The following is a 114513-nucleotide window of genomic DNA, read 5'->3' as shown; positions in this document are numbered from 1 at the left end:
TCGTGTTCGATTTCAACGACCCGATGGGCGCCTCTACCTGCGTCGCCTGCGGGGAATGCGTGCAGGCCTGTCCCACCGGCGCGCTGATGCCGGCCACCGCCGTGGACGCCGCCGGCCATGGCGACAGCGCCGACACCGACGAAACCGTGCGCTCCGTCTGCCCCTATTGCGGGGTCGGCTGCCAGATCGACTACCGCCTGAAGGACGGGAAAATCGCCTGGGTGGACGGCGCTCCGGGTCCGGCCAACGAATCCCGCCTCTGCGTGAAGGGCCGCTTCGGCTTCGACTACATCGCCCATCCCCACCGGCTGACCCGCCCCCTGATCCGGCGCGAGGACGCGCCGCCCAAGGGCCTGAACGTCGACCCCGCCGACCCCTGGACCCATTTCCGCGAGGCGTCGTGGGACGAGGCCCTGGACCGCGCGGCGGGCGGCCTCGCCGTCCTGCGCGACCGGCACGGCGGGGCCGCCGTCTCCGGCTTCGGTTCGGCCAAATGCTCGAACGAAGAGGCCTACCTTTTCCAGAAGCTGATCCGGCAGGGCTTCGGCCATAACAACCTCGACCACTGCACCCGGCTCTGCCACGCCTCCTCCGTGGCGGCGTTGATGGAGAACGTGGGCTCGGGCGCGGTGACCGCCAGCTTCAACGAGATCGAGCACGCCGACATCGCCATCGTCATCGGCGCCAACCCGACCGAGAACCACCCCGTCGCCGCCACCTACTTCAAGCAGTTCGTCAAGCGCGGCGGCAAGCTGGTGGTCATGGACCCGCGCGGCCAGGGCCTGAAGCGGCATGCGTGGCGGATGCTCCAGTTCCGCCCCGGCACGGACGTGGCGTTGCTCAACGCGTTGATGTGCGTGGTCGTCGAGGAAAACCTCCACGATCGCCAGTATATCGAGGGGTTCACCGAGAACTTCGCCGAATTCGCCGACCACATCCGCGATTTCACGCCTGAAAAGATGGCGCCCCTTTGCGGCGTCGACCCTGAGACCCTGCGCGAGGTCGCCCGCGCCTTCGCCGCCGCCAGGGCCGGCATGATCTTCTGGGGCATGGGCGTCTCCCAGCACATCCACGGCACCGACAACTCGCGCTGCCTGATCGCGCTGGCGCTGCTTTGCGGGCATGTCGGGCGGCCCGGAACCGGGCTGCATCCGCTGCGCGGTCAGAACAACGTGCAGGGCGCCTCCGACGCCGGGCTGATCCCGATGGTGCTGCCGGATTACCAGTCGGTGACATCCGGCGAGGCGCGCGAGCTGTTCTCGTCCCTCTGGGGCGGGACGGAAATTTCCCCGGAACCCGGCCTGACGGTGGTGGAGATCATCGACGCCGCCCATGCCCGTCGGATCAAGGGCATGTATGTGCTGGGCGAAAACCCCGCCATGTCCGACCCCGACGCGGCCCATGCGCGGGAGGCGCTGGCGCGGCTCGAACATCTCGTGGTGCAGGACGTGTTCCTGACCGAGACCGCCATGTTCGCCGACGTCATCCTTCCCGCCGCGGCCTGGCCGGAAAAGACCGGCACGGTGACCAACACCAACCGCACCGTGCAGATGGGCCGCCCCGCCGTGGCGCCCCCGGGCGATGCGCGGCCGGACTGGGAGATCACCCGCGATCTCGCCAACCGGCTCGGCCTCGGCTGGACCTACGCGCATCCCTCCGAGGTCTACGCCGAGATGGCGGCCGGCATGCCGTCGCTCGATCACATCACCTGGGACCGGCTGGAGGCGCAGGGCGCCGTGACCTATCCGACCACGGGGCCGCAGGACCCCGGCGCCGCGGTGGTGTTCGGCGACGGCTTCCCCCGTCCGTCGGGCCGCGCCCGTTTCGCCCCCGCCCGCGTGACCCCGCCGGCGGAGGTTCCGGACGACGCGTTCCCGATGATCCTGACCACCGGCCGGATGCTGGAGCACTGGCACACCGGCGCCATGACCCGCCGCGCCTCGACCCTCGACGCGCTGGAGCCCGAGGCGACGGTGGCCCTCCATCCCCAGACCCTGAAGAAGCTCGGCGCCTGGCCCGGCGACCTGATGGAGGTGGAGACCCGCCGAGGCGCCATTCGCCTCTCGGCCCGGTCCGACCGGGCGGTGGCCGAGGACATGGCCTTCATCCCATTCGCCTTCGTCGAGGCCGCGGCCAACCTGCTGACCAACCCGGCGCTCGACCCCTATGGCAAGATTCCCGAGTTCAAGTTCGCGGCCTGCCGGGTGCGCGTGGCGGCGCCCGCGGCGGCGGAATGAGCGAACCGGAGTTCGATGCGCTGCGGGTTCCGACGGACCTGCCGAAGCTCGACATGTGGTTGAAGCGGAACCATCCTGGGCTGAGTCCCTCCACGCCCAGGATATGGCGCGAATGGTGGTCGGTTCGCGAACTGGTCCGCCGACAGGACGCGGCTGATCCGGTGATCGCCCGAGGCGACTTGATCATCAGAGCGGATCGCGGAGAAGGACGCGGGCAGCCGGATTTCATCCTGCGCCAGAGCGAGCGCGACGACGCGCTTGAAGTAACCATTGCCGGGACCACGGCGGATGTCGCCGAGATCAACGCATCGCGGCGAACCGGAGCGGCCACCGCGCTGATCGGCGAAGCCGGCGGGCGCTTCGTGGATGGCGTGGTTGGAGACGAATGGGAGGCCGCCATGGCTGAGGACATCATCCGCGCGGCGAATGCGAAGAGCGCCAAGCCATATGCGCCGGGGGGCATTCTTCTTATCCATTGCCACTCGAACGCCATGATGGCCGATCCGGCTGGCGTCGCGGCGCATCTCGCTCCACATGGCGGAGCGTTGCCGTTTCGCGAGGTCGTGGCGCTTGCGCCAGGCGGATGCCTGATCCGGTGGAGAGCGGATCAGGTCTCCATTCAGGACCGCATTCGAAGCGCACGGCCCCGCCCATGATCCAGCCTTTCCGCGACCGCATCGCGATCCTCGGCTACGGCTCGCTGATCTGGGATCTCGACGACCTGGCGCCCCATGTGGAGGGGCCCTGGGCCATGGGCGCCGGGCCGGCCTTTCCGCTGGAATTCTCGCGGATCTCGCCCAAGCGGCTGATGGGGCTGGTGGTCTGCGTGGACCCCGATCATGGGACGCCGTGCCCCTCCCACGCCATCGCCTCGCGCCGCGCCACGGTGGCGGAAGCGCGGGCCGATCTCGCGCGGCGGGAACGGGCGCTGGAGGCGCATGTCGGCGCGTGGAGCCGCGATGGCTCGGTGGTCGTCGGGAAAATCGCGCCGGCGGCGGCGGCCTGGTGCGCGGCGGTCGGGGCCGCGGGCGCGGTCTGGACCGAACTGCCCGCCAACTTCGCCGAGATCGCCGGGCGCCCCTTCGACCATGCGGCGGCCGAGGCCTGGCTGATCGGGCTCGAAGGCCCGTCGCGCGACGAGGCCGTGCGCTACATCCGGAACGCCCCCGCCGCCACCGACACCGCCCTGCGCCGCCGGCTCTCCGGGCTGGACTGGTGGCGGGCGGAGGCGGCGCGGGTCGCGGCGCTCGACGCCGTGGGGTGAGAGGGGGCGTAGGATGAGGGCGGCTCAGACCCCGCCCAGATCCTCGGTCAGCAGGGCCAGCACGCCCAGCATCATCAGCGCCGCCATGGACATGTTGAACGCCCGCAGCCGCCAGCCTGTCCCGAGAAAACGCCCCATGGCCGCGCCGAACCCCGCCCAGGCATGGGCCGACGTCATCCCCGACACCGTGTAGACCGCCGCGATCACCGCCGCGTCGCGCACCGGCTGCGCCCCGTCGGCGAATTGCGAGATCATCGCCAGCGCCATGATCCAGGCCTTGGGGTTGATCCACTGGAACCCCGCCGCCTCCAGGAAGGTGAAGGGCCGCGCCCGCCCGCCGCCCTGGCCGGGCGCGGGGGCCGTGGCGGTGCGCCAGGCCAGCCAGCACAGCAGCGCCGCGCCGCCCCAGCGCAGGGTCTCGCGCAGCAGCTCGGAATGCCGGAACGCCTCGCCCAGCCCCAGCGCCACGGCGAAGACCATGGCCGGGAACCCCAGCGCCACGCCGCGGGCATGGGGCAGGGTGGCCCGCAGCCCGAACCGCGCGCCCGAGGCCGAGAGCATGGCGTTGTTGGGCCCCGGCGACCAGGTGCCGGCGAAGGCCATGGCGGCCACGGCGCCCAGGGTCTCGGGCGTTATTCCGGCGAATATCTCCAGCGACATCGGGCGGCCTCCCGTGGTTTCTTCCCGCGACGCGCCTGTTTCGCCGGGCGCTTCCGCAAGGATATTGCGTCAGCAGTGCTGACTTTGTGCGGAAGATGCGCGGGGCGCGCCGCGAGGTCAAATCAAGGCTTGTGACGGCGCCCATAACCGGACGGCGTGACCGGGCCGCCTCCCGTGCCTGCCTCCCCGGGCCGGGCGGGCGTGGCGGAGGAGGGACGCCGGGTCAGCCGTCCAGCAAGGCTCCGCGGGACAGGGCGAAGTCGGAGGCGACCCAGCTGTCCTCCAGCTCCGCCAGCCTGCGGCCGAGCGCGGGGCCCGGCTTCATGCCGCGCTTGATCAGGTCCTGGGCCCCGACCGGGAAGCTGGCCGTCGCGCCCCGGGCGATGTCGCGCTGAAGCGTGCGGGACGGCGGCGCGCCGGTGGCGGCGGCGCGCAGCAGGGCGGCGTCGCGGGCGGCCTCGGCCCCGTGGCGATAGGCGGCGCGGGCGGCGGGGGCGTCCTCTTCCAGCGCCGCGCGGATGGCGCGCAGGGCCCGCAGTTCGGCCCGGCTCAGGCGCAGGGCGCCCAGCGCGGCCTCGGGGGTCACGCCCATCACGGTCAGCCGGCGTTTCCAGTCGGGCAGGGGCGCCAGCCGCGCCTCCATCGCCACCAGCGGCGCCACCGAGGCCGCGTCGGCCCCCGGCAGCACCCGCGCCAGCACGCCCGACGCCTCCATGGCGCAGAGCGCGGGGCTCGGGTCCTCGGCCTCCAGCAGCTTGCGCATCTCGGCGCCGATGCGCTCACGCGCCAGGGTCTCGATCCCCTCGGCGGCGGCGGCGCAGGCGGCGAGCCCGTCGGCGTCGATGCCCCGCCACGGATCGCCGTAAAGCGCGTGAAAGCGGAAGAAGCGCAGGATGCGCAGCCGGTCCTCGGCGATGCGGGCGCCGGGGTTGCCGATGAAGCGCACGCGGCGGGCGGCGAGGTCGTCCAGCCCCTCGCCCACCGGGTCCAGCAGGGTTCCGTCGGGGGCGGCGTAGAGCGCGTTCATGGTGAAGTCGCGCCGGGCCGCGTCCTCCTCCAGGCTGGCCCCGAAGGCGACTTCGGCGTGGCGGCCGTCGGTGGTCACGTCGCGGCGGAAGGTGGTGATCTCGAAGCCGCGGTTGCGCAGGACGGCGGTGACGGTGCCGTGTTCGACGCCGGTGGGCACATGGCGGATGCCGGCGGCGTCGAGCAGGCGCTGCACCCGCCCGGGGTCCGCGTCGGTGGCGAGGTCGAGATCGCGGACCGGCAGGCCCAGCAGCTCGTTGCGCACGCAGCCGCCGACGAACAGCAGCCGGGCGCCGTCCGCCTCCAGCGCCGCGCAGATCTCCAGCGCGGCCTCGTCCTGAAGCCATGTCGCGTCGAGCTTCCGCGCGGAGGCGCGGGGTCCGTCCTCCGTGCCGCCGCGGCGATCCGCAGGGTCGGGGGAGGCGTTCGGCTCGGCGTCGGGATGATCGGCCGCGACGGTCATGAAGTCCTTTCCGGACGGGGTGTGTTGGGGAAGAGCGGAGCGCGCGGGCGCTCCGGGTGCATGAGCGAGCCGGCCGGCTCAGCCGGGACCGTGGGGCGGACGCGCGCCGTCCCGGAGATCGCGCAGGCCGCCGCCGAGACCGGCTTCGTCCAGCAGGTCCGCCAGCCGGTCCGACAGGCCCACCAGCATCCGCGCCGTGGCGCCCCAGATATACCGCCCCTCCCACGGCATGGCGTAGTAGCGGCGGTCGCGGCCCTGGAAGTATCGGGATTCGGTCCGGCGATTGGCCGGGTCCATCAGGAAGGCCAGCGGCGGCTCGAACACCTCGGCCACCTCGGACGGGTCGGAGCGCGGCGCGAAATCGGGCGTGACGAGGCCCACGAAGGGCGTGATGGCGTAGCCGGTGCCCGTCTCGTGCCCGTCGATGGCGCCGAAGATGTCGACCTGGTGGGCGGCGAGGCCGATCTCCTCATCCGCCTCGCGCAGGGCGGCGTGCAGCAGCGACGGGTCGGTCGGGTCCACGCGGCCGCCGGGAAAGGCGACCTGGCCGGCATGCTGGCGCAGGTGGTCGGCGCGGCGGGTGAGGATCACGCGCAAGCCGTCGCCGCGGTCGACCAGAGGGCAGAGCACGCCCGCCTGGCGAAGCGGAGCGCCGGCGGGCGGAAAGGACGCGCGGCCGCCGGGCAGCAGGTCGAAGTCCGAGCTCGCCCCACCCCGGCCGCGGCGCACGGCTTCGCGGACCATGTCCGCGTCGATGGCGGCGAAGGGCGAAGGCGCGTCGCCGGCAGGGGCGACGGAAGGGGACGAGAGCGCGTCGGTCATGTCCATCAAGTGGCGCAACTCGGGCGGCGGGGCAAGAAGATGATAAGGAGGGAGGACTGTCTTTCAATCCTGCGCGCAGGCATGACGCGGGCGTGCGGCGGCGTGCGGAGCCCGGCGGGAGGCTGTCGGGCGCGGGGCATGACGGCCGGGCGCCGCGCCCTTCCGGGTCAGGCGCAGGCGACGGCGGGATGCGGCGGCTCGACGAAGGCGGTCAGGGGCGCGGGAAAGGCCGCGAGCTTGCCGCGCGCGGTCAGCACGTCATGCAGGGCGGGATCGATCTCCACCATTTGCCCGCGCCGGTCGCGGGCGATGGCCACATGCATGTCGATGCGCCCGAGCAGCCATTCCAGCTCCTGCGCCGCGTCCTCGGCCATGAACCGCTCGTCGTCGGTCGCGGCCCGCGCGATCCGGGTCTCCGCCGCCATCAGGCGCCCGCGCAGCCGGGCCGACACCGCGAGCGCGAGCCGTTCCAGCACCTCGGCATGCAGGGTCGGCAGAGCGTCGGCGTCGGAAGCGGCGTCGGCGCGGCGGGCCTCGGCGGCGTCGATCCGGGCGTCGGTCGGGGAGGGGCGGGTCATGGCGATCTCCTTGCAACGGGCGTCGGGAAGGAGCGGCTGGCTCCGTCGGCTTGGCAAGGAAGTGTTTACCCGCGATTGCATGGGTCAGCGAGCGCGCGGCCGGATCGCGGCCGGGCCCTTTCGCGCCCCGCCCCCATCCTTTCGGATAGGTTCGGGTCGGATAGGTTCGGGCGGGGCGCGTGTGGTCGGGGCGAGACGGGCGGAGGGGCGTCAGTCCTCCGGCAGCTCGGCCGAAGGGATGATCGGGAAGAACTCCCCGCGCGACCGGACCCCGAACCATCGGGTTCCCTCGATCTCCCGGTGCTCGCAGACCTCGATCAGGCGATAGAAGCTCTTGCGGTCGATCAGCGCCTCCAGGTTGGTGCGCATCAGGACATAGGGCGAGGGCTCGCCGGTCTCCGGGTCGCGGGCGACGCGGATCGGGTGCTCGGGGCCGGCCTCGGCCTCGTCGTCGAGAGAGGTGACGAAGGTCAGCGCCTGCTCGGGGCCGCCCGGGTCGGTCACCCGGAAGTCCACGGCCACGAACGGCGCGTCATCGACGGTGATGCCGACCTTCTCCACCGGGGTCACGAGAAAGTAATCGTCCCCGTCCTTCCGGATCACCGAGGCGAAAAGTTTCACCAACGCGAGTCTGCCGATGGGCGTGCCCATATACCACCAGCTCCCGTCCCGGGCGATTCGCATGTCGAGATCGCCGCAGAAGGGCGGGTTCCACAGGTGAACCGGGGCCGGACCGCGTTTTCGCTTGCCGGCCTGCTTGATGGACTGGGCCAGTCCCTCCGCATCGGGCGCAGGGGCCGGGCTCGCGACCTGTTGATCGGCGGGGGCCATGGTTTCCTCCATTTCGCAGTCGCAGCGACAGCGACGCTCTTGGAGAAGCTAGTCGCCCGCCCTACTGTTTTCAAAGACCGGGTCGCGCGCCGTCCAAGATCAGCGCGACCCGACCGGACCTAGACCCGCGCCCGCCCCGCGCCTCGGCGCCTCGGCCCCGCGCCTGCCGGAGAGACCTGATGAGCGAAGCAACCGACGACCTTGTGGCCGAGATCGAGCGCCTTGGCGAACGCCTTGGCGAGGCCCGCGCGCAGGTGGCGCGACGGGTGATCGGGCAGGAGACCGTCGTCGACCTGACGCTCAACGCCCTTCTGTCGGGCGGCCATGCGCTGCTGGTCGGCGCCCCCGGCCTCGCCAAGACCCGGTTGGTGGAGACGCTGGGCGGCGTGATGGGACTGGGCGCGAACCGCATCCAGTTCACCCCCGACCTGATGCCCGCCGACATTCTCGGGGCCGAGGTGCTGGAGGAAGCCGCGGGCGGCGGCCGCGCCTTCCGCTTCATCCAGGGGCCGATCTTCTGCCAGCTGCTGATGGCGGACGAGATCAACCGCGCCTCGCCGCGCACCCAGTCCGCCCTGCTGCAGGCGATGCAGGAGAAGGAGGTCACGGTCGCCGGCGCGAATCGCCCGCTGCCCCGTCCCTTCCACGTGCTCGCCACCCAGAACCCGATCGAGCAGGAGGGCACCTATCCGCTGCCCGAGGCGCAGCTCGACCGGTTCCTGCTGCAGGTGGACGTGGATTACCCGACGCTGGACGCCGAACGCGCCATCCTGATGGCCACCACCGGGCTGGACGACGCCGCCGCGACCCCGGTCTTCGATGCGGATTCGCTGCTGCAGGCCCAGCGCCTCGTGCGCCGGATGCCGGTGGGCGAAAGCGTGGTGGAGGCGATCCTGGCCCTCGTCCGCTCCGCCCGTCCCGGCGAAGGCGAGGCGACGGAAGAGGTCGAGGCCGCCGTCGCCTGGGGCCCCGGCCCGCGCGCCGCGCAGGCGCTGATGATGGCGGTGCGCGCCAAGGCGCTGCTGGAACAGCGGCTGGCGCCCTCGGTGGCCGATGTGGCGGCGCTGGCCCGCCCGGCGCTCAAGCACCGCATGGCGCTGACCTTCTCCGCCAAGGCCGAGGGCCAGACCATCGAGGCGGTGATCGACGGCCTCGTCGCCCGCGCGCTCGACGGCCCCCGAGAGGCCGCCGCGTGAGCGGCGCCGCCGGGACCGCAACGCACCGCCGCAGCCCCGCCTGGCTGCGACGCGACGCCGAGCAGGTCTCGGGCGCGCTGCCGCCGTTGCTGGCGGCGGCGGAACGGCTGGCGGCCTCGACCGTGCCGGGCGTCCACGGGCGCCGGCGCTCCGGCCCCGGGGAGACGTTCTGGCAGTATCGCCAGGCCATGCCCGGCGACCCGGCCACCGCCATCGACTGGCGCCGCTCGGGCCGGACGGACCAGTATTACATCCGGGAGATGGAATGGGAGGCCGCCCAGACCGTGACGCTCTGGGTCGATCCGGCGCAGAGCATGGACTACCGTTCCGACCTCGCGCCCCGCACCAAGGCCGAGCGCGCGCGCCTGCTGGCGCTGGCGCTGGGCGTGCTGCTGACGCGGGGGGGGGAGCGGACCAGCCTGCTCGGCACCCAGGCCGCGCGGCCCTCCACCGGCGCCCCGCAGCTGATGCGCATGGCGATCGAGCTGGCGCGCGAGGTCGAGGACCGGCCCGATTTCGGCGCGCCGCCGCGCACCGCGCTCGTTTCCGGCGGCAAGGCGGTGTTCCTGTCCGACTTCATGGGCCCGCGGGAGGAAGTGTTTCCCGCCCTGATCCATGCCGCGGAACGGGGCGTCTCCGGCGCCTATGTGCAGATCGTCGATCCGGCGGAGGAAAGCTTTCCCTTCGACGGCCGGCTGGTGCTGGAGAGCCTGGGCGGCGGCGTCAGCTTCGAGACCCACCGCGCCCGCGGGCTGCGCGAAGCCTACCTGAAGCGTCTCGCCGAACGTCGCGCCGACCTGATGGACACCGCCCGCCGCTGCGGCTGGCGCTGCCTGATCCACCGCACCGACGAGAGCCCGCGCAAGGCGCTGCTCTGGCTCTACGGCGCTATCGGAGACCTGTGATTTGACCCGCCGCGCGCCTCTTCTCCGCGATCCTCGCCGCCGTCTCCGGATGCGGGGGCGGGCGCCGTGCTGAGTTTCGGGGCCATCGCCTTTCTCAACCCGTGGCTGCTGGCGGCGCTGGCGGCCCTGCCGGCGCTGTGGTGGCTGCTGCGCGCGACCCCGCCCGCGCCGCGCCGGATCCGCTTTCCCGGCGTGCGCCTGCTGCTGGGCCTGCAGGACCCCGAGCGGATGCCCGAGCGCACGCCCTGGTGGCTGCTGCTGCTGCGGCTGGCGGCCATCGCCGCGGCGATCCTCGCCTTCGCCCATCCGGTGCAGAACCCCACGGCGGATCTCGCCGGGCGCGGGCCGCTGGTGGTGGTGATGGACGGCGGCTGGGGTTCGGCCCCCGACTGGGAGGCGCGTCGCGCCCGCGCGCTGGAGGCGCTGGAACAGGCCGAGCGCGCGGACCGCGCCGCCATCGTCGTGAACCTCGCCGCGCCGCGCGCGCCGGGCGCCCGCCCCGATCCCCGCCCCGCCGGCGACTGGCGCGGCGCGGTGGAGACGATGGCCCCCGCCGCCTGGGCCCCCGACCGCGCCGGCTTCGCCGAGACCGCGGCGGCGCTTTCCGACGATCTCGGCGGGTTCGAGACCCTGTGGCTGACCGACGGCCTCGCCCATCCCGGCGCGGAGGACGGCGCCGACCTCGCCGCCGCGCTGTCCGCCGCCGGCCCCCTGACCATGATCGGCCCGGACCGCCTGGCGCTGGGCCTGCGCCCGCCGGTGCTGGAGGACGGCGCGCTGGTCGCCGCCGTCATCCGCGCCGACGCCGCCGAGGGGCCGCGCCCGGTCTCCGCCGCCGCCATCGGCCGCGGACCGCAGGGGGGCGAGCGTCGGCTGGGTCTCGCCGAAGCGCGCCTCGAGGAGGGCGAGAACGACGCGACGCTGGTCTTCGACCTGCCGCTGGAACTGCGCAACCAGGTGGAACGCATCGCCATCCTCACCGGCGGCTCCGCCGGGGGCGTGGCGCTGGCCGACGATGCGGTGCGGCGCAAGCGGGTGGGGCTGATTTCGGGCGAGGACGACTCGGGATCCCGCCCCCTGACCTCGCAGCTGCATTTCCTGCGCAAGGCGCTGGAGCCGACGGCGGAGGTGGTGGAGGGCGACCTGGCCGCCCTGATCGACAGCGGGCCGGACGCCATCGTGCTCGCCGATCTGGGCGTGATCAACGACACCGACCGCGCCGCGCTGACCGCGTGGATGGAGGCCGGCGGCCTGCTGGTGCGCTTCGCCGGTCCGCGCACCGCGCGGGCCGAGACCGAAGCCCTGCGCGAGGGCCGGACCGGCGAGGACCCGCTGATGCCCGTGCGCCTGCGCGCCGGCGGACGGGCGGTCGGCGGCGCCATGAGCTGGGAGGCCCCGCAGGCCGTGCGCCCCTTCCCGCCCGAGGGCGTCTTCGACGGGCTCGACGTGCCCGCGGACGTGACCGTCGGCCGGCAGGTGCTGGCCCAGCCGGGCCCGGACCTCGCCGCCCGCACGCTGGCCACGCTCGCCGACGGCACGCCGCTGGTGACCGCGGCGGACCGGGAGCTGGGGCGCGTGGTGTTCTTCCACGTCACCGCCAACGCGGAATGGTCGACGCTGCCGCTGTCGGGCCTGTTCGTGCAGATGCTGGAGCGGCTGGCCCTGGCCGCCTCCGCCGGATCCCACGCGACGCTGGAGGCGCTGGAGGGCGCGACCTGGACGCCGGAGATGGTGCTGGACGGCTATGGACGGCCCGGCGATCCGGGGCGCCTGCGCGGCGTGCTGGGCGCGCGGCTGGCCGAGGGGCGGCCGGGGCCGGACGCGCCGCCGGGCGTCTATGTCTCGGGGGACCGGGCGGTGGCGGTGAACCTCGCCTCGGCCGAGACCACGCTCGTCCCCGCGCCGCCGCCCCCCGCGGGGACGCGGGTGGAGCGGATGACCCGGGCCGAGGAGCGTGACCTGCAAGGGCCGCTGCTGGCGCTGGCGCTGATCCTGCTGGCGCTGGACGCGGTGGCGGCGCTGGCGGTCTCCGGCCGGCTGCGCGGCGCGCGCCTGCGCCCGCGGGCGGCGGGCGCGGTGGTCGCGCTGGCGCTTGGCGCGGGGCTGGTCGGGCCGCTCGCCGGCGTCGCGCCGGCCCATGCGCAGGGGACCGAAGCCGCGCCCGACCCCGCCGCCGACGCGCTGGCGCTCGCCGCCACGCGGGACACGGTTCTGGCCTATGTGATGACCGGGGATGCGGAGGTCGACCGGATCTCCGCCGCCGGGCTGGCCGGCCTGTCGCGCGTGCTCGCCGCCCGTACCGCGGTGGAGCCCGCCGAGCCCATCGGCGTGAACCTGGAGGAGGACGAACTGGCCTTCTACCCGATGCTCTACTGGCCGGTCTCCGCCGACATGCCGACGCCTTCGGATGCGGCCTACGCCCGGCTCAACGCCTTCACCCGGACCGGGGGCATGATCGTCTTCGACACGCGGGACGCGAACCTCGCCGCCGGGCCCGGCTCCGGCACGCCGGAGGGGCGGGCGCTGCGCCGGCTCGCCGCCCAGCTCGACCTGCCGCCGCTGGAGCCCGCGCCCTCGGACCATGTGCTGACCCGGACCTTCTACCTGCTGCAGGATTTCCCGGGACGCTGGCGCGGCTCGGAGCTGTGGCTGGAAGCGACCCCCGACCCGGCCGAGCAGCCGGCGGGAGAGACCCCGTTCCGCCATCTCAACGACGGGGTGTCGCCGGTGGTGATCGGCGGGGCGGACTGGGCCTCGGCCTGGGCGGTGAACGACCGCGGCGACTTTCTCTCCCCCGTCGGGCGCGATGGCGGCCGTCAGCGGGAGATGGCGTTCCGCTTCGGCGTGAACCTGGTGATGTATGTGCTGACCGGCTCCTACAAGTCGGATCAGGTCCATGTCCCCGCGCTGCTGGAGCGGCTTGGAAATTGACTTTCGACGCGCCCCCTCGCCCCCCTGAACGTCCTGGCGCCGGAGCCCGCGCATGAACGCCGAGCTGGATTTCGCCCCCCTCCTGCCGATGGAGGCGCTGGCCGCGCTGGCCGCGTTGTCCCTGGCCGCGGTGGTCCTGTGCCTGTGGCGGGGCGCGCCCGGCTGGGCCTTGCGGGCGCTGGCGGCGCTGGCGCTGCTGACGGCGCTGGCCAATCCCAGCCTGCGGCAGGAGCTGCGCGATCCGCTGCCCGACGTGGCCATCGTGGTGACCGACGCCTCGGCCTCCAACGCCATCGACGGCCGCGCCGCCCAGACGCAGGGCGCGGAGGATGAGCTGCGCGCCGCGCTCGACACGCTCGCGGCCGATCCGGACGCGCCGCTGGAAGTCCGCTACGCCCGCGTCGCCCCGCATTCCGGCGGCGTCTCGGACGCCGACCGCGGCACCCGGCTGCTGGAGGCGCTGGAGAGCGCGGCGGCCGAGGTCGCGCCCGACCGGCTCGCCGGCGCGGTCCTGATCACCGATGGCCAGGCCCATGACGCCGAGGCGCTGGAGAGCTTCCCCGCCCCCGTGCATGTGCTGGTGACGGGGCGGGAGGGCGAATGGGACCGCCGGCTGGCGCTGGAGGCCGCGCCCGCCTTCGGCATCGTCGGCGAGGAGGTCGAGATCGCCTTCCGCATCGAGGCGCTGGGCGATGCGCCGGAAACCGCCACCCGCTCCGCCCGGCTGGAGATGCGGGTCGACGGCAAGCTGGTCGCGGCGCCGGAGGTTCCGGTCGGCCGCTCCGCCCGCCTGCGCATGAAGATCGAGCATGGCGGGGCCAACGTGGTTTCGCTGTCCGTGCCGATGCGCGAGGGCGAGCTGACCGACCGCAACAACGCCGCCGTGTTCACCGTCAACGGCGTGCGCGACCGGCTGCGGGTGCTGCTGGTCTCCGGCGAGCCGCATCCCGGGGAGCGGACCTGGCGCAACCTGCTGAAGGCCGACCCCTCGGTGGATCTCGTGCATTTCACCATTCTGCGTCCGCCGACCAAGCAGGACGGCGTGCCGGTGTTCGAGCTGTCGCTGATCAGCTTCCCGACGCGTGAGCTGTTCATGGACAAGGTGGACGAGTTCGACCTGATCATCTTCGACCGCTATCGCCGCCGCGGCGTGCTGCCCAACGCCTATATCGAGAATGTGGGCCGCTATGTGCGGGAGGGCGGCGCGGTGCTGATCGCCTCCGGTCCGGCCTTCGCGGGGGTCGAGAGCCTTTACCGCACGCCCCTGCGCGACATCCTGCCGGGCCGCCCGACCGCCCGGATCATCGAGGAAGGTTTCCGCCCCGAGATCACCGAGATGGGCCAGCGCCACCCGGTCACCGCGGGCCTGACGCATGAGGGCCCGGCGCCGGTGGGCGACGCGGCCCCGGCGGGGGCGGCGCCGAACTGGGGCCGCTGGTTCCGGGTGATCGAGATGGAGCCGACCTCCGGCCAGACGGTGATGAACGGGGCCGGCGCGCCGCTGCTGATCCTCGACCGGGTGGGCGAGGGGCGCGTGGCGGCGCTGGCCTCGGACCATGCCTGGCTGTGGACCCGCGGCTTCGAGGGCGGCGGGCCGCAGGCCGAGCTTCTGCGCCGGCTCGCGCATTGGCTGATGAAGGAGCCGGAGCTGGAGGAGGAGGCCCTGACCGCCGAGGTCGCGGGGGCCGCGGTCGAGGTCACGCGCCGCTCCGTCGCCACCGAGCCCGGGCGGCTGACCGCGGTGTCGCCCTCGGGCGAGACCATCGAGACGATGTTCGAGCCCGCCGGCCCCGGCCTGTGGCGCGCGGCCTTCGAGGCCGGAGAGACCGGGCTGTGGACCCTGACGGACGGGGTGCTGGAGGGGGTGGCCGCGGTCGGCCCGCCGGCGCCGAAGGAATTCGAGAACCCGGTGTCGACCGGCGCGCTGCTGGCGGGGTTGTCGGAGGCGACGCGGGGCGGGGTGCTGCGGGTGGCGGACGGCATGCCGGACCTGCGCCGGGTGCGCCCGGGGCGGGCTGCGGCGGGGCGCGGCTGGATCGGCCTGGCGCGGGCCGACGCCTATTCGGTGCGCGACATAGCGCTGACCCCGCTGGCGCCGGGCTGGCTGATGCTGCTGCTTTCGGCCGGGCTCGCCGTGCTGGCCTGGCGGCGCGAGGGCCGCTGAGCCGTCGCGGGACGGCCAGGGCGCGGGGCCCGCGCGCGCAGGGGGGCGCATGTGTCCGGGGACGCAGGCATACGGGCGGCCGGCCGATCAGGTTCAAAGGGGGCAGGCCCCGGCACGGCGCCGGTCAGGAGGCGCGGCGAAGGCCCGCCGCCCCTATTCCGTCCAGCCGCGCACCTCGCCCGACACCCCGTCCCAGCCGCCGGGGGCGAGCTCCCGCCCCAGCACGCGGGCCGGGTTGGTCGGGGGCGGCATCACCAGCCCCTCGCCCAACGCACGGGTGAAGCCGAAACGGCGGTAATAGGGCTCGTCCCCCACCAGGGCCACGCGGGTCCAGCCGAGTTCGGCGGCGGTCTCCAGCGTCGTGCCGATCAGCGTCGCGGCCAGCCCCTCGCCCTGCCGCGTGTGGTGCACCGCCACCGGCCCCAGCAGCAGCGCCGGCGTCCCCGCCTCGCCCACCCGCACCGGCCAGTAGCGGATCGCGGCCACCACCGCGTCGAACTCGTCGCGGGCCATCAGGCAAAGCTCCGCCACCGGGTCCACGCCCTCGCGCAATCGGTAGGAGCTGAGCGCCGTGCGCCCCGGCGCGAAGCAGGTGTCGTAGAGCCACTCCACCTCCGGTTCGTCCTGCGGGCGCTCGCGCATGAGCCGGAACATGGACGGTCCTTTTCCACGCTGCGGGGGAGGGCGACGGCTTCGGCCCGTAGCATGGTCCCGCCGGTTTCGTCTAGAAGCGGTGGGAACAGGACCATGGAGGGCTCCGCATGCACTACCGCACCCAGGACGGGCACGGACTGAAGCACAACCCGTTCAAGGCGATCGTGGCGCCGCGCCCGATCGGCTGGATCTCCAGCCGCGACGCCGCCGGCCGGGACAATCTCGCGCCCTATTCCTTCTTCAACGGGGTGGCGGACAGCCCGCCGATGATCATGTTCTCGGTCACCGGCCGCAAGATCGGGCGCGGGCCGGAGGTCAAGGACAGCCTGAGCAACATCCGCGAGACCGGCGTCTTCGCCGTCAACATCGTGAGCTGGGAGCTGAAGGACGCGATGAACCTGACCTCCGGCGGCTATGGCCACGAGGAGGACGAGTTCGCGCTGGCCGGGCTGGAAAAGGCCGATTGCGTGGAGATCGACTGCGCCCGGGTCGCCGCCGCCCCCGCCACGCTGGAATGCCGGTTGTGGAAAGAGGTGTCGCTGCCCAAGGCGAGCGAGGATACCGACAACGCGGTGATCCTCGGCTCGGTGGTGGCGACGCATATCGACGAGTCGCTGCTGACCGACGGCATCTTCGACCTGGAGAAGTTCCACCCGGTCGCGCGCTGCGGCTACAAGGATTACGCCGTGGTGCGCGAGCTGTTCCAGATGACCCGCCCGGGCGGCGGCGACGCGCCCAACCTGCGCTGACGCGACCTGCGCGGATGACGCGAAGAGGCGGCGCCGGGAACGGCGTCGCCTCTTTGCGTTCGGGGGGCGCATTTGGGTGTGGGCGGAGGGAGGCGAAAGGATTTGTCAGCCTTGCTTCGTAACTCCGGCTTAGCCCTGATTCCATTGGGAATTTACTCCCCGTAGACGCTCCGCACGCTATCACCTCCCTGCCAGCGAGGGCGACGGCCGGACCCGGGTGGGACCGGAAACGCCGCCTCCGGGGCGTGTAGGGAAGAAGCCGCTTCGTGCGTTCGCGGCAGCGTTGGAGCGTAAGGGGTGAGTGGCGTTTGGCCGGCGGGGCCGGCTTCTTCCACGGCGCGGGACCGGTGTTCGGGATCCCGCGGAACGACCCGGGGCCGCGGTGCGGAGGCCACGGGACAGCCGGGCGCCGGGGGCGTCGTCCGGAGGAGCGTGAGCGTGGCGTAGGCGTCGGGTCGGCGTAGGTGGCCCGTGGGTTCGAGCGAGCATTGCGTGGGAGTTGGCCGGTTGATGCGTCGAGCGGCCCATGTGCCGGACGGTCGGAACGAAGCGTGGCGTGGAGTGTGAGGCATCGGCGCTTCGGCGGATGCGGGGGCGCTGCGAAGAGCCTGAGCCTGTGCGTATCGCGTGTGTGGAGCCTGTGTGGGCGTGTCGTGTGCGTGACCGCGTATCGAGTGAACCGGCGTTGAGTGAGCGGATCGAGTTGAGCGGCGGCGTGTGTCGAGCCGCGTGGACGGGCGCCGGGGGCGGCGCCCTGACAAGGGGATCCGGGCGGAGCGGAGTGTGGACCGATCCGCCGGGAGCCGACGAACCGGAAGGTCCAAAGGCCGAGCCGGAACCAGACGAAGATCGGCGACGCGCGGCGGATGGGACCCCGGGCGACGACCGTGACGACCAAACCGGCGCCGGCCGCAAGGCGGCTGCGCCACGCGGGACGCGGGAACCTGGGACCTCCCCGACCCGACGCGATCCGAAAGCGCCCCCAAGGCTCGTCCGGGGCGCGGAGGGTCCGATGCATTCAGGGGCCGAGGCGTGAAACGCCCGGCCCCCTTTCTCTGTCCGCGCCGGGCCGCGCCGCGCTTCCGCGCCTCAGCCCAGCACGGCGCCCGGATTCATGATCCCCGCCGGGTCCAGCGCGTCCTTGATCGCCCGCATCGCCGCCAGTTTCGCCGGGTCGCCGTAGTGGACGAGATCCGCGGTCTTGAACCGGCCGATCCCGTGCTCGGCGCTGATCGAGCCGCCATGCGCGTCGATCAGGTCATGCACGATCCGGGTCAGCACGGGCTTGATGTTGGCGTAGTCCTCGCGCTTGCGGCCCTTCGCGGGGAACAGGTTGTAGTGCAGGTTGCCGTCGCCCAGATGCCCGAAGGCGTTGATGCGGATGTCCGGCGCCTCGCGCAGCAGCCGCTCGGAAGCGGCGGTGACGAAGGACGCGACCTCCGACAGCGGGGCCGAGATGTCATGCGAGGCGATGGAGCCGATCTTGCGGTTGGCCTCGGGGATGGTCTCGCGCAGGCGCCAGAAATCGGCGCGCTGCTGCTCGGACTGGGCCAGCGCGCCGTCGAGCGCGAGACCCTTCTCGAAGGCCTCCTCCAGCGCGGCTTCCAGCGCCTCCGCGGCGCCCGAGCCCGCGCCGCCGCCGACCTCCACCAGCGCCGACCATTCGGGAACCGGGTCCAGCGGGCAGCGGGCGCCGGGGATCTCGTCCAGGCAGAAGCGGATGCCCGAGCCCTGCATCAGCTCGAAGGCCGAGACCTGTTCGCCCACCCGCCCGCGCAGCAGGTGCAGCAGTTCCAGCGCCGCGGCGGGGGAGGGGACGGCGACGAAGGCGGCGGAGATCTCGGCGGGGCGGGGGTGCAGGCGCAGGGCGGCGGCGGTGATGACGCCCAGCGAGCCCTCGGCCCCGATCAGCAGGTGGCGCAGGTCGTAGCCGGTATTGTCCTTGCGCAGCCGCTTGAGCCCGTTGAACACCGAGCCGTCGGGCAGCACCGCCTCCAGCCCCAGGCAGAGGTCGCGGGTCATGCCGTAGCGCAGCACGTTGACCCCGCCGGCATTGGTCCCCAGCACGCCGCCGATCCGCGCCGTGCCCTCGGAGGCGATGGAGAGCGGGAACAGCCGGTCGACCGAGGCCGCGGCCGCCTGCGCGTCGGCGAGGATCACGCCGGCCTCGCAGATCATCGCGTCGTCGTCGGGATGCAGGGCGCGGACCCTGTTCAGCCGCTCGACCGAGATGAGCACGCAGGGCGGGCCCTCGGGCCGCACCTGGCCGCCGACCAGCCCGGTGCCGCCGCTGTAGGGCACCAGCGCCACGCGGGCCTCCGCGCAGGCGCGCACGATGTGGGAGACCTCCTCGACCGAGCCGGGGCGGACCACCAGCGCGGCCTGGCCCTGCGACGTGTCGCGGGGTTCGCGCAGGTAGGGGGCGGCGGCGTCGCCCTCGCGCAGGCCCTGGGGGCCGAGGCGGTCGCGCAGGGCGGCGAGGAATGCGGGGGTCGGGGCGTTGAGGGCGTCAGCGGTCATCGGGCAGGTCCCTTGGGGCGGCGGCGCGGGCCAGCCGGTCGTTGATGGCGAGGCCGAGGCCCGCTTCGGGGAGCGGGGCGACGGCGATGGTTCCGGCGCCGCCCATGCGGGCGTCGAGCGCGCGCAGATGGGCGAAGAGGGCCGCGGCGGCCTCGGTCAGGTCGCCGGAGGGGGAGAGGTTGAGCGCGTGGCGGGCCGTTGCGGCCTCCGCCGGGTCGGGGCCGAAGCCCAGCCAGCCCTCGCCCGGGGCGGGGGCGGGAGCGTTCAGGCGCAGCGCCGCAGCGGGGGCGTAGTGGGAGGCGAGCATGCCCGGAGCCAGGATCGGGGGGGCCAGGATCGGGGCGGCGAGGCTCGGGCGGGCGATCTCGGGGGACGGCCCGGCATCCGGCCCGGCGGCCTGCGCCGCCCGGCTCGCGCGGGTCTCCCGCCCGCCCTCCCCGACCCCCGCGACCCGGGCGCCGCAGGCCGCCTCGATCGCCTCGACGGACAGGCCGCCGGGGCGCAGCAGGCGGGGGGTTCCGTCCGGATCGAAGGCGAGGATGGTGCTTTCCACCCCCACCGGGCAGGGGCCGCCGTCGAGGATGGCGTCGATGCGGCCCGTCAGGCCCTCGGCCACGTGGTCGGCGGTGGTCGGGCTGACCTTGCCCGAGGGGTTGGCGGAGGGGGCGGCGACGGGAACGCCGGCGGCCTCCAGCAATGCGCGGGCGAGCGGGTGGGCGGGGACGCGGATGGCCACGCTGGGCAGGCCCGCGGCGACTTCGGGCGCGAGGCCCGCGTCGGCGCGGCGGGGCAGGACCAGCGTCAGGGGACCGGGCCAGAAACGGGCGGCGAGGGCGCGGGCGGGGGCGGGGAACTCGGCCAGCGCCTCGGCGGCCGCGAGGTCCGCGACATGCACGATCAACGGATTGAACGAGGGCCGCCCCTTGGCCGCGTAGATCGCCGCCGCGGAGGGCCCGCGGTCGGCGCGGCCGCCGAGGCCGTAGACCGTCTCGGTCGGGAAGGCGACCAGCCCCCCCTCGCGCAGCAGGCGCGCGGCCTCGGCCAGGCCGGGGCCATCGGGGGCGAGCCGGGCGGTTGGCTTCGCCTCGTGTCCTGCGGTGGGGGTCGCGGTCATCCGCCTCTCCGCTGCTCGGGCGGCGCGCATGGCGCGCGGCCGCCTTTCCCCCCCTGATCCCGCGTCGCCGCCCTCGCCGCAAGCCCCGAGACGCGCGCGGCCGGACGCAGGGGCCTGACACGGGGGGACGCGGGAGCGGGCGCGGGGCGGGGTTTCGACATGCCGGAGCGGCGCCTGCGCGCATGACCCGCCGCCCTTTCCCGCGTCGCGACAGGCTCGGCGCCGAGCCTGTCGCGACCCGCGAGCCGCCTTTCGCCCCTCGATCCGGCGCGGGCGTCCGCGCGGCCGGGATGGCGCTGCGCCGGGCCGCGCCGTGCGGGCCCATGCGGCGCCCGACCCGGCCCCGGTTGACGTCGACGTCCGCCTGCGGCCGCGCCACCGCTGGACAGGCCCCCTTCCGAGCCCTAGCTTCCGGCCAAAACGCGCCCGACGGGCGGCGGCGCGCGCGCAGCGTTTCCGCTCCCCCCCGAGGGCGGCCATTCAGCCGTAGCTGGGCGGCTTGGGGCGTCCCGCGTCCCCGCCCGCCCCCGGCCAAGGGAGCGATGCGACCATGTCCTACCAGGCCCCGATCCGCGATCTCGCCTTCTGCCTCGACCATATCATCGGGGCGAACCGGCTGGCCGAGACCGAGCTGTTCGCCGACGCCACCGAGGAGACCCGCGCGGCCATCCTCGACGAGGCCGGCAAGCTCGCCTCCTCCGTGCTGGCGCCGACCAACCGCAACGGCGACCTGACCCCGGCGCGGCTGGAGAACGGCGTGGTGCGCGCCTCGCCCGGCTTCGCCGACGCCTATCGCCAGATCGCCGAGGGCGGCTGGGTCGGGCTCGCGGCCGGGACCGAACATGGCGGCATGGGCCTGCCGCTGACGCTGGGAACCGCGGTGGGGGAGATGTTCGCCTCGGCCAATCTGGGCCTGTCGCTGTGCCCGCTGCTGTCCCAGGGGCAGATCGAGGCGCTGGAGGCCCATGCCTCGGACGAGATCAAGGCGCTGTATCTGCCCAAGCTGATCTCCGGCGAGTGGACCGGCACCATGAACCTGACTGAGCCGCAGGCGGGTTCGGATGTCGGCGCGCTGGCCTCGCAGGCCAAGCCGAACGGCGACGGGACCTACGCGGTTTCGGGCCAGAAGATCTACATCTCCTGGGGCGATCACGACATCGCGGAGAATGTCTGCCACCTGGTGCTGGCCCGCCTGCCCGACGCGGCCCCCGGCACGCGCGGCCTGTCGCTGTTCCTGGTGCCCAAGTTCATCCCGGACGAGTCCGGGGCGCCCGGCGTCGCCAATGCGCTGAAGGTGGTGAGCCTGGAGCACAAGATGGGCCTGCACGGCTCGCCGACCGCGGTGATGAGCTTCGAGGGCGCGACCGGCTGGATAGTCGGGCCGGAGGCCGGCGGCATGGCGGCGATGTTCACCATGATGAACAATGCTCGGCTCGGCGTCGGCGTCGAAGGGCTGGGGATCGCCGAGGCGGCCTGCCAGAAGGCGCTCGGCTATGCGATGGAGCGGGTGCAGGGCAAGACCGCGGACGGCTCCAAGACCATCATCGGGCACGCGGATGTGCGCCGGATGCTGCTGCGCATGCGCTCCCTGACCGATGCGGCGCGGGCGATCTGCCTGGATACGGCGCTGTCGCTGGACATGGCCAAGGCGGCGGACGGGGCGGAGGGCAAGGCCTGGAAGGCCCGCGGCGCCTTCCTGACGCCGATCGCCAAGGCCTTCGGCACCGATGTGGGCAACGAAGTCGCCTATCTCGGCGTGCAGGTGCATGGCGGCATGGGCTTCATCGAGGAAGCCGGCGCCGCGCAGTATTCCCGCGACGTCCGGGTCACGGCGATCTACGAGGGCACCAACGGCGTGCAGGCGATGGACCTGATCGGCCGCAAGCTGGGCGATGGCGGGGCCGCCGCCAGGGCGCTGATGGAGGAGATCCGGGCCGCCGGCGCCGGCGCCTCGGGCGATCTCGCGCCGCTGGGCGAACAGCTGGCCATCGCCGCCGACGCGCTGGAGGCCGCCACCGACTGGATGCTGGCCGCCGAGCCCAATGACCGGGCGGCCGGCGCCGTCGACTACCTGCGGGCCTGGGCGCTGCTGCTGGGCGGGGCCTATCTGCTGCGCGGGGCCGGGGTCGAAGGGCCCGAGGCGGCGCGCCGGGCGGGGCTGGCGCGCTACTATTTCGGGCGGGAGCTGGTGCTGGTCGCCGGGCTCGCCGAGGCCGCCACGGAGGGCGCCGCCGACATCTACGCGCTCGACGCCGAGGCCCTGGCCTGATGGCCGGGGGCGGCGCCGGAGCGGCGAAGACCGGCGTCCGCTTTCCCATCGAGGCGCCCGAGAACGGCGCCGCGGTGGAAATCGCGGAGGGCGTGCTGTGGGCCCGCATCGGCATGCCCAACCGGCTGGCCCATGTGAATGTCTGCGTGCTGGACGACGGCGACGGCTGGACGGTGATCGACACCGGGCTGCGCCATCGCCAGTGCCTCGACGACTGGGCGAAACTGCGCGCCGGGCCTCTGGCCGGCAAGCCGGTCCGGCGGGTGATCGGCACCCATCACCACCCGGACCATATCGGGCTGGTCGGCCGCTTCATGCGCGAGGACGACGCCGAGTTCTGGACCACCCGCACCGCCTACCTGATGACGCGGATGCTGCAGCTCGACCACCACGACAAGCACCCGCCGGAGCAGATCGCGCATTGGGTGCGGGGCGGCATGGCCTCGGACATGGTGGACCGTTTCGCGGCGAAGGAGCCCATGAACTTCTCCAACGCCACCTATCGCCTGCCGCTGGGCTACACCCGGATCGCGGAAGGCGACGAGGTCGTGATGGGCGGCCGCCGCTGGCATGTGCGCATGGGCAACGGCCACGCGCCGGAACACGCGACGTTCTGGTCGAAGGACGACCACCTGGTGATCGTGGGGGACCAGGCGATTCCGGGCATCAGCTCCAATCTCGGGGTCCACCCGACCGAGCCCGAGGCCGACCCGGTGGGCGAATGGCTGGAAAGCTGCCAACGCCTGCTGGGCTTCGCGCGGGAGGACCACCTGGCGATTCCCGGCCACAAGGCGGCCTTCACCGGCCTGCCGACCCGGTTCGAGCAGCTCATCAACAACCATCACGGGGCCATCGCCCGCCTGCGCAAGCATCTCACCGCGCCGCGCACGGCCGTGCAATGCTTCGTCCCCATCTTCGGGCGGGAGATCGAGGAGACGGTCTTCGGCCTCGCCCTGAACGAGACCTACGGGCATCTCAACCACATGCTGAAGCTGGGCGAGGTGACGAACGAGCTGCGCTCGGACGGCGCGCTGTGGTGGCGGCTGGCGGGCTGAGCCCGCTTCCGCGACGATTTCCGCCTTGATCCGGCGCGCCGGGCGAGGCTATTCGAGACCGAACAGATCGAACTCAGGCGCCCGGGAGAGCCCCGGCGCGAAGGGAGAGCCCGGATGGCCGACAATCACGACGCCCCGCATTTCGAGCCCGGCAAGATGGACATCAAGGAGCAGGAGAAGACCTTCGAGGGCTTCCTGCGCGTGATCACCATCGGCTCGGTGCTCAGCATCGCCACCCTGATCTTCATGGCGCTGGTCAACAGCTGAGGCCGGACCGCCCGCCGCCCGAGCGCGCAACGCGCCGGGGGGACCGGACATGAACGCGCCGCCCTCCGGCCGGAGGGCGGCGCGTTGCGTTTCGGAAGCGGCGGGCGCGGGGCGCGCCCGCGCCGGCTCCGGTTCAGCGGGCGGCGCGCAGGTTGGCGCGCATCTGGGACAACAGCGGCCCGTCCTTGCCGGCCTGCTCCAGCGCGTTCACCACGCGCTTGCGCAGCGGGTTGGTCTTGCCGAGATAGGCGCTGGCCGCGACCCGGCCCTCGGTCGCGCCTTCCTCCCGCGCCAGCCGCTGCATGTCGGCCTGGCGCGACGAGCTCGTCGGGTGGCCGGCGAAAATGCTGGCATTATCGCCATACATCTTCTTGAGCACCGCGAAGGACTTTGCGCCCTCGGCCCCGTTATAGCCGGCCTTGGCGAGATAGCGCATGCCGAGCCGGTCCGCCGCCGTCTCCTGATCCCGCGAGAAGTCGGCGTAATAGGCTTGGCCGGCGGTTCCGACCACCAGGTTGGTGATGTCGCCCGGCACGCCCAGCAGGGCGCCGCCGATGCTGGCCACGGCGCTGGCGATGCCGACCTGCTGGCGCTTGGCCATGCCGGCGGAGACGTGGCCGAGGTCCTCATGCGCGATCTCATGGGCCAGCACCATGGCGAACTGGGCCTCGTTCTCCAGCGCCGCCAGCATCCCGGCGTTGAAGAACACATAGCCGGCGCCCGAGGTGAAGGCGTTGGCGTCGGCGTCCTTGATGATGAAGGTCTTCAGCCTGGACTTGCCGTCGCCGCGCTGGGCGTCGATGCGCGCTGTCACGGCGTCCATGTAGTCGTTGATCTTGTCGCCTTCGACCAACATGTTCTTGGCGCGCAGCTCCTGCAGAAGCTGGCGGGACTGGTCGATCTCGGCGGTCTGCGCGGCCGCGGGGCGCGGACCCTGGCCGGGCGAGGGCGCGCCGCAGGCGGCCAGCGCACCGGCCAGCATCGCTGCGAGAACGAGGCGCGGGAGTTTCATGCGGGGTCTCCGGATCTGTTCGTCATCTGGTCTGCTCATGGATCTGGCACGGAACATGACGCAGGGAAGGGCCGAAATGCGACGGCGCGGCGCCGAGGGCGAGGAATTGCGGCCGGAGGCCGGCCGCCCGGGGCGCTTAGGCGCGGCGCGGGCGCCCTGAAAATGCGAAACCCCCGGCCTTGCGGACGGGGGTTCGGCGGTCTTGAGCGCGGGGAGCGACATCACCCCGCGTCTTGGGCAAGCCTCAGGCGAGACCTTCGCGCTGCAATTTCTTGCGCGCGAGCTTACGGGCGCGACGAATCGCTTCGGCCTGTTCCCGGGCGCGTTTCACCGACGGCTTCTCGTAATGCTGCCGCAGCTTCATCTCCCGGAACACACCTTCGCGCTGCATCTTCTTCTTGAGAGCGCGAAGAGCCTGATCGACGTTGTTGTCGCGAACCATCACCTGCACGGACTTCACCACCTTTCTAAGTTGTCTGGTCGCAAGAGCGCGCTGTATATCAACGGCCCCGCCCCCTGTCCACAGCCGCCGACGCCCTATATTGAGGGGTGAGACGCCTTGCGCGTCGCGTGCCGCAGCCGGAAGCAGGAGCCTGCCATGAGCGATATCGAGCACGACGCCCCCGCCGCCGATCCCATCGGCGACGTGGACCCCGAGATCATCACGCCCGTCGCCGATGGCCTCGCCGACGCCCGCGCGGCGATCCTGGAGCGGATCGCCGATCACGTGGTCTTCGACGGCTGGTCCCCCGCCGCCATCGCCGCCGCGGCCGCCGAGGCGGGGGTTTCCGCCGAGACGGCCCGCCTGGCCTTTCCGCGCGGCGTGGACGCCGCCATGGGCTTCCACCTGCGCGGCGACCGCAAGCTGGCCGAGGCGCTGGCGCAGGAGCCGCTGGGCGGCATGGGCATGACCGACCGGATCACCCGCGCCGTGCGCCTGCGGCTGGAGATCGCCGAGCCGGACCGGGAGACGGTGCGCCGCGCGGCCTCGCTGTTCGCGCTGCCGGTGAACGCCGGGAACGGCGCGAAGATGGTCTGGAACACCGCCGACACCATCTGGACCGCGCTGGGCGACGGGTCCGAGGACCTGAACTGGTATACCAAGCGGGCGACGCTCTCGGGCGTGATCTCCTCGGTCACGCTCTATTGGCTGGGGGACGAGAGCGAGGGCCGGGCCGACACCTGGGCGCATCTCGACCGGCGCATCGCCGACGTGATGCGGATCGAGAAGGCCAAGGCCGCGGTGCGCCGCAATCCGTTGGGCAAGATCGCCATGGGCGGCTTCGACCGGCTGACCCGCGGCGTCCGCGCCCCGCGTCGCGCTGGGGCGTAGGGCGGGGGCGTAGGGCGAGGCGGGTCGGCGCCCACCCTACGCCGCGTCGCCCGGCATGTAGGGCGGGCGCCAACCCGCCTTCCTCCCACGCCTGCCTCCCCGTCCGCCCTCCGGTGGCCGCAAGACAAAAGGGCCGGGCAGGGGATCCCCCCGCCCGGCCCTTTCGCGTCCGGATCGCGCCGGAACCGCCGGCTCAGTGCCGGAAATGGCGCATCCCGGTGAACACCATGGCGAGACCGGCCTCGTCGGCCGCCGCGATCACCTCGTTGTCGCGCATCGAGCCGCCGGGCTGGATCACCGCCGTCGCCCCGGCCTCGGCCGCGGTCAGCAGGCCGTCGGCGAAGGGGAAGAAGGCGTCGGAGGCCACGACCGAGCCCCGGGTCGGGATCTCGGGCAGGCCCATGGCTTTCGCCATGTCCTCGGCCTTGCGCGCGGCGATGCGGGTGGAATCGACCCGGCTCATCTGGCCGGCGCCGACGCCCACGGTCGCGCCGTCCTTGGCGTAGATGATGGCGTTGGACTTAACGTGCTTGGCCACCCGCCAGGCGAACATCAGGTCCGCCATCTCGGAGGGGGTCGGCGCGCGCCTGGTCACCACCTTCAGCGAGGCCGGGTCGAGCCGCCCGGAATCCCGATCCTGCACCAGGAAGCCGCCCGCCACCTGGCGGAAGGTCAGCCCCGCCTTAGCCGGGTCGGGCAGGCCGCCGGTGGTCAGCAGGCGCAGGTTCTTCTTGGCCGCGAAGATCTCGCGCGCTTCGTCGCTGGCCTCGGGGGCGATGACCACCTCGGTGAAGATCCGGGCGATCTCGGCAGCGGTCTCGGCGTCCAGGGGCACGTTCAGCGCCACGATGCCGCCGAAGGCGGAGGTCGAGTCGCAGGCCAGCGCCCGCGCCCAGGCCTCGGCCGGGCTGGACCCTTGCGCGACGCCGCAGGGATTGGCGTGCTTGACGATGACGCAGGCCGGGCCCTCGGCGGGATCGAATTCCGACACGCATTCGAAGGCGGCGTCGGTGTCGTTGATGTTGTTGTAGCTCAGCTCCTTGCCCTGGAGCTGGGTGGCGGTGGCGACCCCCCGACGGGCCGAGCCGTCCAGGTAGAAGGCGGCCGACTGGTGCGGGTTCTCGCCATAGCGCAGCGACTGGGCGAGCGTGCCGGCGAAGGCGCGGCGGCGCGGCGTGGCGTCTCCGGCATGGGCGGCCATCCAGGTCGAGACCGCGGCGTCATAGGCCCCGGTGCGCGCATAGGCGGTGGCGGCGAGCCGGGTGCGGAACGCGGCGGTGGTGCCGCCCGCGGCCAGCGCCTCCAGCAGGGGGGCGTAGTCCTCGGGGTCGGTCACCACGGCGACATGGCCATGGTTCTTGGCCGCCGCGCGGATCATGGCGGGGCCGCCGATGTCGATGTTCTCGATGCAATCCTCGGGGGAGGCGCCCTTCGCCACGGTGGCTTCGAACGGGTAGAGGTTCACCACCAGCAGGTCGATCGGCGCGATGCCGTGTTCGTCCATCGCCGCGACATGGCCCGCGTCGTCGCGCAGGGCCAGCAGGCCGCCATGCACCATCGGGTGCAGGGTTTTCACCCGGCCGTCCATCATTTCGGGAAAGCCGGTCAGCTCGGACACGTCGCGCACCGGCAGGCCGGCGGCGCGGATGGCGGCGGCGGTGCCGCCGGTGGAGACGAGCTCCGTCCCCGCCGCGTGCAGGGCGGCGGCGAGCTCGGTCAGCCCCGTCTTGTCGGAGACGGAGAGCAGCGCGCGGCGAATAGGGGTGCGGAGATCGGACATCTGTGCGTTCTGGCCTCGGATCGGCGCCGGCGCGCGGGCCGGGCGGAACGGGGCCGCCGGACCAGGGCCGGGCCGGCGGCGCGGGGGCGGGGCCGCTTCGCGCGCGTCTTCGGTCGGGCGGGACCGGCGGTCAGGCCGGGTCGCCCAGGCGCAGGCCCCAGGAAACGCGGCCTCCATACTCCACCGCGCGGGCGGAGACCACGACCTGTTTGGTCGCGCGCGGGTCGGTCTGCTCGGGCTCGAAATAGACGCTGTCGCGCAGCCGCGCCTCGCCGCCGTTGACGGTGAAGGTCCAGCGGGTCCCGTCCAGCGCCAGCGTGACCGAGCCGTCGGGGCGCGCCGTCGCCTGAACCTCGGGGTGCAGGTGGAAATGGGCGGAGAAGGCGAGCCCGGCGCCGGTTTCGGGATGAGCCCGGGCGGCGCGCTCGAACCGCTTGCGGGCGGCGGCGTCGGGGCTTTCCAGCACGTCCTCGCCGCGGAAGTCGCGGCCGTCATGGCTCAGGAACAGGCGCCGGCGATGGACCAGCCCGTGGGAGCCGAGATAGCCGTCATGGGCGCCCAGGAACCACGAACCTTCGGCGTCCTGCGCGGTTTCGGCCTCGACCTCGCGCGGGCCTTCGCCGAACGGGTGCGGGCCGGGGCCGCGGGCCGCGGGGCCGATGCGGGCGGAGCTGACGCCCTCCAGCGACAGGGAGGACTGCGCGGCGGTGGCGCGGCAGGCCGCGGCCCAGTCGCCCGAGGCTTCGCCCGCCGGGCCGCAATTGACGATCGGGCGCAGGGCGCCCCAGGCCAGCTCGAAGCCCAGCGTCGAGGCATGGGCGAGCGGCGTGGCCGGCGGGCGGGCCGCGTCGACCACCACCGTGGCGCGGCCGGCCGCGAGGCGCACGAAGCCCATGGCCCGGTCCCGCGGCGGCGGCGCCTTGCGCGGATGGGCCAGCGACAGCGCATGGTCGAGCCGCCCGGACGCGCCCGTCCCCCCGCCATGGAAGCGCGGCAGCCCGCCGTCGCGCATCCGCAGCGCGCGCAGGGCGGACTGGGCGCGGGCGATGGCGGCGGCGTGGTCGGGCTCGGGCTCCAGCCCCGCGTCGCGCAGGTGACGGGCGGCGGCGGCGAGCGCGATCAGCGCCTCGCACAGCCGCTCCGGCGCGCGGGAGTTCAGCCCCCCATCCTCGTTCACCGCCAGCGAGGCCGCGGCGGCCAGCCGGCGGGCGGCGGCGCGGCGGGCGCCGTCCTCGGCATGCAGCGCGAGGGTGCAGTTCAGGTGGCCGGCGGCGGCGCGCAGGCGGGCGAGCCCTTCGGGCGCGCTGTCCATCCCCTTGCGCAGCCGTCGCTCATGGATCGCCAGCGCGCGCAGGAAGCGGCGTTCCAGGTCGGCGGAGGCGTCGCGCAGCACGAAATCGGCGCGCTCCATCCAGGCGGTGGCGCGGATGCCGGCGGTCTCGGGCGCCCAGCCGGGGCCGGCGCCCTCGCCGAACTGGGCGATCCAGCCGAACAGCCAGGACTGGGCGACCCGCCGGGCCTCCCGCGTGCCGGCGGCGGCGAGATCGTCGAGCCAGGCGAAGCCGTGCAGCGCGGCGGCGAAAGCGGCGGAGGGCGGGGTCAGCCGCCAGGGGCCGAGATCCTTGGCGCGCACCTCCTGCCCGGCGAAGCGGAACCGCCCGTCCATCAGCCGGCGGGCGGCGGCGGCGTCGCCGATCCAGAGCGGTTCGGGGCGGAAGGCCAGCGCCTCGGGAACGCGCAGGCCCAGCCCCAGACTGTCGAGCAAACCGCTCACCCCTGACCCGCCTCCTTGCGAATGGACATGACAAAGGCCCGTCAGGCCGCGCCGACCTGTTCGACGCAGCCCCTACAGGCGATTCCGCGCAACATGGCGTGGCGCGGCGTCTCTGTCACGTCTCCTTGCGGAAGATGGCGGCGAAAAACCCGTCCAGGCCCCCGGAATCGGGCCAAAAATCCGGACGCGTGCGCAGAAAGCCACGCTCCGACACCCAGTCCGGGGGGATGCCGAGGGCCTGCGGGTCGGCGGGGACCGTGGCCAGGGCGCCACGGGTGGCGAAGGCCTCGGCCCGCAACTCGCCTTCCTCGGGCAACAGGGAGCATGTGGCGAAGACCATCCGCCCTCCCGGTTTCAGCCATCCCGCGGCCCGGTCTAGCATCGCGTCCTGCAGGGCGGTGAGGCCCGGCAGGTCGAGGCTGGCGCGCAGATGGGGCATGTCCGGGTGCCGGCGCGCGGTGCCGGTGGCCGAGCAGGGCGCGTCCAGCAGGATCACGTCGAAGGGCCCGTCCGGTTCCCAGTCCAGCGCATCGGCCTGCACGATTTCGGCGGTGAGGCCGGTGCGCGCGAGGTTCTCCGACACCCGCTCCAGCCGGGTCGCGGCGATGTCGAGCGCGGTGACATGGGCGCCGGCGGCGGCGAGCTGCAGGGTCTTGCCGCCGGGCGCCGCGCAGAGGTCGAGCGCGCGCAGGCCGGTCACGTCGCCCAGCAGGCGGGCGGGCAGGGCGGCGGCGGCGTCCTGCACCCACCAGTCGCCCGCCTCGTAGCCGGGCAGGGCGGTGATCTGGCCCCGCTCGCGCAGGCGCAACGATCCGGTGGGAAGCAGGTCGGCGCCCAGGGCCTCGGCCAGATCGGCGGCGCGGGCGGGGTCCTTCGGGGTCAGGTCGATGGGGGGCGCGAGCAGGTGCGCCTCGGCGATGCGGCGCGCGGCGCCGGCGCCCCAGGCCGAGGACAGGCGCCCCCACATCCAGCCCGGCATGTTGGCGCGGGCGGCGTCCTGGGCGGCCCAGGGGGCGGGGCCCTGCTCGGCCAGCTTGCGGGCGACGGCGTTGACCACGCCGGTCAGACGCTCGCCGCCGGGCTGGGCGCGCAGGGCCTCGACCGCGCCGCCGGCGGCGGCATGGGGGGCGACGCCGAGCGCCAGGATCTCGACCGCCGCCAGCATCAGCGCATGGCGCGCGGCGGGGGGCGGGGCGCGGCGCAGGAAGCGCTTCAGGACCGCCTCGGCCTGGCCGGCGCGGCGCAGGGTCTCGGCGGCCAGCCGTCCGGCGCGGGCGCGCTGGGCGGGGGCGAGGGCCGGAGCGCCGGCGGCGAGCTCGGCCAGCGAGCGGCCCTGCTCCAGCACGCCCCCGATCAGGCGCAGCGCCTCTGCCCGGTCCGCATGGGGGCGGTCGGCGGGGGCGACGGCGGCGGGCCGGGCGGGCGCGGGTTTCGGCGCGGCTGCGGGTTTGCCATGGGGTTTGCCACGGGGTTTGCCGCCAGGGCGGGCGCCGCTGCGGTTGCGGTCGGAACGGGGCGGGCGCGGGGCGTCGCTCATCTCAGGACCAGGGCCCGGAGGACTTGCCGCCGGCGCGCGGAATGCGGCTGCGGGTCTCGCGCGTCGCCTTCGGCCGCGACGGGGCGCCGGAGCGCCAGGGGCCGGATTGCGGCTCGGGCGCGGTTTCGCGGGACGGCTCACGGGACGGGGCGCGGGCGGGCGAGCGAGCGGGCGCGCCCATCTCGGCGGCCAGGGCCTCCAGCGCGGCGATTCGGTTGGCGGTGGCGGGGTGGGTGGAGAACAAGCTGTCGGCGCCTTTCCCGGCAAGCGGATTGACGATGAACATATGGGCGGTGGCGGGGTCGTTCTCGGCGCTCTGCATCGGGCGGGCCCTGCCGCCGCCGGCGATGCGCCGCAGGGCCGAGGCCAGCGCCATCGGGTCGCCGCAGATCCGGGCGCCGGCGCGGTCGGCGGCGTATTCGCGGGTGCGCGAGATCATCATCTGGATCAGCATCGCCGCGAAGGGCGCGAACAGGGCCGCGGCGATGGTCCCGATCATGCCGATCCCGCCCCGGTCGCGCCCGCCCCCGAAGAACAGGCCGAACTGGGCGAGCATGGAGATCGCGCCGCCCACGGTGGCGGCGATGGTCATGATCAGCGTGTCGCGGTTGCGGATATGGGCGAGCTCATGGGCGATGACGCCGCCCAGCTCGTCCCGGTTCAGCGTCCGCATCAAGCCGGTGGTGACGGCGACGGCGGCGTGCTCGGGGTCGCGGCCGGTGGCGAAGGCGTTGGGCTGGTCGGTCTCGATCACGTAGACCTTCGGCATGGGCAGGCCGGCGTTGCGGGCGAGTTGCGCCACATGGTCGTGCAGGTCTGGGGCGCTGGCGGCGGTCACGGGCCGGGCCCGATGGGCGGCGAGCGCCAGCCGGTCGGAGTTCCAGTAGGCGAAGACGTTCATGCCCACGGCGACGACGAAGGCGATCAGCGCGCCCGAGGCGCCGCCGATCAGGAACCCGACCGCGCCGAACAGGGCGGTCAGGAAAGCCAGCAGCATCGCGGTCTTGACGTAGTTCATGGCTCTCGGATCCCGGAGAAGGGGGCGGCGTCGGTCGGGCGCGCGGGTTTGCGCCCGGCTCCGGAGCGGCTTATGTCCGGGGAGAGCGGGCGCGCGCCCTTCTGGTTCGGGGAGACATATATGACCGGAACGACCGACGAGAAAGAGGCGCGGTTGCGCGAGGCCGCGGCCCGCGCCCTGGCCGAGGCCGAAACCCGCCGCAAGGCGGCCGAGAGCGCGCCCGGCCTGCCGACCGAGCTGGGCGGCCGCGAGGGGCCCGAGCCCACCCGGTTCGGAGACTGGGAGAAGAAGGGCATCGTCTCCGACTTCTGAGCCGGTCTTCGACTTCTGGCGCGGTCGCGGGGGGCCGACGGCGTGGGGCCGCCCGTGCCGGGCGGCGCCGCGCGACGACCCGGGCGCCGGTGTCGCCGGAGCGCCCGCGCGGCGCGTCCGCCGTGGCGCGCGCGTCGCCGTTTCGGGTGGGACGGTCGGGGCCGGGCCCGCCGCGCAGCGGCGAAGCCGAGCGAAGCGAGGCTCCCTCTCCGGCCGGGGCGCCTCCCGGGCGCCTTCCCGGGGGCCGCGGGCCCGACGATCTTTCTCCAAAAATCTCCGCGTCTTAAACGCGACGGGCCGCGCCGGTTTCCCGGCGCGGCCCGCGATGCGGCCGGAGGTTCGGCTCAGTTCAGGTAGTAGCGGCTCGACGTCTTGTAGTAGTGGTAGTTGTAGCCGCCGTAGCCGTATTTCGCCATTTTCTTGGTGTTGATCTGCGTCAGCGCCAGCCCCGCGACCCGCACCTTGATCTGGGCGAACTGGGCCAGGCCGTGCTTCACCAGATCCTTGTGGGTCGAGTTCCAGCGCACGCAGTAGATCACCGCATCGGCCAGCGGCGCGATCACGCGGCTGTCGGGCACCGCCAGCACCGGCGGCGTGTCGATGACCACGAAGTCGTAGCGGTCCCGCGCGTCCTGCAGGAACTGCCGGAATTTCTGCGAGGCGAAGACGTCGGCGGCGTTGACCTGCGTCTCCTCGCCCATGACCACGTCGAAGCCGACCTTCTCGTCGTGGTGCACGACCTCCTCGAAGGTCTTCTCGCCCGACAGGATCGACATCAGCCCGTGCTTGGGCGCGCCCGAGAAATAGGTCCGGAAGGTGCGGCGGCGCAGATCGCATTCCACCAGCAGCACTTTCTTGCCCAGCCCGGCGGCGTTCTGCGCGAGCAGCAGCGAGCAGGTGGTCTTGCCCTCCTTGGGCAGGGAGGAGGTGAGCATGATCATCTTGGGCTGTCGGTCGACATTGGCCAGAAGCACGCCGGTGCGCAGGTTGCGGATCGCCTCGACCAGGGCCGAGGAGGGCCGGTCCACCGCGTAGTCCAGCACGCCGCGGCGCATCCGCACCGGGGCCACCGGGATGTTGCCCAGCACCGCCAGCCCCGTGTTCTTCTCCAGCTCTTCGGAGGAGCGGAAGGCGTTGTTCATCTGCTCGATGATCAGCACGAAGGCGATGCCGCAGAGGCCGCCGAAGAAGCCCGCCGCCAGCACCGCCAGCATCTTGGGCGGGTAGGAGGCGTTGAAGTTGACCACCGCCGGCGACAGCACCCGCGCGTCGGCCTGCTGCACGCCCTGCTGGACCGAGGTCTCGTTCAGGCGGCGCAGGAACTGCTCGTAGATGCGCCGGTCGGCCTCGGCCTCGCGGGTCAGCTGGCGAAGCTCCACCAGGTCGTCGGTCTGGGTGGAGAGCTGCTGTTCGAGCTCGGCGATCGAGCTGGTCACGGCGCCCGACTGGGACAGGGCGCGGTCACGCTCGGTCCGGGTCTGCACCAGAACCCGCTGGGCGGCGGTCTCGAACCGGTTCTCCATCGCCTGGCGGGCGCCGGAGCCGGGGGCGGCGCCGGCGATGTCGGCGGCCAGCGTCGACAGGCGCGGCTGGTCCGCGGCGAGGGCGAAGGTCTCGTAGTCCCCGGCGTCCAGCGCCGCCTCAAGCCGTTCGAGCCGGGTTCCGGACTCCGTCGCCAGCGCGTCGAGCGCGATCACCCGCTCCCGCAGTTCCTTGAGCTGGCGGTTCATGCCGGCGAGCGCGGCTTCGGAGATCAGGGTGGTGGAGGAATTGTAGGCCTCCACCGCGGCCTCGGAGCGTTCGAGCTCGGATTTCAGCTCGGCCACCCGGTTGGAGAGCCACTCGGTGGCTTTCTGGGTGGCCTCGAACTTGGTCTCCAGCTGGTCGAGAATGTAGAGTTCGGCGACCTTGTTGGCGATCTCCGCCGACATGATCGCGTTCGGCGTCTCCACGGTCAGCGCGTAGACATAGGTGTCGCTGACCGCCATGACCTCGAGCGAGCCCAGCAGGCGGTCGATGGCGCGCTGGCGCACCCAGTAGCTTTCGTCGAGCAGGTCGCGGCCCGTGGGCGCGACCGAGTCCTCGTCGGTGACGGCGCCGCGGATCGCGGTCTTGAGCAGGTTGAACGCGCCGCCGATCACGTAGCCGACCAGTCCCGGCTCCTCCTCAGGCAGGAGCAGCGGGTTGAAGTAGGGATTCTGTTCGAGACCCGCAGCCTCCACCACCCGGTTGGCCAGCGCGCGGGAGCGCAGGACCTGCGCCTCGGCGAGGATCGAGTAGTAGTCGGTGCTGACGCCGGAGACCACGCTCTCGACGTCGATCACCTGCTCCTGCTGGCGGTCGAGCATGACCACCGCGGTGGATTTGTATTGCGGGGTCAGCGAGTAGACCAGCGCGATGGCGAGGATCGCGAAGCCGAAGCCGAAAACCGCGATGGTCCATTTGCGTCGCCAGACCGTTGTGAACAGCGACTCGAAGGTGAGTTCGTCGGCCTTGCCTTCGACATGCGGCTGCGGATCCGTCGCGCCATGACGAAGCCGTTCCGGCAACTCGCCCATCTGATCCGGCGCATCGCGCCGGGTCCCCGGAAAATCATCCACCGGCATCACCTCTCCACTCGGTCGCGCCAGACCGGCATCCCCCCGGACGCCGGTTGCTGGGACCTCGTCACCCCGTACACAACCCGCACAAGTCATAACAAGGAGTTCCAGCCGCTTGCACGCGAAAGTTTGACGCTGCTTCTTCCGGCGCCGCGTCGCCGCGTCGCCGCGTCGCCGCGTCGCCGCGCCCCGTGTCCCGCGGCGACGCGGCCCGTGGCGTCGACGGTTCCGACAAGCTACGCGCGATTGCGGGCGGCGCCACGCGCCGGCGCGTGGCCCGGATGGGGGCGAGTATGGTTGACGTAGGTCGCGATATGCTGAGAATGGAGGCATCATGAGAGTGTTGGCCCATCCCGCCGCGCCCAGCGCCATCGACCTGCGCGCGCGGGCGCATTGCGTGGACTGCGCGATCCGGCAGCACGCCGTCTGTTCGCATTGCGACGTGGACGAGCTCGAGTTTCTCAGCGCCATCAAGACCTATCGCAACTACCGCCCCGGCGAGCCGATTCTCGCGATGGGCGAGCGCGCGCCCTTCCTCGGCACCATGGTGGAGGGCGTGGCCTCGATGTCGCGGCTGCTGCCCGACGGGCGCCGGCAGGTGGTGGGGCTGCTGTTCCCCGGCGACCTGGTGGGCCGGCCGTTCAGCCCGGTCTCGCCCTTCGAATACGTGGCGGTGACCGAAGCGCGGCTCTGCGCCTTCGACCGCCCCCAGTTCGAGGCCGCCCTGCGCGCCACCCCGTCGCTGGAGCGGCGGCTGCTGGAAATGACCCTCGACGAGCTCGATTCGGCCCGCGAGTGGATGGTGCTGCTCGGCCGCAAGTCGGCGCAGGAGAAGATGTGCTCCTTCTTCGCGCTGGCCGCCCGACGGGCGCTGCGGCTGGAAAAGCGCGACCCGATCGACGGAATGCTGGTGGTCCTGCCCATGAGCCGCGAGGACATGGCCGATTTCCTCGGCCTGACCATCGAGACCGTCAGCCGCCAGATCAGCGCGCTGAAAAAGTCCGGGGTGATCGAGCTGATCGACGCCCGCCACCTGCTGATCCCGAGCTGGAGCGACCTGCTCGACGCCGGCGGCGGCGATATCGAGCTCTACTGAGCCCCGGCGCGCGGCCTCCCCTCCTGTTGGGGGGGCGCCCCTCCCCACCCGCATATGCTCCACCGCTATTCCGGCGAGCTTCGGCAGCGCGCGCGCTGACGGTCCGCGACGCGCCGACGCCGCTGCGCCTGCCGATCCCCGCGGAGGCCGTGCCGCCGGTCCTTCGGCGCGTCGGGGCGCTTCCCCAAGGTCATGCCCTGGAGGTGCGTAAGCTGCGACGGCGCGACGCAGAGTCCTGTCGCCAGAAGCCGAAGCGGCCGCTTGAGGACCCATCCCCTCCCACAGCGCTGGAATCGCGACGCAAAGCGACGATGCGAGCAGTTTCTAGATTGAACCGTTTCGAGCCGTGGATATGCTGCGTTGACCTGGATCAAGGCGGGGCTCCGACCGCCGGGCCAGACGCAAGCGCAGCGTGGACGCCAGCGGGCGTTCTCCAAGACAAGCCGTAGCCCGAGCGGCGAAGGAGGGGACATTGGCCTCGACATTCAAACTCATCGCGCTCGCGATCGTCGCCATCCTCGCGATGGTGGCCGCGAGCTTCGCGCGCGACCTGGCTTACCAGGTCAACGCGCTCATCGTGCTGGCGGTCTCCGTCGGCATGTTCCTGTGGCTGCTGCGCGGCGTCGGCGAGGCGAAGCGCGTCGCCGCGGTCCCCGCCCATGACGGCGGCTACATGGACGGGGTCATCCGCTACGGCGTCATCGCCACCGCCGGCTGGGGCGTGGTGGGCTTCCTGGTCGGCGTGGTCATCGCGCTGCAGCTGGCCTTTCCGGTCCTGAACCTCGATCTGCCCTGGACCACCTTCGGGCGGCTGCGGCCGCTGCACACCTCGGCGGTGATCTTCGCCTTCGGCGGCAACGCGCTGATCGCGACGTCCTTCTACGTGGTCCAGCGCACCTGCGCGACGCGGCTTTGGGGCGGGAACCTGGCCTGGTTCGTGTTCTGGGGCTATCAGCTGGTCATCGTGCTGGCGGCCACCGGCTACGTGCTCGGCGGCACTCAGGGCAAGGAATACGCCGAGCCGACCTGGTATGTGGACATCTGGCTGACCATCGTCTGGGTCGCCTATCTGGCCGTGTTCATGGGCACGCTGATCAAGCGGCGCGAGCCGCATATCTACGTGGCCAACTGGTTCTACCTGGCCTTCATCGTCACCATCGCCATGCTGCACGTGGTCAACAACCTCGCGGTGCCGGTGTCGGTGTTCGGGTCGGTCAGCTACTCCGCCTTCTCGGGCGTGCAGGACGCGCTGACGCAGTGGTGGTACGGCCATAACGCGGTCGGCTTCTTCCTGACCGCCGGCTTCCTGGGCATGATGTATTACTTCATCCCCAAGCAGGCGGAGCGTCCGGTCTATTCCTACAAGCTGTCGATCGTGCACTTCTGGGCGCTGATCTTCCTTTATATCTGGGCCGGTCCGCACCACCTGCACTACACCGCGCTGCCCGACTGGGCGCAGACGCTGGGCATGGTGTTCTCGGTGATCCTGTGGATGCCCAGCTGGGGCGGCATGATCAACGGCCTGATGACGCTCTCGGGCGCCTGGGACAAGCTGCGCACCGACCCGGTGCTGCGGATGCTGACCATCGCCGTGGGCTTCTACGGCATGTCCACCTTCGAGGGGCCGATGATGTCCATCAAGGCGGTCAACTCGCTGAGCCACTACACCGACTGGACCATCGGTCACGTGCATTCCGGCGCGCTGGGCTGGAACGGCATGATCACCTTCGGGGCGCTCTACTTCCTGGTGCCGCGCCTGTGGAACAAGAAGGGCCTCTATTCGCTGCCCGCGGTGAACTGGCACTTCTGGCTCGCGACCATCGGCATCGTGCTCTACGCGGCGTCGATGTGGGTGTCGGGGATCACCCAGGGGCTGATGTGGCGCGAATACGATGCGCTCGGCTTCCTGGTGAACTCCTTCGCCGACACGGTCGCGGTGCTGCATCCCTACTACATCATCCGCGCCCTGGGCGGCGGGCTGTTCCTGGCGGGGTCGCTGATCATGGTCTGGAACATCTGGATGACCATCACCGCCGCCGAGCGGAAGGACGCGGTTCCCGCCGCCGTCCCGGCCGAGTGAGGGAGCGAGAGACATGAGCCTTCTCAACAAGCACGGCGTTCTCGAACGCAACGCCACCCTCCTGCTGGTCTGTTCGCTGATCGTCGTGGCGATCGGCGGGATCGTGGAGATCGCGCCCCTGTTCTACCTCAAGAACACCATCGAGAAGGTGGAGGGGGTGCGCCCCTACACCCCGCTCGAGCTCAAGGGACGGGACATCTACATCCGGGAGGGGTGCTATGTGTGCCACTCCCAGATGATCCGGCCGATGCGCGACGAGGTGGAGCGCTACGGGCATTTCTCGCTGGCGGCGGAGTCGATGTACGACCACCCGTTCCAGTGGGGCTCCAAGCGCACCGGGCCGGACCTGGCGCGGGTCGGGGGCCGGTATTCGGACAGCTGGCACGTGGATCACATGCACAACCCGCGCTCGGTGGTGCCTGAATCGATCATGCCGGCCTACCCGCACCTGATCGAAACCCCGCTCGACTTCGAGCATGTGGGCGACCACCTGAAGGCCCAGGCCATGGTGGGCGTCCCCTATTCGGAGGAGATGATCGAGGCCGCCAAGGCCCATGCCGCGGCCCAGGTGAACCCCGACAGCGACCGCTACGACGAGCTGCTGGACGCCTATCCCAAGGCGCAGATCCGCAATTTCGACGGGCGTGCCGAAATCACCGAACTGGACGCGCTGATCGCCTATCTGCAGGTGCTCGGCACGATGGTCGACTTCTCGACCTACCAGGTCGAGAGCAGCCGCTGACGGGGAGGGCCGGACCATGGAAGACACCTACACCGTTCTGCGCCACTTCGCCGACAGCTGGTGGCTGCTGGGCATGATGACCTTCTTCCTGGGCGCCGTGGCCTTCGCGCTGCGCCCGGGCTCGAGCCGGCTGCACCGGGAGATCGCCGACATTCCGATGCGCGACGATGACCTGACGCGGCTGGAAGAGGACGCCCCCCGGGCCGCATCCGGGGCCGCATCCGGGGCCGCAAACGGCGCCGCGACCGGGGCCGCAACCGCACATGGCGCGGACAAGGAGCGCTGAGATGGCCGATCACAACGACGATCACCGCGAAGTCGACGAGGTCTCGGGCGTCCAGACCACGGGGCACGAATGGGACGAGATCAAGGAACTCGACAATCCCATGCCGCGCTGGTGGCTCTACACCTTCTACGCCACCGTGATCTGGGGCGTGGCCTATACCGTCGCCATGCCGTCCTGGCCGCTGATCTCCGAGGCGTTCGGGGGCGTGATGGGCTATTCCTCGCGCACCGAAGTCACCGAGGCGATCGCCGGGCACAAGGCGGCGCAGTCGGTCTACACCGACCGCATCGCCGAGATGGGCGTGGATGACATCGCCGCGGATGACGAGCTGATGCAGTTCGCCCAGGCCGGCGGCGCCGCGATCTTCCGCACCTGGTGCGCCCAGTGCCACGGCGCCGGCGCGGCGGGGGGGATCGGCTACCCCAACCTCAACGACGACGACTGGTTGTGGGGCGGGACCCGGCAGGCGATTTACGACACCATCGCCCACGGCGTCCGCTGGGACGAGGACCCCGACACCCGCTTCTCGGAGATGCCGGCCTTCGGCGTCGACGGGCTGCTGGAAAAGGAGCAGGTCGCCGAGGTGGTCGAATATGTCTACGGGCTGACCCATGACGACGCCGATCCGGCGCTGGCCGACCCGGGGGCCGTGGTGTTCGCGGACAACTGCGTCTCCTGCCACGGCGAGGATGCGGGCGGAATGCAGGACCTGGGCGCGCCGTCGCTGACCGACCGCATCTGGCTCTATGGCGGCGATCGCGAGGCGTTGACCCAGACCGTGACCTATTCCCGGCGCGGCGTGATGCCGTCCTGGGTGCAGCGGCTGGGCGAGGCCGACGTCAAGCAGGTGGCGCTCTACGTCCACTCGCTGGGCGGCGGCGAGACCGAGTGACGGTTCGCTGAGCGCCTCATGCGCCGGCCCGGGCAAGCGTCCGGGCCGGCGCGTCCGCTTTCAGCGCCGCCATGGCCGGGCGCGATGAAAATAGGGTCCGATTGACGTAGTGTCGGACGATCGCTTCAGTAAAAATGCGTTTCGATATGATCTGTCGCATGTTGAGGCGATGGATTTGGCAGTATTCGCTCCCGCAGAAGATGGCGACAGAGTTGATCGTCAGGCGTTCCCCAGGCGCCCGGACCGGCAGCGTACCCGCCGGCGCGAGGACTACCGCCCGGCCTTCCCCAGAAGGCCGGGCGTTTTCGTTCCGGCCCTCTCCGCCGCGCCCCAGTCTGCGCCGAGCGCGAACCCGGCGCCGACCCCCGCCGCATCCTCCCGCCGCACCCCCAGCCGCGTCCTCGGGAGGCTTCGCGCAGCGCCTTCGCCCGCGGCGGCCCGGATTACGCGGCGGTCCCTGACGCTTGGGCGTTTCTGTCGCATCATGAAAAGTGAATGCGACCTGTTTCACAGGGACTTGTGAATGGACAGCACGCCGCAGGATTGGTTGACTTGCATCAAGGATCGACGCCGCCGGCCAGCCCATACCCGCGGCGACCTGCCCTGAATTCGAGGCTCACGATGGCTCCGCCGGACTCAAAGCCCGCCCCCGACGCGCTCTACGCCGCCCGCATCCCGATCTTTCCGCGCCGCGTGAAGGGAACCTTCCGCACGCTGAAATGGTGGATCATGGGCGTGACGCTCGCGATCTATTACCTGACCCCGTGGATTCGCTGGGACCGCGGTCCGCTGATGCCTGACCAGGCGGTGCTGGTGGATCTCGCCAACCGGCGCTTCTTCTTCTTCTGGATCGAGATCTGGCCCCAGCAGTTCATCTATGTCGCCGGCCTGCTGATCATGGCCGGGCTGGGGCTGTTCCTGTTCACCTCGGCGCTGGGCCGGGTCTGGTGCGGCTACACCTGCCCGCAGACCGTGTGGACCGACCTCTACATCACCGTGGAGCGCTGGATCGAGGGCGACCGCAACGCCCGCATCAAGCTGCACAAACAGGGCTGGGACGCGCGCAAGATCCGGCTGCGGGCGACCAAGTGGCTGGTCTGGCTGGCCATCGGGGTCGCCACCGGCGGGGCCTGGGTGTTCTACTTCGCCGACGCGCCGACCCTGCTGGTCGATCTGCTGACCGGCGAGGCGGCCTTCGTCGCCTATGCCTCCATCGCCGTGCTGACCGCCACCACCTTCGTCTTCGGCGGCTTCATGCGGGAACAGGTCTGCATCTACATGTGCCCCTGGCCGCGCATCCAGGCCGCGATGATGGACGACCAGACCATCACCGTGGGCTACCGCCACTGGCGGGGAGAGCCGCGGGGCAAGCATCGCAAGCGCGAAGGCGCCGAGCAGCTGGGCGACTGCATCGACTGCAACGCCTGCGTCGCGGTCTGCCCGATGGGCATCGACATCCGCGACGGCCAGCAGCTGGCCTGCATCACCTGCGCGCTGTGCATCGACGCCTGCGACGACGTGATGGAGAAGACCGGCAAGCCGCGCGGGTTGATCGACTACGTGACCCTTCAGGACGAGGCGATCGAGACCGAAGGCGCGCCCGCGGTCCCCCTGATCAAGCGGATCCTGCGTCCGCGCACGATCCTTTACACCGTGCTGTGGGCCGCCATCGGGGTGGGGATGGTCGTGTCTCTATTCATGCGCGAATCCATCGACCTGAGCGTGGCCCGGGATCGTAATCCGCTGTTCGTTACATTGGCCGATGGTTCCATTCGAAATGGTTACACGATAAAGGTGTCTAATCAGAACCAAGATCCCCATGAATTCGTGCTCTCATTCCGCTCCGAGTTGCCGCTTTCCGCTAACCTTCAGGGCGAGGACGCGCTCAGGTTCACCGTGGACGCGGATAAATTGAGGACGCTGCGCCTGTTCCTCACCACGCTGCCCTTCGCGAGGCCGACCGAGCAGGCCGATGTCGAGGTCTGGATCGAGGATCAGCAGACCCGAGAACGCGTGAGCGTGGGCACCGTCTTCCTCGCGCCCGAACCCGAGGCGTGGGCGCAATGAGCGGGGCGAAGGGCGGCCGCAAGCTGACCGGCCGGGGCGTGCTGCTGATCGCGGTGGGCTTCTTCGGGGTGATCATCGCGGTCAACGTCTTCATGGCGACGCTGGCGGTCGGGGGCTTTCCGGGGCTGGTGACCGCCAACCCCTATGTGGAGGCCCAGAAATACGACGCCGAGCAGAAGGCCGAGAAGGCGCTGGGCTGGTCCTTCGCCTTCGCCTGGGAGGCCGGCGCCCTGCGGGTCGGCGTGGTCGGGCCGGACGGGGAGCGGGTGCGGGGCCTCGCCCTGACCGCCCGGGTCGGACGCCCCGCGACGCTGGCCGAGGACCGGGAGGTGGTCTTCGTGGAGGACGGCGCCGGCTACGCCGCCGCGCCCGCGCTGCCGGCGGGCATGTGGCGGGTCGATCTGGTGGCCGCCCGCCCGGACGGCGCGGTCTACACCATCGCCGACGAGATCTGGGTCTCGCCGGAGGAGGCGACGGCCCCGGCCGGGGACGGAGCGGCGAAGCCATGAGCCTCGCGGAACCCATCGGCGCAGGCGCCCGGGGGGAGGAACGTCCGGGCCTCGCGGGCGGCTGCTGCCCCACCGGCGCGGCGGCGGGTTTCGCCGGGGTCGGGGGCCTGGGCCGCTTCGTGTCCGAGACCGGCCCCGGCCGCGCCCGGATCGAGCTGCTGACCCCCGCCGTCCACTGCGCCGCCTGCATCCAGCGCATCGAGCGCGACCTGCCGCGGACCCCGGGCGTCGTCTCGGCCCGGGTCAACCTGTCCCTGCGCCGGGCGAGCGTGGAGTTCGACCCCGAGATCGCGGGGCCCGAAGACGTGGTCGCCGGGCTCGACGCGCTGGGCTACGCCGCGCGCCCCTTCGACGCCCATGCCATGCGCGACATCGAGCGCGACTCGGAGGGTCGCGACCTGCTGGCCCGCATGGCGGTGGCCGGTTTCGCCATGATGAACGTCATGCTGCTGTCGGTCTCGGTCTGGTCGGGGGCGGACGGGACCACGCGGGACCTGCTGCACTGGGTCTCGGCGCTGATCGCGCTGCCGGCGACGGCCTTCGCCGGCGTGCCCTTCTTCCGCTCGGCCTGGGGGGTGCTGCGGCGCGGGCACGTGAACATGGACGTGCCGATTTCCCTGGCGCTGATCCTCGCGGCGGGGGTGAGCCTGCACGAGACCATCAATTCCGGCGCCCACGCCTATTTCGACGCGGCGGTGTCGCTGAGCTTCTTCCTGCTGATCGGACGCTACCTGGACCACCGCACACGGCAGGTGGCGCGGCTGGCGGCGGTGGAGCTGAGCGGGCTTCAGGCGCATTCGGCGACGGTGATCGGCGCGGACGGCGCGCGCCGGGTGATCGCGGTGGAGGATCTGCGCCCCGGCGACGTGGTCGAGATCGCGGCGGGGGAGCGCGCGCCGGCGGACGGGCGGGTGCTGAGCGGGGTCTCGGAGCTCGACCGCGCCATGATCACCGGCGAAAGCGCGCCCGAGCCCGCGGGGCCGGGGACCGAGATCCATGCCGGGGTGATGAACCTTTCCGGCCCGTTGGTGGCGGAGGCCACGGCGACGGGCGACGACACGGTTCTGGCCGGAATCGCGCGGATGATCGAGGCGGCGGAGCAGGCCCGCGGCCGCTATGCCGACTGGGCGGTGCGGGCGGCGCGGGTCTACGTGCCGGTGGTGCATGCGGCGGCGGCGCTGACCTTCGCCTTCTGGCTGCTGGCCGGGGCGGACCTGCGCGACGCGGTGATGATCGCGGCGGCGGTGCTGATCATCACCTGCCCCTGCGCGCTGGGGCTGGCGGCGCCGGCGGTGCACGCGGCGGCCTCCGGCCGTCTGTTCCGGGCGGGCGTGTTCCTCAAGGACGGCGCGGCGCTGGAGCGGCTGGCCGAGGTCGATGCGGTGGTCTTCGACAAGACCGGCACGCTGACCACGGGGGAGCCGGCTTTCGTCGAGGGACCGGATGCGCCCGACGCCTGGTCGGCGGCGCTGGCGCTGGCGGAGGTCTCGCGGCACCCGTTCTCCCGCGCGCTGGCGGCGGAGGCGGGGACGCGGGGCGTCACGCCCGCCGCGGCGTCGGCGCTGGCCGAGGTTCCGGGCTGCGGCGTGACCGGGGAGATCGACGGCGTTCCCGCGCGGCTCGGCCGCGCCGACTGGTGCGGGGCGCAGGCGGAGGACGGGACGGACGGGCTGTCGGCGGTCTGGCTGCGGCTGGGGGAGGCCGCGCCGGTCCGGTTCGCCTTCGAGGATCCGCTGCGCGACGACGCGGCGGCGACGGTGGCGGCGCTGAAGGCGCGGGGGCTGACGGTGCGGCTGCTGTCGGGCGACGCGCCGGGGCCGGTGGCGCGGGCCGCCGCGGCCGCGGGGATCGAGGATTTCGAGGCGCGCCGAACCCCCGCCGGCAAGGTCGCCGCGCTGGAGGAGATGGAGGCCGGGGGCCGCAAGGTCCTGATGGTCGGAGACGGGATCAACGACGCGCCGGCGCTGGCGGCGGCGGCGGCCTCGATCTCTCCGGCCTCGGCCGCCGATGTCAGCCGGGCGGCGGCGGGCATGGCGCTGGCGGGCAGGGCGCTGGGGCCGGTGGCGCTGGCGGTCGATGTGGCGCGGGCGGCCCGGGCGCGGGTGCGGGAGAATTTCGCGCTGGCCGCGCTCTACAACCTGGTGGCGGTGCCCCTGGCGGCCTCGGGCCATGTCACGCCGCTGATCGCGGCGTTGGCCATGTCCGGCTCCTCGATCCTGGTGACGCTGAACGCGCTGCGGCTGCGCCGGGCCGGGCAGGCGCCCGCCGGCGCAGGCGAGGCGCGCGGCGGGATGCCCGCAGGGGCGCCGACGGGCGCGGAGGAGATGGCGCGATGAACGTTCTGCTCGCCACCATTCCGGTGTCGATCTTCCTGGGCCTGCTGGGGCTGGCGGCGTTTCTGTGGTCGCTCAAGCGCGGCCAGTATCGGGATCTGGAAGGGGACGCCGCCCGCATTCTGTTCACCGACGACAGCGCCCCGCCCTCCGACGCGCCTTCCGACGCGCCCTCCGATGCGCCCGTCATCCCGCCCGCGCCGGAGGCGAAGGCGGACGGCGCCGGGCCCCCGGACCGGGAGCCGGCCGGGCGCGGGTGATCGCCTTCTCGTCCCGCGGACGGTGCGACACGAGAAAGGGGAGCGCCGAGAGCGCTCCCCTTTTCGCGTCGCGTCCCTGTCCTGCGCGACGGTCCCGTGCGCGACGGGGCGTCGGTTCAGAACACCAGGTCGTCGAGGGTGATGTTCCCGGCCGCGTCGTCGATGGTGACGATGGTGCGGCCGAAACTGACCACCGCATCGCCCTTCCTGGCGGAGATATCGATGTCCGACGCGTCGACCGACCCGGCGATGACCAGCGAATCGCGGTCGTCCCAGTCGAGGATCCGGTCGCGGCCGTCGCGCAGGCCGAACTGGAACTCATCGCCGCCGGCGCCGCCCCAGAGCTTGTCGTTGCCGCGGCCGCCGATGACGAGATCGCTTCCGCCCTCGCCCTTGAGCCGGTCGCGCCCGCCCTCGCCATCCAGCGTGTTGGCGGCGTCGTTGCCGATCAGGAAATCGCGGCCGTTCTTGCCGGTGAGGTCGATCGCCTCCGAGCCCAGCGCGGTGACCGAGGCCGCGCCCTTCTTCAGGTCGAGATCGCCCGTGGTGAACAGGTGCTTCCTGTCCATCAGGTCGATCTTGACGTTGTCTTCGCCGATCTCGACCTGGGCGGTGATCTTGCCCTTCACCGGACGGCCCTTGATGGTGACGTTGAACACGCCCTCTCCGGTCTCCAGCCCGTAGCCGCCCGAAGGCGCGGTCTTGTCGAGCCCGCGGCCCCCGACCTTGACCTTCATGCCGCCCTGCCCCTCGCCCAGCGAGAAGTGGTCGTCGCGATCCTTGTCCTTGAAGGCGGCGCCCAGCAGGAACGGTCCGGCGTCGGAGCGGACGCCGAAATTCTGGGTCAGCAGGATCGGGCCGACGCTGGTCGCGCCGGCGTTGTCGTTGAGGGTCCCGATCCCGATCTCGCGCATCTGGCCGTCGATCAGGTTGTCGCGGTGGCCGCGCGGGGTCTGCATGCCGTCCGGGCCGGGGCCCCAGTCCACGATGAAGGCGTGATGGGCGTGCAGGGCCGATTCGGCGAAGGCGAACAGGTTCTCGGTCGCGGTGGTGTGGAGGTAGCCCGCATCGCGCACACGCTCGCCCAGATCGCCCTCTCCCGGCAGCTGGTGCGCCTGGGAGTCGGCGTTCTTCATGCGCTGGGTGTGCAGCTGCGCGGATTCGTTGAGGTCGTCGTTCCAGGCCAGCGGCTGCGCCTGTTCGAGCGCGTTCAGCTCCCGCTTCAGGAGGCCGAGATTCACGTCGAAGAACTGCAGCGCCTCCGTCACCCGCACGTCGAAGCCGGTGGAGCGGGCGTCGTTGTCCACGATGCGCGCATAGGCGCCGCCCGGGTCGATCCGGAAGCGGTTGGTGAGCTCCACGATATATTGCTCGAAATCGGTCGGATTCGCCATGCTCACGCCCCTGTCCACACTCATGCCTTCGATCGCACGCCACTGCGCGCGGGCCTTCTACGACCTGAACTTGACCCGAAGATTAACATCATCGTGAGCGTCAGACGAGCGCTGCGGCCAGCAGACCCAGGGTCAGCAGGAGGCCGGCGTTCCGATTGTCGCGGAAAAGCCGCAGGCAGAGCGGGTCGTCATGGATGTCGAGCCGCGCGAGCTGCCAGTGCAGCCGCCAGCCGAAGGCCCAGACCCCCAGCAGCGCCAGCCCGGCCGGGAGCGCCCCGGCCTCGGCCGTCGCCAGCAGGGCGGCGACCATGGCCAGCGTCACCGCGGCGATGAGGAACAGGAGCAGGCGCTTAGGCGTCTTCTCTCCGAACAGGCGGGCGGTGGATTTCACCCCGATCAGCGCGTCGTCCTCGGCGTCCTGGCAGGCGTAGATGGTGTCGTAGAAGATCGTCCAGGCCATGGCCCCGAAATACAGGACCACCGGCGGCCAGCCGAGGGCGTCGGCATGGGCGGCCCAGGCCAGCAGGATCCCCCAGTTGAAGGCGATGCCGAGGAAGATCTGCGGCCACCAGGTCACGCGCTTCATGAACGGGTAGATGCAGACCGGGCCGAGCGAGACGATGCCCAGCAGGATCGCGGTCGGCGACAGGGTCAGCAGCAGTCCGAAGGCGAGCAGCGCCTGCACGCACATCCACACCAGCGCGCCCTTGGCGGTGACCTGCCCGGACGGGATGGGCCGCGACCGGGTGCGCGCGACCGAGCCGTCGATGTTGCGGTCGGTGAAATCATTCCAGGTGCAGCCCGCGCCGCGCATCAGGAACGCGCCCACGGCGCAGACCAGGGCGATTCGGGCGTCCTCCCACCGGGCGCCCGCGGGGTCCGCGGCGATGGCGAGCAGCAGCCCCCACCAGCAGGGGATCAGCAGCAGCCAGGTCCCCGCAGGCCGGTCCGCGCGGCTCAGACGCAGCCAGGGCCGCGCCCAGGGCGGCGCGAAACGGTCCACCCAGTTGCGATCCACGGCGTCGGAGACTCGCCCCGACGGATCGGTCGGGCTATCCCATGCGGCATTGTTCGGGCGGGTGCTGGTCATGGAGGGCTTATGCCAGATGCTTCAGCGAAGGTCAGGCTGTTCGTGGAGAGCGATCTGGCCGCAGGCGCCGAGGTCGCGCTGACGCAGCCGCAGGCGCATTACCTGTTCGCGGTGATGCGCATGGGGGTCGGCGCCGCGGCGCGCCTGTTCAACGGGCGGGACGGGGAATGGATCGCCGAGGTGGTCGAGGCCGGGCGCCGCGGCGGGCGGCTGACCTGCCGCGAACGCAGCCGGGGCCAGACCCGGCCGCGCGATCTGCACCTGCTGTTCGCCCCGGTGAAGAAGGCCCGCACCGATTTCATCGTGGAGAAGGCCTGCGAGCTGGGCTGCGCCGCGCTGCGCCCGGTCTTCACCCGCTTCACCAACGCCGAGCGCCTGCGCGCCGACCGCCTGCGCGCCCATATGGTCGAGGCGGCGGAGCAATGCGGCTTTCTCTCGATCCCCGACCTGGCGGAGCCCGTGCGGCTCGACCGGGTGCTGGACGGCTGGGGGCGGGGCGGCGATGAAGGTCGCCGGCTGGTGTTCTGCGATGAACGCCGCGACGCCCCCCCGTTGGCCGAGGCGCTGGCCGCCCATGCGCCTGCACCGGGCGGCGACGCCGGACCCTGGGCGGTGCTGATCGGACCGGAGGGCGGGTTCTCCGACGACGAGGCGCTGCGGTTGCGCCGGGTCCCCGGGGTGGTCCCGGCGTCGCTCGGCCCCCGGGTCCTGCGCGCCGACACCGCGGCGACGACCGCGCTCGCCCTGTGGCAAAGCGTGTTGGGAGACTGGTCGGGAGGTGAGACCGAAATATGAACGGCGGCGATTGGATCATGCGGTTTGCGCCGCGTTGGCTGGAGACCGCGGTCGCCGCGATCATGGCCTTCGCCCTGCTCGCGGTGAGCGCCGTGATGTTGCAGCGCGGCGGCCTGATGGGCTGGCCGGTGCTGGTGGCGGGCCTGGTGACGCTGCTCTGGGTTCATGCGGCGTGGGAGCGCGCGCGGGTGCCGCGCGGGCTGGAAGGCCCCGGCGTGGTCACCATTGAGGAAGGCCGCGTCGCCTATTTCGGCCCCTCGGACGGCATGTCGGAAGGCGGCGTCGTGCGGCTCGCCGACCTGTGGACGGTGGAGGCCATCCAGCTCAAGAACAACGCCGGGCTGGCCTGGCGGCTGCGCCCTGTGGACGCGCCGCCGCTGCTGGTGCCCCTCGGCGCCGAAGGGGTGGGGGCGTTGCCCGAGGCGCTGTCGGCGCTGCCCGGCTTTTCGTTGCGCGCGGTGCGCGAGGCCTTCGACGCCGACGGCGTGGGCGTGCGCCCGATCTGGCGGCGCGAGACCGTCCACGACCGGCAGCGGGCGTTCTGAGGGCGGTTTCGGTCGCCGTGGCCTCCGCGCAACTTGAGCGCACGCTCAGGAAACGGTGAACACATGCCGGCCGCGCGGTATTGCCGAGCCCGGCGCGCCCGCCTAAGTCTGGCCCTCGCCGCGATCCGGCGCGGCCAAGACGATGCGGGAGACGGGCATGTCGATACCTCAGAGCGGCGGCGGCCCGATCGAACGGCGCGAGCAGCTGGCGGAATACCTCGCGGAGGGCTGCAAGCCGGAGGCGGATTTCCGCATCGGCACCGAGCATGAGAAGTTCGGCTACCTGCGCGACAGCCACGCGCCGCTGCCCTATGCGGGCCCGGCCTCGATCCACGCCATGCTGGACGGATTGCGCGAGCGCTTCGGCTGGACTCCGATCGAGGAAGCCGGCGAGCTGATCGGCCTGACCAAGGACGGGGCCAATGTCAGCCTGGAGCCGGGCGGGCAACTCGAGCTGTCGGGCGCGCCGCTGGAGACGCTGCACCAGACCTGCGACGAGACCAACCAGCACCTGGCCGAAGTGCGCGAGATCGGCGACGCCATCGGCGCCGGCTTCATCGGCCTGGGCGCGGCCCCCGAATGGATGCATGAGGACATGCCGATGATGCCCAAGGGGCGTTATCGGCTGATGACCGGCTACATGCAGTCCATCGGTCCCTGGGGCACCCAGATGATGTATCGGACCTGCACCATCCAGGTGAACCTGGACTTCGGCTCCGAGGCCGACATGGTGAAGAAGTTCCGGGTCGGCCTGGCGCTGCAGCCGGTGGCCACCGCGCTTTTCGCCAACTCGCCCTTCTTCGAGGGCAAGCCCAACGGCATGAAGTCCTGGCGCTCGAAGATCTGGCGGGGGCTCGACGACGCCCGCACCGGGATGCTGCCCTTCGTCTTCGAGGACGGCATGGGGTTCGAGCGCTACGTGGACTACGCGCTCGATGTGCCGATGTATTTCGTCTATCGCGACGGCAAGTATATCGACGCGCTCGGCCAGTCGTTCCGGGATTTCATGGCGGGCAGGCTGCCGGCCCTGCCGGGCGAGACGCCGACGCTGTCGGACTGGGCCGACCACCTGACCACCATTTTTCCGGAAGCCCGCATCAAGAAGTTCATCGAGATGCGCGGCGCCGACGGCGGCCCGTGGCGGCGGATCTGCGCGCTGCCGGCCTTCTGGGTGGGGCTGATGTACGACCAGACCGCGCTCGACGCCGCCTGGGACCTCTGCAAGGACTGGACGGCGGAGGAGCGCGAGGCGCTGCGCGTCGACGCCGGGATCCGCGGGCTCGACGCGGAGATCCGCGGCGTGAAGATGCGGGACCTGGCGGGGCGGGTGCTCGACATCTCCCATGCGGGGCTGACCGCGCGGGCGCGTCCGGGCGCCGGCGGGCTGATTCCCGACGAGACCCATTTCCTCGACGCCCTGCGTGAGACCGTGGATCGCGGAGAGACCCCGGCCGACGAGCTGCTCGCCCGCTATCACGGGGACTGGGGCGGGGATCTGTCGAAGATCTACGGCGAATACAGCTACTGACCCCGGACGGGCGCCTCGGAAGGGGCGCCCGCGGGGGCGGGGCGGCCGCTCAGAGCGGCCGAACGCCCGCCACCCAGCGCGCCACCAGCAGCACCAGCGCCCCGGCCGCGCCCATCACGATGGGCTGGGTGGGGGAGGGCGCCTGGCCGAAGAGCATCGCCGTGGCGAAGGCGAAGACCACGCCGCAGGCGGCGCCCAGGGCGGCGAAGGCCTTCACGTCGCGCCGGCGCGCGGACCAAAGGCCCAGCATCGCGGCGAAGCCGAAGGTCGCGGCGAAGACCATGAAGCCCGCCGCCGTGGGGAACAGCACCTGAAGCGCCACCCGGGCGAGGTCGCCGGCGCCCATCAGGGCGGTCACGGCGACGGCCGTGCCCGTGGCCAGCGCCGCGGCGGTCAGCGCGCCCAGGATGAGCCCCGCCGCCAGGCGCAGCGCGGGGAAGGCCACGCCCTCGGGCCACCAGTCCCGACCGAAGCGCTCGCTCATGTGTTCTCACCCTTGATGAACCGTTTCCGGCGACGATGTTAGCGGCGCGGCGCGCGGGGCTCCACCCGCAGCCGCCAGCCTGCGGCGATGCGCATGCCCAGCGTCAGCGCCGCCGCCTGCGCGACCGCCACGGGGCAGAGCCAGAACAGCGTGTCCTTGAGCGCGCTGGCCAGCAGCGGCGCTTCCGCCCCGCCGCTCCAGCGCAGCGCCTCGGCAAGGGCCAGGCCGCCCGCCGTCGCCGCCGCGCCCAGCGCGACGGAGATCCAGGGCCGCAGCCCCGTCGCCATCAGCCCGACGGCGAGGACCAGCGTCGGCGCCAGCAGCAGCATCCACAACCCCAGCCCGCGGATCAGCGCCGCCACCGGCGCGTGCAAAACCCAGCGGTCGAGCCCGAGCCAGGCGCCGGCGATGCCATCGGCCGCCGCGAGCGACAGCGCCGCCGCGCAGCCCATGGCCGCCGGCGGCGCCAGCGCGCCGAGCGCGAGCCCTGCGAAGCGGCCCGACGGGAAGGCGCGCGCGGGTTTCAGAACACGAAATCGTCAGTGGAGAAGTCCGACAGCGCCATGCCCTTCACCACCAGGGAATCGCGCCCGAGGTCGAAGACCGCGCCCCCCCGCGTGTCGCGGCCCGCGTCCATCAGTTCGGCGAATCCGTCGACCGCGCCGTGACGCGCGAGGTTGATCACGTCGCGATCCTCGAAATCGCGGATCACGTCCTTGCCCGTCTTGTTGCGGATCAGGAAGACGTCCTTGCCCTCGCCGCCCCACAACTGGTCCTTGCCGGTTCCGCCGTCGATCCGGTCCCGGCCGTCGCCGCCCCAGAGCTTGTCGCGCCCGCCGCCGCCCAGCAGCTTGTCATTGCCGGCGCCCGCGAAGACCTGATCGTTCCCGCCGCGAAGCTTGAACACGTCGTTCCCCGCGAAGTCGATCGGCACGCCGTCTTCGGTGACCGCGCCCGGGAGCAGGCGGTCCCTGCTCGACGACGCGCCGGTGAACTTGAAGGACTCGGAGAAGAACAGGGTCTCGACGGCGGCGACGTCCTCGCCGGTCTCCTCCAGGTCGATGGCCTCGGCGACGTCGGCCACCTTGAAGTTCATTTTCCTGAACTGCGCGGTCAGCTCGCCGTCGCCGAATACCTTCCATCCGGTGATCGTCCCGGTGAACGAGTCGTCGGCGCTTCGGGAGATGCCGCGGCCGCTCAGCACGTTCTCGAAGTCTTCGAAGGGGATGACGATTTCGGTCGCGGAGAAGCGGGTCGGGGGGGTGAACAGCGCCTCCCCGATATACTCGATGACTTCCTGAAGGGTGGCGCGAGGGGCGGGGATGCCCGGCCCGAAAGTGAAAGTGATCTTGGCCATCGGCTTGGTTTCCCTTTGGGGCCGCGGCGCCGGAGACAATGAGCCGGAGGCGCGTGCCGTCGTCCTCAAATCAGCAAGCGACGCCGCCGCGGCACCGCCCGAGGCCGGACGGCGATTCGCGCCCGGCCGGCCCGCTGGAAATTTACCGAAACGGCGGATGAACGGCCATCGCCGAGGGACGCGCGACGGCGCCGCGGCGCGAAGCCGCGGCGCCGTCGCGCAAGGGCCCGCCGGGGCGGGATCAATCCTTGCCGGCGCCGCCCACGGTGAGCCCGCCGATCAGCAATGTCGGCTGGCCGACGCCCACCGGCACCCATTGCCCGGCCTTGCCGCACATGCCCATGCCGGGGTCGAGCGCCATGTCGGAGCCCACCGCCCGCACATGCTTCAGCGCCGTGGCGCCGTCGCCGATCAGCGTCGCGCCCTTCACCGGATGCAGGACCTTGCCGTTCTTCACCCGGTAGGCCTCGGTGCAGGAGAACACGAACTTGCCGTTGGTGATGTCCACCTGGCCGCCGCCGAAGCCCACCGCGTGGATGCCGTCCTCGACGCCCGCCACCACGTCCGCGGGGTCGTCGGTTCCGCCCAGCATGACGGTGTTGGTCATCCGCGGCATCGGCGGGTGCGCGTAGCTCTGCCGTCTGCCGTTGCCGGTGGCGTCCACGCCCATCAGCCGGGCGTTCTGGCGGTCCTGCATGTAGCCGACCAGCCGCCCGTCCTCGATCAGCACGTTGCGGGCCGAGGGCGTGCCCTCGTCATCCACGGTGATCGAGCCGCGGCGGTCGGGGATGGTCCCGTCATCGACCACGGTGACGCCGGGGGCGGCGACCATCTCGCCCATCAGCCCGGCGAAGGCCGAGGTCTTCTTGCGGTTGAAGTCGCCCTCCAGCCCGTGCCCGACCGCCTCGTGCAGCAGGATGCCGGGCCAGCCGGGGGAGAGGGCGACGTCCATCACCCCGGCGGGGGCGTCCTCCGCCTCGAGGTTGACCAGCGCCTGGCGCAGGGCCTCGTCGGCCAGCGCGCGGCCATGGGCGGGCTCCATCACCGATTCCACGCCGAAGCGCCCGCCGCCGCCGGCGGAGCCCGATTCGCGCCGGCCGGCCTTCTCCACCGTCACCGAGACGTTCATGCGCACCAGCGGGCGGGCGTCGGCGACCCGGCGGCCCTCGGGGCGCAGGATCTCGATCTCCTGCATCGAGACGCCCAGCGACACCGAGACCTGGACCACCTTGGGGTCCTTCGCCCGAGCATAGGCGTCGAGTTCGGCCAGAAGCGCGGCCCGCGCGGCGAAATCGGGGCCTTCCAGCGGGTCCATGTCGCCGTAGAGCCGGCGGTTCGTCGGGGGCGGCGGGTCGGCCAGCGTGACGCCCTTGCCCTCGGCCGCGCGGGCGGCGAGGCGGCAGGTCTCGGCGGCGCGGGTCAGGGCGCGTTCGCTCAGGTCGGTGGAATGGGCGTAGCCCGCGGCCTCTCCGGCCACGGCGCGCAGGCCGAATCCCTCGCCCGCGTCATAGGCGGCGGTGCGCAGGCGGCCGTCGTCGAAGATCAGCGTCTCGGAGCGCCGTCGCTCCAGATACAACTCTCCGTCATCGGCCCCCGCGACCGCATCGCGCAGGATGGCGAGGGCGCGGGCTTCGTCCAGCTTCGTCTCGAACGGTCTGAACGGGTCTCTGCGATCGGCCATGCTGGCGTTCCTTCCGGGATCTGGCGGGGCGAAACCGGCCCCGCTCATCTACGTGGCTCAAAGCGCCGCATTGCTCAACCGTCTCTCATGTGGTCGTTTCCGCGGCGAAATTGGCGCCGTTTGACGGAAAGCGGTCTGGCGCGGACGGGTTCGTCTGTGCGATGGGAGAGCGTTCGCGCGGCGGGTCCGACCCGCAGGCGCGGCGCCGAAACGAAACAAGGGAAGAGCGGACATGCGTCTTCGCACGATGGCATCGGCCCTGGGCGGCCTCGCGGCGCTCCTCGCCGCCCCTGCGGCCTTCGGCCAGGATCTCGAGCTCAAGGGGATTCCCCACCCCGGCGGCACCGGCTTCCAGGTCGCGGCGACGGAAGTGGCGCGCGACCTGCACTGGCTGGAAGGTTTCCTGCTGGTGATCATCACCGTCATCACGCTGTTCGTGACCGCGCTGCTGGCCTATGTGGTGTTCCGCTACAACGAGAAGTCGAACAAGACGCCGGCGACCTTCACGCACAACTCGCTGGTCGAGGTGGTGTGGACGGTGGTGCCGATCGTCATTCTGGTGGTCATCGCCATCCCGTCCCTGCAGCTGCTGAACAAGCAGATGGTGATCCCTGACGCCGATGTCACCATCAAGGCGACGGGCAACCAGTGGTACTGGTCCTACGAGTACCCGGACAGCGAGTTCGCCTTCGACAGCTACATGGTGGCTCCGGGCTACAAGGACTTCGACACCGCCATGGCCGAGGCCGGCGACGAGATCGAGGCCGCCGGCGTGACCCGCGAGACCTGGCTGCTGCAGACCGACACCGCCGTCGTGGTGCCGGTGGGCAAGGTGGTCCGTCTTCAGGTCACCGGCGCGGACGTCATCCACTCCTGGGCCATGCCGGCCTTCGGCGTGAAGATCGACGCCGTCCCCGGCCGCCTGAACGAGACCTGGTTCCAGGTCGATGAGCCGGGCGTCTACTTCGGCCAGTGCTCCGAGCTCTGCGGCAAGGACCACGCCTACATGCCGATCATGGTCCACGCGGTGCCCCAGGCCGAATACGAGGCCTGGCTCGCCAAGACGGCCGAGATGTATGCGGGCGTGATCCCGTCGGTGGACGTCGCCGCCCTGCAGTGAGCCGGGCGGCGGGCGGGGCCCGGGGCGAAGCGGCCTGAAGGCCGGACCCCGGGGCGCCCGCGCCGCCGAAGACACCCCGCCGCGGTCCGCGAAGGCGGCCCGCGGCGTCGACGCCCCCGGGACGCGCCTGGCGCCGGATCCCGGGCCGGACCGAGACGCGGGGCGCGCGTTGATCGCCCCGACGCACCGCAGACGCGATCCGCCGACGCGACGCCGGCGGGATCGGACCCCGCCAACGCGACCGACGCGCGCCGCAAGACCGCGACCCGCTTCGTCCCCCGCGCGAGAGCCAGAACCGACCGACCCATGACCGACGCTTCGATCATCGACCCCGCGCCGCTGCGCTCCGCCCCCGCCTCCGGTTCGGGGGGCGCGCAGGCGACCGGCGGAACCCCGGAGCCGAGCGTCCGGGACTATGTGAGCCTGCTCAAGCCGCGGGTGATGTCGCTGGTGATCTTCACCGCCTTCGCCGGCATGATCGCCGCGCCCTCGGGCGTGAACCCGGTGGTCGGCTTCGCCGCGATCCTGTGCATCGCGGTGGGGGCGGGCGCCTCGGGCGCGCTGAACATGTGGTGGGACGCGGATATCGACGCCGTCATGCGCCGCACCGCCAACCGACCGATCCCCGCCGGCCGCATGGCCGCCGGAGAGGCGCTGGCCTTCGGGCTCGCCCTGTCGGTGCTGTCGGTGATGATGCTGACCGTCTTCGCCAATCCGCTGGCGGGGGGGCTGCTGGCCTTCACCATCTTCTTCTACGTGGTGATCTACTCGATGTGGCTGAAACGGGCCACGCCGCAGAACATCGTCATCGGCGGGCTCGCCGGCGCGCTGCCGCCGCTGGTCGGCTGGGTCGCCGCGACCGGGTCCGTGGACGTGGCGCCGCTGCTGATGGTCGGGCTGATCTTCATGTGGACGCCGCCGCATTTCTGGGCGCTGGCGCTGTTCGCCGACACCGATTACGGCAAGGCCGGCGTGCCGATGCTGCCCAACGTGGCCGGCCATCCCGAGACCCGCCGCCAGATCCTGCTCTACGCCCTGCTGCTGGCGCCGGTGGCGCTGGCCCCGGCCTTCACGGTCGCGGGCGGGCCGCTCTACCTGGTCGTGGCGCTGGCGCTCAACGCCCGCTTCGTCTGGGGCGCCTTCCGGATCCGCGGCCGCGCCGACGCCACGGCCCGGGCCGACACGTTCGCCGTTGAAAAGAAGTTCTTCGGCCTGTCGATCTGGTATCTCTTCGGCCACTTCGCCGCCATCCTGGCGGAAGCCGGCCTGCGCGCCATGCTGGGCGACTACGCCGCCGGCATGGCCCTGCTCTGACACGGAGGAACGACATGATCCCCGACCGCGAGCATGAACTTCACCGCCGCCGCCGCGGCCGCAACTTCGCCCTGGGCGGGGCGCTGGGCGTCTTCGTCCTGCTGGTCTTCGCCGTCACCGTCGCCAAGCTGGCCGACGGCCAGGTGATCCAGGGGTTCTGACCATGCGCTGGTGGGACGAGCTCGACAACGTGAAGCGGACGGTGGTGCGCCTGAGCGCGCTGGTCGCGGTCATGGCCTCGCTGACCGCCCTCGCCGTGCCGTTCTACTCCTGGTTCTGCGCGGTCACCGGCTTCGGCGGGGAGACCTCGGTCGCCGCGGGCGAGAGCGAGACCATCCTGGAAAAGACCATCAAGGTCCGCTTCGACGCCAACACCGAGCGCGGCTTCGCCTGGGACTTCAAGCCCGAGGTCCGGGAGATGGAGCTGCGCATCGGGGAGACCGGTCTGGTCTTCTACGAGGCGCATAACCCGACCGATCGCCCGGTGGCGGGGCAGGCCTCCTACAACGTCGCGCCGTTCTCGGCCGGGGGCTACTTCACCAAGATCGCCTGCTTCTGCTTCGAGCTTCAGGTGCTGCAGCCCGGCGAGACGCTGATGATGCCGGTCACCTTCTACGTGGACCCGGAGATCGTCGACGACATCGAGGCGAAATACGTCCGCACCATCACGCTGAGCTATACTTTCCACCCCGCCGACCTGCCCGAGGCCGAGACCGAGGAGGACGTCACCGACGCCTCCGCCGTCCTGCCGCGCGCGCAGGACGTCAACTGACGCCGCGCCCGCGCCGGCCCGCCGAAGATCCGCCAAGGAGGACGCCCCATGGCCCATGAGAAGAACCACGATTACCACATTCTCAGCCCCAGCCCGTGGCCGCTGGCCGGCGCGGCCGGCGCCTTCGTGATGCTGGGCGGCGCCGTCGCCTTCATGCATGACGGCGGCCCCTGGATCATGCTGATCGGCCTCGCCGGCGTGCTCTACACCATGTACGCGTGGTGGTCGGACGTGGTCGCGGAAAGCCGCGCCGGCGACCACACCCCGGTGGTGCAGATCGGCCTGCGCTACGGCGTGATCATGTTCATCATCTCGGAGGTGATGTTCTTCGTCGCGTGGTTCTGGTCGTTCTTCAAGCACGCCATGTACCCGATGGGCGAGATCCAGGGCACCGAGGTCGCGGCCGGCGTCTGGCCGCCGGTGGGGATCGAGACCTTCGACCCCTGGCACCTGCCGCTGATCAACACCCTGATCCTGCTGCTGTCGGGCTGCCTGGCCACCTGGGCGCACCACGCGATCGCCCATGACAACGACCGCAAGACCATGGCCAACGCCCTGGTCGGCGCGGTGGCGCTGGGCGTGCTGTTCACCATCACCCAGGCCTACGAATACGGCCACGCGGCCTTCGGCTTCTCGGGCAACATCTACGGCGCGAACTTCTACATGGCGACCGGCTTCCATGGCTTCCACGTCATCGTCGGCACCATCTTCCTCGCCGTGTGCATGATGCGCGCCTATGCCGGCCACTTCACCGCGGACAAGCATATCGGGTTCGAGGCCGCCGCCTGGTACTGGCACTTCGTCGACGTGGTGTGGCTGTTCCTGTTCGCCGCCGTCTACATCTGGGGCGGCTGAGGCCGGCTCCGGCCACGCCGACAGCGCGACCAGCCGAACAATGCGACGGGGGGCGGCTTCGGGCCGCCCCTTCGCGTTTCGGGGAGGCCACCGCCCCGGAACCCCTGCTCAACCACCCGGGACACCGCATCCATGCGCCGATCCAACCGCGCCCGCCTCGCCTTCCTGCTGATCTTCGGCCTCGGCGGCGTGGCCATCCTGTGCTGGCTCGGGACCTGGCAGGTGCAGCGGCTGAACTGGAAGCTGGGCCTGATCGAAGCGCTGGAGACGCGCCTCGACGCCGCTCCGGTCCCGCTGCCCGAGGCACCGACCGAGGCGGAGGACGAGTATCTGCGGGTCACGGTTCCGGGCGTCTATGACGGGTCCGAGCTGCATGTGCTGACCTCCGCCAAACCCTGGGGGCCGGGCTACCGGGTGATCGCGGGTTTCGACGCGGCGGACGGTAGGCGGATAATGGTCGATCGCGGTTTCGTCGAGGAGAGCCGGCGCAACGAGACCCGGCCCGGCGGCCCGGCGGAGGTGACGGGCGCGCTGCTCTGGCCGCAGGAGGTCGACGGGTTCGTGCCGGACCCGGACCTGGCGGAGAACCTGTGGTTCGCCCGCGACGTCCCCCCGATGGCCGAGGCGCTGGGCGCGGCGCCGATCCTGGTGGTGGCCGAGGCCAACGAGGCCGACTGGCCCAAGGCGCAGCCGCTCACCGTCAACCTGCGCAACGATCATCTGAACTACGCGATCACCTGGTTCGGGCTGGCGCTCGTCTGGGCGGGGATGACCGGCGCGCTGGCCCTGCGCCTGAAGCGGCGCGGCGAGGTCTGAGCGCGGCAAGCCGCGTCACAGGGTCCGGTCCGGCGCGAAAGCGGGACCTCGGCGGTTGCGAAGCGGCGGGCGCGGCCCGACCTTCTCTTGCCGGGGGGCGCCGCGCGCGGGGACAAGATGCTCGAATTTACGAAGAATAAACTTCAATGCGCTAGGACATGGCTCCGTGGCCGCCCGTCGGGCCCCGCTCGCCTGCGCGGCCAGGTTCCCGAGGCATCCCACGGTCCCCGGAGGGGGACGCAACCCGACCCCAGTTCCATTCCCCAGGCGACGGGGGCGGACCTGTCCGGACCGACTATTTCGAGGTCCGACATGCTCCGATCGCTCGCCCTTCTGTCCGCCATTCCCACCGCCGCCCCCGCGCGGGCGCTCTTCGATGGTTCCAGCGGCACCATCGGCCAGGGCGTCGTCGGCGCCTATGAGCTGCGCGACGGCGCGGTGGCGCTGGACAAGATCGCCGACCTCTCCGCCGGCCGCATCCTGGGCCGGCCCACCGGCGCGGGGTCCGGCGCGCCGCAGGAGATGGACGCCGCCACCCTGCGCGCGCTGTCCGACGAGTCGGCGGCCACGGTGTTCTTCGCCTCCATCTTCGACGCCGAAGCGGCCTCCATCCCCGCGACGCCCTCCACCGTCGTGACCTTCGGCTACGAGACCGCGGGCGATGGCGGCGGCGGCGAGTATCGACGCATCGGCTCCAATCCCAGCCATCAGGCCAAGCTGCAGACCGCGGACGGCCAGTGGTGGGAGCTGTCGGACCAGGAGCCGACGCCCCTCCAGCTCGGCGCCAAGTTCGACGGTTCGACCGACGACACCATCGCCATCAACAACTGGGTGCTGTTCCTGCGCATCAAGGGCCGCGCCGGGCGGTTGCCGGCGGGGTCGGCCTACTGCTCGGGCACCGTCTACATGGGCGGCGTGCGGGTGCGCGGCGCGGGCGGGGTCAACAACACCGACGCTTCGGTGTCCAAGACCCTGATCCTGTCGGACGCCAACCCGATGCTGTCCATGGGCCCGCGCGCCGACCAGCCCGACACTTTCCACCTGACCCATTGGGAGGATTTCACCGTCGCCTCGGCCGGAGGGCCGGTCAGCCCCATCACGCTGTGGGACACGGCCTCCTACCCCTACCAGATCGGCATCTGGGTCGGGCGCAACCACAACTACATGGAGACCGTGGCCGGCGGAGAGACGCCCACCATCGGCGGCGCCGGCGGTCTGACCATGCGCCGGGTCTGCGTGCAGGACGCCTCGGGCTGGGGGCTTTACGGCTACAAGCTCTGGGGCAAGTCGCTGATCGACGACTGCTTCTTCCGTCGCTGCGGCGGCAAGGGCGCGTTCGAGATGAACGACGACCGCAAGGCCGGCGTGATGAACTTCGCCGGCGTGTCGGTGGATTTCGCGGTGTCCAACATCCACGCCTTCGCCGGCGGCTACGCCAACCCGAACATGACCCATCGCGGCACGGGGCTTCGGATCGGCGCCTTCAAGTCCGACACCGACGCGCTGGGGCGGCTGTGGGAGGCTGGCGGCAACCAGAAGTTCGAGAACTTCTTCTCCGAGGGCTACAAGGTCCCCTTCGATATCCGCGCCACGCTGTCGGTGATGCTCGACAACATGTCCCTGGCCGGCGACCGGATCTATTTCGGGGCCGAGGAGAACCCGTCCAACCAGTGCAAGATCACCTTCTCCAAGTGGCGGACCTTCGACCTGGAGGAGATCAACATCACCCAGTCCGCCACGGTCGACCTGGGTCAGCTGCTCAAGCAGGACCAGGGCACGGACACGGTGATCAAGTACTGGACGGGCTTCACCTGGACCCCGCCGGGGGGCGGCGTCGATCCGACCGGGGTCTACAACAACCCCACCGTGCTGGAGCCGCGGTTCGACCTGAGCGCGGGCGCGTCCAACAGCTATCGTTTCCTGCCGCTGGTCGCCACCAGCTACGATCCGAGCTCGATCTGGTCGAACCTGCTGCCGCCCTTCTCCAACTCGGACGGGGGGAACCTGCAGGGCTGGAACCGGACCGGAGGCGGCGATCTTCAGGTGTCGAACCGCTGGCGCGTGCGGATCAAGAACGGCGCGCAGGTGGCCTATGACGTGGACGCGCTGTCGCCCGGCGATCTGGTGACGGTGCAGCTGTGGTTCGAGGTCAACGGCTCGCCCGATCAGGACGACATCACCTACGGGGTGCGCAACGGCTCCAACGCGTTGCAGTTCCAGCGTCCGCTGGGGCTCAGCGGGGTGCCGGTGGACACCAACTGGCGGGCCTTCAACGCCCGGGTGCCGGCGGACGGGGTGCTTCGGGTGTTCGTGAAGAACGCCACCGGCTCCAATGTCTTCCTGCGGCATCCGGTGGTCTGCGCCGGGGCGAGCGCGCCGCTGGGCCGGCATTACCTGACCGCCTGGCCGACGCCGGAAGGCGTGATCGCCACCGCCTGACCGCACGGGACCGCGGCATCGTCGAGACATCGGCCCCGGGGGGCGCGACCTGTCGCGCCCCCCTCGCGTTCCCGGCCCGCGCGCCGCGTGCTAGTTTGCCCGAGGGCCGGGGGGCTGGCCCGCGTGGTGTGATGGGAAAGGCGCGAAATGCAGGACCAGTCGATGGCGACCGAGGGCGCGGCGACCGCCGCGGCGGACCAGGTGGATGCGGATGTCATCACCTGCGCCTGGTATCACGCCGGCATCCGCGACTTTCACCTGGCCTGGATGCGCGCCAATCCGCGGCCGGGCATGATCTCCATCGTGCGGATCACCGACGACCGGCCGGTGGACAAGCTGGTGGAGGAGAACAAGCGCTTCGGGGCCGAGAAGGTCTATGTCTTCCGCTCCCAAGGGAAGGTGCTGCGCAATCTGGTGAAGCTTCTGCCGATCTTCTCGCTCTACGCTTTCTGGATCACCTGGCGGGAGGGCCGGACGCGCCAGTTCCTCACCCATGACGGCTTCTGTTTCTGGATGATCCCCAGCTTCATCCTGCGTCGGCGCTGCTATCTCTTCGCCCATGATCCCAAGCCGCATGAGAGCGCCGAGCAGGCGATGGCCGCGACCATCCGCAAACGCTATTTCCGCTGGGTCTATTTCCGCAAGCATTGGCGCGCGATCGTGGTGGGCTCGGAGAGCAACCGCGCCAAGATGCTGGAAGGGAACGCGGTTTCGGACACCATCGTCAGCCCGTTCCCCAAGTTCGACGCGGACCTGTTCGAGGGCGGCGCCGGCATTCCGGAGCTGGGCGGGGAAACCGGCTACATCCTGTTTTTCGGGCGGGTCGACATCTACAAGGGCGTCTACGACTGGCTTGTGGCGAACGCCGACGGTCTGGTGAAATCCCATCGCGTGGTGATCGCCGGAGAGATGATCGACAAGCGCGTGCTGGAATTCGCCGACCGGGTCACGATCATCGGCCGCTTCATCAAGACGGAGGAGGTGCCGGGCCTGTTCGAGAACGCCCGCGCCCTGATCTGCCCCTACATCTCCTCGACCCATTCGGGGATCGTGGACATGGGGGTCAGCTTCGGCACGCCGGTCTACGTCTCCCGCATCCCGTATTTCGAGGAGATGTATGCGGATCGGCCCGAGGTCCGCTATCTCGACGCGCTCGCGCCCGACCTGGCGGCCGACACCGCCTGAGCGGGGCGGGGCGGGGCAGGGAAGGGGGGCGGGCGCATCGGCGCCCCTCCCCCCCGCTCGTCTTCAGTCCCAGAGGTCGTAGGGGAACGCCTCGCGCAGGCCCGGCGGGGCCAGCACCGGGGCCGAGGTCATGTCGACCTTCGCCGCCTCGGCGACCGAGGAGAACACCCGCGGCCCGTCCGGCCGGCCGGTGCCCAGAACGTAGTCCTCGTATTTGAACGCCGGCTCGGTGGGCGACAGCCGCACCAGCTTCACGTCCTTGCCCAGCCGCTCCCCCAGCACGAAGCCGTGCAGGGAGGAGGTGACGATGTTGCGGGCGTTGACGATGTATTCGCAGACCAACGGCCACGGCTCCAGCGGGGAGACGATGGGGAAGGTCGTGTCCAGCTCCTTCAGCCGCAGGTCGTTGAGGTTGGGGATGAAGATCGTCTCGGGATAGCTCGGCAGCGTGCGCCGGGTCAGCAGGTCCGGGAACAGGTCGAAGACCAGCAGGCCGGGATCGCCGTAGATCTCGGGGACCTCGATCTCGGGCCGCCAGCGGTTGAGCCATTCGCGGGTCCTGGGCCCGCGCACCGCCCGCACGTCGAGGGTCGAGAAGCCCGGCTCCCCCCCCACGTCGCGACCGTTGACGCCGGAGCCCCAGACCGTGTCGCCCTCCTGCGCCATCTGCAGGATCGAGCCGATGGCGAACAGCGTCCGCGGGGCCGGGGCGTGGAAGGCGCGGTGCAGGCCGCGCAGGGCCAGCAGCTGGTCGACGACCACCAGCGACAGCTCATCCCCGAAATTGGCCGCGCCCTTGGGCCGCCAGTGGTGCACGTCGATGCGGGTCTGGTCGGTCGCCCGCCCCAGCCGCTTGATCTCGACCTTGTAGAACCACTTGCTCGCGGCCTTTTTCGCGAGCTTGTCGAACACGCCCGTCATTCGCACTCTCCGTCACGTCACCCGGCCGCAAGACGCTAGCCGGGGTCTTGGTCGCTGTCGACCGCGCTTTTTGCGCTGCAACATCGTCGGTCCGGACCATCGGCGCCCCGGGCGGGGATCGCTCCCCTCGGACCTTGGGGAAGGTGGGGCGGAACCGGGCCGAAACGGGCGGAACCTGTCGCGGGAATGAAGCGGGCGTGGCCTCAGGCCGCGCCCAGCGGGGCGGGGCCGCCATCGGGGGCCCGCGCGGACGCCCCGGCGGTCGGGGCCGCGCCGCGGCGCTGCGCGGCCAGCCGGTCGGCGCGCAGGGCCGAGGCGCGCAGCAGCAGCGCCATCAGCAGGTAGATGACCGGCATCGAGCTCCAGTTGGTGTGAACGGCGCTGATCATCATGCGCGCGATCACCGAAAGGTAGATGAAGAGCACGACCACCGACAGGATCCGCTCGCGCCGCATCAGCGTGACGATGCGATAGAGCAGGAACAGCCAGAACAGGCTGAAGAAGATCAGCGCGAACGCCCCGGTTTCCAGGAGAACCAGCAGGAAAGAGTTGTCGACGACCATCTGCAGCGCCTCGATCTGCCGCTTGTAGCCGACGCCGAACATCCAGTAGTCGGGCAGGCTGTCGATCGCCCGCGCGAACAGCGAGGCGCGGGCGGAGTCGAGGAACTGGCTCGAGCCGGACAGGTTGAAGATGTCGAGCCGCTGGAAGATCACGGAGTCGAAGGAGATCGGCAATGCGCCGCCCGAAAGCGACACCAGCAGCACGCCCCCGGAAATCGCCAGGCCAAGGGCCAGCACCGGCGTCGGGCCGATCTTGATCCGCCCCAGGATCACCAGCGGCGCCACCATCAGAAGCAGCTGCAGCATGCCCCCGCGCGATGACGACAGGACCGTGGCCAGCACGATCATCCCCGCCGAAATCCACGCGAAGGGACGGCTGACCTTCTGGTCCGTCGCCGGCATCGCCACGAACAGCGCCATGGCGAAGGCGACGATGGTCAGGCCGTAGGCCCCGGTGTTGCCGCTGAGCCCGCCGGCGCGGCTCGACGCGCTGTAGCGGCCGAGGCTGCGCTCCCAGAACTGCTGCGAATCCCGCACCGAGATGCCGGCGTAATGCATGAACAGCCCCGCCGCGACGGAGATGAACAGCCCGATCACCGCCAGCCGGATGATGCGCTGGATATAGGCCTCGTCGAGATCCTTGATGCAGAACACCAGGAAGAAGGGCGCGAAGATCGAGACCTGGCGCATCGCCGCGATCATCGAGCGTGCGATGTCCCCGAGCCCGATGTCGCCGGCCTGGAACAGCGGCGAGACCAGGCACACCGCGATATAGGCCAGGTAGAACCCCGCGACGGGGGATGCGGCGATGCCGCCGGTGAACAGGATCAGCAGGAACAGCGGCAACATGAAATCGATGATCGAGATCGGAAACCCCGCGATCACCGTCCCCATGAAGGGCGACAGCAGCGCCACGGCCTCGACCGTGCGCCTGATGTAGCGGTCCGCGATCATGCGCGCCCGTTCTCCCGGTCCATCACCACGCGGCTCGCCGCGCCCAACGCCCGCGCGGCCGCGCGGCGCCATCCCATCGACCCCGCGCCCCCGCGCGAGGGCCGGCGCCCGCGCTCCCGCAGGAGACGCGCGCCGGTCAGCATACTAGACCACGTCGGGTGAACGAAACGGATGCGGCGCGCCGGCGCGGGGCTCAGCCCGCCGCCGCCGGGGCGGAGGCCGGGTCGCGCGCCGGCAGCCAGTGCGACAGGTCCCGTCCCAGCAGCGCGCCGGTGCGCGCCACGTCCTCGCGGTACAGATCCTCCAGTTCGGCGCGGAACGCGGGCGACATCGCCTCGCGCGTCGCGTCCTTGCGCAGCTTGCGCTTCAGCGTCTCGACCAAGGGAATGCGGTTGCGCCGCAGGGCGCTCCGCAGCGCCTCCACCGGGGCTTTCAGCGGGCCCGGCGGGGTCAGGATCAGCTTCGCGAGGAGCTCCGAGCGGTGGGCGTGCGCGGCGTTGACCCGCGGAAACTCCGTGCGGCCGTCATCGGGCAGGCCGAGAAAGGCCAGCGCCTGCCGGTAGACCGCGCCGCAATCGGCGTTGAGGTCCTCCTGCAGCAGCACCAGCCGCTGATCCTCGGGAACCAGGGCGAAGAACCGCTCGATCTGGCGGGAGAACATCGCCATCTCGCGATATTGCAGCCACAGCTCGGCCTGCGCGCTCTCGGGGATGCGCTCGCCGCGGGCGCGGGCGTCCTGCAGGCGCCAGGCGGTCTCGAAATCCGCCTCGTCCTCGTTGCGGGAGAAATGCAGCTCCATGTGGAAGGCGTGGACCACCTCCACCGGGTTGCGCAGCATGGCGATGAACTTCGCGTCCGGGTTCATGCGCAGCGCGTTGGCCACCGCGGTCTCGGAGCGGAGATAGTTGGTCGACCCCTCGCCGATGGCCTTGTGGCGGGCCGGGTCGGCCCCGTCGAACAGCGCCAGATAGGCGGCGTCGTCGGTGAGGCCCTGCGCCTGTTTCAGCCGGGGGAAGTCGTCGCAGAAGTAGAACGGCTCCTTCGGGTCGCAGATGAACGCCTCGGGATGTTCGGAGATGTAATGCGCCAGCGCCGTGGTCCCGCATTTCGGCGCGCCGATGATGAACAGGTTCGGAACGGGCATCGCAACTCCTCGGCGCTTGGGGCCGGTTTCCACCGAAGACCGACGGAACCACAGGGGGCCGCGCACGGCAACAGATCTCGCAACCGCAGCAACCATGCGGGCCGCCGTCGCGACAAGGCGCCTATCGTCGCGTCCCGCCGGGGCGGCGTTCAGTGCGCGCCGCCGTCCCCCGCCGTCTCGCCGCGCAGCCGGGCGACGAGCGGGACGATGACGCGGGTCACCAGCGGGATGAGCGCGAAGCCCGCCGCGAGCCCCAGCACCCCGTCGAGCCCCGCGGTGACGATCCAGCGCGCGGCCCCGGCCATGCCCTCGCCGACGCCGGCGGCGACCGCCCCGGCGGCGTGCACGATGATCTCGGTGGGCGCGTGCCAGCCCAGTTCGTGCAGGCCATGGGTGAGGATCGAGCCGCCGACCCACAGCATCGCCGCGGTGCCCACGGTGGCGATGACCTTCATCACCGTGGGCATCGCCTTGACGATCCCCCGCCCCAGCGCCCGCGTCGCCTCCAGCCGCCCGATGCGGGTCAGCGTCAGCCCGAAGTCGTCGGCCTTCACCAGCAGCGCCACCGCGCCGTAGACCAGCACCGTGATGCCCAGCCCGACGGCGGCGAGCGCCACGGCCTCGGTCACGAAATGGTCGCTCTCGATGGCGGCGAGCGAGATGGTCATGATCTCCGCCGACAGGATGAAGTCGGTCTTGATCGCGCCCTTCACGCGCTGGGTCTCCAGGTGGGCGGCGTCGAGGGTCCGGGCCTCCTGCGGGCCGCTTTCGGGGGGATGGGGGAAGATCGCGTGATGGATCTTCTCCGCCCCCTCGAAGCACAGGTAGCAGCCGCCCAGCATCAGCAGCGGCGTCAGCGCCGCGGGCAGGAAGGCGTTGAGCGCCAGCGCCGCGGGCAGCAGGATCACCAGCTTGTTGAAGGCCGAGGCGCGGGCGATCTTCCACACGATCGGCAATTCACGGGCGGCGGGCAGGCCGGAGACGTATTTGGGCGTCACCGCGGCGTCGTCGATGACCACGCCCGCGGCCTTGGCGCCGGCCTTGGCGCTCTGGGCGGCGATGTCGTCGAGCTGCGCCGCCGCCAGCTTGGCGATGGCCGCCACGTCGTCCAGAAGCGCCAGAAGTCCGCTCATGCGCTCGTCCCCTCGTTGCGGCCGACCCGGGCGTCGGCCTCGGGTCTAGGTAGGGCCAAGGGCGCGACGGTTCCAGCGCCGCGTTGCGCGGCGGCGTCGCGCAGGGCCGTCGTCCAGCCGCGGGCGGCCTCGGCCAGCATGTCCGGCGGGAAGCCCGAGAAGCCCACGACCACCCCGTGCCGCCCCGGCGGCGGGGCCGACAGGTGCAGCCCGGCCAGCGCCCGCGCCCCGAACCCCGCGGCGCGGGCGAGCGCGATGGCCTCCGCCTCCGTGATCTGCGGGGGCAGGGGGACGATCAGGTGCAGGCCCTGGTCGGGGGGCGCGGCCGCCACGCCGCCTTCGCGCAGGGCGTCGACCAGCGCGTCGCGGGCGGCGCGGGCGCGGCGGCGAGCGCGGCGCAGATGGGCGGCGAAATGGCCCTCGCGCAGGAACGCGGCCAGCGCGTCCTCGGCCAGCGTGGCGGGGTGGCGGTCGGTGCGCGCGCGCAGGCGCAGAACGGGGTCGAGCAGCGGCTCGGGCAGGGCCAGGTAGCCGACCCGCAACCCCGGAAACAGCGCCTTGGAGAAGGTGCCGATATAGATCGTCCGCCCCGCCCCATCCATGCCCTGAAGCGCGGTGAGCGGCGGGCCGGCATAGCGGAATTCGCTGTCGTAATCGTCTTCGAGGATCCAGGCCCCGGCCCGCCGCGCCCAGTCGATCAGCGCCAGCCGGCGCGGCATGGTCATGGTCACGCCCAGCGGGAACTGGTGGGACGGGGTGACATAGGCCGCGCGCGCGTCGGGGGCCATGGCCTCGCCCGCCGCGGGGTCCAGCCCGTCGGCATCCACCGGCACGCCGGTCAGGCGCAGGCCGGCGCCTTCCAGCGCGGCGCGGGCCATCGGGTAGCACGGATCCTCGATCCAGGCCCGGTCGCCGGGCGCCAGCACCCCCCGCGCCACCAGGTCCAGCGCCTGCTGGGAGCCGGAGGTGATGACGATGCGCTCCGGCGCGCAGCGCAGCCCGCGGGCGGCGCGCAGGTAGTCCGAAGCGGCCTCCCGCAGGGCCCGCCCGCCGCGCGGGTCGCCATAGGCGAAATGGGCCGGCGCGGCGCGCGCGAGATGGCGCGACAGCAGCGCCCGGAACGTCCCCATGGTGCGCGGATCGGGCGTCGCCACGCCCACCGCGCCGGGCAGGGCGGGGGAGACGTCGCGCAGCGCCGCCGCGTCGGCCGCATCCGAGGCCCCGCCCGCATCGGAGACCGCGCCCGCATCGGAGGCTGCGTCAGGGGCGGGGGCGGCGCTGGGCAGGCGCGGCACCCTTGCGGCGACATAGGTGCCGGCGCCGGTGCGGGCCTCCAGGTAGCCGTCGGCCTGCAGGGTCTCGTAGGCCGCCACCGCGGCGCCCCGCGACAGGCCCAGCCGGGCCGCGAGGTCCCGCGTCGTGGGCAGCTTGGCGCCGGGCGACACCGCCCCCTGCTCGATCAGCCGGCGGATCTCCGCCCTCAGCGCCGCCTGCCGCGGCCCGCCCGCCGGCAGCACCGGGATCAGAGCCGACCAGTCCGGAGAATTGGTCTGAATTCTTTCCGCCATATTGGACCTTCGCCGAGCCAATCGCCTCGGCTACCGGTGGACCAACCTCCCGCGAAAGGCAACAAGATGTCCGATACCGCCCTCTCCTACCCCGTCGACGCCCGCAACAGGGTCAGGCGCCATCATGAGCGCGGGGCCTACGACCACGACGCCGTCCATGCCGTGCTCGACGCCGGGATGCTGTGCCACGTCGCCTATGTCTTCGACGGCCAGCCCTATTGCACCCCGACCCTGCACTGGCGCGAGGGCGAGATGCTTTACTGGCACGGCTCGTCCGCCAGCCGCATGCTGCGCGGTCAGCGGGCCGGGGTTCCGGTCTGCGTTACGGTCTCGCATCTGGACGGGATCGTGCTGGCGCGGCGCGGGCTCAACCACTCGGCCAATTACCGGGCGGCGATGTGCTTCGGGACCGCCCGCATCGTGGATGACCCGGCGGAGAAGGCGCAGGCGCTCGCCGCCGTCATCGACCGCTTCCTGCCCGGCCGCTCGGGGCGGGTGAAGCCCAACACGGCGCAGGAGGCGAAGGCGACGACGGTGATCGGGATGCGGATCGACCAGGCCTCGGCCAAGGTCCGCGCGGCGGGGGTGGGGGACGAGCCCGAGGACCTCGCCCTGCCGATCTGGGCCGGCGTGATCCCCGTGCGCACGGTGATCGGCGCGGTCGAGACCAGCCCCCATGTCCCCGCCGGCGTGGCCCGGCCGCCGGAGCTTGCGCATTACCCGGAGGGCGAGACCCTCGACAAGGCGCTGCGCGAGACCCAGCGGATTTACGAAGGCGGCTGAGGGGGGCGCTTTCCCGCCCCCCCCGCCCGCCTCCCGCGCCTCAGGCGGCGCGGGGAGCGGGCGCCTCTGCGGGGGCGTTCACGGGGACGTTCACGGGGGCGCCGACGGGCGCCGCGGCGATCCAGCGCCGCGACCCCAGCAGCAGCGCCAGCGCGGCGGCGGCGAGCACCGCGCCCACCGCCGGCAGGGCCGCGTAGCCGAAGCCGAGCGCCAGCACCGCGCCGCCGACCCCGGCCCCGATGGCGTTGCCCAGGTTGAACGCCCCGATATTCATCGAGGCCGCGAGGTTCGGCGCCCCCTGCGCCGCCCCCATCACCCGGATCTGCAGGGGCGAGACCAGCGCGAAGGTCACCGCCCCCCACAGGAAGGTCGCGACCGCCGCCGCCGGCGCCCAGCCCAGCGTCAGGGGCAGGATCAGCAGCATCGCGATCAGCGCGACCAGCGCCGCCGCCACCGCCCGGTCCGCCGAACGGTCGCCCGCCCGTCCCCCGACCCAGTTGCCGAAGGTCAGACCGACTCCGAACACCACCAGCATCGCCGAGACGAATTCCGGGCTCGCCCCCGCCTCCGCGATCAGCAGCGGCGCGAAATAGGTGAGCACCACGAACATCGCCGAGGCCTGAAGCGCCGTGACCCCCAGCGCCGCCAGCACCGCCGGCCGGCGCAGGGCCGACAGCTCGGCGCGCATGTTCACCACCTCCGTCACCCGGCCGCGGGGCAGGGCCAGCGCCAGCGAGACCATGGCCGCCACCCCGATCAGGGCGATGGCGAGGAACACCCAGCGCCAGCCGATCTCGGCCCCCGCCCAGGCCGCCGCCGGCACGCCGATGACATTGGCCAGCGACAGGCCGGTGAACATCGCGGCCACCGCGCTCGCCTGTCTTCCGGGCGCCGCGATCCCCGCCGCCACCACCGAGCCGACGCCGAAGAACGCCCCGTGGTTCAGCGAGGTCAGCACCCGCGCCCCCAGCAGCGTGGCGAAATCCGGGGCCAGCGCCGACAGCAGGTTGCCCAGCGTGAAGATCCCCATCAGCCCGACCAGCAGCAGGTTGCGCGGCATCCGCGTGGTGCTGAGCGTCATCAGCGGCGCCCCGATCATGACGCCCGCCGCATAGCCGGTGATCAACTGGCCGGCGCGGGGGATGGAGGCGTCCACCCCCTCGGCGATGGCGGGCAGCATGCCCATGGGGGAGAATTCGGTGACGCCGATGCCGAAGGCGCCGACGGCGAGCGAAAGGATGGCGAGATCGGATCGCATATGCGCTCCTTGAAGCGGAGGGTGAGAGACAGGGAGCGGACATAGACCGGGGCCGGCCGAGCGATTAGACGGGGAAGATGCGCGGCTTCTTTGACTCCAAGGCAAAGATCAGGGCGCAGGGATCGCGGCGCGGGCATCGGGCGCGCCGAAACCGGGAGCGGAACGATGGAGCGGATCGGCGCCGACCGCATGGGCGAGATGCGGATTTTCGCGGAAGTGGTGGCGCAGGGCGGCTTCTCCGCCGCCGGGCGCGCGCTGGGCGCCAGCCCCTCGGGCGTCAGCCGGGCGGTGGCGCGGCTGGAGGCGCGGCTCGGCGTGCGCCTGCTGCTGCGCACCACCCGCGCCATGACCCTGACGGCGGAGGGCGAGGCCTATCACCGCGCCGCCCTGCGCATCCTCGCCGACCTGGAGGAGACCGAGCGCCGCGTCGCCGACCGCGCGGCCCCGCGGGGCAAGCTGCGGGTGTCGGCCTCGATCGCGTTGGGGCGGGCGCGCATCCTGCCGCTGCTGCCCGAATTCCTGGAGCGCTATCCGGGCGTCTCGCTCGATCTCAACCTGGGCGACGCCATCGTCGACCTGGCGGGCGGGCAGGCGGATGTGGCGATCCGGGTCGGCCCGCTGCCCGACAGCGGGCTGACCGCGCGGCGGCTGGGGGACACGGGACGCTGCGTGGCGGCCTCGCCCGCCTATCTCGCCCGCGCCGGGGTTCCGCGGACGCCGGAGGCGCTGCTCGACCACAACTGCCTGCGCTACAACCGCGACGCGCCGGGCGCGGGCTGGCCGTTCCGGCGGGACGGGACGCTGTTCCGGGTTCCGGTCCGCGGCAATGTCGAGGCCAACAGCGGCGCGACGCTGGCGCAGCTCGCCCGCGACGGACTGGGCGTCGTGCGGCTCGGGCGCTTCATGCTGGCCGAGGATCTGGAGGCCGGCCGGCTGGTGGAGCTGCTGGCGGATCACGACGCCGAGGACCGCGAGCCCTTCCACGTGGTTTTCGTCATCGGCGCCACGACGCCCGCGCGGATCCGCGCCTTCGTCGATTTCGTGGTGGAGAAACTGGCGGGCCGCTGAGGGGAACGCCGGGGGCGGGCCGCTGAGGCCGCCTCCCCCATGCGCCGCGCCCGCGATCCGTTTCCGGGTCGCGGTTTCGCGGTCTGCGTGCGGAAGGGAGGGTGGTACCGACGCCCCGGCTCGAACGGGGGACCCCTAGATCCACAATCTAGTACTCTAACCAACTGAGCTACGTCGGCACGCGGGGCGCTGCTTAGCGCCACGGGCGCGGGGATGCAAGCGCGACCTTGCGCTTCTTTGCGGCTCGGAGTAGCGACGGCGCGGAAACGGCGCGAACGCGCGCCTTGCGCATCCCGCGCCGGAGGACGGAGCATGGCGGACATCAACTCGGAAAGCGACGTCGCGGCCTCGATCCAGATCGGCCCGACGACCGAGGGCATGGTCCGCATTTTCGTCGAGGGCGACGGATTCGGCCTGCCGATCGATTTCGATCCCGAAGAGGCCGAGGAGATCGCGGAGGAGCTGCGCGGCGCCGCCGAGCGCGCCCGCGCGGTCCAGGGCCAGGCCCGCAAGGGCGGCGCGCCGAAGGGCAAGGGCGGGCCGGCCGGCGGCCGCGGACCCAAGGGGCGTCCCGGCCGCTGAGCCGGGCGCGCCGTCGCTGATGGGGTGATGCGGCCGGGGCGACGCTGCGGACCAGACGCGCCGCAGGGTGACCTCTACGTAAAAATCGATTGTCTCTATGCGTTGATTCGCAATACACCTCTGGTGGAGATATGGCGTTTCCCTGCGAGTCCGTTCGGGGGCGCTGATCTACGGTGGCCTATCGGGCGCTGACGTCAGCGTTGCGCGGCCCTTGGGGAGTGGTATGCGTTTCAGAAGTTCACGTGTCGCGCAGGCGGCCGCGGCAGGGTTCCTCCTGTCGACCTCGCCGCTCTCGGCCGCCGGTCTCGACGCCACCACGCTGATGAGCCGGTTCGCGTTGATCTCGCTCGGCGACGCGGACGTCACAGGCGTCAATCATATCGAAGGCCGCGCCTATGTCGGCGGCGACATGACGGCCACCGGCTTTTACGCCAACAGCGACGGCAGTCCCGACGTGGCCGTGGGCGATGTCACGGGCTCCCTGGTCGTGGGCAACGACATCGTGGGCAGCGTGCAGAGCGGCGGGAGCGGCTCGATCGTGGTCGGGGGCAGCATCACCGGCGCCAACAGCTCCGGTCTGCCGACTTCCGAAGGCGTCGGCGCGGACGTTCCCGGCGGCGTGCCGGTCACCGACATGGCGAATCTGTTCACCGGGCTTTCCTCGACGCTGGGCGGCATGGCCGGCACGGCGGGGGCGGCCTTCTCCGGCGACATGAACAGCTGGACCTTCACGTCCGGCGCGGGCGACGCCGACGGGCTGGCGATTCTGAACCTCAGTGCGGTCGACGCCAATTCCATTCTCAGCTCGAACGGGTTGATGAACTTCAATGTGGATGCGGGCGTCACGCTGGTGATCAACGTCGAGACCGCGCCGGCCAATGTCAGCGCCAAGGTGAACACGGACGCCGAGTCGGTGCTGTTCAACTTCCACGCCGCCACGAGCCTCGTGTTCGGAAGCCAGGCGTTCAACACGTCGCTGCTGGCGCCGCTGGCCGATTTCTCCTCTCCGAGCGGGGGGACGCGCGGGTCGATGGTGGTCGGTTCGCTGGCTGACATGGCCGGCGAGATCCGCAGTTTCTCCAACAGCGACTCCACCTTCGGCGGCGATCTGAGCAGCGTCTCGGTCTCCGCCGTGCCGCTGCCGGCGCCGGCGCTGCTGCTGCTGGCCGGTCTGGGCGCGCTGGGCGTCGTCCGGCGCCGGGCCGCCTGAGGGCTCAAACCCCCGACAGCGCCGAGAGCCCCGGGTCGAGCGCCGCGCGCAGGCGCATCGCCCCGACCCGCGCGGCCTTCAGGGTCATCGCCTTGCGCCGCGCGGCGGCCATGGGGCGGGGCGCCGGGCTGCGCAGGATCTCGGCTCCGAATCCGTCGGCGCGCATCAGGCCCTGGTCTTCGGGCAGGACCTCGGCCGGGAAGGCCCCGTCCACCGCGAAGAAGAACCGCTCGCACCAGTCGAGATAGCCCGGCCATTTCCGGTCCGAGCGGAAGTCGGGCAGACCCGACTTGCATTCCACGATCCAGATCTCGCCCTTGGGGCCGAGGGCGAACACGTCCGCCCGCAGTCCCCGGGCCGGGACGAATTCGCAGATCGGCGCGAAGCCCAGGTCGATCAGGCCGCGGCACACGCCGCGGGCCAGAACGAATCCCGGCGCCGTGCCCTCCGGCGGGGGCGCGTCGGGGGCGTCGGGCGGGGCGGGGGGACGGGTCGGGTCGGTCTGCACTTGCGGCGCCTCCTTGATGTTCGCATAATGTTCCCCGACTTGGTTTTCGTCAACGACTCTTGCCAATTGGTAAATGTTGCTAATTCGTTCGGTTAACGGCGCCCCTAGGGCTAGTGATCCGACGACGGTCAATCACAAAATCTAGTCAAAACTGGCAAAAAATCTGTTGCGCTGGAGGAGGGGTCTTCCTAATCATGGGCCCACCAGCACCGGCCCACACCACATGTGGTGTTCGCCGCCGCCACCGGGGTCCGCCCCACCACCGCACACCAGATCGATGGAGACGTCCGGCGCACGGGCGCTCCTTTTGGGACGGCGCGACGCACGCGACGCCCTCGGGACAATTGCGAACACGCCCACGGCAAGGGCGGATAAGGGACTCGCCATGAAAATCGAACGCCGCTTCACCCAGGACGGCGCCTCCCCCTACGAGGCGTTCGACTTCCGCAAGGCCACGTCCGAGATCCGCAATCCCAACGGGACCGTGGTGTTCTCGCTCAAGGGCATCGACGTGCCCGCGGACTGGAGCCAGGTGGCCTCCGACGTCCTCGCCCAGAAATACTTCCGCAAGGCCGGCGTTCCGGCCCGCCTGAAGAAGGTGAAGGAAGAGGGCGTGCCCGAGTTCCTGTGGCGCTCGGTCCCCGATGACGCGGCGCTGGCCAAGCTGCCCGAATCCGAGCGCTTCGGCGGCGAGATGAAGGCCCAGCAGGTCTTCGACCGGCTCGCCGGCGCCTGGGCCTACTGGGGCTGGAAGGGCGGCTATTTCTCCTCCGAGGCCGACGCCCAGGCCTATTACGACGAAATGCGCCACATGCTCTGCGCCCAGATGGCGGCGCCGAACTCCCCGCAGTGGTTCAACACCGGCCTGCACTGGGCCTATGGCATCGACGGCCCCAGCCAGGGCCACTTCTACGTCGATTTCCAGACCGGCAAGCTGGTCAAGTCCAAGTCGGCCTATGAGCACCCGCAGCCCCATGCCTGCTTCATCCAGAGCGTCTCGGACGACCTGGTGAACGACGGGGGCATCATGGACCTGTGGACCCGCGAGGCGCGCCTGTTCAAATACGGGTCGGGCACCGGCACCAACTTCTCCTCCGTGCGCGCCGAGAACGAGCCGCTGGGCGGCGGCGGCAAGTCGTCGGGCCTGATGTCCTTCCTCAAGATCGGCGACCGCGCCGCCGGCGCCATCAAGTCGGGCGGCACCACGCGCCGCGCCGCCAAGATGGTGATCTGCGACATGGATCACCCCGATATCGAGGCCTTCATCAACTGGAAGGTCCGCGAGGAGCAGAAGGTCGCCTCCCTCGTCGCCGGCTCCAAGGTGCATGAGAAGAAGCTCAACGAGATCTTCGAGGCGATCCGCGTCTGGGACGGGGCCGAGGGCGACGCCTTCGATCCCAAGAAGAACGCCGCGCTGAAGGCCGCGATCAAGTCCGCCCGCCGCGCCATGATCCCCGAGACCTACACCAAGCGCGTGCTGGAATACGCGGCGCAGGGCTATGGCTCGATCGAGTTCCCGACCTATGACACCGACTGGGACTCCGAGGCCTACCTGACCGTCTCCGGCCAGAACTCCAACAACTCGGTCCGCGTCACCGACGCCTTCCTGAAGGCCGCCCGCGAGGATGCGGACTGGGAGCTGGTGCGCCGCACCGACGGCTCCGTCGCCCGCACCGTCAAGGCGCGCGAGCTGTGGGACCAGATCGGTCACGCCGCCTGGGCCTGCGCCGATCCGGGCGTGCAGTATCACGACACTATCAACGCCTGGCACACCTGCCCGGCGGACGGGCCGATCCGCGCGTCGAACCCGTGCTCGGAATACATGTTCCTCGACGATACGGCCTGCAACCTGGCCTCGATGAACCTGCTGACCTTCCTCGACGCCGAGGGTTTCGACGTCGCCGCCTATGAGCACGCGACCCGGCTGTGGACCGTCACGCTGGAAATCTCCGTGCTGATGGCGCAGTTCCCGTCGGAGGAGATCGCGCGCCGGTCCTACAAGTACCGCACGCTGGGTCTCGGCTACGCCAATATCGGCGGGCTGCTGATGAACATGGGCCTCGGCTACGACTCCGCCGACGGGCGCGCCATGGGCGCCGCCCTGACCGCGATCATGACCGGCGTGTCCTACGCCACCTCGGCCGAGATGGCCGCGGAAGTGGGGCCGTTCCCGGGCTACAAGTCCAACGCCAAGGACATGCTGCGGGTGATCCGCAACCACCGCCGCGCCGCGATGAGCGAGACCGAGGGCTATGAGGGCCTGGCCGTCACGCCGGTGCCGCTGGACGCCGACAACTGCCCGGACTCCGAGCTGGTGGTCCGCGCCCGCGTCGCCTGGGACGAGGCCCTGCGGCTGGGCGAGGCCCACGGCTTCCGCAACGCCCAGGCCACCGTCATCGCGCCCACCGGCACCATCGGCCTGGTCATGGACTGCGACACCACCGGCATCGAGCCCGACTTCGCGCTGGTGAAGTTCAAGAAGCTGGCCGGCGGCGGCTACTTCAAGATCATCAACCAGTCGGTTCCCGCCGCGCTGGAGACGCTGGGCTACGACGAGGTCTCCGTCGACCGCATCATCCGCTACGCCGTGGGCTCCGGCACGCTGGCCGACGCGCCGGGCGTGTCGCTTCAGAAGCTGGTCGCCAAGGGCTTCGGCCCCGAGCAGGTGGAGCTGCTGGAGGCCGCGACCGAGACCGCCTTCGACATCTCCTTCGCCTTCAACCAGTTCACCCTGGGGCTGGAGTTCTGCCGCGACACGCTGGGCATCCCCGAGGCCAAGCTGAACGATCCGTCCTTCTCCATGCTGCGCCATCTCGGCTTCTCCAAGGCCGATATCGACGCCGCCAACAACCATGTCTGCGGGACCATGACGCTGGAAGGCGCGCCGGGCCTGCTGGACGAGCATCTTTCGGTCTTCGATTGCGCCAATCCCTGCGGCAAGATCGGCAAGCGCTATCTCTCGGTGGAAAGCCACATCCGCATGATGGCCGCGGCGCAGAGCTTCATTTCGGGCGCGATCTCCAAGACCGTGAACATGCCCAATGACGCGAGCATCGCCGATTGCCTCGAAGCCTATGAGCTGTCCTGGTCGCTGGGCGTGAAGGCCAACGCGCTCTACCGCGACGGCTCCAAACTGTCGCAGCCGCTGTCCGCCGCGCTGATCGACGACGACGACGACTTCGAGGAGGAGCTGGCCGAGGCCCCGATGGCGGCCCGCGCCTCGATGATCGCCGAGAAGATCGTCGAAAAGGTCATCGTGAAGGAGATCGCCCGCGGTCGCGACAAGCTGCCCGAGCGGCGCAAGGGCTACACCCAGAAGGCCATCGTCGGCGGCCACAAGGTCTATCTGCGCACCGGCGAATACAAGGACGGCCGCCTGGGCGAGATCTTCATCGACATGCACAAGGAAGGCGCCGCCTTCCGCGCCATGATGAACAACTTCGCCATCGCGGTGTCGGTGGGCCTGCAATACGGCGTGCCGCTGGAGGAGTTCGTGGAGGCCTTCACCTTCACCCGCTTCGAACCCGCGGGCCTGGTGCAGGGCAACGACTCGATCAAGAACGCGACCTCGATCCTGGACTACATCTTCCGCGAGCTGGCGGTGTCCTATCTCGACCGCACCGATCTCGCCCATGTGCAGCCGGACGGCGTGCGCTTCGACGAAGTCGGGCGCGGCGACCAGGAGGGCAAGCGCAACTTCGTCGAGGCCGAGGCGACCGTCGCCGAGCAGGCCGTGGCGATGCTGCGCGAGATGACCTCGCCCGGCTACATCCGCAAGCGGGTCCCGCAGGAGCTGTTCGTGGTCCGCGGCGGCGGCGCGTCCCCTGCGGTCGAGGCCACCGCCTCCGTCGCGGCGCTGGAGACGGCGGGCGAAACCGCGACCCTGGTGGAGGCCGCGACGGCTTCGGCGGCGGTCCCGTTCGACGACCGCGCCAAGGCCAAGATGCAGGGCTATGAGGGCGATCCCTGCGGGGAATGCGGGAACTTCACGCTGGTGCGCAACGGCACCTGCCTGAAATGCAACACGTGCGGCGGGACCTCGGGGTGCTCCTGACCCCCTTCGCCGGACGTTAACGAACAGGCCGCAGGCGAAACCACGAGCAGAAAAGCAGAAGCCTGAACCGCTGCGCCTGAACGGGGGGGACTTGTCCGGTCCCCCCCGTTTTCTTTGACGCAATCGATTTTTCACACAAGGCGACTGATCCTCCTGTCGGCGCGACCTGCGGGCAGGGGGCGAATCGTGTGCGCCGGCGGATGGCGTCGCGGCTTTAACGATTTCGAAACCCGGCCTTGAGAAAGTGCGAATGTTCGGGCGATCCCCGTCCCGCCGAGGTCAAGACGATGTTGGGAACTCTCTCCACATACGCCCCCGCCTCCGCCCCCCGCAGGGTGGAGCCTCCGGGCGCCGCGCTCCGCCTGACGGAAGCGCCCGAGGCTGCCGCGCCGCCGCGTCAGACGGCCTCGGATACGGACAACGCAGCGCTTGAAGCGCTCGCCCGCGAAAGCGGCGCAGGCCCGAAGGGCGCGATTAAGAACGACGAATCGCTCGCGGCCCGGCTCGCCCGGGCGACGCTCGAAGCCGGCGACGACCCGGTGGAAACGCCTCCCCCCGAAAATGAAACGCCCGCCGGCGGGCTCTCGGACGCCGAGCGCGACGCCGTGGACCGCATGGCCGACCGCGACCGGGATGTGCGGGCCCACGAAATGGCGCATGTCATCGCCGGACGGCCTTGGGCCGGGCCGCCGGTCTACATGTACCAGATGGGCCCGGACGGGCGCCGCTACGTCATCGGCGGCTTCGTGCCGATCGACGTGACCGAGGTGAAGGGCGACCCCCAGGCCACCGTCTACAAGATGCGGGTGGTGAGCGACGCGGCCCTCGCGCCGCCGGACCCCTCCGCCGCCGACCGTCGGGTCGCGGCCATCGCCCAGGCCAAGCTGCAGGAAGCCCTGGCCGCGATCAGTTCCCAGAGCCGCGCGATCCGCGAAGGCGCGTCGCCCGAAGAGGCGGATGCGGCGGCCGCGTCCGGGCTGAACATCCGGATCTGAAGATCCTCGCGGCGCGCCGCGGCCGCCGTCCCGATGAAGGGGCGGGCCGCCTGGATCCGCGCCCCCGCTTCCCGATCGCGACAGCCTCTCCGTCCCCGGCGCTGGTCCTGCGGCGGCCGAATTTGCGCCGCGTTTCCGCCATGTTTGGGCGGCGGGGACAGGCCGCGATCCCGCCTCACGCCCGCCTCACGCCCCCCCGCGCATTCGCATCGACGAGCCGCCGGCGCCTGGCCGGCATCCCGATTCGCCCCACCGTCCGGCGATAGCCGCCCCCCTGCGCGAGCGCGTTGCGCGGAGCATTTCGGGTGAAGGTCATGGGGCGGGGAGGGCCTGCGCGGCAGGCGCGCGCGGCGCGAAACCGCCCGCCGCGTTCAGGCCTGTCCACGATGTCGGAATACCCCCCGAAGGGGTCGGTCACTCGGCGGCGATGCGCGCTTCGCAGACCGCATCGGCGCAACGCCGGGCCAGCCATTCGCCTTTCGGCGTAAGGTTATGCAGGTTGCGGCGCCGCTCGTTCGGGTCCGGGTCGTTGCTGACCAGCCCCAGCCCCTCGCGCCCCTGCACCACCCGCGTCGACAACGAGCTGACGCCACGGGAGGTTGACGAATTGGCCATGCCGATCCGATGCTGAAGCTCGTTGAGCGACTGCCCCTCCTGGATCGCGATCTCCAGGAACAGCGCCACCTGCTGTAGCGGCATCTCCGGGTCCTGCGCACGGATCACGCCGACCGCCGCAAGCAGCTTTCGCAGCGCGGCGCGGTCCTGGTCCGACAGACCCTCTATGTGAGCTTGAACGGTCATTCACTTGGTTAATACTTGGGGCGAAAGGATGACGCAACCGTATATCGCACCCAACTGAATTTCGCGGGCGAGCGCCCCTCGCGCCGCCGCGCCGAAACGCGCCCGGCGCGGCCATCCCGTCGGCGCGCTTGCCTCCGGGCGCGAACCGTGGTGCGAACCCGTCTCCGCCCCGCCATTCCGGAATCGCCGTCATGCCCGCCGCGCACGCCTTTCACGTCATCGTCCTCGGCGCCGGCGCCGCGGGCATGATGTGCGCCGCGACCGCCGCCGCCCGCGGCGCGCCCGCGCTGGTCATCGACCATGCCGACGCGCCGGGGGAGAAGATCCGCATCTCCGGCGGCGGACGCTGCAACTTCACCAACCTCTCCGGCGGCGACGCGACCCGCTACCTCTCGGGCAATCGCCATTTCGCCAAGTCGGCGCTGGGCCGCTACACGCCCGCCGACTTCCTCGCGCTCGTCGCCCGCCACCGCATCGCCTGGCACGAGAAGACCCTGGGCCAGCTTTTCTGCGACGGCTCGGCGCGCGAGATCGTGGCCATGCTGACCGAGGAGATGGCCCGCGCCGGCGTCGAACTGCGGCTCTCCACCGCCGCCGAGGACATCGCCCACGGCCCGGAGGGCTGGCGCGTGCGGCTGTCGGACGGCACGACCGCCGAGGCCCCGCGCCTCGTGCTCGCCACCGGCGGCAAGTCGATCCCCAAGATGGGCGCCACCGGCTTCGCGCTGAACCTGGCCGAGAGCCTCGGCCTGCCCATCGCCGAGACCCGCCCCGGCCTCGTCCCCCTGACCTTCGGCCCCGAATCGCTGGAGACCCTGCGCCCGCTGGCCGGCGTCGCGGCCCCCGCGGCGGTCTCCGCCGGGCGGGCGCGGTTCGAGGAGGCGCTGCTGTTCACCCATCGCGGCCTGTCGGGCCCGGCGATCCTGCAGGCGTCCTCCTACTGGCGGGAGGGGGAGGCGATCTCCGTCGATCTCGCCCCCCATGGCGCGCCCGGAGAGGCGCTGGTCGCCGCCAAGCGCGCCGGCCCGAAACGCGCGCTGGCCACGGCGCTGGCCGAGCAGCTTCCCCGCCGGCTCGCGCAGGCGCTGGCCGATGGCTCGGGCCTGACCGGCAACCTCGCCGACATGCCCGACAAGGCGCTGCGGGCCTTCGGCGAAGGGCTGCGCGCCTGGACCCTGAAGCCGGTGGGCACCGAGGGCTGGCGCACCGCCGAGGTGATGCTGGGCGGCGTCGCGACCTCCGCGCTCGACGCCCGCACGATGGAGGCCCGCAAGGTCCCCGGCCTGCATGTGATCGGCGAGGCGGTGGACGTCACCGGCTGGCTGGGCGGCTACAATTTCCAGTGGGCCTGGGCCTCGGGCCACGCCGCGGGCGAAGCCATCGCCGACGCTTTCGGCTGAGCCCGCCGCCGCCCCCCGAAAACGAAAAACGCGGCGCCCCCGGTCAGGGGCGCCGCGCCATGCCGATCCCCGAAGGGATGCGGGATCAGAGCCCGTAATCGGCGGGCAGCTTGTTGTAGACCTCTTCCATGAAGCGGGCGACCAGCGCGTCCTGGTCGTCCTCGCCGATCTCGTCGACGATGGCGGTCCACTTCTCGATCAGGCCGTTGAGGGTGTCGACCATCGCCTGCGCGTCGTCGATGCCGTACTTGTCCTTGGCCTCGGACACGATCATCGGCGTGTCGCCTTCGACGAAGGCGGCCTTGTCGGCCTTCATCTCGTCGGAGGGCTGGATGATCTCCACGCCATGCTCGGCGGCGGCGGCGAGCACTTCCTCGTCGGCCTGGGTGTAGAGCATGGTGGCCTGGACGCCGGCGCGGGCGGCCTGCTCAAGGAACATCTTGCGCGCGGCCTCGTCCTGATCCTGCCAGAAGCGCTGGTTGAACGACAGCAGCGACAGCGAGTGATAGGTGCCCAGGTTCAGCACGGTGTTGTACTTGGCCGTGTCCCACAGCGAGTAGGAGCGCATCGCGCCCGGCGCCTGGATGGCGATGTCGAGCGCGCCCTTGTCGAGCCCCTCATACATCTCCGAAGACGGCACGTTCACCTCGATGCCGCCGACCTTGGCCGCCCAGCGCGACCACAGCGAGCCCGGGACGCGCATCTTCTTGCCCGCCAGATCGGCGGTGGAGCGGATCGGCTCCTTGGAGATCAGCGTGTAGGGCGAGGTCGAGTAGGTGCCGGTGTAGACGATGTCCTGCGCGAGATACTCGTCCAGGCAGGGCTGGCAGTGCAGCAGGTTGAACTCGGAGGCCATGAACATGGCGACCAGCGCCGAGGGGGTCGACAGACCCATGTCGGCGACGACCTGGGCGCGGGGGAACTCGGCCGGGAAGTAGGTCATGGCCATCATGCCCACGTCGGCGATGCCGTCGCGCAGGCCCGACAGGGTCGGCTTGGCGCCGAGCAGGGCGCCGCCCTGGAAATACTTGACGTTCCAGTCGCCCGAATCCTCGAGCGCCTTGATCATCGGGTCGTAGCCCCCGACCGTGACCGGGTGCTTGGGCCCGACCCAGAGCGAGGCGGTGATGCGGTCGGCGGCCTGCGCGGCGGAGCCGGCGGCGGCGAAAGCGACCACGGCCGCGACTGCGGCCTTAGCGAAACGGTTCATGCGTGTCTCCTCCCAGGGGGCCCGCGCGCGTCGCCGGGCCCGAAGCCCATCCGCGGGTTTGCGACGCCCCGGATGGTTCGGCGGCATACTGCATTGCGCGCGGATGAATTGTCCAGTTGGTGTTCCGCCTGTCGGGACGAAGTTCGTCAATCATTTGATCAGGGCGCTGATTTCGAACGGCGCGGCGGCGGAGGCGCGGGCCCCGGCTTGCAAGCGCGGATGGCGGCGCGCAAAGATCGCGCCGACATGCGCCAGTTTCCGCGCCGCCGCGCGCTTCGCTCCCCGACCCGTTCCGCCCGGACCGAGGGCCGCTTCGCAACGCGATCATGGGCGTTGCGCGCCGGCGGATCGCGCCCGCACGCAACGCGTCTGTCCAGGTCGGGCCCGTCCGGGATGGGGCCCTCCGGGATGGGGGTGGGGGCGGCATGAGCGGGGCCGACGCGCCGTCTTCTTCCGGCCCCTCCGCTTCCGCGTCCTCCACGCCCCCCGCGTCGGACCCCCCCGCTTCGGACCCCCCCGCTTCCGGCCCCCCCGCGCCGAATCCGTCGCTGGCGGCCTCCGCGGCGCCGGGGGCCCCGCCGCCGGGCCTGCTCGACCGGGCGGTCTCCGCGCTTCTGCTCGCCGTCTCGGCCGGCGCGCTGGTCCGGGCGTTCAGCGGCGCGGAATGGGCGGCCTCGGCGGCCATCGCGGCGTTGCTGGCCTTCTGCGTGCTGGGCCGGGGACTGCTGAAGATGCGGGAGCGGCTGCTGCTCGCCGTCGCCATCGCGCTGACCGTGGCGGAGGTGGCGAGCGGCGATCGCCCGGGCGCCGTGATCTGGGATGCGCTGGACCGCGCCGCCTTTCTCGCCGCCTTCATGCTTCTGATCGGCGTGCTGCGCGACGCGGCGGCGACCTCGGGCTCCGTGGCCGCGTCGGGGCGCTGGCTGACCCGGCAGCCGCCGGGACGGCGCTACGGCGCGCTCGGCTCGGGCGGGCACGTGATGGCGGTGCTGCTGAACGTCGGCGCGCTGAACCTGCTGGCGCCGCTGATCCAGGCCGGCGTGCAGGCGGGCCGCGACGCCGGAGAGCCGCCCGACATCTCCGCGATCAAGGAGCGGCGGCAATTCTCCGCCCTGCTGCGCGGCTTCGCCACCGCGATCCTCTGGGCCCCGACCACGGTCACCCAGGCGATGCTGGCCAACCTGTTCCCGGGCGCCGATCCCTGGCGGGTGATCGGCGGCGGGCTGGGGCTGGCGGCGGTGCTGGGCGTGGCCGGCTATGTCGAGGACCGGATCCGCTGGGCCGGCGTGCAGCGCCGGGCCGAGGCCGCCCGCGCCGTCGCCGGCCAGCGCCGTCCGGACCCGCCGCCGATCCCGCGGGCGGCGCTGCTGGACGTGGGTTTCATCGCCCTGGCGCTGGTCGGGATCGCGGCGGCGATCTCCGCGCTCGCCGGCGTGGCGATGGTGCCCGCGCTGATGCTGGGCGCGCCGCTGCTGACCCTGGGCTGGATGTTCTCGCAGGCCCTGGGCGGACGAGGCGGGCCCCGCGCCGCCCCCCGCGCGGCGCTCGCCGTCACCGCGCGGCGCGGCGCGGCGATCCTCGGCCGGTCGATCCCCGCCTCGGCGCCCGAGGCGATCACGCTCGCGGTCGCGGGCTACATGGGGGCCATGCTCGCGGCCCTGCTGCCGCCCGACGCGGTGGCGGCCTGGACCGACAGCCTCCCCACCCTGCTGCTGCTGGCGCTGCTGCCGCTGGGCATCTGCCTGGTGGTGCAGGCGGCGATCACGCCCATCGTCTTCGTGGTCTTCGTCGGCAACGCGCTGGGGGCCTCGGGCGCCATGCCCGCCGATCCCGCCCTGCTGATCCTGGCCATGGGCGCGGGCTGGGCGCTGGCGCTCACCTGCTCGCCCTTCGCGGCCGCCGCGCTGGTGCTGGGCCGGGTCACCGGGCTTTCGCCCGCCGACATCACCTGGCGGTGGAACCTGGGCTATTCGGCGCTGGCCTATCCGCTGGCGGTGGGCTGGCTGGGGCTGCTGCTCATCATGTGGTGAAACGTCCCGCGCCCGGGCGGTCCCGGATTTGACCGCGCAGTTGACCGTTCGCATGCGGCCGGATAGCGTCCCGCGCCACGACGCGAGCGCAAGGGCCCGTCGGACAAGGAATATGGGGAGGAGACGCCGTGATCCGGAGGATCGACGGGCCTGGACTTCGCGTCCGGGCCGAGCACGGATGCGCGCCGCCGCATCCCGCGCGGAGGATGCGCGCATGAAGGCGATCGACAGGATGATCGACCTGCTCTCGTTCGTGTTCATGGCCATCGCCGCCATCGCGCTGACGCTGATGATGGGGCATGTCACGGTCGATGTGGCGGGCAAGTACCTGCTCAACGCGCCGGTGCCGGTGACGCTGGAGATGGTGTCCAACTACTACATGGTCGCCGTCGTCTTCCTGCCGCTGGCGGCGGTGGAGAAGGTCAACGGCCATATCCACGTGGAGCTGATCTATTCCGCCCTGCCGCGCGTCGGCCGGCGGGTGCTGGACGTCGCCGCCCACGCGCTGGCGCTGGGCTTCTTCGCCATGCTGATGCGCTATTCCTGGGTCTCGGCCGTGCGCAAGTTCGAGGTCGGCGAATTCATCATGGGCACCTATCCCATCATCATCTGGCCCAGCCGCTTCCTGGTGCCGCTGGGCTGCGGCCTGATCGCGGCCTTCCTGGTGCTGCGGCTGGTCCGCGCGGTCATCCGCCTGGTGCGGGCCGATCTCGACGACACCGACGCCGAGAACGCGGCGCTTGCGGGAGGCGGACATTGAGCGAGCTTGATCCCGAAACCATCGGCATCATCGGCATCGGCGTCCTGCTGACCATGATCTTCCTGCGCGTGCCCATCGGCGTCGCGCTCGGCATGGTCTCCGCCGGCGGCATCTACCTGATCCTCGGCCCCCGCGCCGCGGTCGGGATGATGGCCGAGATCCCCTACGACTTCACCGCCCACTGGACCCTCAGCTCGATCCCCATGTTCCTGCTGATGGGCTATTTCTGCTACCATGCGGGCCTGACCGAAGGGCTGTTCCGCGTGGCCCGGCTGTGGCTGAGCTGGCTGCCCGGGGGGCTGTCCATCGCCTCCATCCAGGGTTCGGCGCTGTTCGCGGCCGTCACCGGCTCGTCGCTCGCCTGCACCGCCGCCATGGGGCGGATCGCGGTGCCGGAGATGCTGAAGGCCGGCTATGACAAGGGGCTCGCCACCGGCACGGTCGCCGCGGCGGGGACCATCGGGTCGATGATTCCGCCGTCGATCCTGCTGATCATCTACGGCATCTTCGTCGAGCAGCCGATCTCGCAGCTCTTCGCCGGCGCCTTCCTGCCCGGCGTGCTGACCGCGCTGATGTATTCGCTGATGGTGTTCGTGCGGGCCTGGAGAACGCCCTCGCTGGCGCCGCGGGTCGACGAGCATCCCACCTTCTCCGAGCGCATGGGCGCGCTGGGCGACACCTGGCCGGTGATGCTGCTGGTGGCGGGCGTGTTCGGAGGCCTGTTCTCCGGCGTGTTCACCCCGACCGAGGCCGGTTCCATCGGCGCCTTCCTCGCCTTCCTCATCGCCCTGATGAAGCGGTCGATGTCGAAGACGGTGTTCATGTCGGCGGTCAACGAGACGCTGCGCTCCACCGCCTCGATCTTCGTCATCGCCATCGGCGCGCAGTTGCTGACCCGCTTCTTCGCGCTATCGGGGGTCACGGACATCCTCGCCGACTTCATCTCGGGGTCGGGCTATTCGCAGCTTCAGACCATCCTGCTGATCTCGGTGGCGCTGCTGATCCTGGGCATGCTGCTCGATCCCATCGGGATCATGCTGCTGACCATCCCGATCCTGCTGCCGGTGCTGGAGAGCCAGTCGATCAACCTGATCTGGTTCGGCATCCTGATGGCCAAGTTCCTGGAGGTGGGCTTCATCACCCCGCCGGTGGGGCTGAACGTGTTCGTCGTGAAGGGCATCGTCGGGGATCAGGTTCCCACGCACGAGATCTTCAAGGGCATCGGCTGGTTCGTGGTCATGGATGCGATCACCATCACCCTGCTGATCGCCTTCCCGTCGATCACGCTGTGGCTGCCGTCGCTGATCGCCAACTGATCGCTCGCCCGACGGCGAAGACCCGATCCTCGCGCGCCCCGGTTCCGGCCGGGGCGCGTTTCTTTTCGGGACCTGTTCCAACTAACAGGGAAAACGATTTCTTGACGGGGGCGGAAAGGCGCTCCCGGCGCGTTTCCGTTAAGTTCTTGGACATTCCGGGCCCCCATGTTCCTCGGCGGAGCGAGCAGAGGGGAACGGGTTTCATGACCGACATCACCGGGATCGACGCGGGCGGCGTTTCGACCGCCCTGGGCCGGCGCGCGCGCCGGATCGCGCTTCGGGCGGCGGGGCCGCTCGCGGTCGCGGGGCTCGCGGTCTGGGCGATGCGCGACCGCCTGGCCGAGATCGAGGGCGAGGCGCTGATCGCCGCGCTCGCCGCCGCGCCGGCCGCCGCCATCGTCGCGGCGCTGATCCTCACCGTGCTCTCGCATGTCTTCATCTCGGGCTACGACGTCTTCGCGGCGCGGCGGCTGGGGCTGAACCTCGGCGCGGGGCGGCTGCTGGCCGGGGGTTTCGCCGCGGGCGCGGTGGCGCAGACCCTGGGCTTCGGCGCCGTCACCGGCGCCCTCGCCCGCTGGCGGGCCCATGCCGGCGCCGGGATCGGCCCGGCCCAGGCCGCGGCGTTGACCGGCATGGCCTCGCTGGGCTTCTTCACCGGCGTGGCGGGCTTTCTCGCGCTGGTCACGCTGATCGATCCCTCGGCCGCCATCGACCTCACCGGCGCTTCCGCCTCCGGCGCGCAGAGCGTCGCGGCGCTGGCGCTGGCCGGCCTGGTCGCCGCCTGCGCCGCGGCCTCGCATCGCCGCTTCCGCGTGGCGGGGCTGGATCTGCGCGGCCCCGACCTGGGCTGGCTGGTCCGCTCGGTGGTGCTGACCGCCGGCGACCTGATCGCCGCGGGCCTCGCCCTGTGGGTGCTGATGCCGATGGCCTGGGCGCCCGCGCCGCTGGAGCTGATCGCCGTCTTCGCCGCCGCCCTCGGGCTGGGCCTGCTGACCGGCGCGCCGGGCGGGGCGGGCGTGTTCGAGGCGGCGCTGATCGTCGCCTTCCCGACCGTGCCGGCGGCCGAGCTCGCGGCCTCCATCCTGATGTTCCGCGTCATCTACCATGGCCCGACCCTGGTCGCCGCCCTGGTCCTGCTGCGCCGCGCCCCCGGGCGCGCTGCGGGCCGCCCCGAAACCCCCGAAACCCCCGAGACCCCGTCGGAGGCCGAGATCCGCGACCGCGTGCAGTGGATCCTCGACGAAGGCGACCGGGCCGAGGGCGAGCTCGCCTGGCTGGGCGACAAGCGCTTCATGCTCTCCGATTGCGGCCGGGCCTTCGTCATGTACGCGGTGCAGGGCCGCCGCTGGGTGGCGCTGGGCGACCCGCAGGGGCCGCGCGCCGCCTGGGGCCCTCTGGTCGACCGGTTCGAAGCCGCCGCCCGCGCCGCCCGCGGCCGCGTCGCCATCTACAAGTCCGACGAATCCGCCCGGGACTTCTGGGCCGCCCGCGGCTGGAAGATCCAGAAGCTGGGGGAGGAAGGCGCGCTCGACCTCGCCGCCTTCACCCTGGACACGCCCGAGCGTCGGGAGCTGCGCCGCAAGCTCTCCCGACTGAAGAAGGTCGGCGTCACGATCGTCCGCCGCGCGCCCGGTGAGGCCGACCCGGCCGAGCTGGCGGACGTCGCCGAAGCCTGGACCGAAGGCGGCGCCAAGCGGGAGCGCAGCTTCTCCATGGGCCACTGGGACTGGACCTTCGCGCGCCGGCATGAACTGGTCGAAGCCCGCAAGGACGGGCGCCTGGTCGGCTTCGTCACCGCCTGGACCTCCGGCGACGGGTCGGAGCGGATGCTGGACCTGATGCGCCTGCGCCCCGACGCGCCGGACGGGACCATGCACGCCCTGATCGTCGAGGCCGCGCTGGCCGCGCAGGAGGCCGGGGCCGCCCGCTTCAACCTGTGCATGGCGCCGTTGTCGGGGCTGGACGACGACCCCGCCGGGACCCGCCTGTCGAAGATCGGCGCCCGGATCTACGCCAGGGAGGGCGATCCGCAGGGCCTGCGCGGCCTGCGCCGGTTCAAGGAGATCTTCCGCCCGGACTGGACCGCGCGCAACCTCGTGTGCCGCTCGGTGCTGGAGATGCCGGCGGCGCTCGTCGCCACTCACCGGCTGGTCGAGGGCGCGGCGCGCGATCCGGGCGCGGCGCGCCTGCCGATCTTCGCGCTGGTCCCGACGCTGGCGCCGCGTCCCAAATTGCCGCGCGGCGTGATCCGCCTCCGCCGCAGGGGCGCCCCGGCGCCCGTCGCCGCGCCCGTTTCCGACGCGCCGGGCGCCCGCATCCTGGATTTCGCTATGCGCCGCCGCCGGGCCGCCGCCGCGAAAGCCATCGTCGGCGCCGAGGCCGCCAGCGCCCCGCGCCGCGCCCGGGCGGGCTGAGCCCGCCTGCCGCCGCCGCTCGTTCAGTCGAGGGGCGGCAGCGGGTCTGGGGTGCGGGGCGGGGTCTTGAGATCCTCGATCATCGCCGCGATCCCGGCGGACACGGTGTCGAGCACCACCGCCTCGTCGCAATCGCGCATCAGCCAGTCGCGCATCGGGCCGAAGGCGTTGGCGTAGATGATGAAATTCGCCACCACCTCAGGCCGCTTGTCCTCCTCCGCCGCCCCGGACTCGGCGCGGAGCTGGGCGGCGAGGGACCGGATCAGCCGCTCCTCCCGCAGGCGCAGGGTCTCGCGGTCCTGCGCATCGAGATGCGGGACCGAGCGATAGGCCAGCAGCGTCGCCAGCCGCCGTTTCTTCCACGAATGCCGCAGGATCCGCGCCACCGCCGTCCGGACCGAGCCGCGGGCCGGATCGCCCAGCACCTCCGGCATGCCGCCGTTCTGGCCGCGGAACCACAGCCGGTTCAGCACTCGACGCAAGATGTCGTGCTTGTTGGCGACGTAATCGTAAAGCGACGCCTGATTGACGCCCGAACGCGCGCAGATATCCCGAATGGTGGTGGAGGCGTAGCCCTTCTCGATGAACAGCTCCAACGCCGCGTCCAGCAGCTGGTCGCGGCGCAGCTCGACCCGGGCCGGGTCGCGGATGGCGTTGATCTCGGCTTCCTCCAGCACGCGATGGGCGCTGTCCCGGGGCCGGGCTTCGGGCCCCGCTTCGGGATCGGGCGGGGTCCGGTTCGCTGCGTCGTCCATGCGCGCCCCTCATTGCCGCGTCGGAAGGCCAAGTTTCACGCCTAGACCCCGCCCGGACCGATGGCAAGTCGGGCGGGGCGTCTCGGCGCGCGAAATCCGCGGATTTCGGGGGAATCGCGGGGCCTCGGGTCAATGGGTGACAAGGGCTCGCCGCGCAATTAAGGTCGCGGAAGCATTTGGCAGGGGCGGTCTTAACTTGACGATGAGCGACGACGCGACGGCGGAGCGGGGCGACGGCGAACGCCTGTCCACGCGGGACAGCCTTCTGGCCGCGGCGAGCGCGCTGATGCGCAGCCGCGACACGCTGGGCGTGTCGATTTCGGACATCGCCGCCGAAGCGGGCGTGAACTCGGCGCTGGTCAAATACTATTTCGGCAACAAGAACGGCCTCATGCTCGCGTTGCTGGAGCGGGACCTGTCGCTCTCCATCACGCAATTGCGAGATCTGGTGGCGATGGACATGCGCCCCGCCGCCAAGATGCGCTATCATCTTTCGGGGCTGATCCGGATTTACTTCCGGTTTCCCTATCTGCAACGCCTGCTCATCTCGATCATGCGGGATGAGAGCGAAGAGGTCGGCCGCCAGATCGCGGAGACCTACCTGAGCCCCATCGCCCAGGCCTATGAGACCATGATCGCCGAGGGCGTCGCCGCCGGCGAATTCAGGCCGACGGACTCGCGGTTCTTCTACTTCACCGCCATAGGCGCCTGCGACCAGATCTTTTCGGCCCGCTTCGTGCTGAAATACGTCCACGGCATCGACGAGATCGACGACGACCTGCGCCGCGTCTATGTGGAGCAGACCGTCGGCCTGATCATGGACGGACTCTCGGTCCGCCGCTGAGCCTCCGCGACCCTTCCCCCCGCGTCGCCGGCGCGCTTGCCGGCCTTATCTTAATCGCGTAATTAAATGCGGGAACGGCCATAAGCGCCGCCCAAGGGAGGAACCATGCTCGACGCTGCCGAACGCACCGCCTATGGCGAGGATCACGCCCAGTTCCGCGACACCGTCCGTCGCGTCTTCGACCGCCACATGGTCCCCAACCTGGACCGCTACGAGGCCGAAGGCGTCGTCGATCGCGACGCCTGGAAGGCCGCGGGCGAGGGCGGGCTGCTGTGCCCGACCGTGCCGGAGGAATACGGCGGGCTGGGGCTCGACTACCGCTACAACGCCGTGGTCGCCGAGGAACTGGCCTATATCGGGTCGTCCGCCGGCTTCACCCTGCAATCCGACATCATCGCCGGCTACCTGGAGGCCTACGGCTCCGAGGAGCAGAAGGCCAAATTCCTGCCGGGCATGATTTCGGGCGACGTCATCGGCGCCATCGCCATGACCGAGCCGGGCGCCGGCTCCGACCTTCAGGGCGTGCGCACCACCGCGATCCGCGACGGCAACCACTATGTCGTCAACGGCTCCAAGACCTACATCACCAACGGCCAGAACGCCGATTTCGTGATCGTGGTCGCCAAGACCGACCCCGCGCTGGGCGCCAAGGGCATCAGCCTGGTGATCGTGGAGGCCGACCGCGACGGCTTCTCCCGCGGGCGCAACCTCGACAAGATCGGCCAGCATTCGGCCGATACGTCGGAGCTGTTCTTCGCCGATGTGCGCGTGCCGATCACCAACTGCCTCGGCACGGAGGGGCAGGGCTTCGCGCAGCTGATGAACCAGCTCCCGCAGGAGCGGCTGTCGATCTGCTGTTCGGCCATGGGCGCCGCCCAGCGTGGCTTCGATGAGGCGGTGGCCTTCGTGAAGGGCCGCGCGGCCTTCGGCAAGACCATCATGGACTTCCAGAACACCCGCTTCGAACTGGCCTCGATGAAGGCCAAGCTTCAGGCCGGCTGGGCCCATCTGGACTGGGCGATCAACCGCCATTGCGAGGGCAAGCTGACCACCTACGAGGCCTCGGCCGCGAAGCTGTGGTTCACCGAAATGCAGTGGGAGGTGCTCGACGCCTCGCTGCAGCTGCATGGCGGCGCCGGCTACATGAACGAGTATCCGATCGCCCGCCTGTGGCGCGACGCGCGGGTGCAGCGGATCTACGGGGGCACCTCCGAGATCATGAAGGAGCTGCTGTCGCGCAGCATCTGAGCCCGCGCCCCCGCCGCCGGACGCAAGACGCGGACCGGCGGCGGGGGCAGGCTTTCGGGCGTTTCGGGCGGCGCGCGCCGTCGGTTGCAGGGGAAAGGGGGGCGCGGAAAAGCCTCTCGCCCCGGGGAGGATGACGATGATCGATCCGAAGGCGATGACCACGCTGGGCTTGCTGTCGCGCGCCAACGCCGCGCGCCGGCCCGACGCGATGTGCCACAAGTTCGAGGGGCGGGCGACGACCTTCGCCCAGTTCGACGCGCTGGCGGACAAGGTCGCCAACGCGCTGGACGCCCAGGGCGCCAAGCTGGTGGCCTATCTCGGCAAGAATTCCGACGCGGCTTACGAACTGCTGGTCGGCACGGCCCGCGCCGGCGGCATCTTCGGCCCGATCAACTGGCGCCTGGCGCCCGAGGAAGTGGCCGGCGTCATCAACATCTTCGGCCCCGACGTGCTCTGCGTCGGCCCCGAGTTCCACGCCGCCGTCGAGGCGATCCGCGACCAGCTTCCCGCCGATCTCACCCTTGTCGCCATGGAGGGCGGGCACGAGACCTGGCCCGCCTACGAGACCTGGCGCGACGCCCATCCCGCCGGCTATCCGGACGACAAGGCCGGCCCGGACGATCCCTGCCTACTGCTGTTCACCTCCGGCACCACCGGCCTGCCCAAGGGCGTGATGCTGTCGGGCGGCAACCTGCTGCGCCAGCGCGCGGCGATGGCTGAGGCGGCGATGGCCTATGACAGCTGGGAAGACGACGACATCAACCTCGTCGCCATGCCCTTCGCCCATATCGGCGGGCTCGGCCTGTGGGTCATCAGCTTCGCCAATTGCTGCGGCGCGATCATCACCCGTGAATTCGACCCGATCGAAGCCATGGACCTGATCCACAACGAAGGCGTCTCGCGCCTGTTCGCCGTGCCCGCCGCGCTTCAGTTCATCGTCCGCCATCCCAAGGCGAAGGAGACGGACTTCTCCGGCATCCGCTCCATCTCCTACGGCGCGGCCCCGATGCCGCTGCCTCTGCTGCGCGAATGCCTCGAGGTGATCGGCGGCAAGCTGACCCAGGTCTACGGGATGACCGAGACCACCGGCTCCATCTGCCTGCTGCCGCCTGAGGATCACGACCCCGCCGGCTCGCCGCGCATGAGCTCCGCGGGCAAGCCCATGCCGGGGCAGGAGGTCATGATCCTCGACCCGGAGGGGAACGAAGTCCCCCTTGGCGAAATCGGGGAGATCGCGACCCGCGGGCCGCAATGCATGATCGGCTACTGGAAGAACCCCGAGGCCACGGCGAAAACCAAGACCGAGGACGGCTGGGTCAAGTCCGGCGACGCCGGCTACATGGATGCGGACGGCTACGTCTACATTCACGACCGGATCAAGGACATGATCATCTCGGGCGGCGAGAACGTCTATCCGGCGGAGGTCGAGAGCGTGCTCTACGGCCATCCCGCCGTGTCCGAGGCCGCGGTGATCGGCGTGCCCGACGACCGCTGGGGCGAGGCGGTGAAAGCCGTGGTCACCCTCAAGGAGGGCGCGAGCCTCGACGAGGCGGCGGTAATCGGCCACTGCCGCCAGCATCTCGCGGCCTTCAAGTGCCCCAAGACGGTGGATGTGATCCCCGCCATGCCGCGCAACGCCTCCGGAAAGCTGCTCAAGCGCGACCTGCGCGCGCCCTACTGGGAAGGCCGCGGGCGTCAGGTGAACTGAGCTGGCGGGGGAATGACGCGGTTAAGATACGCGATCCTTACTTTCCCGGATTGTCGGACACAGCGCCCGTGTTAAGACGGTGCGGTCCGGCGAGGCGCCGCGATACGGCTCGCGCCGCCGCCCCGATTTCATGCGCTCGGCCTCGATGCCGTTCGCGCCAACGAAACAACCTGGAGGAAACGACCTGATGAGCATCCGCACCGACTACACGCATCTCTACACCGAGCTGGAGGACGGGGTGCTGACCCTCACCCTCAACCGGCCCGAGAAGCTGAACGCCTTCACCCGCCAGATGCAGCTCGATTTCATCGCCGCGCTGGACGCCGCCGACGCCGACGACGCGGTGCGCGCGATCATCGTCACCGGCTCGGGCCGCGGCTTCTGCGCGGGCGCCGACCTGACGCGCGAGGAGGGCGGCAAGCCCTTCACCGCGGGCGACTACATGAAGGAAGGCGCCGACGGGCTGACCGACTATTCCGACACCCGCCTGCGCGATGGCGGCGGCCGGCTGTCCCTGCGCATCTTCGAATGCCTCAAGCCGATCATCTCCGCGTGCAACGGCGCGGCGGTGGGCGTGGGCGTGACCATGCAGCTCGGCATGGACGTGCGGCTCGCCTCCACCAACGCGCGCTACGGCTTCGTGTTCCCGCGTCGCGGGATCGTGCCGGAGGCGTGCTCGTCGTGGTTCCTGCCGCGGCTGGTGGGCATCCAGCAGGCGCTGGAATGGGCGATGACCGGCCGGGTCTTCGATGCCGACGAGGCGCTGAAGGGCGGGCTCGTGCGCTCGGTCCACGAACCCGAGGACCTGCTGCCGGCAGCCAAGGCGCTCGCGCGCGAGATCGCCGACAACACCGCCCCCGTGGCCGTGGCGCTGAGCCGGCAGATGATGTGGAAGATGCTGGGCGCCGATCACCCGATGGAGGCCCACAAGATCGACAGCCGCGGCATCGCCTCGCTCGGGCTGTCCGACGACGTGGCCGAGGGCGTGGCCTCGTTCCTCGCCAAGCGGCCGGCGGAGTTCCGGGACAAGGTGTCCACCGACATGCCCGACTATTTCCCGTGGTGGGAGCGGCGCGAGTACCGCTGAGCCTCGGTTCCGACGAAAAGGGAGGCCGTTGCACGGCCTCCCTTAATCATGTAATTAAGACCGCGACGGAGATCCTCGCATGAGCAACCCCAAGATCCTGGTCGAACGCGACGGCGACGTGATGATCGTCCGCCTCAACGACCCGTCGACCCTGAATTCCGTGACCACCGACATGGGCGACGCCATCCGCGAGGCGCTGGAAGAGGCGTCGAAGTCCTGCCGGGCGGTGATGCTGGCGGGCGGCGAGCGCGGCTTCTGCTCGGGCGCCAACCTGTCGGGCGGGCGGGACTTCGACGATCCCAACCTGGATGTCGGCGCCTCGCTGGAAGGCCACTACAACCCGCTGATGATGACGGTGCGCAACCTGCCGATCCCGCTGGTCTCCGCGGTGCGCGGGCCGGCGGCGGGCGTGGGCGCGTCGCTCGCGCTCTGCGCCGACCTGATCGTGGCGGGCGACACCTCCTATTTCCTCGAAGCCTTCGCCCGCATCGGCCTCGTGCCCGACGGCGGCGCCACCTGGCTGCTGACCCGCGCCATCGGGCGCCCGCGGGCCATGGAAATGATGATGCTGGCCGAGAAGATCCCCGCCGAAAAGGCGCTGGAATGGGGTCTCATCAACCGGGTCGTCCCCGACGCGAAGGTCGAGGAAGAGGCCATGGCGCTGGCCCAGCGTCTGGCCAAGGGGCCGTCGAGCCTCGGTCTCATCCGCCGCGCCGGCTGGATCGCCGCCGAAGCCGAGTTCAAGGAGGCGCTGGCCACCGAACGCGCCTACCAGCGCGAGGCCGGCCTTTCCCCCGACTTCAAGGAGGGCGTGACCGCCTTCCGCGAAAAGCGCCCCGCCAAGTTCGGCGGCTGACACGCCTGACCCCAACCCGGCGGCGCGAACGCCGCCGGGACGCGAACCCTGGGAGGATTTGAAATGCCCGAAGCCTATATCTGCGCCGCCGTGCGCACCGCCGGCGGGCGCCGGGGCGGCAAGGTCGCCGGCTGGCACCCCGTCGACCTCGCCGCCGCCTCGCTGAACGCCATCCTCGACCGCTCGGGCGTCGACCCGAACGCCATCGAGGACGTGATCATGGGCTGCGTCGGCCAGACCAAGGAGCAGGGGCTCCATGTCGGCCGCAACGCCGTGCTCGCCTCGCGCCTGCCCCAGCATGTCCCCGCGGTCAGCATCGACCGCCAGTGCGGCTCGTCCCAGCAGTCGATCCAGTTCGCCGCCCAGGCGGTGATGTCGGGCACCCAGGATGTGGTGATCGCGGCCGGCGTCGAATCGATGACCCGCGTGCCGATGGGCTCCACCGGCTCGTTCACCCCCGAATTTCAGCCCAACTCGGCCAAGTCCCCGGGGCTTGACGAGAAGTTCCCCGGCATCGCCTTCACCCAGTTCGCCGGGGCCGAGATGATCGCGCAGAAGCACGGCTTCTCCCGCGAGATGCTGGACGAATATTCGCTGCGCTCGCACAAGCGCGCCGCCGCGGCCGCCGACGCCGGCGCCTTCGACCAGGAGATCGTGCCGATCGAGGTCCCCGACGGCGACGGCGGGACCATGATGCACACCCGCGACGAAGGCATCCGGGCCGAGGCCTCGATGGAAGGCCTCGCCGGCCTCAAGACCCTGCAGGAGGGCGGCGTGATCACCGCCGGCAACGCCTCCCAGATCTGCGACGGCTCGTCGGCCGTGCTGGTCGCCTCCGAGGCCGCCGTGAAGAAATACGGCCTGACGCCCATCGCCCGCATTCACCACATGTCGGTGACCGGCGGCGATCCGGTGATCATGCTCGAAGAGCCGCTCTTCGCCACCGAGAAGGCGCTGAAGCGGGCCGGCATGAAGATCGACGACATCGACCTTTACGAGGTCAACGAGGCCTTCGCGCCGGTGCCGATGGCCTGGCTGAAGCATCTCGGCGCCGATCCCGAGAAGATCAACGTCAACGGCGGCGCCATCGCGCTGGGCCACCCGCTGGGCGCCTCGGGCACCAAGCTGATGGCCACCCTGGTCCATGCGCTGAAGGCGCGGGGCAAGAAATACGGCCTGCAGACCATGTGCGAGGGCGGCGGGCTCGCCAACGTCACCATCATCGAGGCGCTGTGATGGATATCAAGGGACTGAGCGCGGTCGTCACCGGCGGGGCCTCCGGCCTCGGCGCGGCGACGGCGCGGATGCTGGCGGCGAAGGGGGCGAAGGTCGCGCTCTTCGACCTCAACGCCGAAGCCGGCGAAGCCCTGGCCAAGGAGATCGGCGGGACCTTCTGCGAGGTCAACGTCACCTCCGACGACAGCGTGGAGGCGGGCTTCGCCCGGGCGCGCTCGCTCCAGGGGCAGGAGCGGATCCTGGTCAACTGCGCCGGCATCGGCACCGCGGCCAAGACCGTGGGCCGGGACCGCAAGACCGGGGCGATCAAGCGGTTCTCCATGGAGGACTACATGCGGACCATCCAGGTGAACCAAGTGGGCACCTTCCGCTGCATCGTCGCCTCCGCCGCGGGGATGCTGGAGGTCGAGAAGCTCGATTGCGGCGACCGCGGCGCCATGGTGATGACCGCTTCCGTGGCGGCCGAGGACGGGCAGATGGGCCAGGTCGCCTATTCCGCCTCCAAGGGCGCGATCGTGGCGATGACCCTGCCCATCGCCCGCGACTTCGCGGCCGAGGGCATCCGGATCAACACCATCCTGCCCGGCATCTTCAACACGCCGCTGCTGCAGGGGGCGCCGGACAATGTGAAGGCCGCGCTGTCCGCGTCGGTCCCGCATCCGCCCCGCCTGGGCGACCCGGCCGAATACGCGCATCTCGCCTGCACGATGCTGGAGAACGGCTACTTCAACGCCGAGGACGTGCGGCTCGACGGCGCCATCCGCATGGCCCCGCGCTGAGCCGGACGCCCGGATTTCGCTGATCCGCGGGCCGGGGGGGGGGCGACCCCTCCGGCCCGTTCCACGACAAAGGCCCGGGCGAACGGGCCGGATCCGCAGGAGGAGACCCGCGATGAAGACCCGTTTCACCGAACTGATGGGCGTCGAGCACCCCATCGCCCAGGGCGGCATGCAGTGGGTCGGCACCGCCGACCTGGTGGCCCCGGTGGCGAATGCCGGCGCGCTCGGCTTCATCACCGCGCTGACCCAGCCGACGCCGGAGGCGCTGCTGGCCGAGATCAAGCGCTGCCGCGAGATGACCGACAAGCCCTTCGGCGTGAACCTCACGATCCTGCCGACGCTGACGCCCCCGCCCTACGCGGAATACCGCGACGCGATCATCCAGGGCGGCGTCAAGATCGTCGAGACCGCCGGCTACAAGCCGCAGGAGCACGTGACCGAGCTGCAGAAGCACGGCGTGAAGGTCATCCACAAATGCACCGCCGTCCGCCACGCCCTGTCGGCGGAGCGGATGGGGGTCGACGCGATCTCCATCGACGGGTTCGAATGCGCCGGCCATCCGGGCGAGGACGACGTGCCCAACATGATCCTGATCCCCGCCTGCGTGGACAAGGTGAAGGTTCCGGTCATCGCCTCGGGCGGGATCGGGGATGCGCGCGGCCTGGTGGCGGCGCTGGCCATGGGGGCCGAGGGCATCAACATGGGCACGCGCTTCATGTGCACCCAGGAGGCCCCGATCCACATGAACTTCAAGCAGGCGATGGTGGAGGGCGATGAGCGGTCCACCGACCTGATCTTCCGCAACTACCGCAACACCTCGCGGGTGCGGAAGAACGCGGTCTCCCAGCAGGTGCTGGAGCTGGAGCGCGCCGGCAAGCCGTTCGAGGAGGTGGCGCATCTGGTGAAGGGCGCCCGCGGGCGCGAGGGCTATCAGACCGGCGACGTGGATGCGGGGATCTGGACGGCGGGGACCATCCAGGCGCTGATCCACGACGTGCCGACGGTGAAGGAGCTGGTCGACCGGATCATGGCCGAGGCCGAGGAGATCATCGCCGGCCGGCTCGCGCGCTTCGGCGGGGCGGGCGCCTCCGCCGCCGCCTGATCGGCGCGCATCATCGCGAAACCCACGCCGCGCCGGAGCCCTCCGGCGCGGCGTTCGCATGTCCGGGCGGAGGCGCCTTCGGTCCGCGCGGGCCGCGCGACCACCCGCGCGCCGGTGGCCCCGGCGCGCCCGCGCGGCGTTGCGGCGGTGCGCGGATGGCGCCGGGGCGGGGGGGCGCCGGGCGCGCCATGCGTTGAGGAGGGCGCAGGCGGCTGGCCCTGCGGCGGGAGCGCGATGCGGTTGGGGGCGCGGGCGTCCCTCCGCGCTCTGGGCGCCGAAGTCGCGCAGGGGCGCCCGGCGTCGCGAGGGGGAAGCGGACCGGCGCCCAGTCCGCCCCGGGTCATGCGTCGCGTCAACCGCCAAGCCCCGCCCCGCAGCCATGCCCGCGACGCTGCGTGGACCCGTCGAAAGGGCCGCGCCGCGCAAGACCGACCTTCGCGCACAGGCGGAGGATGCGAGCGGGGCGGCGACGTCGCTTGCTTGCCGAGGGTCGGTCTGACGAGGCCGGACCCAGGGGAGCGGGGGCAGGGCGACGGGACTGGACGAAGAGGGACGAAAGGAGGGGGCCTGTCGGGCGGAAAGGGCGTCTGGACCGGGCGCGCCATGGCGCGGCCGCCGGACCCCGCGCCGGGGGGGCGCGGCAGGTCAGCCGTTGCGGCGGGCGCCGGACGCGGTCTTGTCGATGGGGGCCGCGTCGACGGGAGCCTTCTCGACCCGAGCCTTCTCGGCCGGGGGCCCCTCGACGCGGGCTTCGTCGACGCGACCTCCCTCGACGTCAGCCCCCTCGACGTTCGCTGCGTCGGCGGGGCTCGCGGGCGGCGGCGCCTGGCCCCGGGCCAGCGCCGCGGCGGCCTCCGGCGGCAGGGCCGGGCTGAACAGGTGGCCCTGGCCGAGATCGCAGCCCAGCGCCTTCAGGCGGGCGCGTTGCTCCGCCGTCTCGATCCCCTTCGCGGTGGTGGTCACCCCAAGGCCCCGGCCGAGCGCCACGATGGCGCGGATCGCCTCCGCCCGGTCGATGTCGCCCTGCGCCGCCTCCAGGAAACCGCGGTCGATCTTGATGGCGTTGAACTTCAGCCGCGCCAGCTGCCCGAGGCTGGTGTAGCCGGCCCCGAAATCGTCCAGCGCCACCCGCGCGCCGGCCGCCTGCAACTGGTCGATCAGCCCGCCCTCGGTCCCCGCATCGCGCAGGGCGGCGGCCTCCGGGACCTCCACCTGCAGGCGGCCGGGGGGAAAATCGGCGGCGTCGAGGATCCACAACATGCGCTGCGCCAGCATCCGGTCGCCAAGCTGCGCGGGCGAGATGTTGAAGGCCAGGCGAAGCGGCTTCGGCCAATGCCGCGCGTCGGCGCAGGCGCGGGTGAGCAGGCGGTCCGAAAGCTCGGGCAGAAGGCCCATCTCCTCGGCCAGCGGCAGGAATTCGTCGGGCGGGACCGGCCCGTCCTCGCCGGTCCAGCGGGCCAGCGCCTCGAATCCCTCCAGCTCGCCGCTCGCGAGGTCGGCGAGCGGCTGGTAATGCGGCGTGATCTCGTCCCGGTCCAGGGCCCGGCGCAGGGCCTGTTCCCGGCGCAGGCGCAGGTCCAGCGCCTCCGCCATCCTGGGGTCGAAGCGCACGACCTTGTCGCGGCCCAGGCGCTTGGCCTCGTACAGCGCCGAGTCCGCCAGCCGCAGCGCCTCCTCCTGGCTGGCCGCGTCCTCCGGCGTCAGGGCCACGCCGACGCAGGTCCCGACGCGCGCGGTCAGGCCGCCCGGCATCTCCACCGGCTCGGCCAGCGCGGCGACGATGCGCCGGGCCAGCGCCATCGGGTCGGGTTCCAGCCCCCGATCCGCCGCCACCACGAATTCGTCGCCCCCCACCCGCACCGCGAGCGAATCCCCCGCCACATGGCGCAGGCGGTCGGCGACGACCTCCAGCAGCCGGTCGCCGCCGTCATGGCCGAGCAGCGTGTTGACCTGCTTGAAGCCGTCGAGGTCGAGGCACAGCACCGCCGCGCCCCGGGTCCAGGGCCGGCCCGCGCCGCGGCGCGCCCCCCCGCCCGGCCGCGCCCCGCGGCGGCGGCCCTCGGCATGAGCGGCCAGGTGTTCGTCCAGGCTGCGGCGGTTGGGCAGGCCGGTCAGCGGATCATGTCGCGCGAGCCACGCGGCCTCCCGCTCCGCCAGGTCGCCGCGTCGGCTCGCCCGTCGCAGGCGAAACCCGCGCAGCACCAGCAGACCGATGGAGAAGATGCCGGCGACGAACAGCCCGTTCACAAGCTCGTCGAGCTCCATCCCCTCATGGGCCTGGGAGTAGCGATAGGCCCATTCGAACGCGTCGATCTCATGGAACCAGACCCAGCAGCCGAGCGCGAGCATGGCCAGAACGCCCTCGGCGCTCTGCGCTCCTTCGATCAGTCTGCGCAGGCGGCGCATCCGCTTTCCTCCGACGCCCCTTGGGACGTCACCGGGAATAGGACGCGGAGGTTCACGAAGCGTTGACGCGCGGATCCGCGCGCAACCCGGGCGAAACGTCGTCGAACCGACATGAAACCGAGACCGGGACGACATGAGCCGGGTCTAGGCAGCGGGTCTCATCACCTCCACCCGTTCACGGAGATTTTCATGCTTCGCAGCACGCTGCTCGCCGCCGCGCTCGCCCCGGCCTTCGTCCTTGGGGCCGGCGCCGCCAACGCCCAGACCGAAATCGCCTGGTGGCACGCCATGGGCGGCCGTCTGGGCGAGGTGGTCAACGAAATCGCGACCCGCTTCAACGCCAGCCAGTCCGATTACAAGATCACGCCGATCTTCAAGGGTAACTACGAAGAGACCCTGACCGCGACCATCGCCGCGTTCCGGGCCGGCGAGCAGCCCAACATCGTGCAGGTGTTCGACGCGGGTTCGGCCACCATCATCGGCGCCCAGGGCGCGGTGCTGCCGGCCGAGGATTTGCTGAAGAACAACGGCGTCGCCTTCGACGCCAACGACTACATCGAGGGCGTGCGCTACTTCTACGCCGACTCCGCCGGCAAGATGGTCGGCATGCCGTTCAACTCCTCGACCCCGGTGATGTACTACAACACCGAAGCGCTCGAGAAGGCCGGCGTCCAGCCCCCCAAGACCTGGGAGGAGTTCGAGGAGATCGCGCCCAAGCTCAAGGACGCCGGCTATGTGCCGCTGGCCCAGAGCCACACGCCCTGGATCTTCGTGGAGAACTTCTTCTCCCGCCACAATCTCCAGTTCGCCACCAACAACAACGGCTATGACGGCGCCGAGGGCACCAAGCTGCTGCTGTCCCAGACCCCCGAGCTGAAGCGCCACTTCGAGAAGCTGAAGGCGTGGAAGGACGAGGGGCTCTACGCCTATTACGGCGCCGGCTGGTCCGACAACCAGGCCCCGTTCGAGAATGGCGACGTCGCCATGTGGCTGGGCTCCTCGGGCTCCTTCGGCGGGCTGAGCCAGTCGATGAAGGCCCCGTTCCAGGCCACCTACCTGCCCTATTGGGGCGACGTCGAGGGCGCCGGCGGGACCACCTTCATCGGCGGCGCGGCGCTGTTCGCCCTGGCCGGTCACCCGGCCGAAGAGAACCAGGCCTCGGCCGCGTTCTTCGAGTATCTGACCTCGCCGGAGATCCAGTTCTACTGGCACGAGGAAACCGGCTACGTTCCGATCACCACCGCGGCCTATGAGCTGGCCAAGTCCGAGGGCTACTACGACGAGGCCCCCTCGGCCGAGACCGGCATCCTGCAGCTGTCCCTGCCGGGCGGCGAGTGGACCAAGGGCTACCGGATGGGCTTCTACGTCCAGATCCGCGACGTCATGAACCGCGAGTTCGGCAAGGTCTTCGCCGGCGAGACCACCGTCGACGAGGCGCTCAAGACCATCGACGAAGAGGGCGACCGCCTTCTGGAGCGTTTCGCCAAGACCTCGGGCTGATCCCGCCTCGCGGCCGGGGGGCGCCGTTGCGCGCCTCCCGGCCGTCTTCGTTCCGGCCCGCGCCGTCGCGCGGGCCCCCGACCTTCCCGCGTATCCGAACCGAGCGCCGCGTCGCGTCCCTGGCGCTCAGGGCTCCGCCCCCACCCGCCCCAGTCGGGCCGGGGCGGCGCCCGTTCCCTTTCCTCCCCCACACCCGACCGGAGCCCCCAGATGAAGAAGGTGCAGTTCGGCCCCTCCTGGACGCCTTACCTGCTGCTGGCGCCGCAGCTGATCATCGTGGCGCTGTTCTTCCTGTGGCCGGCGGGAGAGGCGCTGCGGTCCTCCTTCTACCTGGAGGACCCGTTCTTCGGGAACGCCACCTTCGTGGGCTTCGACAACTACGTGGATTCCACCTCGGCCGCGGATTACGGGCGCTCGGCGCAGTTCACCGCGGTGTTCACGGTGTCGATCTGCGTGATCTCGCTGGGCATCGCGCTGGCGCTGGCGGTCTCGGCCGACGCGGTGCTGCGCGGCAAGAGCCCCTACAAGACCGCGCTGATGTGGGTCTACGCCATCGCGCCCCCCGTCGCCGGGCTGATCGGCGTGATGATGTTCGACCAGCATATCGGCCCGCTGTCGGACTTCGCGCGCTGGCTGGGCTGGGAGATGCAGGTGGGCGTCAGCTATTTCGACACCGCCGTGGCGATGATCACCGTGGCCGCGTGGAAGCAGATCCCGGTGAACTTCATCTTCTTCCTGTCCGGCCTCCAGGGCATCCCCAATTCCCTGCGCGAGGCGGCGGCGATCGACTGCCGCTCCCCCGCCCGCCGGTTCTGGACGGTGGTGTTCCCGCTGCTGGCCCCGACCTCGTTCTTCCTGCTGGTCATCAACATCACCTACGCCTTCTTCGAGACCTTCGGCGTCATCGACGTGATGCTGAAGGGCGAGCCGGGGAACAACCCGGTGACGCTGGTCTACAAGGTCTTCCTCGACGGGTTCCGGGGGCAGGACCTCGGCGGCTCCTCCGCGCAGTCGGTGATCCTGATGATCGCGGTCTTCGCCCTGACCATCGTTCAGTTCCGCCTGATCGAGCGGCGCGTGCACTATTCCTGAGGATCCAGCCATGACCGCCCTCGCCGACCCGCTCGCCCCCGCCCCCGCCGCGCCCGCCGCCGCCCGGCCGGTCAACCGCGCCCGCCGGCGCGCCCAGATCCTGCACCATATCGTGCTGATCTTCGGCGTGCTGCTGATGTGCGGGCCGATGGTGGTGACCTTCATGTCCTCCACCTGGGACCCGGTGGTGATCCATTCCGAGGGGCTGCAACTGGGCTATGGCGGCAAGTTCCTCGAAACCTACGAGACCGTGCTGCTCAAGGGCGGCGGCTTCACCGGGGAGATCACCGGCACGCTGATGCTGTGGAACTCGGTGCTGCTGGGGCTGGGCTTCGCCATCGGCAAGATCGTGATCTCGATGCTGGCGGCCTACGCCATCGTCTATTTCCGCTTTCCCTTCGCCAGCCTGGCCTTCTGGGTGATCTTCGCCACCCTGCTGCTGCCGCTGGAGGTGCGGATCCTGCCCTCCTACGAGGTCGTGCAGCGGCTGGGGATGCTGAACAGCTGGTCCGGGCTGATCCTGCCGCTGATCGCCTCGGCCACGGCGACCTTCTTCTTCCGGCAGTTCTTCCGCTCCATCCCCGACGAGTTGCTGGAGGCCGCGCGCATCGACGGCGCCGGGCCGTTCCGCTTCTTCGTCGACATCCTTGCGCCGCTGTCGAAAACCATGATGGCGGCGATCTTCATCATCATGTTCGTGGTCGGCTGGAACCAGTATCTCTGGCCGGCGCTGATGACCACGGACGAGAGCATGTTCACCATCGTGCGCGGCATCCGCCAGATCCTGCAGGTCTGGATCGGCGCGAACATCCCCGACTACAATCAGGCCCTGGCGCTCGCCATCCTCGCCATGGCGCCGCCGGCGCTGGTGGTGCTGGTGTTCCAGCGCATGTTCATCAAGGGCCTCGTGGAGACCGAGAAATGACCGTCACCCTCGACGCCGCCGCGAACGCCGCCGCGAACGCCGCCGTGAATGCCCCCGCGAGCGCCCCAGCGAACGCTCCCGTGATCGCGGCCGCCGCCGCGCCCGCCGCCTCCGCCGAACCCACGCTGGTCATCGACGGCGCGGTCAAGCGCTATCCCAACGGCGCGGTGGCCGTGCGCGGCGTGACCATCGAGGTCGGGCAGGGCGAGCTTGTGGTCTTCGTCGGCCCCTCGGGCTGCGGCAAGTCCACCCTGCTGCGCATGGTGGCCGGGCTGGAGGACATCACCGAGGGCGAGATCCGCATCGCCGGCCGCCGGGTGAACGAGGTCGAGCCGGCCGAGCGCGACATCGCCATGGTGTTCCAGAACTACGCGCTCTACCCGCATATGACGGTGCGCCAGAACCTCGCCTACGGGCTGAAGAACCGCGGAACCGACAAGGCCGAGATCGCCCGCAAGGTGGCCGAGGCCGCCGCCATGCTTCAGATCGAGGACTTCCTGGACCGCAAGCCCTCGCAGCTTTCGGGCGGCCAGCGGCAGCGGGTGGCGATGGGGCGGTGCATCGTGCGCGACCCGTCGCTGTTCCTGTTCGATGAGCCGCTGTCCAATCTCGACGCCCGCCTGCGCACCCAGATGCGGCTGGAGATCCGCAAGCTGCAGCGCCGGCTCAAGGTCTCGGCGATCTACGTGACCCATGACCAGGTGGAGGCGATGACGCTGGCCGACCGCATTGTGGTGCTGAACGGCGGCCAGGTCGAGCAGGTGGGCGCGCCGTCCGAGGTCTACGCCCGCCCGGCCTCGACCTTCGTGGCGGCCTTCATCGGGGCGCCGGCGATGAACCTGATCCCGGCGGAGCTGGCCGGCGGCGCCCTGCGCATCGGGGCGGAGGCCGTGCCCTTCGCCGCCCCGCCCGCCGGCATGGCGCCGGGCTTCGTGACGCTGGGCCTGCGCCCGGAAAAGGCGCGGGTGGTCCCGCAGGCCGAGCGCGCCGGGGGCCTGCCCTTCACGCTCGACGCGGTGGAGGAGCTGGGCGCCTCCCGCCTGCTGCATGGGCGCGCGGCGGGGGCCGACGTGGTGACCGCCGCCGACGCCGCCCTGCCGATCCCGCAGGGGCCGCTGGCGCTGCATGCCGACCCCGCCGACCTGCATTTCTTCGACGCCGTGACCGGAACGCGGCTGTGAGCGCGGCGGTGAGCGCGGCGGCGAACGCCCGCCCGGCGCAGCCGCGGCTGGCGCCGGGAATGGCCTCTTCCGCCGGGGCGCATCCGCCGCAATGGCTGGGCAAGCGCTTCGATGCGGAGGGGCGCGCCTTGCCCGATGGCGGGGCGACGGTCATCGGCCATGTCCGCGCGCCGGCGGCGGTCGCGGCGCTGGGCGCGGTGCATGACGGGCTGGCGGCGGCGGGACTGTCGCGGTTCTGGGCCTGGCTGCCGGCCTCGTCCTTTCACATGACCCAGTTCGATCTGATCCTCCACAATCGCCGCGAACCCGAGCGCTGGCCCGAAGGCCTCTCCCCCGACCTGCCCGCGCCGGAGGCCGACGCCGCGATCACCGACCGCCTGCGCGGCTTCGAGACCGGCGAGGCCTTTCCCTTCCGCATGGCGGTCCGCGGGCTCTATGCGGCGCCCGGCGGGCTCGGCGTGGCGCTGGAAGGCGAGACCCCGGCGGAGGACGCCCGCCTGCGCGCCATGCGCGACCGGATCGCGGCGCGGGCCGGGCTGGCGCATCGGCCGGGCCACGCGGATTACCCGTTCCACATCTCGCTGGCCTATCTCACGGCCTGGCCCGAGACCGGGGCGCTGGCGGCGGAGACCGACGCCGCCCTCGACGCCGCCGAGGCCGCGCTGATCGCGGCCCTGCCTGTGGTCGAGATCGGGGCGCCGGAAGTCTGCGTCTTCGACGACATGACCGCCTTCCGGGAACTGTTCCGCCTCGGCTGAAACGGGCCGCGCGTCGAGCGTCCCGAGGGCTGAGCCCGGACGCCCGCGCGGCGCGGCGTCCGGGGCGCCCGGCGGAACCGCCGCCCTTGGCCCGCGCGGCGCTCAGGCGGCGCGGCGCATCGGGTTCGACCAGGCCCGCTTGCCGGCCCGGTCCACCACCGTCACCCGCAGCCAGGGAGAGGTCTCGAGCCGGCCGAGCGGGATTTCTGCCCGGGTCATGCTCTCCCCGTGCACGGCGCGCGCGGCGGAACCCGCCCCCTGCACGATCACCGAGACGGCGGCCGAGCACTCCACCCGGATCGATGCGCTCCCGACATCGATTCCGCGCAGTTCGGGCCCCTGGGTGGAATAATGCTCGCCGCGCTTGAGGGCGGCGAGCAGGGCTTCGGGGCTGTTCTCCTCGGCCTTCACCATCACCCAGCCGCCGAAATGGTCGGGCTCGGTGAAGTGGCTGTCATCGGTGGCGACCGCCGACAGGTCCCGCCCCTCGGAGAGCAGCAGGTCGAGCATGTGGAACCCGTCCGCCCGGTCGGCGCCGGCGAAGCAGCCGTGGTTGTAGACCTCGACGGCATGGGCGGCTTCGAGGCTCCGCGCGTCCTCCAGCGTCAGGCCCGACCATTGCGGATGGGCGATGGCGACGAAGGCCCCGGCGGCGCGGGCGCGGGCGGCGATCCCGGGCCCCGTCTCCTGCCCCGGCACGGGGACGAAACCGGGGGCGTCTCCGGGCGCGAAATCGGCCGGCAGGCCGACCGCGAGGATATGCCAGAGCTCGCCGTTGGTCATCGCGCCGGAATGGATCTCGGCCCCGAGCAGGGTGGTGAAGGTATTGGAGCGGAAGGGCTTCGTGTCGGCGATCGGGTAGCCGAACCGGCCGATGAAATGGTCGGTGAGGGCGAGGAAGTCGTAGCCCTCGGCGGCGTAGCGGCGGCAGACCTCCCCAGGCGGCAGGGCGCCGTCGGAGAGGGTGGAATGCGCATGCAGGTTGCCCCGCCAGAAGCGGCCGGGGGCGGCGAAGGCGGGCGCGATCATCCGAGGATCTCCACCCCGGCGCCGCGCATCTCCGCCAGCGCGGCGTCGAGGGAGCCGTCGAGGTCGATGGCCCGGCAGGCGTCGAGGATCACCGAGGCCCGGAACCCCGACGCCACCGCGTCCACCGCCGACCAGCGCACGCAGAAATCGGTGGCGAGGCCGACGAAGGTCAGGTCGGTCAGCCCGCGCTCGCGCAGGTAGCCGGCGAGGCCGGTGGGGGTGGCGCGGTCGTTCTCCTGGAAGGCGGAGTAGCTGTCGATGCCGGGGCGAAAGCCCTTGCGGAGCACGAGGTCGGCGCGGTTGGCGTTGAGCGCGGGGTGGAACTCGGCGCCCGCGGTCCCCTGCACGCAATGGGCGGGCCAGAGGACCTGGGTTCCGTAGGGGGCCTCGACGGTCTCGAACGGCGCCTTGCAGGGATGGTTGTCGGCGAAGGAGGCGTGGTCGGCCGGGTGCCAGTCCTGGGAGAGGACGACGGAGGGGAAGTCGGCCATCAGGGCGTTGATCGGCGGCATCACCGCGTCTCCGTCCGCGACGGCGAGGCGGCCGCCGGGGCAGAAATCCACCTGCGCGTCGATGACGATGAGGGCGTGGCTGTCGGGGCGCATGGCGTATCCTCGTGGGGCGGCTGCGGGTTGGGTCGGGCCGGGTGGGGGCAGGTCGACCCGGCGGGAGGTTCGGGGATTCGGGCCAGGGGGACAAGCGGGCGGATGTCGCGAGGGCGGCAAGAGACGGGAGCCGCGCGTCGCCGGGGGCGTGGATTTCCAGGCGCCGCCCGCGCGGCCCGCAGGCGTGGCGCGGGCGGAAAGGGGGGCGGGCGGCGCCGGCGATGCGAGCCCGCGACGCGAACCGGGGCGGCGGTCGTGACGGGGGCGGAGGTGGACGGCGCCGAACCAGCGCGTCGGCGGGGGCGAGGCGGCGGAGGCGAGGCGGAGGGGGCGAGGCGGCGGGGGCGGGGCCTGCGTCGCGCCGCGCCCGCCGGAGCGCGGACAAGCGCGCCGAGCGGCCGGTTGGCTGACGCGCCGGCTCAGGCGCCGGGACAAGGGGGGCGGAGAGGCGATCCCGCGGCCCGGCGTGGGATCAAGCGCGGGCAAGGCCTAGTTGCGCCGCCGCTTCGCCGTTCGCCCTGGGCCGCGGGCCGTTCGTTCTTCCAGCGCGGCGGCGGTGAAATCGGCGCGGCCCGGCGACGAACCCGATCCGTGGCGCGGATCGCGACGGGCGATGCGTTGCAGGGGCCGGGATGGCGGCCGGCCTCCGCGGCGTTCGCGATGGGGGGGCGTTGCTGGCTTCCCGGGCGGGCCGAGCGGACGGAACGGATGGCGTGGATGAGCTTCGGCGGCGTCGCGGGTCGGGGAGGCGAGGTGAGGCGGGGCGAGACGGGGCTTTCGGGTCTCGTGTTTCGCGCTCCCAGGGTGGACCGCGGGGGGGGGCGGAAACGGCGCCGGTTTCGCCGCCGCATGACGCCTTCCGCGGGGCCGCAAGCGCAGTCGTTGCAAGGCCGCGCGGGCGCCGCGGGGCCACCCTCGTCCGGGTCGTCGCGCGGCGCCGTCCGGCACGGACGGCCGGGGCGCCGCGCAGGCGCGGCGTCGCGTCCATTGATCCGCGCGGCGCGAGGGGGCCCCATGCCGCGCATGTCCTGTCATGACCTCGCCCCCGCCAGGCCCTCGGGCCCATCGCCCCGCATCCCCAGCGCGGGCGGAGGGGGCATGCGGGGGCGTCCGCTCCGTCTCTCCCTCTCCCTCTCCCGCTCCCTCGCTCTCGCCGTCGCGCTCGCGGCGCTCCCTTCCGCGGCCCTCGCCCATACCGGAGAGCGGGCGCTGGCCCTGCTGCTGCCGACCGAGATCTGGGCGCCCGCCGGCACGGCGGTGGTGGCGCTGACCGCGCTGCTGCTCGCCTTCGTGCGGGGCGACCGTCTGGCGCGGCTGGCCGAGGGGGCGGCCCTGCCGGTCGCCCTCCCCTCCGCGGCGGGGTTGGGCACGGGACTGAGCCTCCTCAGCGCGGCGATCCTCGCGGGGCTTTGCCTGATGGGCTGGTTCGGACCGCGCAACCCGCTGGTCAACCTCGCCACCCTGGCGCTGTGGACCGGGGTCATCGCGCTCCTGCCCGCGGCGCAACTGGCGTTCGGGAACCTGTGGGGGGCGATCAACCCATGGTCCGGGCCCCTGCGGCTCGCGTCCCGGCTGCACCCGCGGCTCTCCCGCCCCATGCTGCGCCTGCCGGAGAGGCTCGGCGCCTGGCCCGCGGTCGCGAGCTGGCTGGCGATCATGAGCTTCGCGCTCGCCGACCGCGCGCCGCTCGACCCCGCGCGGGTGGCGAGCGTCATGGCCGGCTACTGGGCGGCGATCTTCGCGCTGGGCCTGGTGTTCGGCGCGCCGGCGCTGCGGCGGATCGAGGGGCTGGGGCTGTGGCTGTCGCTGTTCGCGGCGCTGGCCCCCCTGCGGATCGAGCACGGGCGGCCGCGTCTGCGCCTGCCCGGACTGGGGCCGGCCGCCGCCGGTCGCGCCGGGCTGGTCGTAGGGGCCGGAGGCTTCGCGGTGGCGGCGCTGGGGGCGGGCAGCTTCGACGGCTTCAACGAGACCTTCGTCTGGCTGGATTTCCTCGGGGTGAACCCGTTGCAGTTCCCCGGCCGCTCGGCGGTGCGCACCGAGACGATGCTCGGCCTTTACGCCGCCGTGGCGCTGATGGCGGCGATCTTCGTCGCCTGCACGCTGGCCGGGCTGGCGCTGGCGGGACTGCGGCCGGCGCGGGGGATCGCCCGCGCGCTGGAGGCGCTGGCCCTGGGCCTCGTCCCCATCGTCGCCGGCTATCACGTCGCCCATTACCTGCCCGCCACCCTGGTCGAGACCCAGTATCTGCTGGTCGCGCTGGGCGATCCGCTGGACCGGGGCTGGGACCTGACCGGGCTGGACTACGGGCACGCGCAGGTCACCACCTCGTTCTTCAACCAGTATCACACGGTGCGGCTGATCTGGCTGGCGCAGGCCGGCGCGGTGGTGGCGGGGCACGCCGCGGGCATCGCCGTGGCGCATCTCGCGGCGCTGCGTCTGGCGGACGGAGACCCGCGGCGCGCGGCGCGCTCGCAATTCCCGCTCGCCCTGTTCATGGTGGTTTACACCCTGTTCGGACTGTGGCTGCTTGCCGCTCCGACGGGCGCCTGAAGCGCGCCGCGCGAAAAGGCTGGACATATTGTTTGCACGCATACAGCCTGTGCATAGGAAACCGGCTGAGCCGCCGGCGGACCGACGAGGAGGGATGGCCGACATGACCGAGGTGAAGAAAACCGCCGCGGGCGGCGCGATCAGCCGCCGCACGGCGCTCAAGGGCCTTGCGGCCGCCGGCGCGACCGGCGCCGGGCTGGGCGCGATGCCGGGCTTCGTGCCCTATATCCAGGCGCAGTCGTCGGCCCCCATCAAGGTGGGCTTCCAGGTGCATCGCACCGGCATCGGCGCCGCCTACGGCCGCTGGTACGACCGCACCACGCTGGCCGCCGCCGACCTGATCAACGAGATGGGCGGCATCAACGGCCGCCCCGTGGAGATCGTGGCCGAGGATGACGGCACCGACCCCAAGCGCGGCGCCGAGGTGGTGGAGAAATTCGCCTCCCAGCTCGGCTGCGACGTGGGTTTCGGCACGCTGTTCTCCCATGTGGTCATGGGCTCCGCCCCCCGCGCGGGGGAGCTGAAGCTGCCCTATTTCGTGGTCTCCGAGGGGCACCACGTCGCCTCCGGCGCGCTGAACCGCTGGACCATCCAGCCGGGCATCTGCGACGTGAAGAGCCAGGTGCTGGCCATGGCGCCCTTCGTGTCGAAGAACCTCGGCAAGAAGGCCACGATGATCTTCCCCGATTACGCCTTCGGCCACGATCACCGGGACTTCTTCACCGCGGCGATGGAGGCGCAGGGCGCCGAGGTCATCAAGCATATCGCGATCCCGCCGACCGAGACCTCGTATTCCAAGTATTTCCCGCAGATCCCGCGGGAGACCGAGGTGCTCTATCACGTCATGGTCGGCCCCGGCGTGCTGACCTTCGTGAAGGAGCTGGGCGAGTTCTTCGGCCCATCGCACCCGCCGATCTTCGGCTTCCTCGACAGTCTCGAAGCGGTGGACCTGAATTCGCCGGGGCTGGAGTTCCTCGACGGGACCTATTTCTGGGAGGGGATGCCCCGCTACCTGCAGTCGGACGCGCCGGACCCGGTGAAGTTCTACCGCGACCGGGTCGGCGTGGACGACAACGGGGCCTCGGCCTCGGACCCCAAGGACGTGTCGACCTTCGCCCACATGTTCGGCTGCTGGGAGACGCTCTTCGTGATGAAGAAGGGCATGGAGGCCGCGGGCTACCAGACCACGGCCGACCGCCAGAAGCTGATCGAGGCGGTCGAGGCGATGGAGGAGATGCCCTTCGGCGATGAACACCCCCAGGGCCGCAAGGTGTTCAACGGCAAGACCCACCAGGTGTTCGGGCCGCAATACATCTCGAAGGTCGAGGGCGGGAAGCTGGTGGTGCAGGCCGAGACCACGGCCGAGGACAGCTTCTACCCGGATGAGGTCGACTACACGACCCAGTCCTTCTGATCGGGGCCTTCTGATCGGGGCCTTTTCGTTCGGGGCCTTTCTGATCGGGCTTTCCTGATCGGGGCTCCCTGACCCGCGCCCGGCCGGGGTCTGTTCTCCGGCCGGGCCTCGCGCCCGCTCCTCTCCCGCCGGCGGGGGAGGGCCGCCCTCTCCGACCGTTCCCCCTCCGACTTCGCGAGCCCTCCCTTGGATTTCGGCCCCTATCTGGTCTTCGCCTCGCTGGAAGGCGCGGTGCTGGCGGCGACCCTGTCGCTGACGGCGCTCGGTCTCAGCCTGGTGTTCGGCGTCATGCGCGTGGTCAACGTGGCCCATGGCGAATTCTTCATGCTGGGCGCGGTGGCGGCCTGGTTCGTGTCCGCGCTGGGGGGCGAGGCGCTGGGCCTGCCGGCCTGGGCGGGCTTCGCCGCGGCGCTGGTCCTGGCCCCGGCGGCCGTGGGCGCGCTGGCCTGGGCGGCGGACCGGGCCATCCTGGCCCGCGTCGGCTACGACCCGGAACGCACCATCGTGGCCACCATCGGCCTGCTCTACATCCTCCAGCAGCTGACCCTGATGGGCTACGGGCCCGAGGCGCGCCCCGTCGAGCCGCCCTTCAACGCCCGCATCGCGCTGCCGTGGCCGGAATGGGGGGCCGACGGGTTCGCCTGGACCTGGCCCTGGGGGTTCGGCACCACCTCCTACAAGCTGTTCGTCATCGTGGCGGCGGCGGCGCTGCTGATGGCGGTCTGGGCGGTGCTGTCGCGATCCCGCTTCGGGCTGATCATGCGCGCCACGCAATATGACCGCGAAACCGCGCAGGCCTTCGGCATCCCGGTCGGGAAGGTCTACGCCTGGACCTTCGCGCTGGGCGCGGCGCTGGCCGCGGCGGCGGCGGTGCTGATCGTGCCGATCCAGCAGGCGCATTACCTGATGGGCGGCGATCCGCTGCTGCTGAGCTTCATCGTCGTCATCATCGGCGGGCTGGGCAGCCTGCGCGGCACGGTGCTGGCCGCGCTGCTGATCGGGATGTCGGATGGCGTCATCTCGGTGTTCTTCTCGCCGACGCTGGCCAAGATCCTCGCCACGCTGCTGGTGGCGCTGGTGCTGGTGTTCCGCCCGCAGGGCCTGTTCGGAGCGAAAACCGCATGACCGGCGCCGCCAAACCCGTCGGGCTGCACGCCCTCGTGCTGGCGATCCTGCTGGCGCTGCATTTCGTGCTGCCGGACTATCATCACGGGGTGCTGGCCCGCGTGTTGACGCTGGCCACCTTCGCGCTCGGCTACAATCTGATGTTCGGCTACACGGGGCTGCTCAGCCTCGGGCACGCGCTGTTCTTCGCCGCGGGGCTCTACGGGCTGGGGATGCCGATGCAGCATCTGGGCTGGTCGGCCGAGGTTGCGCTCCCCTTCGGCATCGCCTTCGCCGCGCTTCTGGCGACGGGGGTGGGGGCGCTGGCCCTGCGCACCCAGGGCGTGGCCTTCATGATCGTCACCCTGATGTTCGCGCAGGCGGGGTTCCTGACGCTGCTCTACTTCAACGAGTTCACCCGCGGCGACGAGGGCTTCGTCATCGCGCAGGAGGCGCGGAGCCTGTTCGGGATCAGCCTCGCCGACGCCGACGCGCGCTATATCGCGGCGCTGATCCTGTTCGCCGTGGCGATGATCGCGACGCTGATCCTGGTGCGCTCGCCCGCGGGCCGGGTGCTGGTGGCGATCCGCGAGAACGAGGAGCGCGCCCGGATGCTCGGCTACGACGTGGCGCGCTACAAGCTGCTGGCCATCGTCGCCTCCGGGGCGATGTGCGGGGCGGCGGGGGCGGCCTACGGGCTGCTGTTCGGCTATGTCGGGGCGACCTTCGCCTCGGTGCAGTATTCGATCCTGCCGCTGCTCTGGGTGCTGCTGGGCGGGGCGGGGACGGTGCTGGGGCCGCTGATCGGGACGGCTTTCATGACCTATCTGATCGACCTCGGCTCCGGCCTCACCGACGCCTACATGCTGCTGGCGGGCGCGGCGCTGGTGCTGCTGACGCTGTTCGCCCCCGCCGGCCTGCTGGGCGAAGTGCGCAAACGCTGGGCGGGGT

At 71.5% G+C, this 114513-nt stretch carries 95 protein-coding genes and 1 tRNA gene (2 of these 96 running past the window's edge); 61 read left to right on the top strand and 35 right to left on the bottom strand.

Translation table 11 applies throughout. From position 1 onward, the window contains the following. The 3 genes in view from fdhF to BLV24_RS06985 are tightly spaced (each overlapping or abutting the next) and all read left to right on the top strand, a layout consistent with a single transcriptional unit that may run on beyond the window. Window positions 1-2237, top strand: the 3' portion of a protein-coding gene (gene fdhF, locus BLV24_RS06995; RefSeq protein WP_092680464.1) for a formate dehydrogenase subunit alpha. It extends 541 nt beyond the left edge of the window; 2237 of the gene's 2778 nt are visible here — the last part of the coding sequence; the start codon falls outside the window, past its left edge; its stop codon occupies window positions 2235-2237. Then, the gene (locus BLV24_RS06990) at window positions 2234-2893 is read left to right on the top strand and encodes a hypothetical protein (protein ID WP_092680463.1); all 660 of its coding nucleotides are present in this window, start codon (window positions 2234-2236) and stop codon (window positions 2891-2893) included. The genes fdhF and BLV24_RS06990 overlap by 4 nt, the downstream gene beginning before the upstream one ends. Further along, window positions 2890-3501 (top strand): hypothetical protein, encoded by a 612-nt coding sequence (locus BLV24_RS06985; protein ID WP_092680462.1) that lies wholly within the window; start codon window positions 2890-2892, stop codon window positions 3499-3501. The genes BLV24_RS06990 and BLV24_RS06985 overlap by 4 nt, the downstream gene beginning before the upstream one ends. Before the next feature lie 24 nt (window positions 3502-3525). Here the strand turns inward: BLV24_RS06985 and BLV24_RS06980 are convergent, their stop codons facing one another. The 5 genes from BLV24_RS06980 to BLV24_RS06960 all read right to left on the bottom strand — a co-directional run bounded on the left by BLV24_RS06980 (window position 3526) and on the right by BLV24_RS06960 (window position 7881). Further along, window positions 3526-4161 carry a LysE family translocator gene (locus BLV24_RS06980; protein ID WP_092680461.1) on the bottom strand — a complete coding sequence of 212 codons (636 nt, stop codon included), beginning with the start codon at window positions 4159-4161 and terminating at the stop codon, window positions 3526-3528. 223 nt (window positions 4162-4384) lie between these two features. Continuing rightward, a complete protein-coding gene (locus BLV24_RS06975) occupies window positions 4385-5650 on the bottom strand; it encodes a CCA tRNA nucleotidyltransferase (RefSeq protein ID WP_092680460.1) in 1266 nt (421 codons plus the stop codon). 78 nt (window positions 5651-5728) lie between these two features. Next, entirely contained in the window at window positions 5729-6472 is a 744-nt protein-coding gene (locus tag BLV24_RS06970) for a CoA pyrophosphatase (protein ID WP_092680956.1), read from the bottom strand. 167 nt (window positions 6473-6639) lie between these two features. Continuing rightward, entirely contained in the window at window positions 6640-7050 is a 411-nt protein-coding gene (locus BLV24_RS06965; RefSeq protein WP_092680459.1) for a hypothetical protein, read from the bottom strand. Window positions 7051-7260: 210 nt separating this feature from the next. Beyond that, on the bottom strand, window positions 7261-7881 hold the full coding sequence (locus tag BLV24_RS06960) for a DUF1285 domain-containing protein (RefSeq protein ID WP_245710441.1): 621 nt from the start codon (window positions 7879-7881) through the stop codon (window positions 7261-7263). A 179-nt stretch (window positions 7882-8060) separates the two neighbouring features. Here BLV24_RS06960 and BLV24_RS06955 point away from each other — a divergent pair, with 179 nt between their 5' ends. The 4 genes from BLV24_RS06955 to BLV24_RS21930 all read left to right on the top strand — a co-directional run bounded on the left by BLV24_RS06955 (window position 8061) and on the right by BLV24_RS21930 (window position 15077). Then, window positions 8061-9077, top strand: coding sequence for an AAA family ATPase (locus tag BLV24_RS06955; RefSeq protein ID WP_092680457.1), 1017 nt, complete (start codon window positions 8061-8063; stop codon window positions 9075-9077). After that, on the top strand, window positions 9074-9982 hold the full coding sequence (locus tag BLV24_RS06950; RefSeq protein WP_092680456.1) for a DUF58 domain-containing protein: 909 nt from the start codon (window positions 9074-9076) through the stop codon (window positions 9980-9982). The genes BLV24_RS06955 and BLV24_RS06950 overlap by 4 nt, the downstream gene beginning before the upstream one ends. Before the next feature lie 66 nt (window positions 9983-10048). Continuing rightward, window positions 10049-12913, top strand: coding sequence for a DUF4159 domain-containing protein (locus tag BLV24_RS06945; RefSeq protein WP_092680455.1), 2865 nt, complete (start codon window positions 10049-10051; stop codon window positions 12911-12913). A 52-nt stretch (window positions 12914-12965) separates the two neighbouring features. Further along, window positions 12966-15077 (top strand): hypothetical protein, encoded by a 2112-nt coding sequence (locus BLV24_RS21930; RefSeq protein ID WP_092680454.1) that lies wholly within the window; start codon window positions 12966-12968, stop codon window positions 15075-15077. A 153-nt stretch (window positions 15078-15230) separates the two neighbouring features. Here BLV24_RS21930 and BLV24_RS06935 read toward each other — a convergent pair whose 3' ends face one another. After that, window positions 15231-15731: a GNAT family N-acetyltransferase gene (locus BLV24_RS06935; protein WP_092680453.1), complete on the bottom strand. Its 501-nt coding sequence runs from the start codon at window positions 15729-15731 to the stop codon at window positions 15231-15233. Window positions 15732-15838: 107 nt separating this feature from the next. Here BLV24_RS06935 and BLV24_RS06930 point away from each other — a divergent pair, with 107 nt between their 5' ends. Beyond that, entirely contained in the window at window positions 15839-16480 is a 642-nt protein-coding gene (locus BLV24_RS06930; protein WP_092680452.1) for a flavin reductase family protein, read from the top strand. Window positions 16481-17569: 1089 nt separating this feature from the next. Here the strand turns inward: BLV24_RS06930 and BLV24_RS06925 are convergent. After that, window positions 17570-19000 carry an FAD-binding oxidoreductase gene (locus BLV24_RS06925; RefSeq protein WP_092680451.1) on the bottom strand — a complete coding sequence of 477 codons (1431 nt, stop codon included), beginning with the start codon at window positions 18998-19000 and terminating at the stop codon, window positions 17570-17572. Beyond that, window positions 18990-20114, bottom strand: a complete 1125-nt coding sequence (locus BLV24_RS06920; RefSeq protein WP_092680450.1) for an L-threonylcarbamoyladenylate synthase — start codon at window positions 20112-20114, stop codon at window positions 18990-18992. Before BLV24_RS06920 ends, BLV24_RS06925 begins: the two co-directional genes overlap by 11 nt. Window positions 20115-20664: 550 nt before the next feature. Here BLV24_RS06920 and BLV24_RS06915 point away from each other — a divergent pair. The 3 genes from BLV24_RS06915 (at window position 20665) to BLV24_RS06905 (ending at window position 23705) form a co-directional block, all read left to right on the top strand. Then, complete coding sequence (locus tag BLV24_RS06915; protein ID WP_092680449.1) at window positions 20665-22383, top strand: acyl-CoA dehydrogenase; 1719 nt, start codon at window positions 20665-20667, stop codon at window positions 22381-22383. Continuing rightward, window positions 22383-23438, top strand: a complete 1056-nt coding sequence (locus tag BLV24_RS06910; RefSeq protein WP_092680448.1) for an MBL fold metallo-hydrolase — start codon at window positions 22383-22385, stop codon at window positions 23436-23438. Before BLV24_RS06915 ends, BLV24_RS06910 begins: the two co-directional genes overlap by 1 nt. Window positions 23439-23552: 114 nt before the next feature. After that, a complete protein-coding gene (locus BLV24_RS06905; protein WP_092680447.1) occupies window positions 23553-23705 on the top strand; it encodes an aa3-type cytochrome c oxidase subunit IV in 153 nt (50 codons plus the stop codon). A gap of 133 nt (window positions 23706-23838) precedes the next feature. Here the strand turns inward: BLV24_RS06905 and BLV24_RS06900 are convergent, their stop codons facing one another. Both BLV24_RS06900 and rpsU read right to left on the bottom strand, forming a co-directional pair. Further along, window positions 23839-24717: a M48 family metallopeptidase gene (locus tag BLV24_RS06900; protein ID WP_176954663.1), complete on the bottom strand. Its 879-nt coding sequence runs from the start codon at window positions 24715-24717 to the stop codon at window positions 23839-23841. A 244-nt stretch (window positions 24718-24961) separates the two neighbouring features. Beyond that, window positions 24962-25168, bottom strand: coding sequence for a 30S ribosomal protein S21 (gene rpsU / locus BLV24_RS06895; protein ID WP_092680954.1), 207 nt, complete (start codon window positions 25166-25168; stop codon window positions 24962-24964). Window positions 25169-25315: 147 nt separating this feature from the next. Here rpsU and BLV24_RS06890 point away from each other — a divergent pair, with 147 nt between their 5' ends. Continuing rightward, window positions 25316-26050 (top strand): COQ9 family protein, encoded by a 735-nt coding sequence (locus tag BLV24_RS06890; protein ID WP_092680445.1) that lies wholly within the window; start codon window positions 25316-25318, stop codon window positions 26048-26050. Window positions 26051-26243: 193 nt separating this feature from the next. Here the strand turns inward: BLV24_RS06890 and purH are convergent, their stop codons facing one another. The 4 genes from purH to htpX form a co-directional block, all read right to left on the bottom strand. Continuing rightward, the gene (purH, locus tag BLV24_RS06885; RefSeq protein WP_092680444.1) at window positions 26244-27830 is read right to left on the bottom strand and encodes a bifunctional phosphoribosylaminoimidazolecarboxamide formyltransferase/IMP cyclohydrolase; all 1587 of its coding nucleotides are present in this window, start codon (window positions 27828-27830) and stop codon (window positions 26244-26246) included. A gap of 130 nt (window positions 27831-27960) precedes the next feature. Continuing rightward, window positions 27961-29604 (bottom strand): heparinase II/III family protein, encoded by a 1644-nt coding sequence (locus BLV24_RS06880; RefSeq protein ID WP_143040244.1) that lies wholly within the window; start codon window positions 29602-29604, stop codon window positions 27961-27963. Window positions 29605-29719: 115 nt separating this feature from the next. Beyond that, window positions 29720-31141, bottom strand: a complete 1422-nt coding sequence (locus tag BLV24_RS06875; protein WP_092680442.1) for an RsmB/NOP family class I SAM-dependent RNA methyltransferase — start codon at window positions 31139-31141, stop codon at window positions 29720-29722. Window position 31142: 1 nt separating this feature from the next. Further along, complete coding sequence (gene htpX, locus BLV24_RS06870; protein ID WP_092680441.1) at window positions 31143-32159, bottom strand: zinc metalloprotease HtpX; 1017 nt, start codon at window positions 32157-32159, stop codon at window positions 31143-31145. 120 nt (window positions 32160-32279) lie between these two features. Between htpX and BLV24_RS06865 the strand changes: the two genes are divergently transcribed. Further along, entirely contained in the window at window positions 32280-32471 is a 192-nt protein-coding gene (locus BLV24_RS06865; RefSeq protein WP_092680952.1) for a DUF1674 domain-containing protein, read from the top strand. A 344-nt stretch (window positions 32472-32815) separates the two neighbouring features. On the opposite strand, the gene BLV24_RS06860 is transcribed toward BLV24_RS06865, so the two are convergent. Further along, complete coding sequence (locus BLV24_RS06860) at window positions 32816-35077, bottom strand: GumC family protein (RefSeq protein WP_176954662.1); 2262 nt, start codon at window positions 35075-35077, stop codon at window positions 32816-32818. A gap of 328 nt (window positions 35078-35405) precedes the next feature. On the opposite strand from BLV24_RS06860, the gene BLV24_RS06855 reads away from it, so the two are divergent. The 9 genes from BLV24_RS06855 to ccoS all read left to right on the top strand — a co-directional run bounded on the left by BLV24_RS06855 (window position 35406) and on the right by ccoS (window position 45336). Further along, window positions 35406-36167 (top strand): Crp/Fnr family transcriptional regulator, encoded by a 762-nt coding sequence (locus BLV24_RS06855; RefSeq protein WP_092680950.1) that lies wholly within the window; start codon window positions 35406-35408, stop codon window positions 36165-36167. 472 nt (window positions 36168-36639) lie between these two features. Then, complete coding sequence (gene ccoN / locus BLV24_RS06850; protein ID WP_092680439.1) at window positions 36640-38247, top strand: cytochrome-c oxidase, cbb3-type subunit I; 1608 nt, start codon at window positions 36640-36642, stop codon at window positions 38245-38247. A gap of 13 nt (window positions 38248-38260) precedes the next feature. After that, on the top strand, window positions 38261-38989 hold the full coding sequence (ccoO, locus tag BLV24_RS06845; protein WP_092680438.1) for a cytochrome-c oxidase, cbb3-type subunit II: 729 nt from the start codon (window positions 38261-38263) through the stop codon (window positions 38987-38989). Between the two features lie 16 nt (window positions 38990-39005). Then, on the top strand, window positions 39006-39275 hold the full coding sequence (locus BLV24_RS22985; protein WP_092680437.1) for a cbb3-type cytochrome c oxidase subunit 3: 270 nt from the start codon (window positions 39006-39008) through the stop codon (window positions 39273-39275). Window position 39276: 1 nt separating this feature from the next. Then, the gene (gene ccoP / locus BLV24_RS06835; RefSeq protein ID WP_092680436.1) at window positions 39277-40167 is read left to right on the top strand and encodes a cytochrome-c oxidase, cbb3-type subunit III; all 891 of its coding nucleotides are present in this window, start codon (window positions 39277-39279) and stop codon (window positions 40165-40167) included. A 621-nt stretch (window positions 40168-40788) separates the two neighbouring features. Then, a complete protein-coding gene (ccoG, locus tag BLV24_RS06830) occupies window positions 40789-42234 on the top strand; it encodes a cytochrome c oxidase accessory protein CcoG (protein ID WP_092680435.1) in 1446 nt (481 codons plus the stop codon). Further along, window positions 42231-42743: a FixH family protein gene (locus BLV24_RS06825; RefSeq protein ID WP_092680434.1), complete on the top strand. Its 513-nt coding sequence runs from the start codon at window positions 42231-42233 to the stop codon at window positions 42741-42743. The genes ccoG and BLV24_RS06825 overlap by 4 nt, the downstream gene beginning before the upstream one ends. Then, window positions 42740-45079, top strand: coding sequence for a heavy metal translocating P-type ATPase (locus BLV24_RS06820; protein WP_092680433.1), 2340 nt, complete (start codon window positions 42740-42742; stop codon window positions 45077-45079). The genes BLV24_RS06825 and BLV24_RS06820 overlap by 4 nt, the downstream gene beginning before the upstream one ends. After that, window positions 45076-45336: a cbb3-type cytochrome oxidase assembly protein CcoS gene (gene ccoS / locus BLV24_RS22980; RefSeq protein ID WP_092680432.1), complete on the top strand. Its 261-nt coding sequence runs from the start codon at window positions 45076-45078 to the stop codon at window positions 45334-45336. The genes BLV24_RS06820 and ccoS overlap by 4 nt, the downstream gene beginning before the upstream one ends. A gap of 116 nt (window positions 45337-45452) precedes the next feature. Here ccoS and BLV24_RS06810 read toward each other — a convergent pair whose 3' ends face one another. Together BLV24_RS06810 and ubiA are read right to left on the bottom strand one after the other, a co-directional pair. Then, entirely contained in the window at window positions 45453-46730 is a 1278-nt protein-coding gene (locus BLV24_RS06810) for a CAP domain-containing protein (RefSeq protein WP_176954661.1), read from the bottom strand. 100 nt (window positions 46731-46830) lie between these two features. Continuing rightward, window positions 46831-47820: a 4-hydroxybenzoate octaprenyltransferase gene (gene ubiA, locus BLV24_RS06805; RefSeq protein ID WP_092680430.1), complete on the bottom strand. Its 990-nt coding sequence runs from the start codon at window positions 47818-47820 to the stop codon at window positions 46831-46833. A gap of 9 nt (window positions 47821-47829) precedes the next feature. On the opposite strand from ubiA, the gene BLV24_RS06800 reads away from it, so the two are divergent. From BLV24_RS06800 to BLV24_RS06790, 3 genes are all read left to right on the top strand, one after another. After that, window positions 47830-48615, top strand: a complete 786-nt coding sequence (locus tag BLV24_RS06800; protein WP_092680429.1) for a 16S rRNA (uracil(1498)-N(3))-methyltransferase — start codon at window positions 47830-47832, stop codon at window positions 48613-48615. Then, window positions 48612-49160: a hypothetical protein gene (locus BLV24_RS06795; protein WP_092680428.1), complete on the top strand. Its 549-nt coding sequence runs from the start codon at window positions 48612-48614 to the stop codon at window positions 49158-49160. The genes BLV24_RS06800 and BLV24_RS06795 overlap by 4 nt, the downstream gene beginning before the upstream one ends. A gap of 157 nt (window positions 49161-49317) precedes the next feature. Then, on the top strand, window positions 49318-50688 hold the full coding sequence (locus BLV24_RS06790; RefSeq protein WP_092680427.1) for a glutamate--cysteine ligase: 1371 nt from the start codon (window positions 49318-49320) through the stop codon (window positions 50686-50688). Window positions 50689-50737: 49 nt separating this feature from the next. Here BLV24_RS06790 and BLV24_RS06785 read toward each other — a convergent pair whose 3' ends face one another. The 4 genes from BLV24_RS06785 to BLV24_RS06770 form a co-directional block, all read right to left on the bottom strand. Further along, window positions 50738-51172, bottom strand: coding sequence for a hypothetical protein (locus tag BLV24_RS06785; protein ID WP_092680426.1), 435 nt, complete (start codon window positions 51170-51172; stop codon window positions 50738-50740). Window positions 51173-51210: 38 nt separating this feature from the next. After that, on the bottom strand, window positions 51211-51624 hold the full coding sequence (locus BLV24_RS06780) for a hypothetical protein (protein ID WP_092680425.1): 414 nt from the start codon (window positions 51622-51624) through the stop codon (window positions 51211-51213). A gap of 71 nt (window positions 51625-51695) precedes the next feature. Next, on the bottom strand, window positions 51696-52529 hold the full coding sequence (locus BLV24_RS06775; RefSeq protein WP_092680424.1) for a calcium-binding protein: 834 nt from the start codon (window positions 52527-52529) through the stop codon (window positions 51696-51698). Between the two features lie 241 nt (window positions 52530-52770). Beyond that, the gene (locus BLV24_RS06770) at window positions 52771-54210 is read right to left on the bottom strand and encodes a TldD/PmbA family protein (protein ID WP_092680423.1); all 1440 of its coding nucleotides are present in this window, start codon (window positions 54208-54210) and stop codon (window positions 52771-52773) included. A gap of 232 nt (window positions 54211-54442) precedes the next feature. Between BLV24_RS06770 and coxB the strand changes: the two genes are divergently transcribed. From coxB to BLV24_RS06735, 8 genes are all read left to right on the top strand, one after another. Then, window positions 54443-55330 (top strand): cytochrome c oxidase subunit II, encoded by an 888-nt coding sequence (coxB, locus tag BLV24_RS06765; protein ID WP_092680422.1) that lies wholly within the window; start codon window positions 54443-54445, stop codon window positions 55328-55330. Window positions 55331-55636: 306 nt separating this feature from the next. Continuing rightward, complete coding sequence (gene cyoE / locus BLV24_RS06760) at window positions 55637-56644, top strand: heme o synthase (protein ID WP_092680421.1); 1008 nt, start codon at window positions 55637-55639, stop codon at window positions 56642-56644. A gap of 14 nt (window positions 56645-56658) precedes the next feature. Then, window positions 56659-56805 carry a cytochrome c oxidase system small membrane protein gene (locus BLV24_RS21925; protein ID WP_176954660.1) on the top strand — a complete coding sequence of 49 codons (147 nt, stop codon included), beginning with the start codon at window positions 56659-56661 and terminating at the stop codon, window positions 56803-56805. Window positions 56806-56807: 2 nt separating this feature from the next. Beyond that, on the top strand, window positions 56808-57416 hold the full coding sequence (locus BLV24_RS06755; RefSeq protein WP_092680420.1) for a cytochrome c oxidase assembly protein: 609 nt from the start codon (window positions 56808-56810) through the stop codon (window positions 57414-57416). A 48-nt stretch (window positions 57417-57464) separates the two neighbouring features. Beyond that, complete coding sequence (locus tag BLV24_RS06750; RefSeq protein WP_092680419.1) at window positions 57465-58271, top strand: cytochrome c oxidase subunit 3; 807 nt, start codon at window positions 57465-57467, stop codon at window positions 58269-58271. A gap of 132 nt (window positions 58272-58403) precedes the next feature. After that, complete coding sequence (locus BLV24_RS06745; protein ID WP_092680418.1) at window positions 58404-59087, top strand: SURF1 family protein; 684 nt, start codon at window positions 58404-58406, stop codon at window positions 59085-59087. Window positions 59088-59399: 312 nt separating this feature from the next. Then, complete coding sequence (locus tag BLV24_RS06740) at window positions 59400-61526, top strand: hypothetical protein (RefSeq protein ID WP_092680417.1); 2127 nt, start codon at window positions 59400-59402, stop codon at window positions 61524-61526. A 147-nt stretch (window positions 61527-61673) separates the two neighbouring features. Beyond that, window positions 61674-62711, top strand: coding sequence for a glycosyltransferase (locus BLV24_RS06735; protein WP_092680416.1), 1038 nt, complete (start codon window positions 61674-61676; stop codon window positions 62709-62711). A gap of 63 nt (window positions 62712-62774) precedes the next feature. On the opposite strand, the gene BLV24_RS06730 is transcribed toward BLV24_RS06735, so the two are convergent. From BLV24_RS06730 to pdxR, 5 genes are all read right to left on the bottom strand, one after another. Then, on the bottom strand, window positions 62775-63632 hold the full coding sequence (locus BLV24_RS06730) for a glycosyltransferase family protein (protein ID WP_092680415.1): 858 nt from the start codon (window positions 63630-63632) through the stop codon (window positions 62775-62777). 203 nt (window positions 63633-63835) lie between these two features. Continuing rightward, on the bottom strand, window positions 63836-65149 hold the full coding sequence (locus BLV24_RS06725) for an O-antigen ligase family protein (RefSeq protein WP_092680414.1): 1314 nt from the start codon (window positions 65147-65149) through the stop codon (window positions 63836-63838). A 193-nt stretch (window positions 65150-65342) separates the two neighbouring features. Further along, the gene (locus BLV24_RS06720; RefSeq protein WP_092680413.1) at window positions 65343-66293 is read right to left on the bottom strand and encodes a sulfotransferase family protein; all 951 of its coding nucleotides are present in this window, start codon (window positions 66291-66293) and stop codon (window positions 65343-65345) included. Window positions 66294-66442: 149 nt separating this feature from the next. Continuing rightward, window positions 66443-67426: a DUF808 domain-containing protein gene (locus BLV24_RS06715; RefSeq protein ID WP_092680412.1), complete on the bottom strand. Its 984-nt coding sequence runs from the start codon at window positions 67424-67426 to the stop codon at window positions 66443-66445. After that, complete coding sequence (gene pdxR, locus BLV24_RS06710; RefSeq protein ID WP_092680411.1) at window positions 67423-68994, bottom strand: MocR-like pyridoxine biosynthesis transcription factor PdxR; 1572 nt, start codon at window positions 68992-68994, stop codon at window positions 67423-67425. Before pdxR ends, BLV24_RS06715 begins: the two co-directional genes overlap by 4 nt. Before the next feature lie 66 nt (window positions 68995-69060). On the opposite strand from pdxR, the gene BLV24_RS06705 reads away from it, so the two are divergent. Continuing rightward, complete coding sequence (locus tag BLV24_RS06705; RefSeq protein WP_092680410.1) at window positions 69061-69777, top strand: pyridoxamine 5'-phosphate oxidase family protein; 717 nt, start codon at window positions 69061-69063, stop codon at window positions 69775-69777. A 40-nt stretch (window positions 69778-69817) separates the two neighbouring features. On the opposite strand, the gene BLV24_RS06700 is transcribed toward BLV24_RS06705, so the two are convergent. Further along, complete coding sequence (locus BLV24_RS06700) at window positions 69818-71035, bottom strand: MFS transporter (protein WP_092680409.1); 1218 nt, start codon at window positions 71033-71035, stop codon at window positions 69818-69820. A gap of 165 nt (window positions 71036-71200) precedes the next feature. Here BLV24_RS06700 and BLV24_RS06695 point away from each other — a divergent pair, with 165 nt between their 5' ends. Next, window positions 71201-72103 carry a LysR family transcriptional regulator gene (locus BLV24_RS06695; protein WP_092680408.1) on the top strand — a complete coding sequence of 301 codons (903 nt, stop codon included), beginning with the start codon at window positions 71201-71203 and terminating at the stop codon, window positions 72101-72103. A gap of 102 nt (window positions 72104-72205) precedes the next feature. Here the strand turns inward: BLV24_RS06695 and BLV24_RS06690 are convergent. Then, window positions 72206-72282: transfer RNA gene (locus BLV24_RS06690), tRNA-His, on the bottom strand. 133 nt (window positions 72283-72415) lie between these two features. Between BLV24_RS06690 and BLV24_RS06685 the strand changes: the two genes are divergently transcribed. Together BLV24_RS06685 and BLV24_RS06680 are read left to right on the top strand one after the other, a co-directional pair. Beyond that, the gene (locus BLV24_RS06685) at window positions 72416-72685 is read left to right on the top strand and encodes a DUF6324 family protein (RefSeq protein WP_092680407.1); all 270 of its coding nucleotides are present in this window, start codon (window positions 72416-72418) and stop codon (window positions 72683-72685) included. A 223-nt stretch (window positions 72686-72908) separates the two neighbouring features. Continuing rightward, window positions 72909-73895 (top strand): collagen-binding domain-containing protein, encoded by a 987-nt coding sequence (locus BLV24_RS06680; protein ID WP_092680406.1) that lies wholly within the window; start codon window positions 72909-72911, stop codon window positions 73893-73895. A 4-nt stretch (window positions 73896-73899) separates the two neighbouring features. Here BLV24_RS06680 and BLV24_RS06675 read toward each other — a convergent pair whose 3' ends face one another. Next, window positions 73900-74403 (bottom strand): MmcB family DNA repair protein, encoded by a 504-nt coding sequence (locus BLV24_RS06675; protein ID WP_092680405.1) that lies wholly within the window; start codon window positions 74401-74403, stop codon window positions 73900-73902. A 385-nt stretch (window positions 74404-74788) separates the two neighbouring features. On the opposite strand from BLV24_RS06675, the gene BLV24_RS06670 reads away from it, so the two are divergent. Together BLV24_RS06670 and BLV24_RS22220 are read left to right on the top strand one after the other, a co-directional pair. Beyond that, window positions 74789-78457: a vitamin B12-dependent ribonucleotide reductase gene (locus BLV24_RS06670; RefSeq protein ID WP_092680404.1), complete on the top strand. Its 3669-nt coding sequence runs from the start codon at window positions 74789-74791 to the stop codon at window positions 78455-78457. Window positions 78458-78996: 539 nt separating this feature from the next. Continuing rightward, complete coding sequence (locus tag BLV24_RS22220) at window positions 78997-79452, top strand: putative metalloprotease CJM1_0395 family protein (RefSeq protein WP_218133364.1); 456 nt, start codon at window positions 78997-78999, stop codon at window positions 79450-79452. Window positions 79453-79866: 414 nt separating this feature from the next. Here BLV24_RS22220 and BLV24_RS06660 read toward each other — a convergent pair whose 3' ends face one another. Then, complete coding sequence (locus BLV24_RS06660; RefSeq protein WP_143040241.1) at window positions 79867-80253, bottom strand: winged helix DNA-binding protein; 387 nt, start codon at window positions 80251-80253, stop codon at window positions 79867-79869. Between the two features lie 191 nt (window positions 80254-80444). Here BLV24_RS06660 and BLV24_RS06655 point away from each other — a divergent pair, with 191 nt between their 5' ends. Next, entirely contained in the window at window positions 80445-81653 is a 1209-nt protein-coding gene (locus tag BLV24_RS06655) for a BaiN/RdsA family NAD(P)/FAD-dependent oxidoreductase (protein WP_092680401.1), read from the top strand. Between the two features lie 85 nt (window positions 81654-81738). Here BLV24_RS06655 and BLV24_RS06650 read toward each other — a convergent pair whose 3' ends face one another. Further along, window positions 81739-82863, bottom strand: coding sequence for a C4-dicarboxylate TRAP transporter substrate-binding protein (locus tag BLV24_RS06650; protein ID WP_176954659.1), 1125 nt, complete (start codon window positions 82861-82863; stop codon window positions 81739-81741). A 425-nt stretch (window positions 82864-83288) separates the two neighbouring features. On the opposite strand from BLV24_RS06650, the gene BLV24_RS06645 reads away from it, so the two are divergent. From BLV24_RS06645 to BLV24_RS06630, 4 genes are all read left to right on the top strand, one after another. After that, on the top strand, window positions 83289-84893 hold the full coding sequence (locus BLV24_RS06645) for a hypothetical protein (RefSeq protein ID WP_092680399.1): 1605 nt from the start codon (window positions 83289-83291) through the stop codon (window positions 84891-84893). 214 nt (window positions 84894-85107) lie between these two features. Continuing rightward, complete coding sequence (locus BLV24_RS06640; protein ID WP_176954658.1) at window positions 85108-85653, top strand: TRAP transporter small permease subunit; 546 nt, start codon at window positions 85108-85110, stop codon at window positions 85651-85653. Next, entirely contained in the window at window positions 85650-86969 is a 1320-nt protein-coding gene (locus tag BLV24_RS06635) for a TRAP transporter large permease (RefSeq protein ID WP_281242890.1), read from the top strand. The genes BLV24_RS06640 and BLV24_RS06635 overlap by 4 nt, the downstream gene beginning before the upstream one ends. 203 nt (window positions 86970-87172) lie before the next feature. Next, complete coding sequence (locus tag BLV24_RS06630; RefSeq protein WP_092680397.1) at window positions 87173-89383, top strand: MprF family protein; 2211 nt, start codon at window positions 87173-87175, stop codon at window positions 89381-89383. 23 nt (window positions 89384-89406) lie between these two features. On the opposite strand, the gene BLV24_RS06625 is transcribed toward BLV24_RS06630, so the two are convergent. Continuing rightward, the gene (locus BLV24_RS06625) at window positions 89407-90138 is read right to left on the bottom strand and encodes a TetR/AcrR family transcriptional regulator (protein WP_092680396.1); all 732 of its coding nucleotides are present in this window, start codon (window positions 90136-90138) and stop codon (window positions 89407-89409) included. A gap of 202 nt (window positions 90139-90340) precedes the next feature. On the opposite strand from BLV24_RS06625, the gene BLV24_RS06620 reads away from it, so the two are divergent. The 8 genes from BLV24_RS06620 (at window position 90341) to BLV24_RS06585 (ending at window position 98998) form a co-directional block, all read left to right on the top strand. Further along, a complete protein-coding gene (locus BLV24_RS06620) occupies window positions 90341-90982 on the top strand; it encodes a TetR family transcriptional regulator (protein WP_092680395.1) in 642 nt (213 codons plus the stop codon). 105 nt (window positions 90983-91087) lie between these two features. Next, window positions 91088-92230, top strand: a complete 1143-nt coding sequence (locus BLV24_RS06615) for an acyl-CoA dehydrogenase family protein (protein WP_092680394.1) — start codon at window positions 91088-91090, stop codon at window positions 92228-92230. Window positions 92231-92366: 136 nt separating this feature from the next. Continuing rightward, on the top strand, window positions 92367-93938 hold the full coding sequence (locus BLV24_RS06610; protein WP_092680946.1) for a long-chain-fatty-acid--CoA ligase: 1572 nt from the start codon (window positions 92367-92369) through the stop codon (window positions 93936-93938). 187 nt (window positions 93939-94125) lie between these two features. Further along, on the top strand, window positions 94126-95025 hold the full coding sequence (locus BLV24_RS06605; protein ID WP_092680393.1) for a crotonase/enoyl-CoA hydratase family protein: 900 nt from the start codon (window positions 94126-94128) through the stop codon (window positions 95023-95025). 79 nt (window positions 95026-95104) lie between these two features. Continuing rightward, window positions 95105-95881, top strand: a complete 777-nt coding sequence (locus tag BLV24_RS06600; protein ID WP_092680392.1) for an enoyl-CoA hydratase-related protein — start codon at window positions 95105-95107, stop codon at window positions 95879-95881. A gap of 63 nt (window positions 95882-95944) precedes the next feature. After that, a complete protein-coding gene (locus BLV24_RS06595) occupies window positions 95945-97117 on the top strand; it encodes an acetyl-CoA C-acetyltransferase (RefSeq protein WP_092680391.1) in 1173 nt (390 codons plus the stop codon). Continuing rightward, the gene (locus tag BLV24_RS06590; protein WP_092680390.1) at window positions 97117-97896 is read left to right on the top strand and encodes an SDR family NAD(P)-dependent oxidoreductase; all 780 of its coding nucleotides are present in this window, start codon (window positions 97117-97119) and stop codon (window positions 97894-97896) included. Before BLV24_RS06595 ends, BLV24_RS06590 begins: the two co-directional genes overlap by 1 nt. A 112-nt stretch (window positions 97897-98008) precedes the next feature. Then, window positions 98009-98998, top strand: a complete 990-nt coding sequence (locus BLV24_RS06585; RefSeq protein ID WP_092680389.1) for an NAD(P)H-dependent flavin oxidoreductase — start codon at window positions 98009-98011, stop codon at window positions 98996-98998. 645 nt (window positions 98999-99643) lie between these two features. Here BLV24_RS06585 and BLV24_RS06580 read toward each other — a convergent pair. Then, window positions 99644-101404, bottom strand: coding sequence for a putative bifunctional diguanylate cyclase/phosphodiesterase (locus BLV24_RS06580; protein ID WP_176954656.1), 1761 nt, complete (start codon window positions 101402-101404; stop codon window positions 99644-99646). 189 nt (window positions 101405-101593) lie between these two features. Here BLV24_RS06580 and BLV24_RS06575 point away from each other — a divergent pair, with 189 nt between their 5' ends. The 5 genes from BLV24_RS06575 to BLV24_RS06555 all read left to right on the top strand — a co-directional run bounded on the left by BLV24_RS06575 (window position 101594) and on the right by BLV24_RS06555 (window position 106860). Continuing rightward, a complete protein-coding gene (locus BLV24_RS06575) occupies window positions 101594-102904 on the top strand; it encodes an extracellular solute-binding protein (protein WP_092680387.1) in 1311 nt (436 codons plus the stop codon). Window positions 102905-103114: 210 nt separating this feature from the next. After that, entirely contained in the window at window positions 103115-103996 is an 882-nt protein-coding gene (locus BLV24_RS06570; RefSeq protein ID WP_092680386.1) for an ABC transporter permease subunit, read from the top strand. A 10-nt stretch (window positions 103997-104006) separates the two neighbouring features. Beyond that, entirely contained in the window at window positions 104007-104921 is a 915-nt protein-coding gene (ugpE, locus tag BLV24_RS06565; RefSeq protein ID WP_092680385.1) for a sn-glycerol-3-phosphate ABC transporter permease UgpE, read from the top strand. Beyond that, on the top strand, window positions 104918-106102 hold the full coding sequence (gene ugpC, locus BLV24_RS06560) for a sn-glycerol-3-phosphate ABC transporter ATP-binding protein UgpC (protein ID WP_092680384.1): 1185 nt from the start codon (window positions 104918-104920) through the stop codon (window positions 106100-106102). Before ugpE ends, ugpC begins: the two co-directional genes overlap by 4 nt. Before the next feature lie 59 nt (window positions 106103-106161). Continuing rightward, a complete protein-coding gene (locus tag BLV24_RS06555; protein ID WP_143040240.1) occupies window positions 106162-106860 on the top strand; it encodes a DUF1868 domain-containing protein in 699 nt (232 codons plus the stop codon). A gap of 102 nt (window positions 106861-106962) precedes the next feature. Here BLV24_RS06555 and BLV24_RS06550 read toward each other — a convergent pair whose 3' ends face one another. Together BLV24_RS06550 and pncA are read right to left on the bottom strand one after the other, a co-directional pair. Beyond that, window positions 106963-107889, bottom strand: a complete 927-nt coding sequence (locus BLV24_RS06550; RefSeq protein ID WP_092680382.1) for a PHP domain-containing protein — start codon at window positions 107887-107889, stop codon at window positions 106963-106965. After that, window positions 107886-108494: a bifunctional nicotinamidase/pyrazinamidase gene (pncA, locus tag BLV24_RS06545; RefSeq protein WP_092680381.1), complete on the bottom strand. Its 609-nt coding sequence runs from the start codon at window positions 108492-108494 to the stop codon at window positions 107886-107888. The genes BLV24_RS06550 and pncA overlap by 4 nt, the downstream gene beginning before the upstream one ends. A 1098-nt stretch (window positions 108495-109592) precedes the next feature. Between pncA and BLV24_RS06540 the strand changes: the two genes are divergently transcribed. The 4 genes from BLV24_RS06540 to BLV24_RS06525 form a co-directional block, all read left to right on the top strand. Continuing rightward, the gene (locus BLV24_RS06540) at window positions 109593-111044 is read left to right on the top strand and encodes a hypothetical protein (RefSeq protein ID WP_092680380.1); all 1452 of its coding nucleotides are present in this window, start codon (window positions 109593-109595) and stop codon (window positions 111042-111044) included. Between the two features lie 103 nt (window positions 111045-111147). After that, window positions 111148-112458 carry an ABC transporter substrate-binding protein gene (locus BLV24_RS06535; protein ID WP_092680944.1) on the top strand — a complete coding sequence of 437 codons (1311 nt, stop codon included), beginning with the start codon at window positions 111148-111150 and terminating at the stop codon, window positions 112456-112458. Between the two features lie 186 nt (window positions 112459-112644). Continuing rightward, on the top strand, window positions 112645-113583 hold the full coding sequence (locus BLV24_RS06530) for a branched-chain amino acid ABC transporter permease (protein WP_092680379.1): 939 nt from the start codon (window positions 112645-112647) through the stop codon (window positions 113581-113583). After that, window positions 113580-114513 carry the 5' portion of a branched-chain amino acid ABC transporter permease gene (locus BLV24_RS06525; RefSeq protein WP_092680378.1) on the top strand. It continues 11 nt past the right edge of the window, so 934 of the gene's 945 nt are visible here — the first part of the coding sequence; it begins with the start codon at window positions 113580-113582; its stop codon lies beyond the right edge, outside the window. Before BLV24_RS06530 ends, BLV24_RS06525 begins: the two co-directional genes overlap by 4 nt.

This window comes from Albimonas donghaensis (assembly GCF_900106695.1).
GTDB lineage: Bacteria > Pseudomonadota > Alphaproteobacteria > Rhodobacterales > Rhodobacteraceae > Albimonas > Albimonas donghaensis.
The sequence above is the reverse complement of the archived record's forward strand: the minus strand, read 5'-3'. Positions and strand labels throughout refer to the sequence as shown.

Coding starts and splice junctions, on each gene's coding strand:
- BLV24_RS06730 (WP_092680415.1), bottom strand. CDS start 63,632: ATGACGGGCGTGTTCGACAAGCTCGCGAAAAAGGCCGCGAGCAAGTGG.
- BLV24_RS06700 (WP_092680409.1), bottom strand. CDS start 71,035: ATGCGATCCGATCTCGCCATCCTTTCGCTCGCCGTCGGCGCCTTCGGC.
- BLV24_RS06855 (WP_092680950.1), top strand. CDS start 35,406: ATGAGAGTGTTGGCCCATCCCGCCGCGCCCAGCGCCATCGACCTGCGC.
- pncA (WP_092680381.1), bottom strand. CDS start 108,494: ATGCGCCCCGACAGCCACGCCCTCATCGTCATCGACGCGCAGGTGGAT.
- BLV24_RS06790 (WP_092680427.1), top strand. CDS start 49,318: ATGTCGATACCTCAGAGCGGCGGCGGCCCGATCGAACGGCGCGAGCAG.
- BLV24_RS06980 (WP_092680461.1), bottom strand. CDS start 4,161: ATGTCGCTGGAGATATTCGCCGGAATAACGCCCGAGACCCTGGGCGCC.
- ccoO (WP_092680438.1), top strand. CDS start 38,261: ATGAGCCTTCTCAACAAGCACGGCGTTCTCGAACGCAACGCCACCCTC.
- BLV24_RS06725 (WP_092680414.1), bottom strand. CDS start 65,149: ATGATCGCGGACCGCTACATCAGGCGCACGGTCGAGGCCGTGGCGCTG.
- BLV24_RS06685 (WP_092680407.1), top strand. CDS start 72,416: ATGGCGGACATCAACTCGGAAAGCGACGTCGCGGCCTCGATCCAGATC.
- BLV24_RS06715 (WP_092680412.1), bottom strand. CDS start 67,426: ATGAGCGGACTTCTGGCGCTTCTGGACGACGTGGCGGCCATCGCCAAG.
- BLV24_RS22985 (WP_092680437.1), top strand. CDS start 39,006: ATGGAAGACACCTACACCGTTCTGCGCCACTTCGCCGACAGCTGGTGG.
- ugpE (WP_092680385.1), top strand. CDS start 104,007: ATGACCGCCCTCGCCGACCCGCTCGCCCCCGCCCCCGCCGCGCCCGCC.
- htpX (WP_092680441.1), bottom strand. CDS start 32,159: ATGAACTACGTCAAGACCGCGATGCTGCTGGCTTTCCTGACCGCCCTG.
- BLV24_RS06755 (WP_092680420.1), top strand. CDS start 56,808: ATGCGCTGGTGGGACGAGCTCGACAACGTGAAGCGGACGGTGGTGCGC.
- BLV24_RS06745 (WP_092680418.1), top strand. CDS start 58,404: ATGCGCCGATCCAACCGCGCCCGCCTCGCCTTCCTGCTGATCTTCGGC.
- BLV24_RS06540 (WP_092680380.1), top strand. CDS start 109,593: ATGCGGGGGCGTCCGCTCCGTCTCTCCCTCTCCCTCTCCCGCTCCCTC.
- BLV24_RS06975 (WP_092680460.1), bottom strand. CDS start 5,650: ATGACCGTCGCGGCCGATCATCCCGACGCCGAGCCGAACGCCTCCCCC.
- BLV24_RS06920 (WP_092680450.1), bottom strand. CDS start 20,114: ATGACCGCGACCCCCACCGCAGGACACGAGGCGAAGCCAACCGCCCGG.
- BLV24_RS06660 (WP_143040241.1), bottom strand. CDS start 80,253: ATGACCGTTCAAGCTCACATAGAGGGTCTGTCGGACCAGGACCGCGCC.
- BLV24_RS06780 (WP_092680425.1), bottom strand. CDS start 51,624: ATGGGCTGCGCGGCGGCGCTGTCGCTCGCGGCGGCCGATGGCATCGCC.
- BLV24_RS06595 (WP_092680391.1), top strand. CDS start 95,945: ATGCCCGAAGCCTATATCTGCGCCGCCGTGCGCACCGCCGGCGGGCGC.
- BLV24_RS06825 (WP_092680434.1), top strand. CDS start 42,231: ATGAGCGGGGCGAAGGGCGGCCGCAAGCTGACCGGCCGGGGCGTGCTG.
- BLV24_RS06620 (WP_092680395.1), top strand. CDS start 90,341: ATGAGCGACGACGCGACGGCGGAGCGGGGCGACGGCGAACGCCTGTCC.
- ccoS (WP_092680432.1), top strand. CDS start 45,076: ATGAACGTTCTGCTCGCCACCATTCCGGTGTCGATCTTCCTGGGCCTG.
- BLV24_RS06860 (WP_176954662.1), bottom strand. CDS start 35,077: ATGCCGGTGGATGATTTTCCGGGGACCCGGCGCGATGCGCCGGATCAG.
- BLV24_RS06900 (WP_176954663.1), bottom strand. CDS start 24,717: ATGAAACTCCCGCGCCTCGTTCTCGCAGCGATGCTGGCCGGTGCGCTG.
- BLV24_RS06875 (WP_092680442.1), bottom strand. CDS start 31,141: ATGAGCGACGCCCCGCGCCCGCCCCGTTCCGACCGCAACCGCAGCGGC.
- BLV24_RS06650 (WP_176954659.1), bottom strand. CDS start 82,863: ATGAACCGTTTCGCTAAGGCCGCAGTCGCGGCCGTGGTCGCTTTCGCC.
- BLV24_RS06605 (WP_092680393.1), top strand. CDS start 94,126: ATGAGCATCCGCACCGACTACACGCATCTCTACACCGAGCTGGAGGAC.
- BLV24_RS06590 (WP_092680390.1), top strand. CDS start 97,117: ATGGATATCAAGGGACTGAGCGCGGTCGTCACCGGCGGGGCCTCCGGC.
- purH (WP_092680444.1), bottom strand. CDS start 27,830: ATGTCCGATCTCCGCACCCCTATTCGCCGCGCGCTGCTCTCCGTCTCC.
- BLV24_RS06925 (WP_092680451.1), bottom strand. CDS start 19,000: ATGACCGCTGACGCCCTCAACGCCCCGACCCCCGCATTCCTCGCCGCC.
- BLV24_RS06720 (WP_092680413.1), bottom strand. CDS start 66,293: ATGCCCGTTCCGAACCTGTTCATCATCGGCGCGCCGAAATGCGGGACC.
- BLV24_RS06680 (WP_092680406.1), top strand. CDS start 72,909: ATGCGTTTCAGAAGTTCACGTGTCGCGCAGGCGGCCGCGGCAGGGTTC.
- BLV24_RS06905 (WP_092680447.1), top strand. CDS start 23,553: ATGGCCGACAATCACGACGCCCCGCATTTCGAGCCCGGCAAGATGGAC.
- BLV24_RS06970 (WP_092680956.1), bottom strand. CDS start 6,472: ATGACCGACGCGCTCTCGTCCCCTTCCGTCGCCCCTGCCGGCGACGCG.
- ccoP (WP_092680436.1), top strand. CDS start 39,277: ATGGCCGATCACAACGACGATCACCGCGAAGTCGACGAGGTCTCGGGC.
- BLV24_RS06575 (WP_092680387.1), top strand. CDS start 101,594: ATGCTTCGCAGCACGCTGCTCGCCGCCGCGCTCGCCCCGGCCTTCGTC.
- BLV24_RS21930 (WP_092680454.1), top strand. CDS start 12,966: ATGAACGCCGAGCTGGATTTCGCCCCCCTCCTGCCGATGGAGGCGCTG.
- BLV24_RS06705 (WP_092680410.1), top strand. CDS start 69,061: ATGTCCGATACCGCCCTCTCCTACCCCGTCGACGCCCGCAACAGGGTC.
- BLV24_RS06865 (WP_092680952.1), top strand. CDS start 32,280: ATGACCGGAACGACCGACGAGAAAGAGGCGCGGTTGCGCGAGGCCGCG.
- coxB (WP_092680422.1), top strand. CDS start 54,443: ATGCGTCTTCGCACGATGGCATCGGCCCTGGGCGGCCTCGCGGCGCTC.
- BLV24_RS06960 (WP_245710441.1), bottom strand. CDS start 7,881: ATGGCCCCCGCCGATCAACAGGTCGCGAGCCCGGCCCCTGCGCCCGAT.
- BLV24_RS06750 (WP_092680419.1), top strand. CDS start 57,465: ATGGCCCATGAGAAGAACCACGATTACCACATTCTCAGCCCCAGCCCG.
- ccoG (WP_092680435.1), top strand. CDS start 40,789: ATGGCTCCGCCGGACTCAAAGCCCGCCCCCGACGCGCTCTACGCCGCC.
- BLV24_RS06695 (WP_092680408.1), top strand. CDS start 71,201: ATGGAGCGGATCGGCGCCGACCGCATGGGCGAGATGCGGATTTTCGCG.
- BLV24_RS06570 (WP_092680386.1), top strand. CDS start 103,115: ATGAAGAAGGTGCAGTTCGGCCCCTCCTGGACGCCTTACCTGCTGCTG.
- BLV24_RS06640 (WP_176954658.1), top strand. CDS start 85,108: ATGAAGGCGATCGACAGGATGATCGACCTGCTCTCGTTCGTGTTCATG.
- BLV24_RS06785 (WP_092680426.1), bottom strand. CDS start 51,172: ATGAGCGAGCGCTTCGGTCGGGACTGGTGGCCCGAGGGCGTGGCCTTC.
- BLV24_RS06810 (WP_176954661.1), bottom strand. CDS start 46,730: ATGGCGAATCCGACCGATTTCGAGCAATATATCGTGGAGCTCACCAAC.
- BLV24_RS06610 (WP_092680946.1), top strand. CDS start 92,367: ATGATCGATCCGAAGGCGATGACCACGCTGGGCTTGCTGTCGCGCGCC.
- BLV24_RS06965 (WP_092680459.1), bottom strand. CDS start 7,050: ATGACCCGCCCCTCCCCGACCGACGCCCGGATCGACGCCGCCGAGGCC.
- BLV24_RS06655 (WP_092680401.1), top strand. CDS start 80,445: ATGCCCGCCGCGCACGCCTTTCACGTCATCGTCCTCGGCGCCGGCGCC.
- BLV24_RS06800 (WP_092680429.1), top strand. CDS start 47,830: ATGCCAGATGCTTCAGCGAAGGTCAGGCTGTTCGTGGAGAGCGATCTG.
- BLV24_RS06615 (WP_092680394.1), top strand. CDS start 91,088: ATGCTCGACGCTGCCGAACGCACCGCCTATGGCGAGGATCACGCCCAG.
- BLV24_RS06580 (WP_176954656.1), bottom strand. CDS start 101,404: ATGCGCCGCCTGCGCAGACTGATCGAAGGAGCGCAGAGCGCCGAGGGC.
- BLV24_RS06630 (WP_092680397.1), top strand. CDS start 87,173: ATGACCGACATCACCGGGATCGACGCGGGCGGCGTTTCGACCGCCCTG.
- BLV24_RS06770 (WP_092680423.1), bottom strand. CDS start 54,210: ATGGCCGATCGCAGAGACCCGTTCAGACCGTTCGAGACGAAGCTGGAC.
- pdxR (WP_092680411.1), bottom strand. CDS start 68,994: ATGGCGGAAAGAATTCAGACCAATTCTCCGGACTGGTCGGCTCTGATC.
- BLV24_RS06625 (WP_092680396.1), bottom strand. CDS start 90,138: ATGGACGACGCAGCGAACCGGACCCCGCCCGATCCCGAAGCGGGGCCC.
- BLV24_RS06600 (WP_092680392.1), top strand. CDS start 95,105: ATGAGCAACCCCAAGATCCTGGTCGAACGCGACGGCGACGTGATGATC.
- BLV24_RS06735 (WP_092680416.1), top strand. CDS start 61,674: ATGCAGGACCAGTCGATGGCGACCGAGGGCGCGGCGACCGCCGCGGCG.
- BLV24_RS06935 (WP_092680453.1), bottom strand. CDS start 15,731: ATGTTCCGGCTCATGCGCGAGCGCCCGCAGGACGAACCGGAGGTGGAG.
- BLV24_RS06775 (WP_092680424.1), bottom strand. CDS start 52,529: ATGGCCAAGATCACTTTCACTTTCGGGCCGGGCATCCCCGCCCCTCGC.
- ugpC (WP_092680384.1), top strand. CDS start 104,918: ATGACCGTCACCCTCGACGCCGCCGCGAACGCCGCCGCGAACGCCGCC.
- BLV24_RS06535 (WP_092680944.1), top strand. CDS start 111,148: ATGACCGAGGTGAAGAAAACCGCCGCGGGCGGCGCGATCAGCCGCCGC.
- BLV24_RS06795 (WP_092680428.1), top strand. CDS start 48,612: ATGAACGGCGGCGATTGGATCATGCGGTTTGCGCCGCGTTGGCTGGAG.
- BLV24_RS06550 (WP_092680382.1), bottom strand. CDS start 107,889: ATGATCGCGCCCGCCTTCGCCGCCCCCGGCCGCTTCTGGCGGGGCAAC.
- BLV24_RS06670 (WP_092680404.1), top strand. CDS start 74,789: ATGAAAATCGAACGCCGCTTCACCCAGGACGGCGCCTCCCCCTACGAG.
- cyoE (WP_092680421.1), top strand. CDS start 55,637: ATGACCGACGCTTCGATCATCGACCCCGCGCCGCTGCGCTCCGCCCCC.
- BLV24_RS06585 (WP_092680389.1), top strand. CDS start 98,009: ATGAAGACCCGTTTCACCGAACTGATGGGCGTCGAGCACCCCATCGCC.
- BLV24_RS06645 (WP_092680399.1), top strand. CDS start 83,289: ATGAGCGGGGCCGACGCGCCGTCTTCTTCCGGCCCCTCCGCTTCCGCG.
- BLV24_RS06890 (WP_092680445.1), top strand. CDS start 25,316: ATGAGCGATATCGAGCACGACGCCCCCGCCGCCGATCCCATCGGCGAC.
- BLV24_RS21925 (WP_176954660.1), top strand. CDS start 56,659: ATGATCCCCGACCGCGAGCATGAACTTCACCGCCGCCGCCGCGGCCGC.
- BLV24_RS06915 (WP_092680449.1), top strand. CDS start 20,665: ATGTCCTACCAGGCCCCGATCCGCGATCTCGCCTTCTGCCTCGACCAT.
- BLV24_RS06990 (WP_092680463.1), top strand. CDS start 2,234: ATGAGCGAACCGGAGTTCGATGCGCTGCGGGTTCCGACGGACCTGCCG.
- BLV24_RS06820 (WP_092680433.1), top strand. CDS start 42,740: ATGAGCCTCGCGGAACCCATCGGCGCAGGCGCCCGGGGGGAGGAACGT.
- ubiA (WP_092680430.1), bottom strand. CDS start 47,820: ATGACCAGCACCCGCCCGAACAATGCCGCATGGGATAGCCCGACCGAT.
- BLV24_RS06910 (WP_092680448.1), top strand. CDS start 22,383: ATGGCCGGGGGCGGCGCCGGAGCGGCGAAGACCGGCGTCCGCTTTCCC.
- BLV24_RS06985 (WP_092680462.1), top strand. CDS start 2,890: ATGATCCAGCCTTTCCGCGACCGCATCGCGATCCTCGGCTACGGCTCG.
- BLV24_RS06930 (WP_092680452.1), top strand. CDS start 15,839: ATGCACTACCGCACCCAGGACGGGCACGGACTGAAGCACAACCCGTTC.
- BLV24_RS06555 (WP_143040240.1), top strand. CDS start 106,162: ATGGCCTCTTCCGCCGGGGCGCATCCGCCGCAATGGCTGGGCAAGCGC.
- BLV24_RS06955 (WP_092680457.1), top strand. CDS start 8,061: ATGAGCGAAGCAACCGACGACCTTGTGGCCGAGATCGAGCGCCTTGGC.
- BLV24_RS06740 (WP_092680417.1), top strand. CDS start 59,400: ATGCTCCGATCGCTCGCCCTTCTGTCCGCCATTCCCACCGCCGCCCCC.